The sequence below is a fragment of the Kocuria sp. KKT182 genome (genome assembly GCF_055635395.1).
Genome location: NZ_CM145757.1, coordinates 1,583,194 through 1,694,692 on the forward strand (window position 1 = coordinate 1,583,194; position 111,499 = coordinate 1,694,692).

The window sequence follows — 111,499 nt, forward strand, 5'->3', positions numbered from 1 at the left end:
CCTACGAACCGGTGCTGCCGCCGCTGCCCGCCGACGAGGCGCCCGGGCTGCTCCCGCCGCCGTCCCCCGCCGAGGACCAGTCGAGCCTGTTCGACCTCCCCCGCGCCACGGGTCCCGACGCGGCCGTGCTGGTCGCCGAGCTGCGGGCACAGCTCGCCGCGGTGGCCGGCGCGGTGGACGCCCGCCGGCTGACCCTGCTGCTGGCCGCGGAGTCCCAGGGCGCGCTGATCGCCGCGGAGATGCAGCACGCCGGGGTGCCCTGGCGGGAGGACGTCCACCGGGCCCTGCTGGAGGACGCCCTGGGCCCCGAGCCGGCGCCCGGGGAGCGCCCCCCGCGGATGGAGGAGACCGTGGCCTGGCTGCGGGAGACGCTGCACGCGCCGGGGCTGAACCCGGACTCCCCGCAGGAGCTGCTCAAGGCGATGCGGGCGGCGGGGATCGACGTGACGAGCACCCGGCAGTGGGAGCTCGTCGAGTGGGCGCGGGCCGTGCCCGGCCTGGCGGCCCGGCGCCAGGCCCTGATCGAGCCCGTCCTGGAGCACAAGAAGCAGGCGCGGCTGCTCAGCGCCAACGGGTGGCACTGGCTGGCCACGTGGGTGCGGGACGGCCGCTTCCGCCCGGAGTACGTGGTGGGCGGGGTGGTCACCGGCCGCTGGTCGGCCCGCGGCGGGGGCGCCCTGCAGATCCCGCACGTGGTGCGGGACGCCGTGCGGGCGGATCCCGGGCGCGTGCTCGTGGTGGCGGACGCGGCCCAGCTCGAGCCGCGCGTGCTGGCGGCGCTGGCCCACGACGACGCCCTGGCCGCCGCGTCCCGCGGCAGGGACCTCTACCAGGCCATCGCCGACCTCGGCGAGGAGCGGGGCTCGGAGCTGACCGAGCGCCCCCAGGCGAAGGTGGGCATGCTGGGCGCGATGTACGGGGCCACCACGGGCCAGTCGGGCCGGCTCATGCCGCACCTGGCGCGGATGTTCCCCCGCGCCGTGGACTACGTGGAGCAGGCCGCCCGGGTGGGTGAGACGGGCGGACAGGTCCGCACGCACCTGGGCCGCTGGTCCCCGCTGCCGGGCCCGGCGTGGGACGCGGCGCAGCGGGACACCGCCACCGAGGAGGCCGAGCGGCGCGCCGGGGCGATGGCCCGAGGGCAGGGCCGGTTCACCCGCAACTTCGTGGTCCAGGGCACGGCCGCCGAGTGGGCCGTGTGCTGGATGGGCGCCGTCCGCTCGGCGCTGGCGCGGGAGGCGGTCGACGCCGAGCTCGTGTTCTTCCTGCACGACGAGGTCGTGCTGCACTGCGCGCGGGAGGACGCCGAGCGGGCCGCCGGGCTGGTCCGCGAGTGCGCGGAGCGGGCGGCCCGGCTGGTGTTCGGGCGCATCCCGGTGGAGTTCCCCGTCAGCGTGGCCGTGGTGGAGTCCTACGCGGACGCCAAGTAGGCCGCCCCGGCCCGGGTCACAGCAGGGGCCTCAGCACAGGTCCCGGTAGGGGGCGCCGGTCACGTGCCGGCGCCACTCGTCCTCCGTGATCGGGTCGCCCCGGTTGGCGCAGACCGCCTCGACCGCGTCCTCGGCCCGGACCAGCCAGCTGCGCACCACGCCGTCGTCGCCGGTGGCGACCAGCCGGTCCCCCACGAACCGCACGTCGTTCATCCGGTCGCCGGAGGCGGACAGGGCCGCGTAGACGTCGAGGTCCGCGGCGCCCACGGTCCACATCCACACGAACTTGTCGCCGGAGGCCCCGGCCAGCAGGGTGCCGTCCGCGGAGAACTGCAGGCCCTTGACGGAGGACAGGGCGTCCGAGGTCTCGCCCACGGGGTGGGGGTCGGACGGGTCCGCGACGTCCCAGAGCCGCACCCGGCCCGCCTCCGTGCCCACGGCCAGGAGGTCGGCCACCGGGGAGAACGCGATCGAGGTGGCCACGGAGTCGAGGGCCAGCCCCGCGGCCCGCCGCGGGGCGGCGGGGTCGGACACGTCCCACAGCTCCACGCCGTTGGTGTCGTCCGCCGCGGCGAACAGGGTGCCGTCCGCGTCGAACCGGGCGGCCTCCGAGCCGGGGACGGGGATCGTGGCCACCCGCCGGAGCGGCGCCTCGGGGCCGCGGCGCAGGAGGGCGATCTCGGAGCCCACCTCGGACCACGCCGCGATCGTGCCGGCGTCCGTCGTGACGTCGGCGCCCGTGATGCCCGCCTCGATGGCCGCGGCGCGCTCCGGCTCCTCCGGGCGGCCCCCGTCCAGGGGCCACACGAGGACGTCCCCGTCCTCGGTGCCCCCCGCGATGAGCGACGCGTCGGGGGCCACGGCCCCCGCGTACCAGAGGGTCTCCCCGGGCGGGGCCTCCGGGGGCGGCAGCGGCCGGGGGTCCTCGCCCGAGAGGTCGAAGAGGGACACGACGTCGGGGCCGACGCCGACGGCGCTCAGCACGGTGTGCTGCCGGTCCACGGAGAGCTGGTACACGGGCTCGCCCTGCCGGTGGATGACGGGCCCGCGCCGGTCCCATGCGCGGGTGGTGCCGTCCTGGGAGGTGGTGAGCACCCGCTCGCCCACGCGCAGCGCGCTGGTGACCCGGGCGGCGGTGGGGAGGGAGTCGATGCGGGCGAGGTCGGAGAGCCGGTGCACGTAGGCGTTCTGGTCGAAGCTGGCGGCCACGACGGCCTCGCCGTCCGGGGTGAAGGAGACGTCGCTGATCCAGCTGCCGAAGTCCGTGAGCGTCCCGGAGCGGGAGACCCGCTCCCCCTCGACGTCGTAGAGGCGCAGCTCGCGGGCGCTCAGCCCGGCGGCGAGGCGCGCGCCGTCGTCGGCGAGGTCCAGGGCCCGGACGACCCGCCCGGTCGGGACCGGGTCGAGGCGCTGCGCGCGGGCGCCGTCGGTGGCGTACCGGGTGATCTCCCCGGACGTCCCGCCCGCGTAGACCGTTCCGTCGGGGGCGGCCGCCAGGGCCAGGACGTCTGCGTCCTCCCCCAGCGCCAGGGCCGGCAGCGGCGCGGGGGCCCCGGGGTCCTCGATCGACCAGCGCAGCACCTCGCCCCGCCCCCCGGCCAGCAGCTGCCGTCCGTCGGGCGAGAGGACGACCGCGTTGACCGGTGTCCCCGCCCCCACGTCGAGCCCGGCCAGCCGCCGGGCCGGCGCCCCGGTGACGTCCCACAGGCTCACGTGCCCGAGCCCGCCCACCGCCGCGAGCACCCGCCCGTCCACCGCCAGGAGGTCCACGTCGCTCAGTCCGGGGGCGCCGTCGACCACGGCGAGGTCCTCCCGGTTCTCGGCGAGCCGGTCGCTGTCCCGCCACACGGACAGCAGGCCGTCCCCGGCGGCGCGCGCGACGACGGAGCCGTCGTCCAGCGCCGCGAGCCGGGACGCGCCGTCCGGGCCGAGCCACCGCTCCGGGGCGTTCACCGCGGTGGCGTCGATCAGGGCCGAGGTGCCCTCCCGGGTGGGGGCCATCCGGTAGGCCGCGAGGCTCAGCTGCGAGGCGAGGTTGGGCGACTCGCCCCGGATCCGGGAGGCCTCCAGCGCGGTCTGGCGGGAGAGCGCCTCGTCGCGGGCGGTCTCCGCGACGGTCTGGAAGCGCTCCGCACGGACGCCCAGCGCCCCGGCCACCACGGCCGCGCAGACGGCCAGGGCGAGCAGGACGAGGGCCACGTGGCCGCGCCGCTCGATCTCCCGGGCACTGCGCTTCTGCCGCTCCAGCGCGTCCTCGTAGTGGCGCTCGCTCTCCGCCAGGTACTCGCGCTCGGCCGGGCTCAGGAGCGCCTGCTGGCGCGGGTCCCCGGTCCAGTCCCGGAAGGAGGCGAGCTGGCCCAGCGGGATCAGGGCGAGGGGGTCGCGGTCGTTGGCGAGCCACATCTGGGTGGCCCGCTGCAGCTGCTGGCGGACGTAGAGGTCGCGGCGGCTGTCCTCGATCCAGCGGCTGAGCCGGGACCAGTGGTCCAGCAGGGCCTCGTGGCTGAGCTGGATCTCGTCCCGGTCGATGGTCAGCAGCCGGGCGCGGGCGAACTCCTCGACCACGGCCGCCCCGCCCTCCGGCAGCTCCTCCCGGAGCACCGGGGTGCGCACGACCGTGGCGGAGGTCCCGGTGCCGACCACGCGCACGAGCCGCAGGAACACCGCGCGGGCCACCTCCCGCTCGCGCGGGCCCAGCCGGGCGTGCACCTCCTCGGCCCGCCGCTCCACGGCCTCCGTGATGCCGCCCGCCGCGTGGTAGTCGGCCACCGTCAGCTCGCGGGTGCGGGCGTGCTCCCAGGTGCCGAGCATCGCCTGGGAGAGCATCGGCAGCAGGCCCACGCCGGCCTCCGTGCCGCGGGGGGCGACGTCCCGCAGGATCACCCCGACCAGGTCCGGGGAGACGCGGGCGCCGACGGCCTCGGCGGGGCCCACCACGATCCGTTCCAGCTGCTCGCGGGTCAGCGCGCCCAGCAGCACCGGGCGCTCCAGGGCGGTGCGCAGCTCGGCGTGCCGACTCGCGGTGCCGAAGAAGTCCGCCCGGAGGCCGACGACGACCACCCGGTCCCGGCTCGCCGCGGCGAGCCGGTCCAGGAACCGCCCGGGCTCCTCGGCCTCCCGGGCGCCCGTCCAGAGCTCCTCCAGCTGGTCGACGACGAGCAGGTCCGGAGCCGCCGCGACGGCGTCCTCGAGCCGACGCACCGGGTCGAGGCCCGGGGTCGTGGCCACGGCGCTCCACCCGTGCAGGGGCCCGCCCTCGGCCCGCAGCCGGCCGAGGAGCCCGGCGCCCAGCAGCGAGGACTTGCCCGCGCCGGAGGCTCCCACCACGGCCAGGATGCGGGGTCCGCCGGCGTCCGCCAGCCGCACCACCCGCTCGCCGAGCACGGCGACCTCGGCGGTCCGGCCGAAGAAGTGCGTCTCGTCCTCGGGGCGGTAGGAGCGCAGGCCCACGTACGGGGTGGAGTCCGGCCTGACCGGGGTGCGGGAACGGTTGACGTCCTCCCACCACAGCTCCGCGGGGCGCTCGTCCGTGAGCCCGAGGGCGTCCAGCAGGGCCGTGAACTCCTCGCGCAGGGCCGGGCCGGGCAGGTGCGCCCCGCTGAGCCAGCCCTGGATGGTGCTGGCCGGCAGCCGGCAGGAGGCCGCGAGCGCCCGGACCGACAGGCCGCGGCGGCGGCGCGCGGCGCTGAGCTGCTCGGCGAGCCGGGGCCGCTCGGGGCCGGGCGGGGGCGAGGCCACCGGGAGCCTCCTCGGGGGGTCGTGGGCACGGGGGACCCTGGAATGGTAAGTCCGCTTGCCGCGGCGCCGGCAATGTTGCGTCCGGGGCGGCGTCATGCCCCCGGGCGTGCTACAGCGGTGCGGGCAGGTCCCGGCCGGTGTCCCAGGGCACGGCCCAGCCCAGCGCCGTGAGCACCCGGTCCAGGAGCACTCCGGTGAACCCCCAGACGGTCACGGTGGACGCGGTGCCGGGCACGGGGACCGTGAAGGCGGGCGAGCGGTAGGTCTGCCGGCCGCGCGTGACGGTCGCGGTGTACCGGTTGGCCGGGTCGATGAGGTCCAGCACGGGGACGCGGAACACGAGGGAGGACTCGGCGTGGTCCACGACGTCCACCGGCGAGACGTCCCGCCACCAGCCCAGCACCGGGGTGACGAGGTGGTTGGAGACCGGCAGGGGCACCGGGGCCAGGGCGCCGAGCACCTCCACCCCGTGCGGGTCCAGCCCGGTCTCCTCCTCTGCCTCGCGGACGGCCGCGCGCACGTGGGCGGCGCTGACCTCGCCGCCGGGCACGGACAGCACCTCGTGCAGGTCCCCGTCCTCGGGGTCCAGGCGCCCGCCCGGGAAGGCGACCTGGCCGGGGTGGGAGCGCAGCGTCGCGGCCCGCTGGACCAGGAGGACGTCGAGGTCCCGGCCCACGCCCTCCGCGTGCTCGGCGGCGCGCGAGGGCAGGTCGTCGAGCGCGCCGAAGAGGATGAGCACGGCCGAGCGGCGGTAGTTCTCGTCGATCTGCCCGATCCGCCACGGCTCGCGGTCCTCCATCCGCAGCTGCCGGCCGCTGCGGGCCACGCGCAGCAGGTCCTGGTAGGCGTCGCCCACGGGTCGTCCTCCTCGGTGGTCGCGTCGTCGGTGGTCGGTGCCGCTCACGAGCTCAGGGGCCAGCCGTCGGCCTGCAGCTGGGCCCGGCTGCGCCCGGCGAGGAACAGCTCCAGCAGCTCCTCCCGGCCCGGGGCGAACTCGTACTTGAGCAGGGCCGCCGCCTGGGCGGTGTCCGTGGGGCCCTCGCCGTAGGACGGGCACAGGTCCGCGACGGGGCACACCCCGCACGCGGGCCGCCGGGAGTGGCAGATGCGCCGCCCGTGGTAGACGAGCCGCTGGGACAGGTCGGTCCAGTCGCGGGGCGCGAACAGGGCGGCGACGTCCCGCTCGACCTTGACCGGGTCCTCCTCCGCGGTCCAGCCGAAGCGGCGGGCGAGCCGGCCGAAGTGGGTGTCCACGGTGATCCCGGGGATCCCGAAGGCGTTGCCGAGCACCACGTTGGCGGTCTTGCGGCCCACGCCGGGCAGGGTGACGAGGTCCTCCAGCCGCCCGGGCACCTCGCCGTCGTGGTCGTCCACGATCTTCTGGGCCAGGGTCCGGATGGCCCGGGTCTTGGCCCGGTAGAAGCCGAGCGGGCGGATGATCTCCTGGATCTCGGCCTCGTCCGCCTCGGCGAGCGCCCGCGGCGTGGGACAGGCGGCGAAGAGCCGCGGCGTGGTCGCGTTCACGCGCACGTCGGTGGTCTGGGCGGAGAGCACCGTGGCCACGAGCAGCTCGTACGGGGAGCGGAAGTCCAGCTCGGCGACCGCGTACGGGTAGGCCTCCGCGAGCACCGCGTTGATCCGGCGGGCCCGCCGCTTGAGCGCCAGCGGGGACTCGGGGGAGCCCGTCCGGCGGCGCCGTGCGGCGCCGGCGCGCGCCTTCGCGGGGTCCACGACGCGCAGGTGGGCGGGCGGGCGGGGCACGGCAGTCGGGACCATGCCCCGATTCTAGGCGGCGCGCCCGGAGGGGTTCCGTGACTCGGTGCGGCGTGGCCCCTGTGGAACCGGGTGCACCGATCGTCTAGGGTGAAAACGACACTATGTGAGCTGTGACACGGACGTCCGGTGCCGCCGGGGGTCCGTGCGCGGTGTGCGACGAGAAGGGAAGACCACATGGCTTCAGAGACCACGTCCGCCGAGGGCAGGACCTTCGCCCCGAGCCCGGAGTTCGCGGCCCAGGCCAATGCCACCGCCGAGCTCTACCGCCAGGCGGAGGAGGAGGGCGTCGACTTCTGGGGCCGCCAGGCACGGGAGCTGCTGACCTGGAACAAGGAGTTCACCGAGGTCCTCGACTGGTCGAACCCCCCGTTCGCCAAGTGGTTCCAGGACGGCACCCTCAACGCGTGCTACAACGCCGTGGACCGCCACGTGGAGGCCGGCAACGGGGACCGGGTCGCCATCCACTTCGAGGGTGAGCCCGGCGACAGCCGCAGCTACACCTACGCCCAGCTCAAGGACGAGGTGTCGAAGGCCGCCAACGCCATGGAGAGCCTCGGCGTGACCAAGGGCGACCGCGTGGCCCTCTACCTGCCGATGATCGCCGAGGCGGTCATCGCGATGCTGGCCTGCGCCCGCATCGGCGCGATCCACTCCGTGGTCTTCGGCGGGTTCTCCGCCGACGCGCTGCGCTCGCGCGTCGAGGACGGCGAGGCGAAGCTCGTGGTCACCGCGGACGGGACCTTCCGCCGCGGCAAGCCCTCCATGCTCAAGCCGGCCGTCGACGACGCCCTCTCCCGCGGCGGCGCCACCGTGGAGCACGTCCTCGTGGTCCGCCGCAACGAGGCCGACATCGAGATGACCGAGGGCCGGGACGTGTGGTGGCACGACGCCGTCGAGGCCGCCTCCCCGGAGCACACCCCGTCCGAGCAGGGCGCCGAGGACCCGCTGTTCATCCTCTACACCTCCGGGACCACCGGCAAGCCCAAGGGCATCATGCACACCACGGGCGGCTACCTCACCCAGGGTGCCTTCACCCACAAGAACGTCTTCGACCTCAAGCCGGAGACGGACGTCTACTGGTGCACCGCCGACGTCGGGTGGGTCACCGGCCACTCCTACGTCGCCTACGCCCCCCTGGTCAACGGCTCCACCCAGGTGATCTACGAGGGCACCCCGGACTCCCCGCACCGCGGCCGGTTCTGGGAGATCGTGCAGAAGTACGGTGTGACGATCATGTACACCTCCCCCACCGCGATCCGCACCATGATGAAGTGGGGCGAGGAGATCCCGGCGGAGTACGACCTCTCGTCCCTGCGGGTGCTCGGCACCGTGGGCGAGGCCATCAACCCCGAGGCGTGGACCTGGTTCCACCGGGTCATCGGCGGCGGCCGCTGCCCGATCGTCGACACCTGGTGGCAGACCGAGACCGGCGCCATCATGATCTCCCAGCTGCCGGGCGTGACGACCGCCAAGCCGGGCTCCGCGCAGGTGCCGATCCCCGGCATCAAGGTCGACGTCGTGGACGACACCGGGCAGTCCGTGCCCAACGAGACCTCGGGCTTCCTGGTGCTGCGCGAGCCGTGGCCCGCGATGCTGCGGACCATCTGGGGCGACGACGACCGCTACGTGGACACGTACTGGTCCCGGTTCGGCGAGATGTACTTCGCCGGCGACGGCGCCAAGCGCGACGCCGACGGGGACGTGTGGATCCTCGGCCGCGTCGACGACGTCATGAACGTCTCCGGCCACCGCCTGTCCACCCCGGAGATCGAGTCCGCGCTCGTGTCCCACCCGTCCGTGGCCGAGGCCGCGGTGGTGGGCGCCACGGACGAGACCACCGGCCAGGCCGTGATCGCGTTCGTCATCCTCTCCGACCAGGCCGACGCCGAAGGCCGGGACAAGGCCGAGCTGGCCGAGGAGATGCGGGCCCACGTGGGCAAGGAGATCTCCCCGATCGCCAAGCCCAAGAAGGTGCTCATCGTCCCCGAGCTGCCCAAGACCCGGTCCGGGAAGATCATGCGCCGGCTGCTCAAGGACGTGGCGGAGGACCGGGAGGTCGGCGACGTCTCGACCCTCGCGGACCAGACCGTGATGCAGCAGATCGTGGACTCGCTCGCCAAGTAGTCCGCGCCCCAGCTCCGCAGCGCCCCCTCGCCCCTGCCGTGCGAGGGGGCGCTGCGGCGTCCGGGGGCGGCGCCCGGACCGGCGGGCGCCGGAGTGAGAGGATGCGGGCATGACCAGCACGCGCAGACCGATCTACGTCCTCAACGGCCCCAACCTCAACCTGCTCGGCGTCCGGCGCCCGGAGGTGTACGGCACCACGACGCTCGCGGACATCGAGGAGGCCGTGCGCGCCCGGGCCGCCGCGGGCGGGTGGGACGTCGAGTTCCACCAGTCCAACCACGAGGGCGTCCTGGTGGACCGGATCCAGGAGGCCCGCACGGAGGGCGCGGCGATCGTGATCAACCCCGCGGCCTTCACGCACTACTCGATCGCGATCCACGACGCGCTCGAGGCGGCGGAGCTGCCCGTGGTGGAGGTGCACCTGTCCAACGTGCACCGGCGCGAGGCGTTCCGGCACACGTCCTACGTGTCCCTGCAGGCGGACGTGGTGATTGCCGGGGCGGGGGCCTTCGGCTACGAGATGGCGGTCGAGCACCTGCTGCGGACCCTAAAGGGGTAGCAGCTCAGGCGGCGCAGGAGCCGGAGTCCACGGCCTGGGTGGCGCCCGCGGCGGCGCCCAGCGCCCCGCGCAGCTCGTCCAGGGTGAGGGCGTAGCCGACCTGCCCCTCGAGGGCCTTGGCGAAGACGACGCCGACGACGGAGCCGTCCTGCGCCACGAGCGGGCCGCCGGAGTTGCCCTGCTGCACCTGGCCGGCCAGCTGGATGATCTCCATCGTCCCGCCGGTCCCCTCCACGGGTGCGAGCGCGGTGCCCTGCACGGTGGCGGGCCCGGCGGCGAACGGCCCGCCCAGGGGGTAGCCCATGAAGGCGACCGAGTCCCCGGCCGCGGGGTCCACCCCGAGCGGCAGCGCGGCCAGCGGCAGGGACGGCGCGGAGAGGACGGCGAGGTCGGAGCCCGGGTCGTAGTGGACGACGGCGGCGGCGTGCACCTGCCCGTCCCGGGTCTGCACCACCGGCTCGTCCACCCCGGCCACCACGTGCGCGTTGGTCACCACCTGCCCGGCGTCGGTCACGAAGCCCGAGCCGGTCTGGTTCTGGCGGCACTCCACCGCCATGCCGTAGACCTGCACCACGGACTGCCCGGCCGCCTGCAGCGCGGGTGTGCTCGTGCTCTCGTCGGGGGCCTCCTCGGCGGGGAAGAGCAGCTCGTCGAGCTGACGGATGCCGGTGGCCCCGCCCACGGCGTCCCGGGCCTCGGTCACCGCGGCGCGCACGGGCCCCGGGGTGTGCTCGTCGATCGTGCGCAGCACGGTCGAGGACGCCACCTGCTGGGACACGGCCGGGATGCCCAGCTGGCCGACGAGCGAGGCGAGCAGCGAGAGCACGAGCGCGGCGACGGCCACGTCGAGGGCCGCCCCCGCGATCCGGTTGAGCGCGCCCAGGCGCATGCGCTCGGTCACGGCGGACAGGGCGCGGCCCACCAGCCCGCCCAGCATCTGCCCCGCCACCAGCAGGACCAGCACCGTGGCGAGCACGGCGCCCACGCGGTACTGCGGGTCCACCTGCGCGCTCACCCACGGGGCGGCCGAGAACGCCGCCACCCCGCCGAGCACGAGCCCGGCCAGGGAGAACAGGGAGTTGAAGAAGCCGCGGCTGAACCCGTAGAAGAGGTAGCCCAGGAGCACGACGGCCAGGAGGACGTCGAGCAGGTTGAAGGACGGAGACATCGGGTTCCTCTGCGAGTTCTTCGGGGCCGGGAGCCGGGGAGCGAGCCACCAGCATAGGGAGCGCGGCTGGGAGATCCGTGGAGCGGGCCTGCCGCCCCGCCCGGGCCCGCCGCGCCCGTCCTTGGGATTCGCGGGCCGGAGACACTACAGTGAACGTCAGGTACGTTAGGTCGCTCACACACCGGTGCGGGCGACTCCCGCTGACATCGGCCGCCACGGGCAACGGCCCGGCGGCACATCTTGAGGAGAACCATGGATATCGACGTCCTCCGCCGCGCTCCCCTGTTCGCGTCCCTGGACGACCAGGCCTTCGCCGCCCTCACCGAGGAGCTCACCGAGGTCGACCTCTCGCGCGGCTCCACGCTGTTCCACGAGGGCGATCCGGGCGACCAGCTGTACTTCATCATCTCGGGCAAGATCAAGCTCGGCCGCACCGCCCCGGACGGTCGCGAGAGCCTCGTGGCGATCATGGGCCCGGGCGAGCTGTTCGGCGAGATGGCGCTGTTCGACCCGAGCCCGCGCTCCACGTCCGCGACCGCCGTGTCCGAGACGCGCCTGGCCGGGCTCAAGCACGAGAACCTCAAGAAGGTCATCGAGCGCTCCCCCGACGTCTCCGCGCAGCTGCTGCAGGCCCTGGCCCGCCGGCTGCGGCGCACCAATGAGAGCCTCGCCGACCTGGTCTTCTCCGACGTGCCCGGCCGGGTGGCGAAGGCGCTGCTGGACCTGGCCGACCGGTTCGGCCGGCCCGCCACCGACGGCATCCTCGTGGCGCACGAGCTCACCCAGGAGGAGCTGGCCCAGCTCGTCGGTGCGTCCCGCGAGACCGTGAACAAGGCGCTGGCCGAGTTCGTCCAGCGCGGCTGGATCCGGCTCGAGGCGCGCGCCGTGGTGATCCTCGACCTGCAGCGGCTCAAGCAGCGCAGCCGCTGAGTCCTGCCCCCGCATCGGGACGGCCCGGTCACCCTCGCGGGTGACCGGGCCGTCCGCGTGTGCGGGCGCGGCGGCGGCTCAGGTCAGGTCAGGTCGAGGCGCAGCACGGGCCGGCCGTCGTGCACCTCGAGCACCGGGTTGCGGGCCACCACGGCCCGCTTCCTGGCCAGGAAGGCGATCGCCGAGGTGCACTCGGCGACCGACTCGAGCACGCACTGCACGCCGGGCGAGGAGAGGTCGTCGATCGTGCGGCCCACGGTGTCCTCCTGCCCCACGAGGTCCCCGAGCCAGCTGCCCGCCGGGTCGGCCACGGCCTGCGCGGCGTCCACCCAGCGGCCCCAGACGCCCTTCGACTCGAGCACGGACGGGGCCTGCCCATCGGGGACCACCGCGGTGAAGTAGTGGATGTCGTACCGGCGGTGGGCGAAGTCGGAGGTGATCCAGTGCGCGAGGGGCTTGAGCAGGTCGGAGCGCAGCACGAGCCGGCGCCGGCCGAGGACCTGGGCGAGGGACACGTCCCCCACGGCGAGCGCCTCCCGGGAGCGCATCCACTCGGCGCCCTCCACGGACTCGATGGTGCTCATCGTGTCCGACCCGGCCAGCAGGACGCCGGCCTCCTCGAACGCCTTGCGGACCGCGGCGACCACGGTGCGCCGCGCCCGGCCGAGGTCGTCCTCGACGCCGAGCCTGCGCGCCCAGTCCGCGGGGCTGGGCCCGGCCCAGTCGAGGGGCTCGTCGTCGTGGGGCTCGAGGGTCCCGCCGGGGAATCCGACGGTGCCGAGCGGTGAGTTGCCCGGGCGGTACTTGAGGTAGGTCTCCACGCCGTGCTCGCCGTCCCGCACGAAGACCACCGCGGCGGCCGGTGAGGGCGCGCTGCCGGGGATGCCGGCACCCCGCTCGAGCCAGGCCTGCGCGGCCCCGCGCTGGCCCTCCGGGATCTCGAACCAGCGCACGGCCGGCGGACGGCCCTGCCGCGGGGGCTGCGAATCAGCGGAACTCGGCAACGAGCTCCACCTCGACCGGCGCGTCGAGCGGCAGGACCGCGACGCCCACCGCCGAGCGGGCGTGCACCCCGGCGTCGCCGAAGATCCGGCCCAGCAGCTCGGAGGCGCCGTTGATCACGCCGGGCTGGCCGGTGAAGCCGGGATCGGAGGCCACGAAGCCGACGACCTTCACGATCCGGACCACCCGGTCCAGGTCCCCGACGGCCTCCTTGACCGCGGCCACGGCGTTGAGGGCGGCGCGGGCCGCGAGCTCGTGGGCGTCCTCGGGGGAGACGGTGCCCGCCGCCCCGGACGCGGACACCTTGCCGGTGGCGGGCAGCTGCCCGTCCACGAAGGGCAGCTGGCCCGAGGTGTGCACCCACGAGCCGGTGACCACGGCGGGCACGTAGGCGGCCACGGGGGCCGCGACGGCCGGGAGCTCGAGGCCGAGCTCGGCGATGCGGGATTCGACGGCGGAGCCGTTGCTCATGGAAGTCCTCCGGTGTGGTGGGGCTGCGGTGTCCGGGCGTCAGCCCTTGGGGCGCTTGAAGTAGGCGATGGGGTTGGTCTGGACGGGGGCGTTCACGTTGCCCGCCGGGACGTCGGCGGGGGTGCTGCCGGGGAGCACGGTGACGAGCTCCCACCCGTCGTCGCCCCAGTTGTCGAGGATCTGCTTGGTGGCGTGGATCATGAGCGGCACGGTGGCGTATTCCCAGGTAGTCATGGCCCCAGCGTAGCCACGAACGCGGGGACGCGCTCCGCCGTGACGGGCCGCACACCGGCTGCGGCCAGGTTCGCGCTTGTAGACTGTCCGAATGGCTTCCCGCAAGAACCCTGCCACGCAGGCACCGTCAGCCCTGGGCAACGTCGTGGCGTTCATCGCCACGAGCGTCGTTGCCGGCATCGTGGCCGCCGGTCTCCTGGTCCCCCCCGCAGCCGCCACCGGTCTCGCCGCCAACGCCTCCATCGGGTGGTTCAAGGACCTCCCGGCCCAGATGGAGGCGGGGCCGATGTCGCGCGCCTCCACCGTGGTGGCGCGGGACGGGACCGAGATCGCCACGTTCTACGCGCAGAACCGCACCCCCGTGTCCCTGGACGAGATGTCCCCGCACATGAGTGCCGCGATCCTGGCGATCGAGGACCGCGACTTCTACGAGCACGGCGGCGTGGACCTCGGCGGCATCCTGCGCGCCCTGGGCAACAACATCATCCGCCCGGACGCCCGCCAGGGCGCGTCGACCATCACGCAGCAGTACGTGAACAACCTGCTCATCGACTCCCAGGTCCGCGCCGGCGAGGAGGCCACCACCATCGGCGCCGACAAGGGCTACACGGACAAGATCAAGGAGATCAAGCTCGCCCTGTCCATGGAGCAGGAGCTGAGCAAGGACGAGATCCTCGAGGGCTACCTCAACATGGTGCTCTTCGGCGGGCAGAACTACGGCGTGGAGGCGGCGGCCCAGTACTACTGGGGCATCCCGGCGTCCGACCTGAGCATCTCCCAGTCCGCCGTCCTGGCCGGGATGGTGCAGTCCCCCAACTACTACGACCCGGCCGCGAACCCGGAGGCGGCCACCGAGCGGCGCAACATCGTGCTCGACACGATGCTGACCACGGGGGCCATCACCCAGGAGGAGCACGCGGCCGCGGCCGCCGAGCCCATCGAGGTGGACCCCAACCCCACGAACTCCGGGTGCACGGCCGCCGAGATCGCCCCCTACTTCTGCGACTACGTGGAGAACTCCATCCTCCAGGACTCGGCGTTCGGCGAGACCCCCGAGGAGCGGCTCAAGACCCTGCAGCTCGGCGGGCTGACCATCACCACCACGCTCGACGTCGAGGCCCAGCGGGTGGCCGAGGAGTCGGTCAACGAGACCCAGCCGCGGGACGACAACCCGGACAACGTCTCCACCGCGCTCGTGTCCCTCGAGCCCTCCAACGGGGACATCGTGGCGATGGCGCAGAACACCTACTACTCCACCGGCGAGGGCGCCTCCAACACCACGTACAACTTCAACGTGGACTCGTGGATGGGCGGGGCCGGCGGATTCCAGGTCGGCTCGACCTACAAGCCGCTGACGTACGCCGCGTGGATCGACGCCGGCAACGGCGCGGAGGACGAGATCGACGCGACCCGCACCCGCTGGCCCGCCGACCACCGGTGGAAGGCCTCGTGCCTGGAGCGCGGGTACAAGATCGAGCCCGGCAACAACGGCGAGGGCTTCGAGATCCAGAACGCCGAGTCCGGCTACACCCGGGAGATGGAGGCCGACTTCGGCCTGTACAACTCGATCAACACCGCGATCTACGCGATGGCCGAGGACCTCGACCTGTGCGACATCGGCGAGATCTCCGAGTCCCTGGGCATCGTCAACGGCAAGAACGGCGAGCCCGTGGACACCACGGTCCTGGCGTCCCTGCTGGGCGGCTCCGTGGACATCTCCCCGATGACCATGGCCCGGGCCTACTCGGCGTTCGCCAACCGCGGCGAGATGTGCGAGCCCCGCGCCCTCGAGCGGGTCGTGGACTACACGGGCAAGGAGTACGAGATCCCCGGGACGTCCTGCGAGCGGGTGATCAGCGAGGACGTGGCCGACGGCGTGAACTTCGCGCTCAACCAGACCCTGATCCGCGGCTCCGGCTGGCAGCGGGAGATCGGCCTGCCGGGCGCCTCCGCCGCCAAGACCGGCACCACCGACAACTCCACCCAGACGTGGATGATCGGCTACACCCAGGGCCTGGCCACCGCCTCCTGGGTCGGCAACTACGAGTTCGGCTCCCGGTCCCTGAACGGGCTGTCGATCGGCGGGGAGCGCACCGAGGGCGACGACTGGGTGGACGGCTCCACCTACGCCGGCGGCCAGTGGCAGCGGTTCATGGAGGAGGTGGCCCGGGACTACGACACGGACGAGTTCGCGGAGCCCTCCGACCGCGTGCTCGAGGGCCGCAACGGCACCTCGGAGCCCGGCTGAGGCCGGGAGCGGGAGTGGAACGCGTGCACACCCCCCGGGGCGCCGTCGCGCCCGTCCTGCGGACCGCCGCCGCCGTGACGGCGGCCGGTGCCGGTGCGGCGGCGGGCCTCGGCGCGTGGGGCGTTCTCGTCGAGCGCCGCCGCTTCCAGCTGCGCACGGAACGGCTCCGGCTGCTGCCCGAGGGCAGCGCGCCGCTGCGGATCCTGCACCTGTCGGACCTGCACGTCTGGCCCGGCCAGCGCGCCGTGCGGGAGTTCGTGCACTCGCTCGCGGCGCTGGAGCCGGACCTCGTGGTGGACACCGGGGACAACCTCTCCCACCCCGAGGCGCTGCCGTGGCTGCTGGAGATCCTGGACCCGCTGTTCCGCTTCCCGGGGGCCTACGTCCCGGGGTCCAACTGCTACTTCGCGCCGCGGCCCAAGAACCCGTTCCGCTACCTGTGGCGGGACACCTCCGGGGAGGGTCGGGACGAGGCGCCGCGGCTGCCCACCCAGGACATGCACGACGCGTTCGACGCCGCGGGGTGGACCCCGCTGATCAACCGCTCCGCCCGGATGGAGGTCGCCGGCCTCACCCTGGACCTGTCCGGGGTGGACGACCCGCACCTGGGCTACGACCGGCACCCCGGCTTCGGGGACCCGGCGACGGCGGACCTGCGCCTGGGGGTGGCCCACGCCCCCTACCTGCGGACCCTCGACCGCTTCGCGGCGGACGGCGCGCAGCTGGTGCTGGCCGGGCACACGCACGGCGGGCAGGTCTGCCTGCCGGGCGGGCGGGCACTGGTCAGCAACTGCGACCTCGAGCCGGAGCGCTGCAAGGGGCTCATCACCCAGGGCGGGGTGCCGGTCAACGTCTCGGCGGGCCTGGGGACGTCCCGCTTCGCCCCGATCCGGCTGTTCTGCCCGCCGGAGGCCGTGCTGCTGACGCTCACGGACTGAGCGGCTCTCCCCCGGCCGCCTGCACGCCAGCCGCCTGCACGCCGGCCGCCCGCACGCCGGCCGCCCGCACGCCGGCCGTCCGCGCGGGCGCTTTCAGCCGCCGCGCGGCACCAGGGCCTCGAGCACCGCGGGAAGGCGGGTGACGCCGTCGGAGCCGCAGAAGTGCCCCGCCCGCGGCACCACCCGCACGGGGGCGTCGAGCCGCGCGGCGAGCGCCTCGGTGGCGGCCGCCGGCACGGTCGGGTCGTTGTCCGAGCGCAGCACCAGACGACGCCGGGCGCCGGCGCGCACGGCGGAGACGTCCACGTCCTCGGCGAGGAACTCCTCGAGGAGCGGCACGGCCTCGAGCCGTCCCGTGAAGCCGGCCACGAGCACCAGCCCGCCGAGCGTCCACGGCTGGGGCAGACCGGCGAGGTGGCGCAGGATGGTGATGCAGCCCAGGCTGTGGCCCACCAGGTGGGTGTGCGGGTCCGGCTCGCCGACCGCCCGTGCCACGGCGGCCAGCCACGCCCCGGATTCCGGGAAGGACGGCTCCGGCAGCTCCACGACCTCGGTCCGCACGCCCTCGGCGGCGAGCCGGTCGCGCAGCCACGGGAACCAGTGCTGGTCGGGGGCGGCGTCGTAGCCGTGCACCACCACCACCCGGCGGACCTCCGGCTCCGGGTCGCTCACCCGGAGATCTCGGGGACCGCCACGATGATCCGGTGGTTGGTCTTGTCGCACAGGTACATCTCGACCGTGCCCTCCGGCACCGGGCCGCCCTCGGGCCACTGGTCCTCGGGGATCTGGCGCAGGGGCCCGCCGCAGGACGGGCAGATGGGGTCCATGGTGATCTCCTCCAGGGGTCGGCTCCCGGGCCGGCGGGCCCGTGGCCCGAGCTTCCCCCAAAACGACGCCGCCCACAATCCCCCCGCACCGCCCGGGGCCGGCGGACCGGACGGACGCGGGCGCATGGGCGCGCGCACGGGCCCGGTCTGCCGGGTCCCGGCGGCCCCCGCCGGGCGGACCGGTGCGGCGCCTGTGGTCACACCATAGGATATGGCGTGGACCACCCCGGCTGCCCCGCCTCCCCGTCAGGAGATCCCATGACCGCCCCCAGCACGCACCCCGCCCCCGCCCCCGAGGCCCTGCTGGAGGAGCTGCGGGCCGGGTGCGGCCGCGACGCGGTGGTGGCCTCGGAGCTCGAGCACCGCGCGCTGGCCCACGACGCCTCCCACTACCTGCTGCAGCCCGCGGCGGTGGTGCGCCCCCGCTCGGCCGCGGACATGGGCCACCTCTTCCGCGCGGTCGCCCGCCACGGCCTGGGCCTGACCTTCCGCTCCGGCGGGACGTCCCTGTCCGGGCAGTCCGTGACGGACCAGGTGCTGGTCGACGTCCGGCGGAACTTCCGGGAGGTCGAGGTGCTGGACGGCGGCCGGCGGGTCCGTGTGCAGCCCGGGGCCACGGTGCGGCAGGTCAACGCCCGGCTGGCCCCGTACGGCCACAAGCTGGGGCCGGACCCGGCGAGCGAGGCCGCGTGCACGATCGGCGGTGTGGTGGCCAACAACTCCTCGGGCATGGCCTGCGGGACCGACGCCAACACCTACCGGACGCTGGAGTCCCTGGTGTTCGTCCTGCCCTCCGGGACCCGGGTGGACACCGCGGACCCGGACGCCGACCGGCGGCTGCGGGAGCTCGAGCCCGCCCTGCACGAGGGTCTGCTGCGGCTGCGGGACCGGGTGCGCGGCGACCCGGCGTCGGTGCGCACCATCGAGCGGCAGTTCTCGATGAAGAACACCATGGGCTACGGCCTCAACTCCTTCCTGGACCACGACGAGCCGGTGCGGATCCTCGAGCACCTGATGGTCGGCAGCGAGGGCACCCTGGGCTTCGTGGCCCAGGCGGTCTTCCGGACGGTGGAGATCCTGCCGTTCGCCTCCACGGGACTGCTGGTGTTCCCGGACCTGGCCGCGGCCACCCGCACGGTCCCCGCCCTGGTGGCGGCCCGCTCAGCCACGGTCGAGCTGCTGGACGCCACGTCCCTGAAGGTCTCCCAGCGCACGGGGCTGGCCCCGGCGCAGCTCCTGGACATCGACGTCCGCGACCACGCGGCGCTGCTCGTCGAGTACCAGGGCCGCACGCCCGAGGAGGAGCAGGAGCTCTCGGCGGGCGCCGCCGGGCTGTTCCGCACCCTGGACCTCGCAGTACCGCCCGCTCTGACGGACGACCCCGCGGCCCGGGCCGCGCTGTGGACCGTGCGCAAGGGCCTCTACACCACCGTGGCGGGGGCCCGGCCGAGCGGGTCCAACGCGCTGCTCGAGGACGTCGTCGTCCCCGTCGCGGAGCTCGGCGAGACCTGCGAGCAGCTCACGGGGCTCTTCGACGCCCACGGCTACCGGGACTCGGTGATCTTCGGGCACGCCAAGGACGGCAACGTCCACTTCATGCTCAACGAGCAGTTCGACCGCCCGGACCTGCTGGCCCGCTACGAGCGCTTCACCGAGGACATGGTCACCCTGGTCCTCGACCACCACGGCTCGCTCAAGGCCGAGCACGGCACGGGCCGCAACATGGCGCCGTTCGTGCGCCGGCAGTACGGGGACGAGCTCTACGACGTCATGGTGGCGCTCAAGCGGCTCGTCGACCCGGGCGCGCTGCTGAACCCGGGCGTGCTGCTCAACGAGGACCCAACGGTGTACGTGCGGGACCTCAAGACCGCGCCCACGGTGGAGCAGGAGGTGGACCGGTGCGTGGAGTGCGGCTACTGCGAGCCGGTCTGCCCCTCGAAGGACCTCACCCTCACGCCGCGGCAGCGCATCGTGGGCCGCCGGGAGATCGCGGCGGCCGAGGAGCGAGGGGACACGGAGCTCGCCGGCCGACTGCGCGCCGAGTACGACTACGAGGGCCTGCAGACGTGCGCCGTGGACGGGATGTGCGTGACGGCCTGCCCCGTGCTCATCAACACGGGCGACCTCGTGCGCCGGCTGCGCGCCGAGGACCACAGCCGCGTCGCGGACGCCGGCTGGGGCGCCGCGGCGCGGGCGTGGGGGGCGACGACGACGGGCGCCGGACTCGGTCTGACCGCCGCGAAGGCCCTGCCCGCCGCGCTGCCGGCCGCCGCGACCGCCGTGGCCCGGGCCGTCCTCGGCGCCGAGCACGTGCCGCAGTACAAGGCGGAGCTGCCCTCGGGCGGCCCGCCCCGGCCGCACCGGCGGGACCCGGCCGCGGAGGCCGTGTTCTTCCCGGCGTGCATCAACTCGATGTTCGGCACGGCCGCCCGCCCCGGGGGCGGTACCGGCCTGACCGCCTCGGAGGCGTTCCTGGCGCTGTGCGACCGCGCCGGGGTGCACGTCACCGTCCCCGAGGGCATCGGGAACCTGTGCTGCGGGACGCCGTGGAAGTCGAAGGGACTGCCCACCGGGTACGCCACGATGTCGGAGCGGACGCTGGCCGGGCTGTGGGAGGCGACCCGCCAGGGCGAGCTGCCGGTCGTCTGCGACGCCGCGTCCTGCACCGAGGGCCTGGAGACCATGTCCGAGCTGGCGGCGGCGTCCAGCGAGTACCACGCGCTGCGGTTCGTGGACGCGGTGGAGTTCGTGGCGGACCGGGTGCTGGGGCGGCTGACCGTCAGCCGCCCGATCCGGTCCATGTCGCTGCACCCCACGTGCTCGAGCGTGCACCTGGGCATCACCGGCGCCTTCGAGACGCTGGCCCGGGCGATCAGCGAGGACGTGGTCGTGCCGAAGGACTGGGGCTGCTGCGCCTACGCCGGGGACCGCGGCATGCTGCACCCCGAGTTCACGGCCTCGGCCACCGCGGCCGAGGCCCGCGAGGTCACCGGCCGCCGCTTCGACGCCTACGCGTCCCTCAACCGCACGTGCGAGCAGGGCATGACGGAGGCCACCGGCCACCCGTACCGGCACGTGCTCGAGCACCTGGAGGAGGCGACCCGCTGACCCACGCCCCATTTTTGGTTGTGCACAACTGAGTTGTGCTCAACCGATACCTGTGCCACCATGGGGTCATGGACGCAGATCTCCGGCTCGACGCGCAGCTGTGCTTCGCGCTCTACGCCGCCTCACGGGCCACGACCGCGGCCTACCGCGAGCCGCTGGCCGAGCTCGGCCTGACGTATCCGCAGTACCTCGCGCTGCTCGCGCTGTGGGAGGAGGACGGCCAGACCGTCTCGGCGCTGGGCTCCCGCCTCCGCCTGGACAGCGGCACCCTCTCCCCGCTGCTCAAGCGGATGGAGACCGGCGGCCTCCTCGAGCGCCGCCGGGGGCACGACGACGAGCGGCGGGTCACCGTCCACCTCACGCCGTCCGGCCACCGGCTGCGCGAGCGCGCCCCGGCCGTGCAGCGGCGCGTCCTGGAGGCCTCGGGGCTGACCGCCGCCGAGATGGAGACGCTGCGGGCCCTGGCCCGGCGGATCGGCGCCCCCGCCGATCCGCACGCCGCGGACCGCCCCGGTGCGGACAGCACCGGAACCCGAACCACCACCACCGACACCCAGGAGTGACCAGCATGGACACCGTCTACACCGCCGAGGCCCTCGCCACCGGCGCCGGCCGCAACGGCCGCACCCGCACCACCGACGGCCGGATCGACCTGGGCCTGGCCGTCCCGCAGGAGATGGGCGGCTCCGGCGACGGCGCCAACCCCGAGCAGCTCTTCGCCGCGGGCTACGCCGCCTGCTTCCACTCCGCGCTGCAGATGGTGGCCCGGCAGGAGAAGGTGAAGCTCGGCGACTCCAGCGTCGGGGCCCGCGTGGGCATCGGCGGCAACGGCCAGGGCGGCTTCGGCCTCGAGGTCGACCTCGAGGTCGTGCTCCCCGACCTCGACCCGGCCACCGCGCAGGCCCTGGCGGACAAGGCCCACCAGGTGTGCCCGTACTCGAACGCCACCCGCGGCAACGTCGACGTCCGCGTCACCGTCGCCGACGACTGATCCCCGCTCCCCCAACCCCCTTCCCTCGACCCCCAGGAGAACCGATGACATCCCCCACCAGCACCCGCCAGGTCGTGCTCGCCTCCCGCCCCGACGGCACCCCCACCCCCGAGAACTTCCGGCTCGAGGAGGCCGCGCTGCCCGAGCCCGGCCCCGGCCAGGTCGTGGTCGCCAACCGCTGGATGTCCGTGGACCCGTACATGCGCGGCCGGATGAACGACGTGAAGTCCTACGTCCCGCCGTTCCAGGTGGACCGCCCGCTCGACGGCGGCGCCGTCGGCGAGGTCATCGCTTCCTCCGCGCCCGAGCTGCCCGTGGGCGCCACGGTGCTGCACGGGGCCGGGTGGCGGGAGCACGCGCTCGTCGAGGCCGCCTCGGCCACCGTGGTGGACCCCGCCCTCGCCCCGGAGTCGGCCTACCTGGGGGTGCTCGGCATGCCGGGGCTCACCGCGTACGCCGGCCTCATGGCGGCCGCACGGTTCCGGCCCGGGGACACGGTCTTCGTCTCCGGCGCCGCCGGGGCCGTGGGCTCGCTCGTCGGCCAGATCGCGAAGCTCAGCGGCGCCGCCCGCGTGATCGGCAGCGCCGGCTCCCCCGAGAAGGTCGCCCGCCTGCTGGAGCTCGGCTTCGACGCCGCCTTCGACTACCACGACGGCCCGGTTTTCCCCCAGCTGCGGCGCGCGGCGCCCGAGGGCATCGACGTCTACTTCGACAACGTGGGCGGCGAGCACCTGGAGGCCGCGATCTCCGCGCTGAACGTCCACGGCCGCGTGTGCCTGTGCGGGGCGATCTCGCAGTACAACGCGACCGAGCCCCCGGCGGCGCCGCGGAACCTGGCGCTGGCGATCGGCAAGCAGCTGAGCCTGCAGGGCTTCCTGGTGAGCGGTCACCAGGACCTGGGCCCGGAGTTCCGCGAGAAGATGGCCGGCTGGCTCGCGGCCGGCGAGATCCGGTGGGACGAGACCGTGCGCGAGGGGCTGGACGACGCCCCGCAGGCGTTCATCGACCTGCTCGCCGGGGCCAACACCGGCAAGATGGTCGTCAAGCTGTGAGCTGAGCCGTCAGGCCGTCAGCTCGGCGCCGCCGGCCGCCAGCCGCGCGGCGAGCTCCCGCACCCCGGACACCCTGAGGTCCGGGGTGCGCGCGTACCCCGGCCAGGGCGAGCCGTGCCGGTCGATCCAGGCCGTGCGCAGCCCCGCCCGGGCGGCGCCGTGCAGGTCCCACGGGTGCACCGCGACCATGAGCATCTGCTCCGGCGGCACGCCCCACGCCCCGCTCGCCCAGGTGTAGGCCTCGGACGCCGGCTTCCAGCAGGGGGCCTCCTCGACGGAGCAGACCTGCTCGAAGTGCTGCCGCACGCCCCCGCGCTCGAGCAGGCCCTCGGCGGTGGCCGCGGAGCCGTTGGTGAGGGCCGTGAGCCGGAACCCGGCGTCGGCCAGGGAGCGCACCCCGTCCGGGACGTCCGCGTGCAGGGGCAGCCGCTGCACGGCGTCCAGGACCCGGGCCACGGCGTCCTCCACGTCCCCGGCCGGCGGGTGCAGGGTGAAGAGCGTGCGCGCCGTCTCCTGCCCCAGCACGGAGAACGGCTGGGCCTCGCCGTGGACCGCCAGCGCGAAGCCCTCCCGCAGGACGGAGGCGAACCACGTGGCCGCCAGCTCCCCCGGCACCCCGACCTCCTCGAAGGCGTGGCGCAGAGGGCGCATGTCGGAGAGGGTCTCGTTCACGTCGAACACGAGGACGGGTCTGTCGTCGGTGGTCATTCCGGGGCCTTTCGTTAGCGGTGGTGCGCGGCGCGGTCCGCGCGGGAGCCGGCGGGGGCGCTCAGCCCGCCGGGACGAGCCGGCCCAGGGGGCTGTTCTCGAAGTCGTCGAGGAGGGCCTGCGGGTCCGCGTAGACGGCCACGGCCCCGGCCTCGCGCAGCTCCGCCTCGCTGATCCCGCCGCTCGTCAGGCACACGGCGTCGAGGCCGAGCTTCCACGCGGACTCGACGTCCCAGCGGGCGTCCCCCACCACGATCGCGTCCTCGGGGCGCAGGTTGCCGGCCTCCAGGGCCGCGGCGAAGATGTCCGGGGCGGGCTTGCTGTGCTCGGCGTCCGTGGCGGTCGTGACCGCCGTGAGCAGGTCGTCCGAGCCGAGGGCCTCCCGCATGGCGGCCACCTCGGTGACGTTCGACGACGACGCCAGCACCACCACGAGCCCCGCGTCGGTGCAGCGGCGCAGCAGCTCGGCGGCGCCGCGAGTGGGCTTGAGCCCCGGCCAGTGCACGGAGAACAGGGCCCCGTGGGCCGCGCCGATGGCGTCGTCCCCGTCCCGGTCCCGGTCCGCGGGCAGCAGCTCCTCGATCAGCTGCTCCGAGCCCATGCCGATGAGCCGGTGGATGCGGTGCATGGGGACGTCGTGCCCGGCCTGGTTGAAGGCGTGCCACCAGGCGACGGTGTGCAGGTAGCTCGAGTCGATGAGGGTGCCGTCGACGTCGAACAGGACGCCGCGCCGGCTCGGCGCCGAGCGGTCGGGGGTCCGGGGAGGAGTCATGGCCTCACCCTCCCACCCGGTGGCCGGGTGAGCAATGGGGCGCGGAGTGGCGGTGGCGGCGCGGGTGCTCCGGGGGGACTCGTCCTGCTGTCGTGGAACGCCACCGCTCCCCCGACAACGACTGTGCGGAGGAAGGTCGGGGGCCGCCCGGTCCCGACCTCCCGCCGCTCACTGCACCGGCACGTCGTCGGCGGCGCTGTGCGGGCCGCTCCCCTGGTCCGCGGTGGCCGGACCGAGCGGGAGCCCGCGTCCGTCCTGCTGCGCGCTCTCGTCCGCCCCCGTGCCGTCGACGTCCCGGGTGGAGGCCGCGAAGCGCTGGATCACGGCTGCCGCCGCGTCGGTCATCTCGCCCAGTCCCCGGGCGTCGACGTTGGCGAGGTCGTCGCACGCGCCGTGGTAGCAGAAGTCGTAGGCGACTCCGGCCCGGCCGCCGAACAGCGCGGCCTGCTCCGCGGTCTTGATCCCCTCGGCGCCGGTGAACAGGCCGCCGGAGGGGACGCCCTCGGCGATGAAGGGCCCGTAGTCGCTGCGGCCGCTGAACTCGGTCTCGCCGGAGGCCAGGCCCACGGAGCCGAAGTGCTCGTGGAAGGCCGCCTCGATCGCGGCCGAGCCCGCCGGGGCGGTCACGGGGCCGTCGGGGCCCTGCACGGGCGGGAACGCGGAGTGGTCGCCGTCGTAGACGAACCGCCCGTGGTTCGGGGAGCCGATCATGTCGAAGTTCAGGTACACGGCGATGTCCTCCAGCGCGGCGGGGTCGTTGGCCTTCAGGTCCGCGACGTAGTGCCGGGAGCCGCGCAGGCCGAACTCCTCCGCGCCCCACCAGGCGAAGCGCACGGTGTTCGCGGTCTCCGTGCCCGCGAGCGCCTCGGCGATCGCCAGGATCCCCGCGGAGCCCGAGCCGTTGTCGTTGATGCCCGCGCCCTCGGGGACGCTGTCCAGGTGGGCGCCGACCATCACCGTGCTCCCGGACTCGCCCGAGCCCGTCTCGGCCAGGACGTTGACGGTCTCGCGGTTCTCGGAGACGGTCTGCGCCGTCACGGTCACCTCGCCCCCGCCCAGCAGGGCCGTCCCTGCCGCATGGCTGAGACCGACCACCGGGAGGGTCGTGGCACCGGGCTCCCCGAGCGTGCCGGCGACCACGCCCTCCTCGCCGGGCAGACCGGTGTTGAAGACCAGCACCGCGGACGCCCCGGCGGCCTGGGCGTTGGCGGCCTTCACCCCGAAGGTGCACGTGCCCCGCTGGAGCAGGGCGACGCTGCCCGCCGTGAAGCCGGCGAAGTCCTCGGCCTCGCAGCCGCTGGTGCTCGCGGCCGGGGCGCCGGTGGTGTCCACGGCCTGCACCGGGGCGGTCACCGTGCCGGATCCGGAGTAGACCATGACGGCCGCCTCCGCCGCGGTCAGGGTCCGCGGGACACCGTCCGGGCCGGGCACGGCCACGGTGGTCGGGACGACCTCCTGGAAGAACGGGAAGGAGAAGCTCTGGACCCGCGGGGCGTAGCCGGCGGCGCGCAGCCGGCCGACCACGTAGTCCGCGCTGCCCCGGTAGCCCGGGGTGCCCGAGGCCCGGTTGCCGCCGTTGGCGTGGGCGACGGCCTGGAACACCTCGAGGTGGTCCAGCACCTGCTGCACGGGCACGGCCGCGGCGGTCGGGGCGAGCGCTCCGGCGTCGTCGGCCTCTCCCGGAGCCGCCGTGACGGCGCTCGGCACGGTGAGCGCGAGGGTGCCGGCCAGGGCCGCGGCCACGGTCCATCGGCGGGGTGTGGGGTGCGGCATGGGTCCTCCCGGGGCCTGAGGCCGATCGGGGGCTCGACCGTGTCCGTCATGGGCCCCATCGGGCGGGTGGAGTCCTGCGCACAGGATCTCAGCTCCAGGTCAGAGGCACAATGACCGGACGGATTGTGGCGCCGGGAAGCGCATCGGCCTCAGTGCGGCCGCCTCACTCGGCCTGCCTCTGCGCGGCGGCGTTGCTCGGGCCGCGGCCCTGGTCGACAGCGGCGGGGGGAACGGGAGCCACGATGCCGAGCAGCCGCCGGCCCTCCGTCTCGAGGTCCTGGGTGGAGTTCGCGAAGCGCAGGACGACGGCGGAGGCCGCGCCGGTCATCTCCTCCAGCGTCCGGAGGTCGACGTTGCTGAGGTCGTCGCAGGACGCGTGGTAGCAGAAGTCGTAGCCGATGCCGGCCCGGCCGCCGAACAGCGCCGCCTGCTCCACGGTCTTGATCCCCTCCGCCCCGGTGAACAGGCCGCCGGAGGCGATGCCCTCGGCGATGAACGGGCCGTAGTCGCTGCGGCCGCTGAACTCGGTCTCGCCCGAGGCCAGGCCCACGGAGCCGAAGTGCTCGTGGAAGGCCGCCTCGATCGCGGCCGAGCCCGCCGGGGCGGGCACCGAGCCGTCCTCCGGGCCGAACGCCGAGGCGTCGCCGTCGTAGACGAAGCGACCGTGGTTCGGGGAGCCGATCATGTCGAAGTTCAGGTACAGTGCGATGTTCCCGAGCGTCCCGGCGTCGTTGGTCTTGAGGTCCGTGACGTAGTGGCGGGACCCGAGCAGGCCGAACTCCTCCGCGCCCCACCAGGCGAAGCGCACCGGGTTGGCGGTCTCCGTGCCGGCGAGCGCCTCGGCGATGGCCAGGATCCCGGCGGACCCGGACGCGTTGTCGTTGATCCCGGGACCCTCCGGGACGCTGTCCAGGTGGGCCCCGACCATGACGGTGCGCTGCCCGTCGCCCGCGCCCGTCTCGGCGAGGACGTTGAACGTCTCCCGGCTCTCGGAGACGGTCTGCGTGCTGACCGTCACCTCGCCCCCGCCCAGCAGGGCCACGCCGGCCGCGTAGCTCAGACCGACCACGGGGACGGTCACCCCGCCGGGCTCGCCCAGGGTGCCGGCGACCGCGTCCTCGGCCCCGGCCAGTCCCGTGTTGAAGATCAGCACCGCGGAGGCCCCGGCGGCCTGGGCGTTGGCGGCCTTCACCCCGAAGGCGCACGTGCCCCGCTGGAGCAGCGCGATGTTCCCCGGCACGAAGTCGGCGAAGTCCGCGGCCTCGCACCCGCTGGTGCTCGCGGCCTTCTCGCCGGTCGTCCCCACGGCCTGCACCGGCGCCGTCACGGTCCCGGAGCCGGAGTAGGTCATGACCGCCACGTCGGTCGCGGGAAGCTGCCGGCCGCCCGCGCTGACCGTGGCCGGGGCGGTCTCCTGGAAGAAGGGGAAGGTGAACTTCTGGACCCGCGGGGCGTAGCCGGCGGCCCGCAGCCGGCCGACCACGTAGTCCACGCTGCCCCGGTAGCCGGACGTGCCCGAGGCACGGTTGGCGTTGTTCGCGTTGGCGATGGCCTGGAACACCTCGAGGTGCTCCAGCACCTTCCCGACGGGCACGCCCGCCGCGGTCACCGGGACCACCCCGTCGCGGTCGAGGTGGCGGCGGCCACAGTCGGGTGGTGGTGGGTGCGGTGGCGCATGGGATCTCCCGGGGCAGGGGCCGATCGGGGGCTCGACCGTGGGGTCGGCTCCATCGTGCTGGTGGAGCCCTGTGCCCAGAATCTCAACTGCCCGTCAGCGGCACAACGGTTGGGCGGATTGTGGCGAAGCGAACGGCCCCGCCCCCGGCAGTTCGCGCCGGGGACGGGGCCGTTGCCTGTGCCTTGGGGCCGTCAGGCGGCCGCCTTGTCGTGGCCGTGCCCGTGGCCGCGACCGTGCTCGGAGTGCGGGCCGTGGCCGCGGTCGTCACCCTTGGGGTGGCCGACGGCGCCCTTGCCCTTGTGCCGGTAGGGCTTGCCCTCGCCGTTGACGTCGTGGGTGGACATCGCGTAGCGCAGGACGACCGCCGCGGCGGCGTCGGACATCTCCTCCATGCCCTGGAGGTTCACGTTCGAGATGTCGTCGCACGCGGAGTGGTAGCAGGAGTCGTAGGCGACGCCGGCCTGGCCGCCGAACAGCTCGGCCTGCTCCTCGGTCTTCACGCCCTCGGCGCCCGTGAAGAGGCCGCCGGAGGGGATGTCGGCCTCGATGAACGGCCCGTAGTCGCTGCGGCCGCTGAACTCGGTGTCCCCGGAGGCCAGCCCCACCGAGGCGAAGTGCTCGTGGAACGCCGCCTCGATCGCCGCGGAGCCCTCGGGGACGTTCGTGTCGCCGGGGTCGAAGGTGGAGGCGTCGCCGTCGTAGACGAAGCGCCCGTAGTTCGGGGAGCCGATCATGTCGAAGTTCAGGTACATGGCGATGTCCTCGAACGCCTCGGGGTCGTTCTCCCGCAGATCGGTCACGTAGTGCTCGGCGCCCAGCAGACCGAGCTCCTCCGCGCCCCACCAGGCGAAGCGCACGGTGTTCTCGGTCTTGGTCTTGGCCATGGCCTCCGCGATGGCGAGGATGCCGGCCGACCCGGTGCCGTTGTCGCTGATGCCGGCGCCCTCGAGCACGCCGTCCAGGTGCGCGCCGACCACCACCGTGTTCTCGGGGTCGCCCGTGCCGGTCTCGGCGAGGACGTTGTAGGTGGTGCGGGTCGCCGAGACGGTGTCCGTGGCGACGGTGACCGCGGTGGCGTCCAGCAGGTCCACGCCGACCTGGTAGCTGAGCCCGACCGTCGGCAGCGTGGTGGCCTCCGGGGAGCCGAGGGTGCCGGCGACGGCGTCCTCCGCGTTCGGCAGGCCCGTGTTGAAGATCAGCACGGCGCTCGCACCGGCGGCCTCCGCGTTGGCGGCCTTGACCGCGAAGGAGCAGGTGCCGCGCTGGAGCAGAGCAATGTTGCCCGCCTCGAAGCCGGCGAAGTCGCTCGCCTCGCAGCCGCTGGTGCTGCCCACCCGGGCACCGGTGGTGTCGACCGCCTGCACCGCGCCGGTGACGGTGCCCGTGCCGGAGTAGGTCATCACCGCGACGTCCTCGGCGGCGAGCTGCGTGCCGTCCGCGGCGACCGTGGCGGGGGTGCGCTCCTGGAAGAACGGGAAGTCGAACGCCTGGACCTCCGGGGTGTAGCCGGCGGCGCGCAGCCGCTCGACCACGTAGTCGACGCTGGCCTGGTAGCCGGAGGTGCCGGAGGCACGGTTGCCGTCATTGGCCTCCGCGATCGACTGGAAGGCGTTCAGGTGCTCCGTGAGCTTCTCCTGGGAGACGGCCTGGGTGATCTTGTGGGTGGTGTTGTTGTTGCTGGTGTCGCGGGTGGGGGCCGCGACGGCACTGGTCGCCGTCAGGGTCAGGGCGCCGGCCAGGGCGGCCGCGGTGATCCAGTGGCTGGGCTTGCGGACGGGCATGGAACCTCCATGTGAGCGGCGGCCGGGAGGTAGCCCGGCCGTGACGCGGTTCACAGTCATCGAGGAATGACTCGGATTTGCACATGCTCACAAATGGGTTACCGACCGGTCAATAACTTTTGTCCACTAGTTGGGGGACGAACCCTGGGGGCGACACGGTCCCGACGCCCCGATTTCCCACCCGCCCGGCCGGATGGCTATGATGGAGCAGTTGTTTCCGGCCGAGAGCTTTGCTGTCGAGTCCGGATGCTTCACGGGATGTGGCGCAGCTTGGTAGCGCGCGTCGTTCGGGACGACGAGGTCGCAGGTTCAAATCCTGTCATCCCGACCATGTGATGTCTCAGGACATCGGCAAGGCCCGAACCCACGGATGTGGGTTCGGGCCTTTTGTCATGCCTGGGGCTGGTAGTCGCGGGTGGGGTCGATGGTGAGTTCGCGCAGTAGCTCGCCGGTGGTGGCGTTGACCACACGTACCTGAAGGGCCTGGATGAGCAGAATGACGTGGGTTCCGGCGTGTGTTCGGCCGATGCCGATGTGGCGCAGGGCTCCGGCCACGCGCAGGGTGACGGTGCCGCTGCTGCCCACCCGGTCGTGGCGGACACGGTCGTGGGTGTCGGGATCGCGGCTGGGCCCGGGCAGGGCTTTGGGCATCGCGTGGTAGAGCGTGGCCGGGGTCGCCCGGTGGGGCAGGGAGCGGTGCGGCCGGTGCTGGTTGTACTCGGTGCGGAACCGGTTCAGGAGGCCCTGCAAGTCGAGCAGGGTCTCGGGCTGGTCGGGTTGGCCGCGCAGCCAGTTCTTGAGGGTCTGTTGGAAGCGTTCGACCTTCCCGCAGGTGGTGGGATGGCCGGGTCGGGAGTTTTTCTGCTCCACATGCCAGTCGCGCAGCTGCTGCTCGAAGCCGTTGCGCCCGCCCCGGCGGCCGAGGCCTGCGTGGCGGACGGTGTAGACCATGCCGTTGTCGGTCAGGGTCGAGGCGGGGATGCCGTAGCGGCTGGTGGTGGCGCGGAAGGTGGTGACCACGATCGGGGTGGTGATCGCCCGGTGAGCGGAAAGGTGCAGGGCGTAGCGGGTGCAGTCGTCGAGCCAGGTGATGATCTCCACCTCCTGGCCGCCGGCCAGCCGGTAGTGGGTGAAGTCCGACTGCCAGGTCTCGTTGGGCATCGCGGCCTGGAAGCGGTGCAGCGAGGTCTTGGGTCGCTTCTTCGGTTCCGGGGTGATCAGCCCGGTCCGGGTGAGATAGCGGCTGATCGTGGCGCGGGAGACCTGGTGGCCGTGGTGGTGGTGCAGGTGCCAGGCAATGGTGTCCGGGCCGGCGTCGTGGCCGGCGGCGGCCAGTCGGGTGCGCAGTTCGACGATGAGCTCCACCACGGCGGGGTCCACGGCATTGGGGTGAGTGTGCGGTCTTCGCGAGCGAGGCTGGAACGCGTCGGTGCCCTCGGCGCGGTAGCGGGCCATGAGGCGGCTGACCCAGGCCTCGGACAGACCGTAGCGGCGGGCGGCCTCGGCCTGGGAGAGGCCTTCGGTGGTGATGGCGGTGATGACCAGTTCTGCTCTCGACACGGGGAAGCATCCACCCCGGATGCACCCTGCCGCGGATGTGCGACCTCATGTTGCCGATGTCCCGAGAGATGCCTTGCCTATGTCCTGAACCAGCACACTGTCATCCCGACCACCAGCGAAAGGCCCCGGACCAGTCGGTCCGGGGCCTTTTGCATATCCTGCTCCGCACACCGCGCTGGGCAGGCTGTCCCCGCAAGAAGCGACGCCATCCGCTGATGCATTTGCAAATTCATCGAATAGGCTCAGCACTGTCAGGGCGTGCCCGCCCGGCGGCGGGGACCGGCTGATCCTCCACTCCCCCGCCGCCGCTGCCGCACCCCTGTCGTCGCGGGCGTCATGGGGGCGCCCGGAACGTTCGTCAGCTCCGGGGGGAGTTCTCACCATGAATCTCGACATCGATCGTGTCCTCGACGACGCCGGCACCGGCGTCCTGGGCGCCGTACTCCAGCTGTTCACGGACTGGTCCCTGTGGCTGGGCATCGGACTGATCGTCGCCGCGGTCATCAGCTCCGCCATGACCAAGAAGATCCCGTGGACCCGTGAGGCCTCCGTGTGGCTGTACTCGATGGCCGCCACGGCGTGCTTCGCCGTGCACTGGGCGGCCGTGCCGGCCTGAGCGACGTCGACGCACCCGGCCGAGGCCGAGGGCCGGGTGCGTCGTCGTGTGCTGTGGCAGCGCACGACGGGCGCGGACCGCGCCGTCCCTCCGGATGACCGCGCTCCGGACGCCGCGGCCCTACTTCCGGGCCGAGGAGAAGACCAGCTTCTCGTCCCCGCCCTCGAGATCCCGCTCGGCCAGAGCCCACTGATCCTGCATGAGCTGCTCAAGCAGATCGTCGGTCAGCTGCTGCTGGTCGCCGCCCTGCCCACCCAGCTCCTTCTCGAGTGCCTGCCGCAGGAGATCCTCGGAGAACGGCCCGTCCTGTCCGGTCAGCTCCGGCACGGCGAGGTCGCCCAGCATGCACAGCCCCTCGCAGGTGACCACGAGTTTGAGACCGGCCTCGACCGTCGTCGACGTGGTCGTCGTGGTGCTGGTCGACGTCCGCTCCGTCGCCTGGACCGGCATACCACCACTTACCGGCCGCGCAACAGCGGCAGGTGCCTGCCCGGGGACGAATGAGGACCCGGCGGCGGGCGCCTGCCCAGGGATGCTCGTGCCCGCCGTGCCGCCGACCGGGGCGGCGGCGGCCTGGGCCGTCCCTCCGGCAGGGGCGGCAGAGTCCGCGGTGGCCTCTGCCGTCGGTGCGGGAGAGGACTTGGGCGCCGCCGGGGACGTCGGCTGCGGCGCCGGACTCGTGGTCGGCGTCGCGGTGCTGAGCGGCGGCAGGGGTTCGTAGGTGTGCGCCCCCTTCGCCTCGGCCGCGGCACCGCCGCAGCCGGTGAGGGCGGCGAGCGCGAGGGACGCGACGACGACGGTGCGAGTGGTGCGGCTCATCGAGATCTCCCGGGGAACTGGGACGGAGGTGAACATCAGGCGGACCGGTCCGAAGTGGCGGTCGGGCGTCGGCGCAGCAACCAGGCGCCGAGGCCGGCGCCGACGGCGACCACGACGAGGATCACCGAGGTCATCGCGCTGCGCTCACCGGCCGCAGGAGCTGCCCCCATACCGGTGTTGGCCATGGCCGACTCGGCGTACGCCGCTCCCCCAGCCGTCATGGTGGTCTCCGTGACGACCTCCGTGGAGGTGGTGGTCTGCTCGTCGAACAGGACGAAGGCCTCGAGGGTCGCCGTGAGCTTCTGCTCGGCGTCGGCGTCCGTCACGATCTCGAGGACAGGGGCACCGCCATCCCGGACCGCCGGCTCGGCGTCCGGTCCGGTCGCGCCGTCGCCGGAGTCCGTGTCGCTGCCGGGACCGCTGATGCCGTCGACGTCTCTATCGTCGTCAGTGTCGTTGCCGGTGGGCGTGTCCTGATCGACCGGCGCGTCCCCGGTTCCGTCGTCGTCCGGGGGCGTGGTCTCCTCGTCGGTGACCTCCTCCTCCGGCGCGGTCGGGGCGTCGATCTCGAACCCGGCGCTCGCAGTCCAATCGACCGTGCGCTCCTGACCCGCGATGAGCAGGTCGCGGTACTGGTCGTCGGCCAGGACGGTGAGCTCGGTCGAGGGCATGGTCGCCGTCAGGTCGGCAGCGAGCTCGCCTTCGGTGACCCCGGCGGGCACGGCCAGTTCGAGGTACTTGTCCCGGTCCCCGCCGGTGAAGGTCTGCGTCGTCGTCCCGTCCGCGAAAGTAACGGGCCCGGTCAGGGTGACGGTCGTGGCGTAATAGGCTTCCGGCATCGTGACGAGGAGCGTGTCGGGTCGACCGTCCGGCGCGAAGGACACGGAGACGCGGTAGCCGTCCTGCGGGGCGAGAGCCGGGACGTTGTTGCGCGCGTCCTGGATGAGGAACTCGGCCCGGTCCAGGTGCGACTGCTCGATGCCGACCGGCTGCGGCAGCTCCGCGGTCGACAGGGAGCGCACGGCCCACTGCACCGCCAGCGCCTCGTCCGGATCCTCGGTGGGACCGAAGACAGAGAGGATGTATCCGGCGAGGGCGGCGTTATCCGGCTCCCAGTAGACCGGGCTGTCGCCGACCTTCTCGCCCACCACGTCCTTCCACCCGACCTCCGGGTCGTCGAAGGGCTCGGCAATAGCGTAGCCCTCGTCGTCCAGCACGAGCTCTCCGACGGGGGCCAGGGGCTGGTCCGCGTGGATGCCATAGGCGGTGTCGGTGTTGGTCAGCGCCACCGGGGTGAAGAACGACTCCGCGCCGGTGCTCGGGCTCCCCTCCGGTACCTCGACGAGGTACTCCGCGATCGCCACGGGCACGGCGACGGCCGGCACCGCAGCGACCAGCGTCCCGGTCACCGCGGTGGTGCCGGCCAGAGCCGCCACCGCGAGGAGCTGCGCGCGACGGGCGGGGAGGGGGGAGGGCATGGGAACTCCTGGGGATCGTGGGGGGATCGGCAGGCCGGTGGGCGGCCGACCGATCTTTACTAATGTAATTGCATGGAGGGGGTGCTGCCCGGGGAAGTCACTGTGCGACGCCGGTGTGCGCACAAGAGGGGACGGACAGCGCGGCGGCGTCACGGGACGGGGGTGGTCTCGGGATCGAGGGCCAGGTCGACGATGAGGTTGTTCGTGTACGACCAGGACGGCGCGCCGTCCGGCTGGACGTAGTCGCCTGAGCAGGTGACCAGGGACAGTCCCGGGTCCCCGGTCAGCTCGAAGATGTCCCGCGGCGGGGCGTCCCGAGGGGTCGGCTCCCGCACGGTGGTCACGGTGTAGGAGAACACTCCCCCGGTCCCGTCGGAGATCCACAGCTTGTGCCCCGGCTGCGCCGTATAGAGCGTGGCCAGCGCGGGGATGTCGTACGGATAGTCCACGTGCCCGGCCAGCACCGCGTTGCCCTGCTCACCCCCGATCGGGGCGGAGGCCGAGTACCAGCCGATCGCCGAGCGGTCCTCGTGCGTGGGCACCGTCATGTTCCCAGCCGCATCCGTCGCCATGGATTCGAGCTCCGCGTCGATGCCGAGCGACGGGGAGCAGACCCGGGACCGGGCGGACAAGTCGCCGCAGGTCTCCGGGCCCCGCACCGCGGGGTGGGCCCCCGGGTCACCGGCGGCCCGGGCGTCGTCCGCCGCGAGGGCCGAGACGCTGACGGGGCCGGGAGCGCTCACCGCGGCAGGGTCGCTGTGCTGGACGTCCCCACCGAAACCGGCGGCAGGGGTGCCGGCCAGCCAGGACAGGACCAATAGACCGACCGCGGAGAGCGAAACCACGGCAAGAGCTACTGCCAGCGCGGTGCGGCCCGTACCGGTCGTCGTGGAGCTTGATGAGGACTTGACGGACGGCATCGGGCTACATCTTCAGGACGTTGAGGACCGTGGGTCCGAGCACGGTGAGGAACAGCACCGGGAGGATGAACAGCATCAGCGGGATGAGGATCTTCGTGGGGATCTTCTGCGCGGCCTCCTCGGCCCGCTGGCGTCGTTTGACGCGCATCTCGTTGGCCTGCGTGCGCAGCACCGTGGAGATGGAGATGCCGTACGCGTCCGCCTGGATCACCGCGCGGGTGAATGCGCGTAGATCGGGGACGTCGGTGCGCTGCTCCAGCGCCAGGTAGGCGTCACGGCGTGGAATGCCCACGCGCATCTCCTGCAGCGTGCGCATCAGCTCCTCAGCGAGCGGGCCCTTGCCGTTCTGGCCGGCGCGTGCCATGGCCGACTCGAAGCCCAGACCGGCCTCCACCGCGATCATCATCTGGTCCAGGGTGTCGGCGAGCTCCAGACCGATCGCCTTCTGCCGTTCGGTGCCGCGGGAGTACAGCAGCAGCTCCGGGACGAAGTAGGCGACCGGCACGATGACCGCGACCATCAGCACGATCATGCCGTTGTCCCCGGCCAGCAGGAGGAGAAGCAGACCGAGAAGCACCGCACCGGCCACGGCGTAGACCTTGTAGGCCATCAGCCGGGCCACCGGCCAGTCCGCAGGGCGTCCTGCCTTGGCGTACAAGCCCTCGAGCCGATCCCGCCCGTTCTCCGTGGTGAAACGGCGGGCCCAGCCGAAGTCCGGTGCGTCGCGGATCGTCTCGGTCTCGGTGGCGCCGAAACCGATGCCGAGGTTCTGGCGCACCAGCCGGTCGCCGCCCCAGCGCACGCCGACGGCGAGCCAGATGGCCATCGTGGCCGCTCCGGCGAGGAGGATGAGGCCGAGGAACAGGGAGGTCATGAGAGATCCTTCGAGGAACGGGATGGAGGAGCTCAGAACTGGATCTTGACGACCCGGGACATCCAGAACCCGCCGATGGCGAACATCAGCAGCGCAACGACGATCATCGCGTAGCCGAAGATCCCGCTCGTGAGGAACTGGGAGATGTATTCGGGGGCAATCAACGAGAGGACGGCTGCGATGAGCACCGGCAGGGACATGAGGATGTAGGCGGACATCTTTCCCTCGGCCGACAGCGTCTTGACCTGTCGCCGGATCTGATTGCGCTCCCGGATGGTGCCCGCCACGCGATCCAGCACCTCGGCGAGGTCACCGCCGACCTCTCGGTGGATGCCGATGGCCTGGGCCACCCAGGAGAAGTCCTCGGACTCCATGCGCTGGGCCGTCACATCGAGCGAGGTGTCGAGGTGCATGCCGAGTCGGGTTTCGTTGACCACCCGGGTGAGCTCCTCGGAGGTCGGGGCCTGGGATTCTTTGGCCACCGCGTCCACGGCCCGCAGCAGCGAGTGGCCGGCGCGCAGGGAACCGGCGAACAGCTGGAGGGTGTCGTCGAGCTGATCGGCGAACGCGCGTTTGCGGCGAGCGGTGAGGAAGCCGACGGCGATCTTGGCCACCATGGGCGCCGCGAGCAGGAACAGCACGCCGAGCAGGACGCCTCCGACGATCGTCCCGACCGCTGTGGCAGCTGCCGCGCCAGCGGCCACCAGCACGAGGAAGTCGGCCGGTGAGGACTTGATCCCGGCGTTCTCGAGGGCCGCGGCAACGCGCCGCGTCCAGCCGCGCTCCTCGAGGAACTCGCTGACCGCCTCCGTGGTGACCCCCGTGAGTCGGGTCAGCTGCGACGGGGTCTGGTCACGGGCCGTGCGCGGCGGGCGTCGCCGGTCCATCGGCAACCGCGGGGTGCGGGAACGGAAGACCACGAAGAGGCCGAGCACGCCCGCGAACATCAGAAAGCCGAATCCGAGCAACAGCGGGAGCATCACTTCCTCCCCGGGTCGAAGACGGAGGGGTGGAGCTTGATGCCGTAGTCCTCGAACTTGTCCACGAAGCGCGGACGCACCCCGGTGGAACGGGTCGTGCCCCGGAATCGACCGGTGCGGGGATCCACGCCGGCTTCCCAGTCAAAGAGGAAGGCGTCCTGAAGGGTAACGGTCTCCCCCTCCATGCCCTGGATCTCGGTGATGTGGGTGACGCGGCGGGTGCCGTCGCGGAGACGAGAGAGCTGCACCACGAGGTGGATGGCCGAGGCGATCTGTTCCCGGATCGCCCGCTGCGGCAGATCCATGCCGGCCATCATGACCAGGGTCTCCAGGCGCGAGATGGTGTCGCGCGGGGAGTTGGCGTGGATGGTCGAGAGCGAGCCGTCGTGGCCGGTGTTCATCGCCTGGAGCATGTCCAGGGCCTCACCACCACGGCACTCCCCCACCACGATCCGGTCGGGTCGCATGCGCAGTGAGTTCTTGAGCAGGTCCCGGATGGAGATCTCCCCCTTGCCCTCGATGTTCGCGGGTCGGGACTCAAGCTGGACAACGTGCTCCTGCTGCAACTGGAGCTCCACGGCATCCTCGATCGTGACGATGCGCTCGCCGTGCGGGATGAAGGAGGAGACCACGTTGAGCATCGTGGTCTTGCCCGTGCCGGTGCCGCCGGCCACCAGGATGTTGAGGTGCGCCTCCACGCAGGCGCGGAGCAGGTCGGCCATCTGCGGGGACACCGAGCCGAAGCGGATGAGGTCCTCAATGGTCAGTGGGTCCTTGGCGAATTTTCGGATGGTCAAGGAGGACCCCTTCACCGCGAGCGGAGGAATCACCGCGTTGACGCGTGAGCCGTCGGGCAGGCGCGCGTCCACCAGGGGTGAGGACTCGTCGATGCGCCGGCCCACCTGCGTGACGATCTTCTCGATCACGTGCCGCAGGTCCTGTTCGGAGGCGAAAGTTGCCTCCGAGAGACTGACCTTGCCCTTCTGCTCGACGAACACCTGGTTTGGTCCGTTGACCATGATTTCGGTGACCGAGTCGTCATCGAGCAGCTCCTGGAGCGGCCCGTAGCCGAGAACGTCGTCGCTGACGGAGCGGATCAGCCGGGACCGCTCCTCCGAGGACATCGGCACCTGTTCCGCCGCAACGATGCGGGTTAGCTCCCGGGTGGCGAAGTCCTTGAGGTCGCCGTCGCTGAGGCTCGTGTCGGACTGGCGGGAGCCGATGCGGTCCAGCAGCTCCTGCTTCACCCGCTGCTTGAGCCCGGCCAGCGCGTCGAACCGGCCGACCTGGGTCCGCGGGGTCAGCTCGGCCGCTGTCGCGGCAGCCGGTTCGGAGAAGGACATGGAGCCCCCCGGCTCGTTCCAGCCGGGCTCCGCGGCGCCTTCCGACGACCGAGGATCGGACGTTTCGGCCGGTGACTCTGCGGTCAGCACGGTAGGGTCGCCGGAATCTTGCTCCGGAGTGCGCGCATCGGTGTCGGCGTGCAGCGGGGGGACGCTCTCGCCGCGGGCGGCGGCGAGGCGATCTGCGAGCTTCATGGTCAGACCATGGCCTTCCGGTGGAGGCCTCGCTTCGAGGCAGGACGGGCGGGGGTGAAGGAGTCCACGAGCGCCTGCAATTGCCGGGCGGCCTTGTCCTTCGGCGCGTGCAGGATTAGCGGCTCGCCGCGGTTGGTGGCGTACACGGCCATTCGGGAGCGGGGAACCACGTGGTCGACCGTCGTCCGAATGGTCGCCTCGATGTCCTGCACGGACAAGCCCGTGTTGCGGTCGGCAGCGTTGAGTACCACGGAGGCGCTCTCGGGCAGCAGAGACAGCTCGCCGAGGAGGTCCATCTGCTTGCGGAGCCCACGCACCCCGGGGACGTCCATGCCGGTGACGAACACGACGTCGGTGGCGGCCTCGAGGGCGGCGAGTGCGTGCTCGCCGAGTCCGGGTGCGGTGTCGACGACGACGTACCGGAACTGGCCCGCCAGCTGGTCGAGCAGGTGGGTGATCTGCGCCGCGCCCACCAGTTCCCCCTCGGCCGGATTGGCCGGGGTACACAGAGCGTAGACGGACGCAGGGTGGACGGTGAGGAAGGTCTTGAGCACCAGGGAGTCGTCGACGGAGGGGCCGGTGACGGCATCGGTCAGCGAGTGCTCGGGAGCCAGGCGCAAGGCGGCGGCGACGTCCCCGAACTGGACGTCCAGGTCCACGATCACCGTGTTCATCGGCGCAGTCCGGCCGAGGCCCACGGCCAGATTGGCCGCGACGGTGGTCTTGCCGACCCCGCCCTTGGGCGACGTGACGACGATGACCCGGGTGTCGTCGTGGGCGAGAGCAGCACCGGATTCACCGGCGGACCATCCCTGGAGCGAGACCCGTCGGCGCGACTCCGCTGCGTCCAGGACCCGCGACATCGTGCTGAGAATTCCGTCGGCGTCGGCGTCCACGTCGAGCACGTCGCGGAAGCCGGCCCGCATGGCCGCCATGGCCAGAGACATGTCGGCGGGGGCGACGAGCACGAGGGAGACTTCGGGTCGCTGGATGTCGAACAGGCCACCGAGCCGCAGAGCGTCGTGGAAGTCCAGGCCGGGTCCGAGGACCACGACCGTGGGGAGTTCGCCCACCGAACGGCCCAGCAGCTCGTCCGGCGTGGCCGGCAGCGCGGCGCTGAAGACGGTCTGCATCTCGCCGGGCAGACGCCCGTCGATGCCCTTGCGGAACTGGACGTCGTAGGACGGGTCCTTGGTGACCAGCAGGATGCGGCTCACTCGAAATCACTCCTCGTGGCGCCGTTGGCGTTCTGCTCGGCGTCCTCGGGCTCCAGGGACAGCCAGATCCGGCCGAACTCGGAGGCGTAGACGATCTTCTCGGCCGTGTCGGCGTTGACCGCGAAGGTGACGAGCAGGGAGCTCTCAGGAACGGCCGGGGCCCCTGCCTCGGGTGCCGCCTCGCCCTCGGCGGGTTCGGTCGTACTGGGTGCCCCCTGCACGGAGGTGACGAGGATCTTGTCCAGGTCCTTGGCCGTCTTGGACTCCCGGCCCTCCTCGCCCTCGAAGGAGACGAAGACGCCCACCGTGTCCCCCGCCGTGAGCTGACCGCCGAGCACGCGAGGCGCCTCGAGCTGGATCGTGACCTCCTGCAGCCCCTTGGGCACCGGTACCGTCCCGGGCGCTTCGAGCGCCTGGGGGTCAACCAGGCGGGAGTCGAGCAGCTGCTCCCCCGGTTGCAGGTCGACCCCGGCGACCTTTCCGCTCTGCGCGTCCAGGGAGGAGAGCGCACCGGCGGGCACGACGGCGGCGGGCACCGTGTGCAGGGTCAAGGACTCCCCGAACTCCTCCACCGGTGTGCCCTTCAGGATCGGCGCGGTGATCAAATAGACCTCCCGCGGTTCCTGCTGGTCCAGAGCGCGGGCGTCTGCGGTTCCGACATAGGTGCTGACGATGACGAGTCCGGCGATGGCGAGGACCGCCATCACGAAGCCGGCGAGAATGCGAGTTTTCACAGTCGTACTTCCATGTGCTCAGGAGGAGGGACAGTAGCGGGGTGTCGGAGCAAGACGGAGGTCACTCGCGCAGCTCCACGACCGTGGTGCCATAGGAGGTCGGAGGACCCATCACGAAGTCGGCGTCCAGGGTCACGAAGCGCACGAACTTCCCGTAGATGCCGTCGCAGTTGGTGCCACAGGCGCCGGTGACCAGTCCGGGGTTCCAGGCGACGTTGCCGGTGAAGGTATAGCCGTGGACCTCGAACGCGGCCCATGCCGCGATGCGGTACTTTCCGTTGTTGCCGGTGCCGCTCACTTGGTCGTACACGGGGAGGAGAACCGTCTTGTTCCTGAGCGCTGCCTCTGTGGCAGTGGTCGAGCATCCCGACGGAATGCTCGCGCCGGTGGAACTCTTGACCGTGTCGCCGACGGCGACGAACACCCCGCATGTCGTCGAAGAGTTCTCGCCGATCCAGCCGAAACCGCCCGGCAGATCCTCCACATGGCCGGTACTGCCGCCCGTCTTGGGGCACTTGGTCGGGCCCTTGCCTCCAAGGACGAGGACTTGTGGAACGCCGGTGAGGCTGAACTCGCAAGCGGCAAAGGCAATCGGAAACATGGCCGGCCCCGCCTTCGGCGCCCCCCAGAACGCGGTGGCGGTCGCCCCCACCGTGGTCTTGTCGATCCCGAGCACGGGGGCGAAGGACAGTGCCAGCGAGCCGGCGCCGCTCTTGCCGTCCACCGTGCTGGTCTGCACCCGCACCTTCTGTACGGTCTTGTCGAGCTCGAGGACTGCGGCCTTCGATCGAGCATCACGAGCATTTGAGTCCGCCAGCTGCTGAGCTCGCGGCAGGATCGCAGCGGCGTCCACGCAATCGGTGTTCTTCGCGCAATCCTGGGCAATGCCCAGGGCAGCGGCATCGGCCCCGTTCTGCAACTGGGCACGTTCTTCATAGAGCATGCCGACGTCGATCGCGAGGGCCGCGAAGCCGAGGAGCACCACCAAACACAGGGCGGTGACGACGGCCACCGCACCGCGTTCGCCGTTCTCCCGATGCTCCATGCGAGCGTGAGACAGGTGGTCGGTCAGCCGCCGCATTGCATGGCCGCCTTTCCGGTCAGTGTCATGTCTTTCCCGATACCGGTGACGGTCTTCAAGGGGTAGGAAACGGTAACGGCGAGCGTGGTGCCGACGGCACACTTCGCAGGAACGGCGGAGAAGGTCATGTCCGTACCCTTCAAGGACGGAGCGGCGTTCCGGCCGGCGGATGCGGCGGCGGTCCACACCGCAGCGGAGGCCGTCCCGTTGTCGTGGATCACCATGTGGCGAGCAGTCTCACGAGCCGCATGGGTGAGGCTGATCTGGGTGTTGTACGCCCGACCGAACTCGATGATGCCCAGCAGCAGAAGCAAGAGCACCGGAACCACCAGCGCGAACTCCACGGCGGCTGTGCCACGCTCTGATCGACATAGGCTCATGGTGGTGTCCTTACTAGGTGGAACAGTGGACCGCGCACCGGCTAATGAGCCGATTCGGAACAAGAAGCGCCGCGATGCCCCGGGTGGGACACCGCGGCGTTCTTGCGTGACGTCTGTCAGAGGCCGGTGGGAATGCGGCCGGTGATGTTGTCAAAAAGCGTGTCCAGCTGCGTTCCGAGCAAACCGACGGCAACAATGATCGCCACGGCGATCAGGCCGACGATCAGGCCGTACTCGACAGCGGTCGCGCCCTTCTCGTTCTTCCTAAGACGGTCGGCGGCGTCGAAGAACACGTTCTGGATGGTGATGAGCAGAGGCAGCATGGCAGGATCCTTTGATGAAAGGGGGGTGATAGGAAAGGGTCGTCAGCTCTGTCGGTATATGCCTCGCGGCTTCTCCCCGTACCGGGCTACTGACCTGTAACGAGAATAGACTTTGCTCCAGCAAAGGCACAAGCATTCAGATGCATGCACTTTGGGGGACGTCAAAAACGGACGTAATGCCTAGTGGTGGTCTGCATCGATCTGCATCTACTGCCGCCGCAGCGCTCTTGTCCCCCGAACGGCGTCAGTAGAGCCCCGGCAGCAGGTACTCCCGCGCCAGCAGCTCGCCCCAGACGACGGCCGCCAGCGCACCGGCGAGCATCGACGGACCGAACGGGACGTCGCTGCGCAGGCCGCCGCGACGGGATGCCAGCACGGCGAGTCCCACCACCATGCCGACCATCGACGCCAGCACCGCCCCGACAAAGAGGGCTCCCCACCCCTGGAAGCCGAGGAACAGGCCCAGCACGGCGGCGAGCTTCACGTCGCCCATACCGAGTCCGGCCGGCGAGATGAGCGCCAAGACGAGGTAGAGAACGAAGAGCGCGAGGGCGCCCAGTACGGCGCGCAGCAGCGCGCCCCAGGCGCTCTCCCCTGTGGCGGCTAGCGACAGCAACACGAAGCCGATGCCCAGCGCCGGCAGGACCACAGCGTTGGGCAGGAGGTGGTGGCTCAGGTCGATCACGGTCAGGACCACCGCGACCGCCGCGAAGAACGAGTACGCCGGAAGCTGCCAGCTGAGCCCGAAGTACGAAGCGACGAGAACGAAGAGCGCCGCCGTGGCGACCACCAGCAGTGGACGGGAGGGCGCAGAGGCGGGCTCGTCCGTGACGGGGCTGTAGCGGAGGACCACTCGGGGCAGGAACCACCCCACGACAGCGCCGATAAGACCGGCGGTGAGCACCAACCAGAGGGGTGCTGATCCGAGCATGGGCTCCACGAGGGCGCTCCTCCGGTCCGTGGGCGCTTCGGCTGACGCCCGGGTGTGTGACTGTCCCCCATTCAGAGGTCATGTACGGGACCGAGACTAACCGAGCAGTCGACGCTCCCGGTGTTGAAGCACGTCAATCGGCCATTGCGGAGTTCACGGCTCTCAGTTCGAAAAACATCGACCGGAATTCTTGAGAAATAACAGCGCCCAGAAGCACCGGTTTGATCTCTCTTGTGGTGACGGGGCAAAACTCGGTCCAGAGTGATGAGCGAATCGGCCGGTGGGCTTCTGAGATCAGTTGACGAGCCAGGACAGCACGGGCGAGATGAGGACGCACCCGAGTGCCATGAGCACGATGACCGCTGCCAGCACGACCTGTTCCCGGCGTGCCGCGGGGGCCCCGGCGAGCTCCAGCGGCGGGCGGGGGCCGAACTCCCAGTCGAGGGCTTCCTGTTCCCAACGGGTGCCGGCCACCTCGTCGGCACCGCGCAACAGGCGCAGACGCTCGGAGGTGTCCTCGTTGTCACCGTGATGGCGTGCGCCGAGCGGGGGCAGTGCCCAGGTGTGCCGCAAGCCCTGCAGGAGTGAGAGCACCGCCTCCAGCGGTTTGTTCTCGAGGTAGCTGCGCTGCGTCCAGGCCACCTTCGCCCGCTCGAGCGGGAGGCCGAGCACGACGTCGGCCCCTTCTCTGCGGACCTCGAAGGCCACCCGGTGCGCTCGCCGGCGGGGTGTCCCGGGTGGGTCCTCGGGGACAGTGATCCGCGGGACGTGCAACCAGTGGAACGCCGCGACCACAGAAGGCCGCGCGCCACGGCCCAGGAACAGCACGCCGTTGCGCTCGACCACCACGGTGACGAGCCGGGGAAGGCCGGCGTGCCGGGCACCGGCGAAGAGGTCCGGGCGCAGTGCGTGCAGAGCGTCCAGGAACTGCGCGTCGCGCCGACCCTGCAGCACCGTGTACATACTGAGCCCCTCGGCCGCCCGAAAGAAGACCTGCGCCCGGGAGCCGAGGAGAGCGGCCAGTGCGGCGCCGGCGATGGCCCCCATCAGACCTGCGAGCACGATGAGCCTGCCCGAGAGCTCCAGTGAGGCCGCCCGCGCCGACCACCAGAAGATGCCGAGCGCGGCGATCGCCAGCACCGGCGCCAGCTGAGCCCGGTGTTCGTGCACCCACCAGGACCGGTCCTTGCGGGACAGGTGGTGCTGCTCGGCCTCGCCGGCAGTCCGAGGCCGGCCCGGGCGCCGGGAGACGCTGAAGGACTGTCGCACGTCATCCTCCCGTCCGGCGGTGTCCGGGGGCTGACGGCGGACGGCGTCCCCGGCGGGTCCCCAGGAGGAGTACGGACCGCTCAGCTCGGGCAGTCGGTCCCGGAGCTTCGAGTGCTCGGTGCGCAGCCGGTCGCCGTCGAGATCCGTGGGCGAGATGCCGTAGCCGTCCAGCCGCCCGCGCGCCGCCATGGTCACCAGCTTGTCGGGATCCGGTGGGGACCGCAGGAGGTGCTTGGCGAAGGCAGCGGTCATGAAGTGGCAGGCGTCGAGGGCGTCCGCGTAGGCGTCCATGCCGGAGTAGCCCATGGATGCGGTGATGTGGGCGGAGGTCTTGCTGAGCTGCACGGTTGCGAAGGACGCGGCGACGTCGAGCAGCAGGAACACGGCCGCCGCTCCGTACTCGGGGAAGCCCGTCTCCGCGAGACTGTCGCGCGGGGACAGGCCCAGAGCGCCCTGGACCCCGCGCACGGAACGGTCGAACATCGTGCTGCCGTGGGCTGTCCGGATTTCCCGGAACACCAGGGTGTCCAGCAGGCGGGCCCGGATCTGCGGGACCGGTGTGCTCGGGTGGTATCGGGAGGCGGGGAAGGCGGCGGCGTAGCGCGTGCCCAGGAACGCTGTGAGACCCCCGTGGGTTCCCACGGCCGGGCTGATGATCATGCTGTCCGGGCGGGCCAGCTCCCGTTCGATCTCCCGCAGCATCCGGAGGTCGAGCTCCCCGAGGAAGGCCAGGGCATGCTCCAGCTCCTGAGCCCCCTCTGCTCCGTCCCGCGTCTGGGTGCGGGCCATGGCGCGCAACCGCTCCACTGCTGCGGTGCGCTCTGCCCGCTCGTCGCCGTCCATGTACGTCCTTGCCCCTCGGTGCACCGGGCTGAACACCGGGCAGCAATGTGTTCCCAAAGGCAAACTACACCGGGCGGGCGACTTCCGACGCTCAGCAGGAGGTGAGCACGGACAGTGCGGCCTGCAGGCCGTGCACCTTCCGCACGTCGAGGCCCACCCGCTCGGAGGCGGCACGGCACCGCAAGGCGTCGCCGATCGCCGCGGTGAGCCGCTCGGCCGTCAGCTTCTTCTGCGGGATCGGCGCGGCCGCCAGCCCGAGCCCGTGGAGCTGCCGGCCCCAGAACGGCTGGTCGGCCAGGAACGGCACCACCACGTGCGGGACGCCGGCGCGGGCCACGGTGTGGACGGTCCCGGCCCCGCCGTGGTGGACGGCCAGTGCCGCGCCGGGCAGCACGCGTCGAGGGGCAGAGACGGGACGGCGAGCACGTCGTCGTCCCGGAGATCGCCCCGGAGATCGTCCGGCAGCGCGAGACTGCCCCACCCGGTGAGCAGCAGCGTCCGCAGACCGTGGGCGCGGGCGCTCTCCACCACCACCCTCCCCCGGGCCAGCGGGTCTCCCGACGCCATGGAGCCGAAGGTCGCCACGAGGCAGGGCCCGCCCCGGAGGAACGCGCGCACGGCGGGAGCGGGCTCCGGCGCCGGGGCGTCGGCGTGCCAGGACCCGGTGAGGTGCACGGAGGCCGGCCAGTCGTCCGGGCGCGGCAGGAGCTGCGGGCTGATGGGCAGCAGGGTGGCCGCCGGGGCGGGAACGGCGGCCGGCCGGCCGCCGGGCAACGGGGCGCAGGCCCTCTCGATGTCCCGGCGGAACATCCGCTCGGCGCCGCGGGCCACCGCGTAGGTGGCGCGGTTGAACCGGCCGAGGTCCCGGTTCACCACGCCGGGCGCCGGGAACTGCCGGGTGGGCGTGAGCACGGGGACCGCCTCGACCACGACGTGCGGGACGCCGAGGGCCTGCGCCACCGCCGGCGCCGTGAGCACCTTGGCGTGGTGGACCACCACATCGGGCTCGAAGGCGAGAGTCTCCCGCACGGCGGCGGCCAGCATCCGGCGCATGCCGGGGCCCACCTCGGTGCGGAAGTGCCGCACGGCCGTCCACGGCGAGATCCCGTGCTCGGCGACCAGCCGGTGGAAGTCCACCTCCAGGCTCATGGTGTCCAGCCCGGACAGGTCCACACCGGAGGAGTCGGGGAGGCCCAGGCGGACCTCGTGGCCGTGGCCGGCGGCGAAACGGGCGAGGGCGGCGAACGGCTCCACGTCGCCACAGGTGCCCGCGGTCAGCAGCATCATCCTCATGGACCCAGTGTGCTCCTGCCGCGCCCTAGCCGCAGGCGGGTCAGGAACCGGGACAGGTCAGGAACCGGGAGCGGTGCAGCTCTCCTCCGGGCCCCAGCGCAGCCAGTCGGGCAGATCCGCGGTGAAGGCGTTCCGGACGGCGGCGCTGTTGGTGGTCGTCCAGTCCACGGGCCCGTCGATCTCGACCTCGTGCTTGTCCCACTCGAACCAGCTGATCATCTTCAGCTGCGGGAAGTCCCGGGGAATCGACTCGTCGAAGACCTGCCCCCACCACGCCTGCTTGATCGCCAGCTCGTCGGCACCGCCCACCGCCGGGTTGTACAGGGCGGCCGTCTCCGGGATGCCCACCGGCTTGCCGCGCCGCTCCCCGTACTCGGCGTAGAAGTCGGGGACGGCGCGGTCGTCGCCGCCGGCTCCGGAGTATGCGCCGGTGAGCTGGGCGGCGAACTTGCCGGGCTCGGGCAGCTCGTTCTCGCCCCAGGGGTGCCGGTCGCCCCAGTGGTACAGGGACATGCCCACCCAGTCCACGGCGTCGTCGCCCGGGTAGTAGGGGGCGTACGGATCGTCGGCCATGGTCAGTGCGCCGTCCCCGTCGGTGTCGAGGGCCGCGAAGTCGGCGCTGCCGGGCTCGGCCTCGTGCTGCCCGCCGGCGAACGGGTAGCCGCCCCCGTAGTTCGGGGCCCACATCATCGCCGAGCCGGGGGCGCGCTCGTGCACCGCGTCCGCCACGCGACGAAAGGCCTCCACGTAGGCGGTCGGCTGGTGGCCCCAGGCGTACCAGGAACCGTTCATCTCGTGGGCGAAGCGCACGACCACCGGCACCCCGGAGTCGTTGATCGCCGCGAGGTCGGCGGTCAGCTGCCGCACGGCGTCGTCGGTGACCTCGGCGAGCCCGCCCTCGGGCTCGAGGGTGAGCAGCAGCATCCGGCCGTCGGCCCGGACCTGGTCGGCCGCCATCCGGAGGTAGTCGTGACCGCGCTCGTCGTAGGGGAACCCCGTGAAGGACACCGACACGGCGGGCCGGTGGCCGAGCCGGTCGGCGTAGTCGGCCAGCGGCTTGTCCTCCCAGTCGAGGTTCACGCCGTACAGCGCGCCGCTCTCGGGGACCAGCTCGGACCGGTCCAGGACGGTGCACACCGGCAGCGGCGCGGCCTGGACCTCCTCGTCGGGCTGGGAGGCGATCTGGGCGGCGAGGGTGCTGCCGCCCAGGGCGAGGGCGGCGACGAACACGACGGCGACGAGCGAGGATTCCTTCACCCGGTCAGCCTAGGAAGTACTCGATAGAAAATCATGGACATGGACGTCCGGCGGGCGGTTCGTGACGAACGACGACGACGCCCCGCTCCCCGCGCCGGCCGGTCGGCCGGGCCGGCTCACGCCCCGGCGGCGGAGTCCGGGCGGTCGTCCGTGTCCGGATCGGAGGCCTGCCGCCGGCGGTAGGCGGTCATGTTGGTGCGGTTGGCGCAGCGCTGGCTGCAGAAGCGCTTGGACCGGTTGCGGGAGAGGTCCAGTAGCACCCCGCCGCAGTCCTCGGCCCCGCACTCCCGCAGCCGGTCCGTCTCGTCGGCGCGGATCACGTCCACGAGGGCGAACGCCGTCTCCAGGCGCAGCCGGGCGGCGAGGGGTGCGTCGGAGGGCGAGGCGTGCAGGTGCCAGTCCTTCCCGTCGTGCCGGGCCAGGTGCGGGGCGAGCTCGGTGGTGTCGAGCACGGCGTTGACCGCCTCCACCATGGCGTCCCGGTTCAGGGCCCAGACCCGCCGGAGCTCGTCGCGGACCTCGCGCACCTCGGCCAGCTCGTGCTCGTCGCGGTCGAAGCGCCCCGACCAGCCGTGCTCCTGGAGGAGGTCCCGCAGCTGCGCGGTGGTCACCAGCTTGTCCTCCCCCGAGCGGGTGGCGCTCGGCGCGGTGTTCATCAGCGCCACGTCGGACTCGAGCACGTCTTCAGTGTCATAGGCAAAATGCACTTGACTACTTATCCCTTCCACGGCTAGCGTGAGTGTCATCAACAGTTTAGACCCTTACGCGACGATGGTCGCGAGAAGGAGCCCCTCATGGTCGGCGGACTCTACCTCCTGGCGCTGCTCTTCGTGTTCGCCACCGTGGGCCGGCAGTCCGTCCCGCGGCGCGAGCGCACGGCCCTGCGCAGCTGGACGCTGCGGGACGTGTACTACAACGTGCGGCGCGGCGTGAGCGTGCTCGGCGAGCACGGCCCGTGGCACCCGGGCCTGGACGACGCGGAGCAGTCGACGGCGCAGCGCTCGCACTGAGCGACGCGGGGCCGGCCGGGCTACTCGCCCCGGGCCGGCCACGGTCCCAGCCGGAGGAACAGTTCTCGGTCGGGGCACGCTGTGTCGTCCAGGGCGCACCCGCCCCGGTCAGAGCGCGACCTTCTCGAACAGGGCCGCCGTGCCGATGCCGCCGGCGGAGCTGATCATCGCCAGCACCAGACTCCCGGTGGGCAGTGTCCGTGACCGGGACAGCAGGCGCACCACGGACACCGCCCCGGAGGCGCCGTAGGCGTGGCCCAGGGCCAGGGCGCCGCCCTCGGCGTTGAGCACCTCCTCGTCGAGGCCGATCAGATCGACGCAGGCCAGCACCTGTCCGGCGAAGGCCTCGTTGAACTCGGCCGCCGCCAGCTCCGCCACCGCCACGCCCTGCTCCGCCAGCAGCTGCCGGGCGGCCACCGCGGCGCCGATGCCCAGCCGCGACGGGTCCACCCCGATCGTGACCGCACCGAGGAAAGCGAGCCCTTCCCGCCGGCCCAGAGCCCGGGCCGTGGCCGGATCGGTGACGAGCACGGCGGCCGCCCCGTCCGCGTCCCCGCAGGAGTTCCCGGCCGTGACCGTCCCGCCGGCGGCGAACACCGCCGGGAAGCGTGCCAGCAGCTTCGCGTTCAGCGCCCGGCGCGGGCCCTTGTCGGCCCGCACGTCACCGCGGGGACCGTCCACCGGCACCAGCTCGTCCTCGAACGCTCCCGCCTCCGCGGCGGCCAGCGCCCGCCGGTGGCTGCGCAGGGCGTAGCCGTCCTGGCGTTCCCGGTCGATCCCGTGCTCGCGGGCGACCGTCTCGGCGGCCTCGCCCATGTCGGGATCGCCCAGGTGCTCCGGGGCGAACCGGGCGCGGCGGTAGTACTCGACTCCCCCGTCCTCGCGTCGTCGTCCGCGCAGCGGTGCGGTGCTGATGCTCTCCGCCCCGCCGGCGAGGAAGGCCCGGCCGGCTCCGGCCTGGGCGAGCCGGCAGGCCAGCACCACGGCGTCCAGGCCCGAGCCGCACTGCCGGTCCACGGTCAGGCCCGGCACGGAGAGCGGCAGGCCGGCCTCGAGGGCGGCGAGCCGGGCGAGATTGCCGCCGGCCCCCACGGCGTTGCCCACGACCACGTCGGCGAGCCGGGCGGGGTCCAGGCCCGAGTCCGCCAGCAGGGCGCGGAGCACGGGGGCCAGCAGCCGGTGGACGGGCACGCCGTCGAGCAGGGTCCCGGCGCGCGCCAGGGGCGTGCGCCGCCCCAGCACCAGCACGGGGGCGTCAGCCGAGCGGTCGGGCACGGTCGTCTCCTTCGAGGATCCAGTCGCGGAACACCGCGCGGCTGAGCTTGCCGTTCGCGGTCACCGGCAGCTCGCCGAGCTCCCAGTACTGCTGCGGGCGCTTGGCCGGGGCCAGCCGCCCGTCCAGTCCGGCCCGGATCCGCCCCCGGTCCGTCCCGGCGGTGGCCGGGAGGATCCCGGCCACGATCCGCTGTCCGCGGGTGGCGTCGGGAAGGCCGGCGACGACGACGTCGGCCACTCCGGGCACCAGGGCCAGCGCCGCCTCGACCTCGTGCGGATAGACGTTGTACCCGCCGGTGTTGATCATCTCCGCCGCCCGTCCCAGCACGTGCAGCTGCCCGTTGCGGAGGAAGCCCTGGTCCCGCACCGTGTGCAGGCCGCCGAGCCGGCCGAAGGCCTCGCCGTCGTCGCCCCAGAGGCAGCCGTCGCAGACCAGGTCCGAGCGGACCCCGATCGTGCCCGTCACGCCCTCCGGCACGGGGTTCCCGACGTGGTCCAGGACGGCCACCTCCACGCCGGGGAACGGATAGCCCACCGCGGTGCCGGAGTCCTCCGCAGTCGTCGCGGCGGGCTCGCCCGGGCGGTGGCAGCGGGCGGCGACGAAGCCGAGCTCGGCCGCACCGTAGTACTCCCAGATCGCGGCGTGCGGGGCCCAGCGGCGGGCCGCCTCGAACGTGGTGGCGTCCAGCTTCTGCCCGGCGCACACGATCGCCGTGACGCCGCTCGCGTCGACGCCGGCGGCCAGGCCGCGCTCGGCGAGGACGCGCAGCACGGTGGGCACGAGCACCAGGCGGGTCACGCCGTGGCCGGTGATCGCGGCGTGGGCGGCGGCGACGTCGAATTCCGGCAGGGTCACGAAGCCGGCCCCGGCGTAGAGGCACTCGGAGAGGGCGTAGAGGTTCATGCTGGACGCCAGGGGGCCGGGGGCCAGCACGCGGTCCCCGGGTCCCAGACCGAAGTGCGCGGCGGAGGCATCGAACGAGCGCCGCCAGGAGGCGCGGCTGCGCCGGAAGCCCTTGGGCAGGGCCGTGGTGCCCGAGGTCAGGCCGATCAGGAACGCCGAGGCGGGGTCGCCGTCGCGCAGTTCCGCCGGGGCGGGCTGGTCGGGGAGGCGCGCCGCGCAGCGCTCCCGTACCTGCTCGGTCGTCTCGTCCGGCCAGGCCGGGTCCAGGACGGCGCACACGCGCTCCTCGGCCACCCCGGCGGCCCACCGGACGGCGAAGTCCGTGCCGTTGGCCTGCCGCAGCATCCCCGTGGGCTCGCCCGAGGCGGCCAGGACCGCGGCCCCGGCCCGCAGATCGCCCCAGCTCAGAGCCTCGTTTCCGCAGGCGACGGCGAGCTCCTGCGGGCGCTCCTCGGCCCAGCGGGTCACGCGGTCCAGAAAAGGCATGTCCTCGTCCTCCGTGGTGGTCTCACGCCGCGGGGGCTCCGCTGAGCAGTGAGCAGGGTGTCACGGCCGCCGGCGGGCGGCGCTCCCCCGTGGTCAGCGGGCGGTGGGCGTCCCGCCCAGGAGCCGGCGGTAGCTGCGGTGGACGTTGATCGCGGCCAGGGTTGCCACGACCGCCTTGAGCAGGTCCCCGGGGATGAACACCAGCGCGCCCAGGGCGGAGGTGGACAGCGGCAGCCCGGTGACCACGGCCGTCCACGGGATGCCGAAGGCGTAGATCACCGCGATGCCGCCCACGACCACGCTCAGCAGCACCGCGGCGAAGCGGGCGGCCCGGCCGGTGCGCCGGATCGCCCAGTACTGCACCAGCGCCCCGATGACCAGGGCCGCGGGGATCCAGCCGATCAGGTAGCCGCCGGTCGGGCCGAGGAACACCCCGAGCCCGCCCCGGCCTCCGGCCAGCAGCGGCAATCCGGCCAGCACCAGGGCGTGCAGGACGACGACGGAGAGCATGCCGCGCACCGGCCCGAGCAGGGCGCCGGCGAGCATCACCCCGAGGGTTTGCAGCGTGATGGGCACCGGGATGATGCCGACCGTGATCGGGGGCACCAGCCCCAGGGCGGCGATGAGGGCGGCGAACACGGCCACCAGGACGGTGTTCTGGGTGGTCTGGGAGCTGTCGGCGGTCCGGGAGGTCATGGTGGTCATGGGGTCCTTCGATCGGGGACGAGCGGATGGGCTCGAGCGGGCGGGGCGGAACGGAGGGGTCTGGAACGGTCGGGATGGAACAGGACGGTCGGAGCGGCCGGGCTGGGGCGAACCGGACTGCATCGGTCGGGACGGGACGGAGCGGGACGGTCGGGTGGGACGGTCGGGTGGGCCCGGGGTCAGTCGGTGGTGGTCCGGGGCGCGGCCCGTGGTGGGGCCGCGGAGTCGTAGCAGCGGGCGTCGAGGGCGGAGGCGATCTCCTGGGCCGACTCCAGGGTCCGCACCAGCAGGGGCACCAGCACGGCCACGGGGCTGTTGTGCAGTCCGCGGGCGAACTGGGCCTCGCGGACCTCGAGGTACTGGGTGCGGATCTGCGGGATGAACCGGATCGTCATCGACAGGGCCAGGCTCATCTGGGCCGGGTTCGCCCCCAGGTGCCGGGTCGGGGCCAGCAGCCGCTCGAACAGGGCCAGCATCTGGGCGAACGTGGTGGACAGGCTCACCGCCCAGGCGAGCAGGCACAGGCTCAGCAGCCGCAGCGCCGAGACCGCCGCCGCCTCCCAGGTCGTGGTGAACCCCAGCGTGAGGAAGACGATGCCCACGATGAGCACCAGCCCGGCCAGCAGCCGGACCAGGCGGGCGAACGGGGTGCGGGTCGCCCCGGCGGCGGCCACGGCCAGGACGAGGACGGCGAGCTGGACGCCCAGGTGCGTCACGGCGTAGATGCCGAGACTGGCCGCGAACAGGAACGCGAACTTGTGACCGGCCGGGATCCGGGCCAGCACACCACGGGGCCCGGCCCGGTGGAACCCACCGGCGACGTGGGCCCGTGAACCGTGGGCCGGGGAACCGTGGGGGCGGGCGGGACCGCTGCGGGCGTCCTGCTGCCGGGCCGCGCCCATCAGTCGCTGATCCCGCCGTAGAACTCCACCGCCGGTCCGGGGGCGCCGTCGAAGGCGATCCGGCCCTCGTGCACCACCAGCACCCGGTCGTAGCCGCCGATCAGCTCCAGGTCGTGGGTCACCACGACCGCCCGCTGGTCGAGGCCGTCGATGGTGGCCTGCAGCCGGCGGCGGTTGCGCCGGTCGAGCATGGTGGTCGGCTCGTCGAAGACGATCGTGGCCGGCTCCATCACCAGCACCGAGGCCAGGGCCACCAGCTGCTTCTCCCCGCCGGACAGGGCGTAGGACTCCCGCTCGGCCAGGTGGGGAATGCCCAGCCGCTCCAGCACCCCGTCCACCCGGTCGGTGAGATCGGCCCCGCGCAGGCCCAGGTTCTTCGCCCCGAAGGCGAGGTCCTCGGCCACCAGCGGCATCACGATCTGGTTCTCCGGGTTCTGGAACACGAAGCCCACCTGCCGCCGGATCCGCTTGGCGTCGGTCGTGGTGGACAGCCCACCGACCTGCACGGTGCCACGGGAGGGCAGCAGCAGCCCGTTGAGCAGGCGCACCAGCGTGGACTTGCCCGAGCCGTTGAGCCCGATCACCGCGATGCGGTGCTCGTCCAGGGACAGGTCGACGTCGCGCAGGACGTCCACGCCCTCCCGGGTGACCGTGACCCCGGTCAGCCGGATCTGCGAGGACCGGGTTCCCGACGGCCCCGGCGGGACAGAAGTCTCCGCCCGGCGGGACCGGTCCCGCAGCGGATGCTTGATCGACACCGTGGAAGCCGTCCTCTCCTCGTCGTGCTCAGCGGCGGGCGGCCGCTGCCGCCGCCCTGGGACGCCTGGGTCCCGGGGCGTCTCAGTCCCGGGGTGCCGGCTCGAAGTACAGATCGGCGTGCAGGGCGCAGCCCGGGTTGAACCGTGCCGCGCACCGCGGACAGCCGTCCACCGCCAGGTACTCCCGCACGGAGAGCTCGTGGCGGCAGACCCCGCAGAGCACGGCCTCGGCGTCCTGCTCCTCGACCGGCCACTGCGCCGCCGGGTGGCCGGCGGTCTCCTCGTGGCACAGATGACAAGGGTAGTACTCCTGGCAGCACCAGAACTTGATCGCGATCACGTCCAGCGGCGTGCGGTAGTGCACGCACCGCGTCTGCTCGTCGACAGGACGTCCCAGAACCCGTCTCACCGCTGCCTCTCCCGTGCCGCGGCCGGTCCGGGTCCTCCCGCGGGAGAGCCCGGACCGGCCGCTCGTGACGTCCGACGACGTCCACTGTACGGAGCCGCAGCCGCTCGGTGGAGGACCCTCGTGCGGTGCGGGCGGGAGCTCAGCCGAGCAGGATCACGTCCAGCGTCCGGGGCCCGTGCACGCCCTCCACGCGCTCGAGCTCGATGTCCGAGGTCGCGGACGGCCCGGAGATCATGGTGACCGGGGCCGTGGGCTCCACCAGGGCGAGGGCCTCGGGGATCAGCTCGACCACCGAGTCCAGGGGCACCACGCAGATGTGGTGGTCGGGGACCAGGCTGATCGCCCGGCGGCCCTCGTCGGGACGGCCGGTGAGGAAGATGGTGCCGGTCTCGGCGCAGGAGACGGTCGAGGACGTCACCACGGCGTCCACGGCGTTGAGCTCCCGCACCCCGAGCGCGGAGGCCGCCCGGGCGTCGTTGGGATCCACGATGACCCGGCGCATGCCGGACTCCTCGGGCAGCCAGGCGCGGTCCAGGCCCTCGGGCACCACGTAGCGGGCGGAGGCGCCCAGCAGCTCGGCGATCCGTCCCGGCAGGGTGGCGGGGGTCTCGTGGTGCACGGAGGCCTTGTAGTCGACCAGCCGGTCCTCGAGCATCTCGACGACCTCGTCGCGCGGCCGGTCCGAGGCGCGGCGGTAGGTGCGCTCCGCCGCTGCGGGCGCGGGCGTGTCGTGCAGCGCCCCGCGGATCCGGTGGAGGATCTCGGTCCTGGCGTCGGTCATCGCTCTCCCCCGTCGTGCTGGGTCTCGTCCGCGGGCCCGTCCTGCGGGGCGCCGGCGGCGCCCGCTGTGGCAGCGGCACCCGTGGTGCCGGCAGCGCCGGTTGTCGCGGCAGCGCCGTCGGTGACGGGTCCGCCGTCGGCGGTCACCCGCTGCTGCGTCTCGTCGGCGTGCTTGGCCCACCAGTTGCGGAAGGACTCCTTCGGCGGGGCGGGGATGTCCCGCTCGTCGGTCCAGCCGCCGGCCGTGCCGGGCAGCCAGCTGATCGCCCGGTCCTTGCCCGCCACGGCCCGGCCCAGCGGGAGGACCTTCTCGGCGAGCGCCATGCGCTTGCCGGAGGACATCACGAAGGACGCCCCCTTCATCATGAGGTCCATCTCGGACGGGGCCTGCGGCAGGCGCCGGGTCCGGGCCGGTGCCGCGGCGGCGCCGTCGTCGGAGCGTTCGCCGTGCTGGGTGCGCACGTCCTCGTCGCGCAGGTGCACGAGGATCTCGGGGATGTTGATCTTCACCGGGCACACGTCGTAGCAGGCCCCGCACAGTGAGGAGGCGTAGGGCAGGGAGGCGTTCTGCTCGGAGGTGATGCCGGTCAGCTGCGGGGAGAGGATCGCCCCGATGGGCCCCGGGTAGGTGGAGCCGTAGGCGTGACCGCCGGCCTGCTCGTAGACCGGGCAGACGTTCAGGCACGCCGAGCAGCGGATGCAGTGCAGCGCCGAGCGCCCGGAGGGGTCGTCGAGCACCGCGGTGCGGCCGTTGTCCAGGAGCACCACGTGCACGTTCTGCGGGCCGTCCCCCGGTGTCACGCCGGTCCACATCGAGGTGTAGGGGTTCATCCGCTCCCCGGTGGAGGAGCGCGGGAGCAGCTGCAGGAACACCTCGAGGTCCTGGAAGGTGGGCACGATCTTCTCGATGCCCATCACGGTGATCAGGGTCTCGGGCAGGGTCAGGCACATGCGGCCGTTGCCCTCGGACTCCACCACGGTCAGCGTCCCGGTCTCGGCCACGCCGAAGTTCGCCCCGGAGACCGCCACGGAGGTGGAGAGGAACTTCTCCCGCAGGTGGGTGCGGGCGGCCTCGGCGAGGTCCCGGGGCTCGGACGTGAGCGTCTCGTCGGTCTCGGCCATCTCGGCCAGGAAGATGTCGCGGATCTCGTGCCGGTTCTTGTGGATCGCCGGGACCAGGATGTGGGACGGCTTGTCGTGGCCCAATTGGACGATCAGCTCGGCCAGGTCCGTCTCCGTGGCGGTGATCCCGTGCTCCTCGAGGTGGGCCTCGAGGCCGATCTCCTGGGTGGCCATGGACTTGATCTTGATGACGTCGGTGGACCCGGTGGCCTGCACGAGCTCGGTGACGATCCGGTTGGCCTCCTCGGCGTCGCGTGCCCAGTGCACGGTGCCGCCGCGGGCCGTGAGGTTGCGCTCGAACTCTTCGAGCAGGTGCGGCAGGTTCGCCATGACCTGCTCCTTGATCGCGGAGCCGGCGGAGCGCAGCTCCTCCCAGTCGGGCAGCTCGCCCGTCACCGCGGCGCGCTTGCCGCGGATGGTGTGGGTGGCGTGGCGGATGTTGGCGCGCATCTGCGTGTTGCCCATCTCGGCCTTCGCCGCGGCGGGGAACGCGGTCTGCGCGTGCAGGTTCCCCTGGCCGTGGACGGGGCGGACGGCGGGCATGCCCAGGGCCGTGCGGCTCATCGAGCTCCTCCGGTCGTGCGGGGGGCCGAGGACGACGCCGTGCGGCGCGCCCCGGGCCCCGGGATGGACAGCTCGACCGGCCCGGAGACCTCGAGCGGGTTCTCGCGGGTGGACGCGAGGATCTCGGCGAAGTGGACGGTGCCCGCACCCGTTCCCCGGCGGGCCATGGCCCCGCCCAGGTGCATCAGGCAGGAGGCGTCTCCCCCGGTGCACAGCTCGGCGCCGGTGGAGACGATGTTGTCGATCTTCTCCTCGGCCATCGCGGCGGAGACGTCCGGGTTCTTGAACGAGAAGGTCCCGCCGAAGCCGCAGCACTCCTCGGCGTCGGGCAGCTCGACGAAGTCGATGTCCCCGACCGAGGCGACCAGGTCCTTCTGCCGGTCCCCCAGGCGCAGCAGCCGCATCCCGTGGCAGGACGGGTGGTAGGTCACCCGGTGGGGGAACCAGGAGCCGAGCTGCGCGGCCGCGTCGTGGACGCCGAGCACGTCGGTCAGCAGCTGCGAGAGCTCGTAGGTGGTGGCGGCCACGGCCGCGGCCTCCTGGGCGAGGGCCTCGTCCCCGCCGGCGCGGGCGATCATCGGCTGCTGGTGGCCCAGGGAGGCGACACAGGAGCCCGACGGCGCCACGGCCACGTCGTAGTCCACGGCGGAGAAGGCCTGCACGTGGTTGCGGACCACGGGCAGGGCGTCGTCGAAGTAGCCGCTGTTGACGTGCATCTGGGAGCAGCAGCCCTGACCGGGCGGGAACACCACCTCGTGGCCGAGCCGCTCGAGCACCCGCACGGTGGCCAGCGCGACCCGCGGATACATCGCGTCCACGATGCACGTGGCGAACAGGGCGATTCTCATGCGACCTCCGGAGTCGGGAGCGGGAAGACGGGACGACGACGCCGGGCCGCCTGTGGTCTGACCATGCTAGACCGGTGAACCCCGTCACACAATCGACCGGCGCAACGATCGCGCCACCTCGGGAGAGCGGTTGGCCGTGTGACGTGGCTCATGTACTCTTCGTGGTCAGACCATTGTGGTCCGACCATAGCCGTGACGCGTTCCCCGTCGGCCACGCACCGTTCCGTCCGTCCCCGTCCCTGGGAGTCCGAGTGACCACCTTTACCGCGATGACCGATGCCGTCGGCGGGAGCGTCGCGCTCTCCGCCCTCGTCGGCACCATCCCTCTGCTCACGTTCTTCGTCATGCTGCTGGGCGTCAAGGCCCGCGCCCACGTCTCGGGCGCCACCGCGCTGCTGGCGGCGATCGTCGTCGCCGTCCTGGCCTTCGGCATGCCGCTCTCCCTCACACTGCTCTCCGCCACCCAGGGCGCGGTCTACGGCCTGTTCCCCATCGTGTGGATCGTGGTCATGGCGCTGTGGTTCTACCAGGTGACCGTCCTCAGCGGCCGCTTCGAGGACCTGCGGACCATCTTCGACACCATCGGCGGCGGGGACCTGCGCATCCAGGCCGTGCTCATCGCGTTCTGCTTCGGCGGCCTGCTCGAGGCCCTCGCCGGCTTCGGCGCGCCCGTCGCGATCACCGCGACCATGATCCTGGCGCTGGGGCTCAAGCCCCTGAAGACGGCCACCGTGGTGCTCATCGCCAACACCGCGCCCGTGGCGTTCGGCGCGATCGCCATCCCGATCACCACCGCCGGCGTGCTGACCGGCCTGGATCCCGCGCGGATCGGCGCGGTCGTCGGCCACCAGGCGCCGTTCTTCGCGGTCATGGTGCCGTTCATCCTGCTGTTCATCATCGACGGCGTGCGCGGGCTCAAGGAGGCGTGGCTGGCCGCGCTGGTCATCGGCGTCTCCTTCGCGGTCGCCCAGTGGTGGTGCGCCACGTACTTCTCCTACGAGCTCACCGACGTGGTTGCCTCCCTCACCGGCCTGGCCGCCGCGGTGATCCTCCTGCGCTTCTGGCGCCCCAAGGGCGCCGACGCCGTCCGCACCCGCCTCGGCGTGGAGAAGCCTCCCGCACCCGAGGGGCTGACCCCGGCACGCGTGTGGATGGCCGTGCTGCCCTACGTCCTGGTGGTCGCGGTCTTCGGTCTGGCCAAGCTGTGGACCCTCGGCGTGAGCATCCCGGGGGCCCTGGCCGCCACCGACATTTCCATCCCCTGGCCGGGCCTGCACGGACACCTCCTCAACGCAGCCGGCGAGCCCGTCACGAGCACCATCTACAAGTTCCAGTGGCTCTCCAGCCCGGGCACGCTGCTGCTGATCACAGGCCTGCTCGTCGCCGTCATCTACTCGGTGTTCCACGGCAACGGCCGCTTCCGGCTCTCGGTGGGCAACGCCGTGGCGGAGATCGGGCGCTCGTTCTGGAAGATGCGCTTCTCCGCCCTGACCATCATGAGCGTGCTCTCCCTGGCCTACGTCATGAACACGTCCGGCCAGACCATCTCGATCGGCACCTGGGTGGCCGGTCTGGGCGCGGCCTTCGCGTTCCTCTCCCCCGTGCTCGGCTGGCTGGGCACCGCGGTCACCGGCTCCGACACCTCCGCCAACGCGCTGTTCTCCAACCTCCAGAAGACCGCCGCCGAGGGCACCGGCCTCGATCCGCACCTCATGACGGCGGCGAACACCTCCGGCGGCGTGGTGGGCAAGATGATCTCGCCGCAGTCCCTGGCCATCGCCGCGACCGCGGTGGGCATGGAGGGCAAGGAGTCCGCCATCTTCCGCTCGGTCATCTGGTGGTCCCTCGGCCTGCTCCTGCTGCTGTGCACCCTGGTGTTCCTGCAGTCCAACGTGCTGGCCTGGATGCTCCCGACCTCCTGAGCACAACGCCCCGGGGCCCCGCTGGACCGATCGGTCCGGCGGGGCCCCGCCGCCTCCCTAGACTGGTCCGCGTCCCGCCCACCCTCTGAGGAGCCCCCCGTGCCCGCAGCCGCACGCATGTACACCGTCGTCCTCGACTGGCTCGAGGAGCGCCTGCGCACGGGCGAGATCTCGGTGGGCGACAAGCTGCCCGGGGAACGCCACCTGGCCGAGGAGTTCGGCATCTCCCGCGCCTCGGTGCGGGAGGCGATCCGGACCCTCGACGCCATGGGACTGGTCCGCTCGTCGACCGGGTCCGGGCCGAACGCGGGGGCGATCGTCATCGCGGAGCCCTCGGCCGCGCTCGGGTGGGCGCTGCGGATGCACGTGGCCAACCGGTCGCTGCCGGTGCGGGACCTCGTGCAGACCCGGCTGCTGCTCGAGACCCAGTCCGCCCGCGAGGCGGCCGCCGCGGCGGAGACCCCGGGGCGGGCGGCGGTGCTCGGGCGCGCCGCGGAGCTCGTGGCCGCCATGGAGGACCCGGACCTGCCGGACGAGCGCTTCCACGCCCACGACGCGCAGTTCCACATCCTGCTCGCCTCCCTGGCCGGCAACGTGGTGGTCGAGACGATCATGGCCTCGCTGCGCCAGGCCACCATCGGGTACGTGCAGGAGACCGTCGCCGGCCTGGACGACTGGCCGCAGGTGCGCCGCACCCTGCAGGAGCAGCACCGCGAGATCCTGCGCGCCTTCCAGGAGCGCCGGGGCGAGGACGCCGCCGCCGCACTGCGGGAGCACATCACCTGGTTCTTCGGCCACAGCGCCGCCGCTCAGGAGGGGCAGGGCCGGCGGGCGTGACCGGACGACCCTGAGGGCTCGGGCCCCGGGCCCGGCCGGACGATCCGGCAGAGGCGCCGGACGCACGAGAACGGCCCCACCGGTTCCGGTGGGGCCGTTCTCGTCTGCGAGGTCCGCGGAGCAGATGTTGCACGGTAGGGGGCCATCGGCCGAGGGGGGTGCAAGGTGATCCAGGCCTTGCGCGGCCACATCCCAGGTCCAGGGGGGACTGTCCCGGGGCGGCCCCCTACCGTGAGCAGGTCGGTGGACCATCCGGTCCGGGGCTCGGCCTCATGGGGGGTTGGGCCGTGCGCCGTGGGGATGTCTCTCACTCATCCACCGACTTTTCTTCTCTGCTCGCACTGATCACTATACCGGGTTTGCTAATGCAGATGAATGCACTTTCGTCTACAACTTTCCTGGACTTCCGTCCGGACCGGGACTGCAGACGGGGCCCCAGACTCAGAGATCGCGCAGTTGCGGATCGACGAGCCCGCTCTGGTACGCCTTGATCAGCGCCTGCACCCGGTCGCGGACGCCGAACTTCTCACAGACCCGCCCGAGGTAGGCCTTCACGCTGCCCTCGGAGACGTGCATCTGCTCGGCGATCTCCCGGTTGCTGAGACCCTGGGCCAGGAGCGTCACGGTCTCCATCTCCCGGTCGGTCAGCAGGGAGCGCAGGCCGCTGTCCGCCGACCGCGCCGGCTGCTGCTGGTCCGGCACGGAGATGACGTTGTCCGCGAGCGCGCGGGCGATCGCCGGGGAGAGTGCGATCTCGTTGTTACGCACCTGGTTCACGGCGTCGATAATCTCGTCAGGCCGGGCGTCCTTGACGAGATAGCCGGCCGCGCCGGCTCGGAGGGCCGGCACCACGAACTCCAGCGTGGAGAACGTCGTGAGCGCCAGCACCTTGGAGCGGGGACTGCGCGAGGTGATCTCCCGGGTGGCCTCGATCCCGTCCATCACGGGCATCTTCATGTCCATCAGCACCACGTCCGGGTCGATGGCCAGACATCGGTCCACGGCCTCGCGTCCGTTGGCGGCGGTCCCGATCACCTCGAAACCGGGCTCGGCCGAGAAGAAGGACTTCAGGGCCTCCAGCATCAACGGCTGGTCGTCCACGACAAGCACTCTGCAATCAGTCACTTGCACAGTCTATTTTTTCCTGTCCCCCAAAGTGCAACACGTCATATTCGACAAAAGTCACAAATGGTCTGGACAAAGGTCGATAGGCTCGTTCGGTTAACGTTGGCAAAATGGAGATACCAGGGCAGCACACCCCCCTCGCGACTGGGAGATCTCTCCCCCCACCCCGGCCGCAACCCCCCGATCCGGTGCTGTCCTCGTGATCCAAGGAGCCTCCCGTGAAGAAGAAGATCACCAGCGCCCTCGCTGCAGCCCTCGTCGCGACCACCCTGGTGGCCGTCCCCCTCGCCCCGGCGAACGCCGCGCCGCGTTACGTCGTGTGCGGATGGTGGCCCGCCATCTGCTGATGCTGTATCACTGTCCTTGTGACTGATGTAGCTGCATTGATAGAGCGCGCACCGCGAACAGCCCGGAAGACATCGTTCTTCTACGCCGAGCCAGTCGCTTGGTGGCTGTCCGCGGTGCTCGTCGTCTATGCGATCGGCTCGCTGTTCGACGATATGGGCCACCTGAGGACGACCTTCACCGGCTCGGCCCCGAGCGAGATGATCTATGCGCTGGACGGCGTCCTGGCCTACGCCGTCATGGGCCTCGTGGCCTGGCGGGCCACCTGGGCCAGCGTCGCATCGATGAGCTGTCTGATCACGTCCGTCCTCATCGACAACTTCGGTGCGGTGATCATCACCGCGCTGGTGGTGACGGCCGCCGTGGTCGCCACGGCCACGGCACGGTTCATTGTGGCGCATTTCGTCGTCTACATTGTCTGGATCGTCATGGCCACGGCCCTCCGAGAAGACGGCGCCAGTGGCGCCGTCTTCTGGAATCTGTTTATCCCCATCCTTGTTGCCGCGCTGGCCGGAGCTGGGATCCGCCATTTCCGGCTGCAGCGCCGCAAGAGCGAACAGCGTGTCCGGGACCTAGAGATCCTCAATGTGCGGCTCCGGGAGGACGAGCGGCAGGCCCTGGCCCGCGACCTGCACGACGTCGTCGCCCACGAGCTCACCCTCATCACGATGCAGACCATGAGCCGGCGCCGCTCCGGGGACGTCGGCGAGCTGCACCAGGTCCTCGAGACCGTGGAGGGCGCCGCGCGCTCGGCCCTGCACGAGCTGCGGGTCATGCTCCGTCTGCTGCGCGACGAGAACGACGAGGAGCATCCCCGTGACGTCACGGGGGCCGGCCTGGCCATCGGCAGTCTGGAGCACGTGGTCACGTCCCTCGCGGCGAGCCTGCGGGACCTGCGCTTCGAGCCCGAGGTGGTCATCACGGGCGACCTCGAGGCCATGCCCACCACGGTGCGCGGCACGGCCGCCCGCATCCTGCAGGAGGCGGTCACCAACATCATCAAGTACGCCCCGGCCGGCTCCCGCTGCCGGATCGAGGTGACGGCGGACGAGCACGAGCTGTGCCTGCGCGTGGCGAACCCCATGCCGCGCAGCACCCAGCGCACGGGCGACCACTCCTCGGAGATGTCCTCGGGGCTCGGCCTGCGGGGCATCACGGAACGTGTCTCCCTGCTGGGCGGTCACGCCGAGAGCGGTGCCGCGGACGGCCAGTGGGTCCTCGACGTGTGCCTGCCGGTGGACCGCAGGGAAGCCCTGTGACCGAGCGCGCCGAGCCGGACCCCGGTCTGGCACGGCGCGTGGCGGACGTCGTGGCCGCCATCCCGCCGGGCCGGGTGCTGTCCTACCGGGACGTCGCGGAGCTCGCCGAGTGCCGCTCCGCACGCCTGGTGGGCACGCTCATGGCACGCAACCCCACCGGCGAGGACCTTCCCTGGTGGCGGGTGGTCACCGTGCAGGGCACTCTCGCCGACCACCTGCAGGCCGAGGCCCGGGACCGGTACCGCGAGGAGGGCACTGCCCTGCGGGAGGACGACCGGCACCTCGTGCGCGTGGACATGGGCCGCGCCCTGTGGACGCCCGACTCCCCCGGCGCCTGACGCCGCCCGGCGCCGGCGTCAGTACTCGAGCGGGCCGGCCACCTCGAAGAAGTTGCCGTCCGGGTCGAAGGTGCGGCCGGTGAGCCGCTCGAACGCCTCGACGTAGCGCGCGCGGGTCCGCTCCACCACCTGCTCCGGCAGCGGGGGCACGGGGCCGGTCCCGTTCCAGCCGGACTCGTCCGAGCGCAGCCAGTCCCGCACGTACTGCTTGTCGAACGAGGGCTGGGCCTTGCCGGGCTCGTAGGTCTCGGCGTCCCAGAAGCGGGAGGAGTCCGGGGTGAGGACCTCGTCCCCGAGGGTGATCGCCCCGCGGTAGGAGTCCAGGCCGAACTCCACCTTGGTGTCCGCCACGATGATCCCCCGCTCGCGGGCGATCCGCTCGGCGGCGGTGTAGATCTCCAGGGTCAGCTCGCGCAGCCGGTCCGCCACCGCGTGGCCCACGCCGTCGGCCATCTCCTGGAAGGTGATGGGGAGGTCGTGCTCGCCCACCTCCGCCTTGCCGGTCGGGGTGAAGATCGGCTCGGCGAGCCGGGAGCCATCCACGAGCCCCGGGGGCAGCTCGATCCCGCAGACCTCACCGGTCTCCCGGTAGTCCTTGAGGCCGGAACCGGTCAGGTAGCCGCGCGCGATGCACTCGACGGGGAACATCGACAGGTTCTTGCAGACGACGGCCCGCCCCCGGACGGACTCGTGCACGTCGGTCGACAGGACGTGGTTGGGCACGGCCGCGAGCTGCTCGAACCACCACAGGGACAGCTGGGTCAGGATCTTGCCCTTGTCCGGGATCTCCGTGGGGAGGATCTCGTCGAAGGCGCTGATCCGGTCGGTGGCCAGCACCAGGACCGAGCCGGCCCGGTACTCGGCGTCGTCGTAGATGGCCACGCCCGTGGCCCGCAGCCGCGACTCGTCGGGGACGTAGAGCTCCCGGACCTTGCCCGAGTAGATGTGCCTCCACCCGGGGATCTCGGGTGGGGTGGTGACGGTGCCCTGCTCGCTCATGCCTGCTCCTGACGGGGACGGGGGGCGGAGGCGCCGGGAACGGTGACCAGCCCCCGGGCGGCCTTCAGCGCGATGTCGGTGCGGTGCTGCGAGCCCTCGAGCGCCACGAGCCCCACGCCCCGGTAGGCGCGCTCGCGGGCGTCGTCGAGGTCCGCGCCGAGGGCGACGACGGCGAGCACCCGCCCGCCGGCGGAGACGATCCGCCCGGCGTGCTCGCCCTCCGGGGCCACCGCGGTGCCGGCGTGGACCACGTGCACGCCCTCGAGCGCCTCGGCGTCCTCCAGCCCGCCGATCGGGTCGCCCTTCCGGGGGCTGTCCGGGTAGTCCTGCGCGGCGACGACCACCGCGACGGCCGTCTCGGGTCGCCAGCGAAGCCGCTCGGCCTCGTCGAGGCGCCCGGCGGCGGCGGCGTGCAGCAGCCGCCCGAGCGGGGTGGTGAGCCGGGCCAGCACGGCCTGGGTCTCGGGGTCCCCGAACCGGGCGTTGAACTCGATGACCCGCAGACCGCGGGTCGTCACGGCCAGCCCGCAGTACAGCACGCCCACGAACGGGGTGCCGCGGCGGCGCATCTCGTCGACCGTGGGGCGGGCCACGCGCTCCACGACCTCCTCCACGAAGCCCTGCGGCAGCCACGGCAGCGGCGTGTAGGCGCCCATCCCGCCGGTGTTGGGGCCCTCGTCGTCGTCGTGGATCCGCTTGAAGTCCTGCGCGGGGCTCAGGGGGATCACGCGGGAGCCGTCGGTCAGCACGAACAGGGACACCTCGGGCCCGTCGAGGAACTCCTCGATCACCACGCTCCCGCCCGCGGCGAAGCAGGCGGCGGCGTGCTCGAGCGCCTCCGCGCGGTCGGCGGTGACGACCACGCCCTTGCCGGCGGCGAGCCCGTCGTCCTTGACCACGTAGGGGGCGCCGAAGGTGTCGAGGGCGTCGGCGGCCTCCTCCTCCGTGGTCGCGACCCGCGCCATCGCGGTGGGCACCCCCGCGGAGGCCATGACCTCCTTGGCGAACGCCTTGGAGCCCTCGAGCCGCGCCGCGGCCCGCGAGGGACCGAAGACGAGGAAGCCGGCCTCGCGCAGGGCGTCGGCCACCCCGGCCACCAGCGGGGCCTCGGGGCCGACGACGACGAGGTCCACCGCGAGCTCGCGCGCCAGCGCGGTGGCCGCGGCGGGGTCGTCGGCGTCCACGGCGTGCACCGGGACGAGCTGCGCGATCCCGGCGTTGCCCGGCGCGCAGTGCACCTGCTCGACCTCGGGATCTGCCAGCAGTGCGCGGATGATTGCGTGTTCGCGGCCTCCGGGGCCCAGTACCAGAACCTTCACGCCCTCAGGCTAGTTGGCGGCACCGGGAAGTGGCACATCGTTCCCGGCATGCGGGCACGGCCCCGGCCCCGCCGGGAATTCCCGTCCCCGCTGACATACTGGGGCGATGCAGACCTTCACCTCGGACCGTGCCGTGGACCTCGCCGTGCTCGAGCGCAGCGGCTTCGTCGAGTCCCGCCACCGCGGCTCCGCCGTGGTCCTGGACCCGGACGGGGCCGTGGCCGTCGAACTGGGCGACATCGGCACCCCGATCTTCCCCCGCTCCACGCTCAAGCCGTTCCAGACCATCGCCGCCATGAAGGCCGGCGTCCCGCTGCGCGGGGCCCAGGTGGCCATCGCCTCCGCGTCCCACATCGGCTCCTTCGAGCAGCTCGACGCCGTGAGCTCGATCCTGACGGCCGCCGGTCTGACCGAGGACGCGCTGCAGTGCCCGCCGGACTGGCCCGAGGACGAGGAGGTCCGCACGGAGCTCGTGCGGGCCGGCCGCGGCAAGAACCGGATCTGCATGAACTGCTCCGGCAAGCACGCCGCGTTCCTGTGGGCCTGCACCGAGAACGACTGGCCCACGGACAGCTACCTGGACCCCGAGCACCCCCTGCAGCGGACCGTGCTGGAGACCGTCGAGGAGTTCTCCGGCGAGCGCGTGGCCCACGTGGGCGTGGACGGGTGCGGCGCCCCCCTCGCGGCGATCTCCCTGACCGGCCTCGCCCGGGCGTACTCGACGCTGGGCCGGGCCGCGGGCAACCTCGACGCCGACGCCCGCGCCGCCACGGTCTCCCAGTGCATGCTCGACTACCCGGAGCTGGTGCACGGGCGGGGCAGGTACAACACCGTGGTCATGGAGGAGCTGGACGTCGTGGCGAAGCTCGGCGCGGAGGGCGTGCTCGCGCTCGGCACCCGCACCGGGTGGTCCGTGGCGCTCAAGGTCCTCGACGGCGGGTCCCGCGCCAACGCGCTCATCGGCCTCGCCCTGCTCGCCCACGCCGGGGCCGTGCCCGCCGCGGCGGCCGCCGCGGTGATCGGGCAGGTGGTGCGCCCGGTCATGGGCGGGTCCCGCCCCGTGGGCCGGCTGCGCCTGGCGGACCCCCTCCTGGAGCTGCTCGGCCCGGAGCTGGTCCGGGCGCTCGGGCAGGACTAGGCCGTGGCCCGCCGCCGTGTCGACCCCGCGGACGGGACCCTGGCCCTGAGCGCCTGGCGCGCGGACCCGGACGGCACCCCGCGCCGGACCGTAGCCACCGCCGTGCGCTACACCCTCGAGGAGCTCGCCGAGCGGGTGCCCGGCAACAGCGTGGAGGTGCGCGTCCCGCCCTTCGGCGTGACCCAGTGCGTGGCCGGCCCCCGGCACACCCGCGGCACCCCGCCCAACGTCGTCGAGACCGACGCCCGCACGTGGCTCGGCCTGGTGACGGGGGCCGTGACCTGGCCGGAGGCCGTCGCCTCGGGGGCCGCTGTGGCCTCGGGCACAAGGACCGATCTCGCGGACGCCCTCCCCCTGTTTCCCCGGTAGCCTTGAGGGCATGAGCTCCACTCCCTCCTCCCCCTCCGCGCGCCCGTCCCCGCGGAAGCTCCCGCGCCGGCGCCGCCGGGTGCGGACGGCCGTGCCGCTGGCCGCCTCCGGCAGCCAGCAGATGACCCTGCGCCGCGCCCCGAACATCTGGGCGTTCGTCCTGCTCGGCGGCGTCCTCGGCGCCGTGGTGGGCGTGCTCGTGGGACTGTCCGGCGGAGGAAGCGCCGAGTTCACCCAGGGGGCCGTGACCCTGTTCATGGTCTCCGTCTGCACGGTCCTGGGCCTGGCGGCCGGCGCCGTCCTGGCCCTCGTGCTGGACCGGGTCTCCGTGGCCCGGGCGCGGGCCGTCACCACCGAGGTCGTGGACGGGGACGACGACGCCCCGTCCGGGGCGCCGGGCGACGCGCCCCGGCCCACCGACCCCCGAAGCTCGAGAGAAGGCTGATCGACGTGGTTCGCCCTGATGGACAACTCAGCCACGACCTGCTCCCCGGAGAGAAGGGCCCCCAGGACGCGTGCGGCGTGTTCGGCGTGTGGGCCCCCGGCGAGGAGGTCGCGAAACTGGCCTACTACGGCCTCTACGCCCTGCAGCACCGCGGCCAGGAGTCGGCCGGCATCGCCGCGAGCGACGGCAACCGCATCGCGGTGTACAAGGACATGGGCCTCGTCTCGCAGGTCTTCGACGAGGCGACCCTCACCACCCTGACCGGTCACCTGGCCGTGGGCCACTGCCGGTACTCCACCACGGGCGGGTCCCACTGGGCCAACGCCCAGCCCACGCTGGGCGCCACCCCGCACGGGACCGTGGCGCTCGCGCACAACGGCAACCTCACCAACTCGGCGGAGCTCTACGAGAAGCTGATCGACAAGTCCGGCTTCCCCTCCCAGGGGGAGATGGCGCAGGGCAACACCACGGACACCGCGCTGGTCACCGCGCTGCTGGCCGAGCACCCGCACGGCTCCCTCGAGGACGCGGCCATGCACCTGCTCCCCCAGCTCGTGGGCTCCTTCTGCCTGGCGTTCATGGACGAGAACGCCCTCTACGCCGCCCGTGACCCGCAGGGCATCCGGCCGCTGGTCCTCGGCCGGCTCGAGCGCGGCTGGGTGGTGGCCTCCGAGACCGCGGCGCTGGACATCGTGGGCGCGTCCCTGGTCCGGGAGATCGAGCCCGGCGAGTTCGTGGTGATCGACGAGCACGGCCTGCGCTCCCAGCGCTTCGCCGAGACCCGCCGCGCCGCGTGCGTGTTCGAGTACGTCTACCTGGCCCGTCCGGACACCACCATCAACGGCCGCTCCGTGTACGAGTCCCGCGTGGAGATGGGCCGCCGGCTGGCCCGGGAGCACCGCATCGACGCGGACCTGGTCATGCCCACCCCGGAGTCCGGGACCCCCGCCGCCATCGGCTACGCCGAGGAGTCCGGCATCCCGTTCGGCAACGGCCTGGTCAAGAACGCCTATGTGGGACGAACGTTCATCCAGCCCTCGGACACCATCCGCCAGCTGGGCATCCGGCTCAAGCTCAACCCCCTGAAGTCCGTGGTGGCAGGCAAGCGGCTCGTGGTCATCGACGACTCGATCGTGCGCGGGAACACCCAGCGGGCCCTCATCCGGATGCTGCGGGAGGCCGGGGCCGCCGAGATCCACGTGCGGATCTCCTCCCCGCCCATCAAGTGGCCGTGCTTCTACGGCATCGACTTCGCCTCCCGCGCGGAGCTGATCGCCAACGGGCTCGGGGTCGAGGAGATCAGGGCGTCCCTGGGCGCCGACTCCCTCGGCTACATCTCCGAGGACGGGATGATCGCGGCCACCCTGCAGGAGCGCGGGGAGCTGTGCACCGCGTGCTTCTCCGGGACGTACCCCACCCGGCTGCCGGACGCCGACAAGCTGGGCAAGAACGTCTTCGAGGCCCGCACGCCCGTGGACTCCTCGCCCCGCCGCGCCCCGGGCGCACCGGCCGTGGCGCAGCGGCCGGAGCACGCCTCCGCCGTGTCCATCGACACCCGCCCCTCGGCCGCGGACGGCGTCTCCCGCCGGCCCGCCGAGCGCACCAGCATCTCCGACGAGGACCCCGGCGTCCAGGAGACCTCCACCGGGTGCGACCCCGGGCCCGACGCCGACCTCGAGGACCTCATCCTGCCGGAGGACCGGGTCCCCGCCGCCCGCACGACCACGGGGCCCGCCGGGCCCGGATCCCAGCACGCCGCCCAGCCCGAGACCGCGAAGGACGCCTGACATGGCCCAGCCCCCCTCCTCCACGAACCGCACCGTCACCTACGCCAGCGCGGGCGTGGACGTCGAGGCGGGAGACCGCGCCGTCGAGCTCATGAAGAGCGCGGTCAAGGCCACGCACACCCCCAACGTGATCGGCGGGGTCGGCGGGTTCGCGGGACTGTTCGACGTCTCGGAGCTGCTCGGCTACCGCAAGCCCTACCTCGCCACCTCGACCGACGGCGTGGGCACCAAGGTGGCGATCGCCCAGACCCTCGACGTGCACGACACGATCGGCTTCGACCTCGTGGGCATGGTGGTGGACGACATCGTGGTGGTGGGCGCCAAGCCCCTGTTCATGACCGACTACATCGCCACGGGCCGCGTGGTGCCCGAGCGGATCGCGGACATCGTGCGCGGCATCGCCGCGGCCTGCGAGCAGGCCGGCACCGCCCTGGTCGGCGGCGAGACCGCCGAACACCCGGGTCTGCTGGCCCCGGACGAGTACGACGTGGCGGGGGCCGCCACCGGTGTGGTCGAGGCCGACGAGCTGCTGGGCCCGGACCGCGTGCGCGCCGGCGACGTGGTCATCGGCATGGCCTCCTCCGGCCTGCACTCCAACGGGTACTCCCTGGTCCGCAAGGTCATCAACGTGGCCGGGTGGTCGCTGGACCGGCAGGTCTCGGAGCTCGGCCGCACCCTGGGCGAGGAGCTGCTGGAGCCCACGCGCGTCTACGCCGCCGACGTCCTGGACCTCGCCGCCGCCTTCCCCGTGAACGGCGCGGACCGGACCACGGGCCGCGGTGTCCGCGGCTTCAGCCACGTGACCGGCGGCGGCCTCGCCGCGAACCTCGCCCGGGTGCTCCCCGCCGGGCTCGAGGCCACGGTGGACCGCAGCACCTGGGCGCTGCCCGCGATCTTCCAGCTGATCAGCCAGCTCGGCAACGTCCCCCTGCCCGATCTCGAGCGGACCCTCAACCTGGGCGTGGGCATGGTCGCGATCGTCGACCCGTCGGCGGCCGACGCCGCCGTGGCCCACCTCACGGCCCGGGGCCTGCCCTCGTGGGTCATGGGCACCGTGGACAGGATCGACCCGGACGCGGACCACGGCGGGCCCGACTGGGTGCAGGGCGCCAAGGGCGTGGACGGCGGCGCGGTGCGCATGGTCAACGCCTACACGGGCTGATCCGGGCCGGAGAGCCCCGAAGGAACAGCGAACGCCCCGCCGGCCGGCGGGGCGTTCGCTGTTCGCGGGGACGCGAAGAAGGTGCTCGTCCTGGACGGGCACCTTGTTGCGTCGTGCGGTGGAGACGAGCGGAGTTCCCGGTGGCTACCGGCGGAAGTCCTCGTCGTAGTCGTCGGCGTACTTGTCGACGTAGGCCGAGTAGTCGTCCTCGTCCTCCTCGACGGTCTCCTGGACCGGCTCCCGCAGCGGGGGCATCTGCTCGCTGCCGCGCAGTTCCCGCTGGAGTGCCGTGAGGTCGGTCTGCGGGCTGAAGTACTTCATCTCCCGCGCCTGCCGTGTCGCCTTCGCCTTTTGACGGCCGCGCCCCATGGCGTGACCCCCTCTGTCTCTTGGTCCGGACGGCGGCACTCTGGCACAGAGTACGGCCCCGGAAATGTCGTATGAATGGTTCGTGAGACCAGGGTACATGGTTTGTCAGCCCGTTGCGCCCGGCCTGGGACCGGCGCGGTGGACTGTCGGCAACCTCACGGGAGGCGGGCGGAACGCGGTCCGGGAGCCCCGACGGCGGGCCGTCGCCGGGACTCCCCGACGGCGGCCCGCCGGCCGGCGGCGCGCCCCGCAGCTCAGTCCGCGGCGTGCGCCCGCTCGGACACGGCGGTGACGGTGAGCCCGTCCGCCACGACGTCGGCGTCGACGTCCACCCGGACCGCATCCCCGTCCACGACCGCCCCGGAGAGGATCGCCCTGGCGAGCTTGTCCCCGATCTCCCGCTGCACCAGCCGGCGCAGCGGCCGGGCGCCGTAGGCCGGGTCGTAGCCGGTGAGGCCCAGCCACTCGGTGGCCGCGGGCGTGACCTCCAGGCGCAGGCGGCGCTGGCCCAGGCGCTCGGCGAGCTGGGCGACCTGGATGTCCACGATCTTCGACAGGTCGGACGTGGACAGCGGGTCGAACAGGATCACGTCGTCGAGCCGGTTCAGGAACTCGGGCTTGAACGAGGCGTTGACCACGTTCATCACCGCCTGCTTCTTCGCCTCGGGCTCGATGGTCTGGTCCACCAGGAACTGGCTGCCCAGGTTGGAGGTGAGGATCAGGATCACGTTGCGGAAGTCCACCGTGCGCCCCTGCCCGTCGGTGAGCCGGCCGTCGTCGAGCACCTGCAGCAGGATGTCGAAGACGTCCGGGTGGGCCTTCTCGATCTCGTCCAGCAGGACCACCGAGTACGGGCGGCGCCGCACGGACTCGGTGAGCTGGCCGCCCTCCTCGTAGCCGACGTAGCCCGGAGGGGCGCCGACCAGCCGGGAGACCGTGTGCTTCTCCCCGTACTCGGACATGTCGATCCGCACCAGCGCGCGCTCGTCGTCGAACTGGAACTCCGCGAGGGACTTCGCGAGCTCGGTCTTGCCCACGCCGGTGGGACCCAGGAACAGGAAGGAGCCGATCGGCCGGTTCGGGTCGGAGATCCCGGCGCGCGAGCGGCGCACGGCGTCGGCGACGGCCTGCACGGCCCGGTGCTGGCCGATGAGCCGCTTCCCGAGCACCTCCTCCATGTGCAGCAGCTTCTCGGTCTCGCCCTGGAGCATGCGCCCGGCGGGGATGCCGGTCCAGGCCGAGATCACCTCGGCGACGTCGTCGGCCGTGACCTCCTCGGAGACCATGGTGTCGTGCGGGGCGGAGGTGTCCTCCTGCTCCTGGGCGGCGTCGAGCTCCTTCTGCAGCGCCGGGATCTCGCCGTAGAGCAGCCGGGAGGCCTCCGCGAGGTCGCCCTGGCGCTGGGCCATCTCCGCCTGCGAGCGCAGGTTGTCGATCCGCTCCTTGAGGTCGCCGACGCGGTTCAGGCCGGCCTTCTCGGCCTCCCACCGGGCGTTGAGGGCGTCCAGGTCCGCCTTCTTGTCGGCCAGCTCCTGGCGCAGCGCGGCGAGGCGCTCGACGGACGCGGGGTCGGTCTCGCGCTCCAGCGCGAGCTCCTCCATGGTCAGGCGGTCGACGGCGCGGCGCAGCTGGTCGATCTCCTCCGGCGCGGAGTCGATCTCCATGCGCAGCCGGGAGGCGGCCTCGTCGACCAGGTCGATGGCCTTGTCCGGCAGCTGCCGGCCCGGGATGTACCGGTTGGACAGCGTGGCCGCCGCGACGAGCGCGGCGTCCGCGATCTGCACCTTGTGGTGGGCCTCGTAGCGCTCCTTGAGCCCGCGCAGGATCGCCACGGTGTCCTCCACGGAGGGCTCGCCGACGTAGACCTGCTGGAAGCGGCGCTCCAGGGCGGCGTCCTTCTCGATGTTCTCGCGGTACTCGTCCAGGGTGGTCGCGCCGATCAGGCGCAGCTCGCCGCGGGCCAGCATGGGCTTGAGCATGTTCCCGGCGTCCATCGAGCCCTCGGCGGCGCCGGCGCCGACCACGGTGTGGATCTCGTCGATGAAGGTGACGATCTGCCCCTCCGAGTCCTTGATCTCCTCGAGCACGGCCTTGAGCCGCTCCTCGAACTCGCCGCGGTACTTGGCGCCGGCCACCATGGACCCGAGGTCCAGGGAGATCAGCGTCTTGCCGCGCAGCGACTCGGGGACGTCCCCGGCGACCATGCGCTGGGCGAGGCCCTCGACGACGGCGGTCTTGCCGACGCCGGGCTCGCCGATCAGAACGGGGTTGTTCTTGGTGCGGCGGGACAGCACCTGCACCACGCGCCGGATCTCGGAGTCCCGCCCGATGACGGGGTCCAGCTTGCCCTCGCGGGCCATGGCGGTCAGGTCGGCGCCGAACTTCTCGAGCGCCTGGAAGGTGCCCTCGGGGTTGGGTGTGGTCACGCGGCGGTCTCCTCTCACGGACGGGACGGCGGTCCTCAGCTGGTCGGGTCCGGCGCCCGCGCCCCGCAGGATCTCCCCAACCTTCCCCTCCTGCTGGGCGAGGCCGTACAGGAGGTGCTCGGTGGAGATGTACTCGTCGCCGAGGGACTGGGCGAACTGCTCCGCGGCCTGGATGACCTGCAGCGCGCCCCGGTTGAACTGGGCCTGGGCCGTGGAGGAGCCGGACGCGGAGGGCAGGGCCTTGATGGCGGCGCTGGCCTGCGCGGAGACGGCGTCGACGTCGGCCCCGGTGGCCTTCAGGACGGCGACGGCCACACCCTCCCGCTGGTCCATGAGGGCCTTGAGGAGGTGGGCGGGCTCGACCTGCGGATTGCCCGCGGTCGAGGCGTTGGTGGAGGCGGCGGAGAGCGCCTCCTGGGACTTGGTGGTGAACTTGGTCTCCACTGCGGCTCCTTGGCGAGGGACGTTCTGGAACGGATCGGGGACGAACCGGCCCGGCGCCGATCACCAGTGGATGCGGCCGGGCAGTTCAGCTAACTTGAGTCTAGCGCACTCAACTCCCGGGCAACAGGGGTCTGTGCCCGCTCGGTGCCGGCGACCCGCCGTGGTCCCGTGGAACAGCACGGACCCCCGCCGGGCGAGCCTTGCGAGGCGCCCGTCCAGCAGGGGTCCGTGCCGTGCTGTCCGCGGGGGACCGTCGCCCGGCTAGCCGGTGCTCCGGTCCGTCAGCCGGTCCCGGAGGCGGTCGACCATGCCGACGCCGGGCCCGACGGTCTTGTGGAACAGCTCCGAGTGCGGCGCGGAGGGGTGCGGCCGGGTCGGCGCCACCTTCTTGGCGTTCTGCACCTTCCGGCCCAGTTCCACGAGGTCCTCGGCCGGGATGTGCGCCCGCAGCTTCGGGAACTGGTCGGACTCCTCGTCCTCGATGTGGTGGCGCAGCTGCGACTGCATCTCGCGGATCAGCTCCATGAACGCCGGCTCGGAGGCGTCGACGCCCTCCACCTGCTTCATGACCCGGACGAGATCGTCGTGCTCCTTCTTGTCGTGCTCGACCTCCTCGGCGCCGCCGGGCAGGTGCTTCTCCATCACCGGGTAGACGTGCATCTCCTCCGCGACGGCGTGGCGCATGACCTCCGCGATCACGGTGTCGGCCAGGTCCCTGCGCCGGGCGGCGTCCGGGGCGCCCTCGATCTGGCCGAGCAGTTCGAGCATCTCCCGGTGGTCGGTGGTGAGGATGTCGATGACATCGGTCTCCGGACCCGCAGCGTGGGTGTCGGTCATGGGACGCGCCTCCTTGAAGTCGTGGTTCCCGGTTCCGTGGGCGGCATGACGAGGCCCTGGAACCCGAGCGCGACACGTATCACACGGATGCCCGATTTGTCCAAGATCACAGGCCCGAACCGTTGGATGCCCTCGACATCCTCCGTAGCATCGAGGTTTCCACCCGTTCGGCCCGACGACGCGCCTTCCACCCGCACCCCCATGTTCCGCACGGAAGGATCCGCCATGTCCGCACCTCGCACTGCCGTGCTCCAGGTGATCAACGCCCCGGACCGCACCGGCACCCGCTTCGCCCTCTTCGCCCTCGCCCTCGGCGGCTTCGGCGTGGGCACCACCGAGTTCGCCTCGATGGGCCTGCTCCCCTTCATCGCCGAGGACCTCGACGCCTCGATCCCCTCCCTCGGGCACGCCATCTCCCTCTACGCCCTGGGCGTGGTCGTCGGCGCACCCCTCATCACGTCCCTGACCGCCCGGGTGGAGCGCAAGAGGCTCCTGCTCGGGCTGATGGTCGCCTTCACCGCCGGCAACGTCCTGTCCGCGGCCGCGCCGTCCCTCGAGTGGCTGTACGTGGCGCGCTTCCTCTCCGGCCTGCCCCACGGCGCCTACTTCGGGGTCGCCGCGGTGGTGGCCTCCTCCCTGGTGCCGCGCGAGCGGCGCGGCACCGCCGTGGCCCGCGTGGCGCTCGGCCTGACGGTCGCCAACATCGTGGGCGTCCCCCTGGCCGCCGTGCTCGGCGGGAGCCTGGGCTGGCGGGCCGGGTACGGGCTCGTGGTGGTCATCGGCCTGCTCACCGTCGCGGCCCTCGCCCTCTGGATCCCCCGCACCCGCAAGGGCGGCGGTGTCTCCGTGGCCCAGGAGGTCCGCGCCCTGGGCCGGCCCCAGGTGGCCCTGACCCTGCTGGCCGGGGCGGTCGGCTTCGGCGGCATGTTCGCGGTCTACACGTTCGTCTCCCCGATCCTGACCGAGCTGAGCGGCCTCGACATCTCGATGGTGCCGTGGGTGCTGGCCGTGTACGGCGTGGGCATGACCGCGGGCTCCCTGCTGGCGGGCCCGCTGCTGGACCGGTCCATCGAGAAGACCGCCCTGGGCGCGGGGGCCGTCTCCGGCGTGGCCCTGGCCTTCTTCGGCCTGTTCGCCCACTCCGCGGTCGCGGCCGTGCTCGGCGTGCTGTGGATCGGCGCCATGGGCGCCCTCTTCAGCACCGCGCTGCAGATGCGCCTGCTGCGCGAGGCCAAGGACGCCCCGTCCCTGACCGCCGCCATGAACCACGCGGCGTTCAACCTGGCCAACGCGATGGGCGCCTTCCTCGGCGGCGCCGTCATCACCGCCGGCTGGGGCTACCGCTCCCCCGCCTGGGTGGGCGTCGGCCTGGCCGTGGCCGGCCTGCTCATCCTGGGCTACGCGACCCGCCTGCACCGCACGGGGGGCGTCCCCGCCTCCTCGCCCGTGCGCACCGGGCCCTCCTGGGCCTACCAGGCCGTCTCCGACCTGTCCGTGCTCCTGCCGGAGCCGGCGCAGCTGCGCCCGGCCGCGGCGAACAGCGCCCGGATGACCGACTGGGCCGATCTGGGCCGGTGACCGGTGGCCGCCGGCGCCTCCTGCCTCCCGGGCGGGCGGCGCCGGCGGAGCCGCGTGGTCCCCGTGACCGGGACGGCCACCACCGGCCGCTCTTGTCCGCCCGCGGGCCAGGGGTCACGATGGGAGCGTCCGGACAGGAGGCGGCTCATGCGGATCGCACTGGTCGGCGATGTCATGCTCGGCCGGCTGGTCGACGAGCGGCTGCGCCACGAGGGCCCGGCCCATCCGTGGGGGGACGCCCTCCCCCTGCTCGCGCAGGCGGACCTGCGGTTCGCGAACCTCGAGTGCGTGCTCGCCGACGACGGCCCGCCCTGGCCCGGCAAGCGGTTCCACTTCCGCTCGGACCGAAAGAACGTCGCGAGTTTGGAGGCCGCCGGCGTCGACGTCGTCTCGCTGGCGAACAACCACGTGCTCGACCACGGCGTGGAGGCCATGCGGGAGATGCTCCCCCTGCTCGACGAGCACGGCATCCTGCACACCGGGGCGGGCCCGGACGCGGAGGCGGCACGACGCCCCGCGGTCTGCACCCGGGCCGGGACCGCGGTGGGCTTCCTCGCCTTCACGGACAACGAGCCGGGCTGGGCTGCGGGCCCCGCGTCCCCCGGCGTCCACCACGTGCCCGTCGACCTCGCCGACGACCGCGCTCGGGACCTCCTGCAGCTCGTCCGGCGGACCCGGGAGCGCACCGACCTCCTCGTCGTCTCCGCCCACTGGGGGCCCAACTGGGGCGCGCAGGTGCCGCCGGAGCACCGCGCGTTCGCCCACGCGCTGGTGGAGGCCGGCGCGGACGTGGTCTTCGGCCACTCCCCGCACGTCTTCCGCGGCGTCGAGGTGCACCGCGGCCGGCCGGTGGTCTACGGCGCCGGGGACTTCGTCGACGACTACGCCGTCCGTCCCGACGAGCGCAACGACCAGTCCTTCGTCTTCCTGCTCGACGTCCGGGACGGCCTGCCCCGCCGCCCGCGCCTGCACCCCACGGTGATCGAGGACCTCCGGGCGAGGACGGCCACCGCCGAGGCCCGGGGCATCGCACGGCGGACGGAGCGGCTCAGCGCCGCTCTCGGCACGCGGTGCACGTGGCGCGACGACGAGCAGTGCCTCGACCTCGCGCTGGGCTGACGCCCTCCCGCTGTCCCGCCGCGAGCGCGCGGAGGACCCGCACCGCGCCCCTTCCCGCCCGGCCGACGACCGGTCACCGCCTCCTGCGGGCCCCCGCCGGGGTGGTCCGTTCCCCGTCCGCGCCGCCCGGCGGTCCGCCGCGACCCTGACCCGACGTTAGAGTTGTCCCAGACTTCTCGGGGCCGTCAGGTCCCGGACGCGGCCCCGGCTCGACGCGAGCCGCCCGCACGACCTTGCTCCACCCCACGTTGAACCCACGAAGAAAGCGGAATCCTTTGACCATTTCCTCCCGCAAGCTCAAGTCCCCGCCCCCGCTGCCCTCCGGGGGCCTGCGGATCACCCCGCTGGGCGGTCTGGGCGAGATCGGACGCAACATGACCGTCTTCGAGCACGCCGGCAAGCTGCTCGTCGTCGACTGCGGGGTGCTGTTCCCCGAGGAGCACCAGCCGGGCATCGACGTGATCCTGCCCGACTTCACCTCCATCCGGCACCGGTTGGGCGACATCGTCGGCATCGTGCTCACCCACGGCCACGAGGACCACATCGGGGGCGTGCCGTACCTGCTCAAGGAGCGCCCGGACATCCCGGTCATCGGCTCCGAGCTGACCCTGGCGTTCATCACGTCCAAGCTCAAGGAGCACCGGATCACCCCGAAGGCGGTCCACGTCGAGGCCGGGGACACCCACAGGGCGGGCCCGTTCGAGTGCGAGTTCGTCGCGGTCAACCACTCGATCCCGGACAGCCTGGCCGTGGCGATCCGCACGGACGCCGGGCTGGTGCTGCACACCGGGGACTTCCGGATGGACCAGTTCCCGCTGGACGACCGGATCACCGACCTGCGCCACTTCGCCCGCCTGGGCGACGAGGGCGTGGACCTGTTCCTCACCGACTCCACCAACGCCGAGGTCCCCGGTTTCACCACCTCGGAGCAGGAGCTGACGCCGGCGATCAACCAGGTCTTCGCCACCGCCCCGAAGCGGATCATCGTCTCCAGCTTCGCCAGCCACGTCCACCGCATCCAGCAGGTCCTCGACGCCGCCCACGCCCACGGGCGCAAGGTGGCCTTCGTGGGCCGGTCCATGGTCAAGAACATGGGCATCGCCCGCGACCTGGGCTACCTGAAGATCCCCCGCGGGCTGGTGGTCGACTTCAAGAAGCTCCAGTCCATGCCGGACGCCAAGGTCACCCTGGTGTGCACCGGCTCCCAGGGCGAGCCCCTGGCCGCGCTCTCGCGCATGGCCAACGAGACGCACCAGATCCAGCTCAACGCCGGGGACACGGTGCTCATGGCGAGCTCGCTGATCCCGGGCAACGAGAACGCGATCTACGGCATCATCAACAAGCTCACCGACCTCGGCGTGAAGGTCGTGCACAAGGGCAACGCCAAGGTCCACGTCTCCGGCCACGCCTCGGCCGGGGAGCTGGTCTACTGCTACAACATCGTCAAGCCCACCCACGTGCTGCCCGTGCACGGGGAGTCCAAGCACCTGCACGCCAACGCCGAGCTGGCGGTCCGCACCGGTGTCGACCCGGAGAACGTGCTGATCGGCCGGGACGGCACCGTCATCGACCTCGTCGACGGCCGGGCGCGGATCTCCGGGCAGGTGGAGGCCGGTCTGGTCTACGTCGACGGCCACACCGTGGGCAAGGTCACCGAGGAGACCCTGGTGGAGCGCCGGCTGCTGCAGGAGGGCGGAGTGGTCACGGTCGTGGCCATCGTCGACGCCGACACCAACGCGCTCGCCGAGCCGCTGGAGTTCCTGGCGAAGGGCTTCGTCCACGACGAGCACGTCTTCGACGGGGCCGCCGACAAGGTGAAGAACGCCCTGGCGCGCCCGGCCACGTCCAAGGTCGCCGACCTGGAGAAGCTCGAGTCGATCATCGCCGAGACCGTCTCCCGCCACCTGGAGCGCGCCTACCGGCGGGCCCCGCTGGTGACGGTCGTCGTCGTCGACGCCTGAGCCGCACGACCGCCCGGCCCCGGGGCCGGGACCGGGCGGTTGGTAGACTCGGGGTCCCCTGATTCCTGGAGGTCGTTCGATGCCGCAGCGCGTCCGCGGAGGCACCATGCAGATCGGCGAGCTCGCCGATCGGACCGAGCTGTCCCTGCGCACCATCCGCCACTACGACGAGGTGGGCCTGCTGCCGGCCTCGCGCACCGAGGGCGGGTTCCGCGTCTACACGGAGCGGGACGTGGAACGGCTCACCCACATCAAGCGGATGAAGCCGCTCGGCTTCTCCCTGGAGGAGATGGCCGAGCTGCTCGAGCTGCTCGGCGCCGACGAGCCCGCAGAGGCCCGGCTCGCCGACTACCTCGAGCGGGCCCACCCCGAGCGGGACCGGCTGGCCAGGAAGCTGGCCCAGGCGGACGAGTTCATCGCGATGCTGGAGCAGCGGCTCCGGCGATGACCGAGCGCTCGACGAGCTGCGCCGCCGAGCCCGTGGCGGTCCTCCGCAGCCCGTCCCCGCGGACCGCCCACCGCCCGGACCTGCAGGGTCTGCGCGGGGTGGCCGTGCTGCTGGTGGTGGTCTTCCACGTGTGGACCGAGAAGGTCTCCGGCGGGGTGGACGTGTTCTTCGTGCTCTCCGCGTTCCTGCTCACAGGCTCCTTCGCCCGCCGGATCGAGCACGGCCGGCCCCTGGAACTGCCGGCCTACTGGGCCCGGACCTTCGCCCGGCTGCTGGGCCCGGTGGCGGTGCTGCTGCTGGCCGTGCTCGCCGCGGTGTTCCTCTGGTTCCCGCCCAGCCGGTGGGCCGAGCTGCTGGCCCAGGCCTGGGGGTCGCTGTTCTACGTCGTGAACTGGGTGCTGGCGGACCAGGCCGTGGACTACTACGCCGGCAACTCCGCGGCCACGACCCCGCTGCAGCACATGTGGTCGCTGTCGGTGCAGGGCCAGGTGTTCCTGGTGTGGCCGCTGCTGCTGGCCGGGGCCGCCGTGACGGCCCGGCGGACCGGGACCGGGTTCCGCCCGGTGGCCTGGGTCGTGTTCGCCGCCGTGTTCGCCGGCTCGCTGGCCTGGTCGGTGGTGGCCACCGCGGCCGGGCCCGAGGCGGCCTACTTCAGCACCCTGACCCGGCTGTGGGAGTTCGCCCTGGGCTCCATGGCAGCCCTGGCCCTGGCCGGCTCCGGCACCGCGCGAACGGCCTCCCGGCGCCGGAGCGCCCCGGCCCGGGTGACCGGGGTGGTTCTGGGCTGGGCCGGGCTGGCCGCGATCCTGGCCACCCCCTTCCTCATCGGCCCCGACACCCGCTTCCCCGGCACCGTCGCCCTGGCCCCCACCCTGGGGGCCGCGGCGATCCTGCTCGGCGGTGCCCTGGCACCCGACGCCCGGACCGGCGCTGCCCGGCTCCTGTCGGCGCGTCCGCTGCAGTGGTTCGGGGACCGCGCCTACGGGATCTACCTGTGGCACTGGCCGTTGCTGATCACCTATCTGCTGCTCACGGCCCGGGACACCGTGCCGGTGCCGGCCGGACTCGGGATCCTGGCCGCCTCGGTGGTCCTCACCCGGGTCACCGCGCTGCTGCTGACCGGCTGGCGCGCCCTGCCCGGGATCCGTGCTCGCAGCGGGATCCGGCTGATCGCCACCGCCCTGCTCGTGGCGGTACCGCTCACCGGCGCCCACCAGTACACGGTGCTGCGCGACCCCACCGCCGGGGTGGAACGCACCGCGCAGAACTACCCCGGCGCCGCGGTGCTGCGCGGGGAGGCGAGCGAGGTCCCGGACGTGCCGATCATCCCCACCGAGGACGAGCGCGACCAGGAGTGGGGCGACATCGGGGACCCTTGTCCCCCCGAGCGGACCCCGCCGGGCATCGCCGAGCTGGGCGAGTGCAGGATCATCGCCCCCGACCCGGACCCCGCCGGCGGCACCGATCCGGGCGGCACCGACCCCGGTCTGACCCTGGTGGTCCTCGGGGACTCCCACGCCCGGCAGCTGCTCACGCCGATCCACCGGGTCGCCGACGCCCAGGGCTGGACGGTGGTCTCCTATCTGCGCAACGCCTGCCGCTACACGAGCGAGTCGGAGAACTACCAGGCCGAGTGCAACGACTTCAACACCGCGGCCCGGGAGGCGGTCCTGGAGACCGAGCCCGACGCGGTGCTGACCATCGGCACCCTCAGCCTGCCCGAGGCCCCGCACGAGAAGCTCGTCGAGGGCTACGAGGCCGGTGTGCAACCGTTCCTGGACGCCGGCATCCCGGTGCTGGCCTTCCGCGACAACCCGCGCTTCCCCTACGACATGTTCGAGTGCGTGGAGACCTACGGGCCCGACCGCGACCGCTGCAACGTCCCCCGCTCCGAGTCGCTGCTCCCCGTCAACCCGCTGGAGGAGCTGGCCGCCCGGCACGAGGACCTGCACAGCATCGACCTCACCGACCGGCTGTGCACCGGGACCACCTGCCCCGGGGTGGTCGGCAACATCATGGTCTACCGCGACCTCGACCACGTCACCTCCAGCTACGGCGAGACGCTGGTGCCCGACGTCGAGGAGCGCCTGCTGGCCGCCCTCGACCGGACGTGAGCCACCTCTCCCCCGCCACGCGGCCGAGGACCCTACCCTCACGTTAGGATAGGGTGACGACGCGGTCCCCGCCGGAGCGCCTCCGCACCCGGACGCCGCACCGCCCGCGCGACGCCGTGTCCACCCGCATGCGCAGCACCCGGGACGACCCCAGCCCTTCCGCCCAGCCTTTCCCCGCCCTCCTCTCCTGCGAACGGAGCCTCCTTGGCCACCACGACAGCCGGTCCCGCGGCCGATCTCACGCCCGAGCAGCGCCAGTCGGTGCGCCTGACCCTCCGGTCCCCCCGTCACCTCAAGACCGAGGTCCTGGCCGGGCTCGTGGTGGCCCTGGCGCTCATCCCGGAGGCGATCGCCTTCTCGATCATCGCCGGGGTGGATCCCCGCCTGGGCCTGTTCGCGTCCTTCACCATGGCCGTGACCACGGCCGTGCTGGGCGGCCGGCCCGCGATGATCTCCGCGGCCACCGGCGCGGTGGCCCTGGTGATCGCCCCGCTGGTGGCCTCCCACGGCATCGACCACTTCATCGCCGCGGTGATCCTGGCCGGGGTCTTCCAGGTGGTCCTGGCCCTGATCGGCGCGGCACGGCTGATGCGCTTCATCCCGCGCTCGGTCATGGTGGGCTTCGTCAACGCCCTGGCCATCCTGATCTTCAGCTCCCAGGTCCCCGAGCTGATCGGGGTGCCTTGGGCCGTCTACCCGCTCACGGCCCTGGGCCTGGCCATCGTGTTCCTGTTCCCCCGGCTGACCGGAGTGGTCCCCGCTCCGCTGGTGGCCATCGTGGTGATCACCGCGATCGTGGTGCCGATGGGCATGGACGTGCCGAGCGTCGGCGACAAGGGCGAGCTGCCCGAGTCCCTGCCGTCGCTGTTCTTCCCCGACGTCCCGCTGGACCTGGAGACCTTCCGGATCATCGCCCCGTTCGCCCTGACCATGGCGCTGGTGGGCCTGCTCGAGTCGCTGATGACGGCGAAGCTCGTCGACGACATCACCGACACGCGCTCGAACAAGACCCGCGAGTCCTGGGCGCAGGGCGCGGCCAACATCGTGACCGGCTTCTTCGGCGGGATGGGCGGGTGCGCGATGATCGGCCAGACGATGATCAACGTGCGCGCCTCCGGGGCCCGCACCCGCATCTCCACCTTCCTGGCCGGGATCTTCCTGCTGCTCCTCGTCGTGACCCTCGGCGAGGTCGTGGCGGTCATCCCGATGGCCGCCCTGGTGGCCATCATGATCTTCGTGTCCTGGGCGACGTTCGACTGGCACTCGGTCCGCCCCGCGACCCTGGCGCGGATGCCCCTCCCGGAGACCCTGGTGATGCTCTCCACCGTGGCCGTGACCGTGTGGACGCACAACCTCGCCCTCGGCGTGATCGTGGGGGTGCTCGTGGCGATGGTCGCCTTCGCCCGCCGGGTGGCCCACTTCGTCACCGTCGACCGTGCGCTCGAGCGGCGCGACGGCCGGGAGACGGCGGTCTACACCGTGCACGGGGAGCTGTTCTTCGCCTCCTCCAACGATCTCTACACGATGTTCGACTACGCCGGGGATCCCCAGCGGATCGTCATCGACTTCTCCGACTCCCATCTCTGGGACGCCTCCACCGTCGCCGCCCTGGACTCCGTGACGGACAAGTACGCCCACTACGGCAAGGACGTGGCGATCGTCGGGCTCAACCAGGCCAGCCGCCGGATGCGGGTGCGCCTGGGCGGAATGCTCAACTCCGAGCACTGACCCGGCACACCCGCCCGGCGCCGCGGCACGGCGCCCGAGCACACTCTGCCGGGCTGTGCATTTGCGATCACAACCCTATGTGTCTGCATGTGAACTGGGTCACACTGAGGGGTCTTGCCGTACGCCGCGGGATCGAGCATTGTTGCTTCTCACCAGGGGATTCTGTGGTCCGCCAAGGATCATCCCCCGGCTCCCGCACCGTCGACCGACAGCGCGCCGCCTCCGGACTCCGGGGGGCGTCACCCGCATCGGGTCCCGGCGCGGGAGCAGCAGGGAGCGGGGCCGGCTGGGGGGCCGCCCCGCTCCCCTTCTGTGTGCCGGCCCCGTCCGCCGGCACCCCCGCACCCCGCTCCGCCCGGCCCCGTCGGTGGTGCCCGTCCGGGCCCGGGCGTCCGGAGGAAGCACCGACGTTCCGGAAAACGCACGCGCCCGGGCTCCGTGTGGTGACCCCGCGGCCCACCCGGAACCATGATGGGGGCGGCGGCGCCACCGCGCCGCCACGGACGGTCCCGGACCGCTGCGCAGCGTCGCGCCCGGTCCGGGACCGTCCTCGGAGCGACGCACCACAGTAGGGGGACCGTGGACGACGACAGGATCGGAGCCGTGCAGGCACGCCTCGCCCGGCACGCCGTCGAGCGCGCCGGTCTCGACGCGGCCCGGGTCTGGTGGCACTGCTTCCAGCTCGGCGGCGAGGCCGGGATGCTGGAGGTCGACGCGTACCTGCACGGGTGCCTGAGACTGCCGGCCGCCCACCGCGACCTGCTCGCCCGCGCGGTCAACGGACTCGTCCGGGACGCGCCCGTCGCCCGGGTGCCGTTCTCGTGGGAGATCGACGCGGGCTCCCGGGACGACACCGGCCCGCAGGACCGCGGCAGCGCACCGGGCCTCTGGCCGCGCGCCTGAGCCGGCACCTCCACCGCGACGGATCTTCCTCGGAGCTCCTCGGACCGCGCCTCGGGCGCGGCGCCACCTCCACGGCCCCGGCGGCCGCGGTGGCACAATGGTCCGGGGTGCCGGCCCCGACGACGGCCCGCACCCGGTCGGGCGCAGCGAGCCGGACGCAGCGCGCCCGTCGTCGCCCCGTGCCCCCACCTCGACCCTAGGATGTCGGATGGCCAACCTCTCGCCCCGCCCCGTCCCACCCTCCGCGCCGGCCGGCTGGTCGACCCTGCACCGGCACCACATCGGGGTGGACGTCGGCGGCACCCTGATCAAGTACGCGGCCGTGGACATGGCCGACGGCGAGCTGATCACCCCGGTCCTCCAGCGCCCCACCCCCCTCCCTGCCACACCGGAGGCCCTGGCCGAGCAGCTCGTGCTCATCGTGCAGGAGCTCGCCGCCGGTCCCCAGGCCCCGCACCCGGAGGCCAGCGTGGGCGTGGCGCTCCCCGCGATCATCCGCCACGGCGTGGCGCGCTCCGCCGCGAACATCGACGACGCGTGGATCGGCCTGGACGTCCACCGGTTCCTCACGGAGCGGCTGGGACGCACCGTCCACGTCCTCAACGACGCCGACGCCGCGGGCCTGGCCGAGCTCCGCTACGGCGCCGGGCGCGGGGCCAGCGGCACCGTCCTGGTCATCACCCTGGGCACCGGCATCGGCTCGGCGCTGTTCGTGGACGGGAAGCTGGTGCCCAACGTCGAACTGGGCCACCTGGAGCTCGGCGGGGTCGACGCCGAGGTGCGGGCCTCGGCGGTGGCCCGGGAGCGGGAAGGACTGGACTGGCCGGACTACGCCGAGCGTCTCCAGCAGTACTTCGCGCACCTGGAGTTCCTCTTCTCACCGGACCTGATCGTAGTCGGCGGCGGGATCTCCGCCCGGCACGAGGACTTCCTGCCCCGTCTGCGCCTGGACACGCGCGTCGTCCCGGCCGAGCTGCGCAACGCGGCGGGCATCATCGGCGCCGCCCGGCACGCCTACCTCGCCGTGCCGCCGGCATCGGCCTGACCCCGGAGGGCCTGGCGGAAGTACTGCACGCCCGCCAGGACGTGCAGGACGGCCGCCACCTGGACCATGACCCGGCCGACGTCCGTCACCTCGGGGGTGGACCAGGCGGGCCCCGCCAGCACGAGCACGGTCCCCACCATGAGCAGGGCGGTCTTCGCCTTGCCGACCGTCGTGACCCGCAGGGTGCCGAGGGACCGCCGGACCAGGGTGGCGATCCCCACCACGACGTCGACGACCGCGATGACGATCAGCACCCACCAGGGGAACAGCCCGACGATGCTCGCGGCCACGGCGATCGCCACGGTCCCCAGCCGGTCGGCAATGGGGTCCATGACCTCCCCGACCCGGCTGCGCTGCCGGAGCGCCCGGGCCAGGGCGCCGTCGACCCAGTCCGTCAGGGAGAAGAGGGCGACGAGGACCAGCGCGCGCACCGGCCGCTCGTCGATGTCGAGGACGGCCAGAACGGCCGGGACGATGAGCGCGAACCGCACCACCGAGACCACGTTGGGCACCGTGAGCACCCGGTCGTAGTACGGCGACTCCGCCGGCTCGACCGCGTCCTGGTGCTGCTGTGCCATGTGCCTCGTCCCGTCCTCCGGCGCTCCCGGGCGAACGGTCCGCGCCCGTCGGTGCTGCCCTCGAGACTATCTGGTCGGCGCCGGGCGACCCGGGAAATGACGCCGCCCGGCGCGAGGGCCGGCACGGTCCCTGGCCGCACACGGGCCGCCCGGGCAGAATGGGGCGGGAGCCTCGTCGCCGGCCGCCGGTGCGCCCGCAACGGCTCCGCCGGCGCACCCTGTGCACCCTCGCCCGGTGAGCTCCGACCCGGTGCGCGTCCTCGGCCCGACACCGGGCGCGCCACCCCGTCCGTCCCGCTCACCGGGGCCGGGCCCGACCGAAGGACCGCTGTGGATCCTCGCGTGCACTTCCTCACCCTGTCCACCCCGGACCTCGACGCCGCCCGCGAGTTCTACGCGCGGGGTCTCGGCTGGGAGCCGCTGCTCGACGTCCCGGGCGAGATCCTCTTCTTCCAGATCGCCCAGGGGACGGTCCTGGGTCTCTTCGACGCCGGGAAGTTCGCCGAGGACCTGGGCCTCCCATCGGCCACCCCGGCGCAGGGCGTGACGCTCGCGCACAACGTGGACGGCGAGGCCGCGGTGCGCGCGAGCGTCGACGCGATGAGCGCCGCGGGCGGGACCGTGCTCACGAGCCCGCGGCCGGGCGCCTTCGGGGGCATCTTCCACGCGCACGTCGCCGATCCCAACGGCGTGGTGTGGGAGATCGCGCACAACCCGGGGTGGCGGATCGACGACGACGGGACCGTGCACCTCGGCTGAACGTGCCCGCCCGGCCCGTCCGCGCCGGGAGGTGCGGCCGGGGCCGGCTCAGCCGCGGACGTCGACGCGCAGGTGGTGCTCGACGTCGTGCAGGAAGTACGCCGCGAAGCTCGCCACGGTGAAGTCCTTGCCGTCCCCGCGCCTGCCGGTCCGGGCCCACTGCTCCCCGGTCACGGCGTCGAAGGCGTCCGCGGTGGCGCGGACCTCCTGCGCGAGCTCCCCGGAGACCTCGTAGGGGTCCTGCAGGTTGTACTGCCCCTCGACCGCCGCGGCGTCCTGGTCCCAGTCCGCGAAGACCGGGTCCTGCTCGTCGAGCATGAGCCGCAGCCGCTCGCGGAAGACCCGGCAGAGGTCCCGGACGTGGCAGGCGTACTCCAGCGGGGACCACGTCCCCGGGCGGGGCCGGTCCGTCATGCCCAGGCGGTCGAGGACCGCCGCCCAGCGCTCGACCGTGGCCCGCGCCCGCTCCCCCGTGCTCGTGACGTCGTAGTCCGGGTCGAACCCGCAGTCGGGACAGCCCCGGTCGAGCACCACGGTCCAGTCCTTGGTCTCCGGAGGGACCGGGGAGGTGTCGGGGGTTCCGGGGCGCTCGGTGGTCATGCGGCCAATGTACCCGGGCCCACCGGGTGCGGCGAGGTCCCGCGGCGGACGGGGCGGGCCGGGCGGGTCACAGCCCCTGCCGGTCCAGGATCTCGTCCTCGTTGAGCGGCTCCCCGCGCTGGACCCGGCGGGTCCGGCGCAGGTCGGTCGCGGCGAGCACCACGGCGGCGGTCGCCAGGACGAACGAGAGGATGCCGAGGGTGTTGGCGAACCCTGCGGACAGGCCCAGGTGGACGGGGGCGGTGGCCCGGGTCAGCACGGACGCGCCGGCGCCGTCCACGCGGTCCGGGAGGACGGCGCCGAAGCCGAGGAGCACGGCCCATGCGGCGAGCACCGTCAGCGAGGACCGCAGGGACGCCCCGGCCGGGACGTGGGCGCGGGCGTCCCTGCGCAGCAGCACCCCGGCCACCACGAGCAGCGCGGTCAGCGGCAGGGCCAGCGTCAGCGTGTAGAGCAGCACCAGGTCACCGGCGGCTCCGGCCAGGCCGCGGCCCACGGCCACCCACACCCCGAGCAGCAGGGCCGCGGGGACCCCGAGGACGGGCACGGCGCGCTGCAGGACGGCGGGACGGTGCGGCACGCGGTCGAGGGCTGTTTCCACGCCCGCCAGTCTATCGACGGGCCTCCCGCCGGAGACCCGCCCGCGGGCGCCCCGGTAGGCTGGAGCGCATGCCCTCCCCCGGATTCCCGCACGCCGTCCTCTTCGACCACGACGGGACCCTCGTCGACACCGAGCCGCTCTGGGACCGCGCCAAGCAGAACCTCGCCGCCGAGCACGGACGGCTCTGGACCCCCGAGGACTCGCTCGCGACCCTGGGCCGGCCGGTCGCCGCGACGATCGACCGGCTGCAGCGGGTCGGCGTGCCGCTCGGTCCGGACGAGCTGTTCCGGGCGGTCTTCGAGCACAGCGTCCGCGTCCTGGAGGACACCGAATTGACCTTCATCGACGGGATCGCGGAGCTCCTCGAGGAGCTCTCGGCCGCGGGGATCCCCGCGGCGATCGTCACCAACGCGAGCTCGGCGATGGGCCACCACACCGCGGCCACCGCCCCGGAGGACCTGTTCCAGGTCGTCACCGGCACGGACGAGTACGCGCAGGGGGTCCGCCCCAAGCCGGACCCGGACGCCTACCTCACGGCGGCGCGCCGCCTCGGGGTCGACCCCCACCGGTGCGTCGTGGTCGAGGACTCCCCCGCCGGGGCCGCCGCGGGCGTCGCGGCGGGCATCCCCACGGTGGTCGTCCCCGGCGAGCTGGAGGTCGAGCGCGGCCCCGGGCTGCTGCACCTGGGATCCCACCGGGAGCTGACCCTGGAGCTGCTGCGCTCGCTGGACCCGCAGTCCCCGTCGTCGCCCTTCCACCCCGTGCAGGAGACCCGGCCGTGAGCGCCCCCGACTTCCCCGCCGCCGTCCTGTTCGACCACGACGGCACCCTCGTGAACTCCGAACCGCAGTGGGCCGTGGCCAAGCGGGCGGTGGCCGGCCGGTACGGCGTCGGCTGGAGCACCGAGGACGACCTCGCCACGCTGGGCCGGACGGTGCCCGCGTCGGCGCGGCTGATGGTCGAGCGCGGCGCCGAGGGGACCGTCGAGGCCATCACGGCCGAGCTCGGGCGGGAGGTCGCGGCCTCGCTCACGGGCGAGGTCCCGTTCCTGCCCGGCATGCGCGACCTGCTGGCCGAGCTCGAGCGGGCCGGCATCCCCGGCGCCGTGGTGACGAACGCCCTGACCGTGGTCGCGGAGGGCACCGCGTCCGGGGCGCCCGAGGTGCTGCGGGTGGTCGTCTCGCAGGAGGACGTGGAGCACGCCAAGCCGCACCCGGAGCCCTACCTGCTCGCGGCGCGGCGGCTGGGCGTGGACCCGGCACGGTGCGTGGCGGTCGAGGACTCGCAGACGGGGGCGGCGAGCGCGGCGGCCGCCGGGATGCCCGTGGTGGTGGTGCCCGGGGAGCTGCCCGTGGAGCCCGCTCCCGGCCTGGTGCTCGTGGACGCCCACACGGACGTCACCCTGGAGTTCCTGCGCGGGCTGGGTCCGGCCGTCTGACGAGGTCCACCACGACGACGAGGGCCCGTTCCCTGCCGTCCGCGCTATGCGGGGCGGCAGGGAACGGGCCCTCGTGCGAGGTGCCTAGGCTCAGCGGGTCGCGGTGCCCTGGGGGGAGGACGCGCGGCGCGGGCTCCGGGTGCGGCGACGGGCCGCGGCCTGGGTGGAGCGGTCCGGCGCGGACTCGGTCGAGTACGCAGGCGCCGCGGAACGGCTGGGCGCGGCCGAGCGGGCCGGTGCCGCCGAGCGGGAGGCCGAGCCGTTGCCGGGGCGGGAGCCTCCGCGGCTGCCGGTCTCGCCGCGCTGGTCGCGGGAGGCGCTGCGCGGCTGCTCGGAACGGTTCTGTCCGCCGCGGCCGCGGTTGCCGCCGGAGCCGGCACGGCCACCGGAACGGCCGGCGCCGGAGCGCTGACCGCTCGCCGGGCGGCCCTGCGCCTGGACGGGCGGCGCCACGTAGGCGACCTTGTCGGCGAGCTCGCCCACGAGCGCCGTGACGGCCGGGGAGCCGACGGTCACGGTGTCGAAGTTCGCGGTGACGCCCGCGGCCTTCATGAGCTGCGTGACCTCGCGGCGCTCCTCCTTGGTGGCCACCGTGACCACGGAGCCGGAGGCGCCGGCGCGGGCGGTGCGCCCGGAGCGGTGCAGGTAGGACTTGTGCTCGGTGGGCGGGTCGATGTGCACGACCAGCTCGACCTCGTCCACGTGCACGCCGCGGGCGGCGACGTCGGTGGCGACGAGCACGCGCACGTCACCGGCGGAGAACTGGGCCAGGTTGCGGTCGCGGGCGTTCTGGGACAGGTTACCGTGCAGGTCCACGGCGGGGATGCCCATCTGGCTGAGCTTGCGGGCCATCTTCTTGGCGCGGTGCTTGGTGCGCGTGAACATCACGCGGCGGCCGGTGCCGGAGGCCAGGGCCTCGATGAGCTCCTGCTTCTCGTCCGCGTCCACGACGAGCACGTGGTGGTCCATGGTGGACACGGAGGCCTGCGGGGCGTCCACGGAGTGCTTGACCGGGTTGGACAGGAACTGCTTGACGAGCTTGTCCACGCCGCCGTCGAGCGTCGCGGAGAACAGCAGCCGCTGGCCGCCCTGGGGGGTGCGCTTGAGGATGCGGGTCACCACGGGCAGGAAGCCCATGTCGGCCATGTGGTCGGCCTCGTCGATGACCGTCACGCGGACGTCGTCGAGCGTGAGGACGTTCTGCTTCAGCAGGTCCTCGAGCCGGCCGGGGCAGGCGATGACGATGTCGGCGCCCTTGGCGAGCGCCTTCTCCTGGTTGCGCTGGGAGACTCCGCCGAAGATGACGGTGGTCGTCTGCCCGGCGGCCTCGGCCAGCGGGGCGATCGCGCGGTCGATCTGGGTGGCCAGCTCGCGGGTGGGGGCCAGGACCAGGCCGGTGGGCCGGTTGGCCCGCCGGGCGGCGCGGGCGCCGTTGCCGGTCAGTCCGGCGAGCCGGGACACGAGCGGCAGCGCGAACGCCACGGTCTTGCCCGAGCCGGTCTTGCCGCGGCCGAGCACGTCGCGGCCGGCCAGCGAGTCGGGGAGGGTCTTCTCCTGGATGGGGAACGCCTGCTCGATGCCCTGCTGGGCGAGGACGGCGGAAAGGGCCTTGGGCACGCCAAGGTCGGTGAAAGTAGCCAAAACTGGGATACGTCTTTCGATCGGATGTCCCGGCAAGGGGGTAGCGCGCCGGGTTGCGCCGAATGACTCCTGGAGCCCCTGCGAGCGGGCTGAGACCGTCTGGAACGGTGCCACGCTGGAAGAAGAACGGGGTGCTCGACGCCTGCCTGCTCACCCGGGAACGGGGAGCAGTGCCATATGCAATACGCCTCACCCTACAGCACCGGCGGCACGCCACCACCCGGATGTGGCGGAGAGCACGGCCGCGCCCTGACGGCGCCGGGCCCACCGCGCCGGTGCGGGACGCGGTGACGCGTGCACGCATCCGGCGCCGGTGCGGTGGGTCCGCGGTGCGGGGACTACAGCGCGGTGTAGCCGCCGTCGACCAGGTAGTACCCGCCCGTCATGAAGGAGGCCTTCTCCGAGAGGAGGAACGTGGTCAGGGCGGCGACCTCCTCGGCGCGGCCCAGCCGGCCGAGCGGGTGCTTGGCGGTGAGCCCCTCGAGGACGGACGCCGGCGCGGTCCTGAGCAGCGGGGTGTCGATGTAGCCGGGGCCGACGGCGTTGATCCGCACCCCGCGCCGGCCGTACTCCACGCCGGCCTGCTTGGTGAGCCCGACCACACCGTGCTTGGCAGCGGTGTAGGCGCTGTTGCCCGCGGCCACGGCCACGGTGCCGTGCACGGAGGCCATGTTGACGATCGCCCCGCCGCCGGCCTGCTCGATGGCGGGCAGCTGGTAGCGCATGCCGAACATGACGGAGTGCAGGTCGATCTGCACGGTGCGCACCCACGCGTCGAGGTCCGATTCCCCCACCGCGTCCGCCGCGCCGGCGACCCCGGCGTTGTTCACCGCCAGGTGCAGGGCGCCGTAGGTCTGCTGGGCGAACTCGACCGCGGCCTCGCAGTCCTCGGGCTTCGCCACGTCCTGCCGGAAGCCGGCGGCGTCGCCGCCGGCGGCCATGATCGCCTGGACGACGTCGTCGATACGCCGGGTGTCGATGTCCGTGACGACGACCTTGGCGCCCTGCGCCGCGAGGTCCTTCGCGCAGGCCTCGCCGATGCCGGAGGCGGCGCCGGTGACGAGCGCGACCTTGTCCTTGAGGTCAGCCATGTGGTTCTCCTGCCGTGTGTCCGCTGGGCCGGGCCGGACGGCCCGACGCTCCCAGTCTGTCCGGAAACGCCGGGGCCCGCGAGGGGTGGCACGGGCGCCGCCTGCCGTGCCGCCCCTCGCACCGGACGGAGGCTCAGCCCTCGGCGTCCTCGGACTTCTCGGCGTCGTGCGCCTGGCGCAGCGCGGCGGAGTCCGCCTCCTGGGCGGCCTTCTGCTCGCGCACCACCTCGGTCAGGAGCTTGGTCATCTCCTTGGCCACGCCGGCCGCGGACTGCGGGTTCTGCCCGGTGACGAGGCGGTCGTCCACGACGACGTTCTCGGTCCAGTTCGGCGCGGTCCGCACGTCCGCGCCCTGCTCGACGAGCTTGTCCTCGAGCAGGAACGGGACGACGTCCGACTTGCCGACCTCGTCCTCCTCGGCGTTGGTGAACGCGGCCACCCGGCGTCCCTCGACGATGCGCAGACCGTTGGCGAGCTCGACGTCCACGAGCCCGGCGGGTCCGTGGCAGACGGCGCCGACGACTCCCCCGGCGTCGTGCACGGCGGCCACGAGCGCCTGCAGGTCCGCGTTGCCCGCGAAGTCCCACATGGTGCCGTGCCCGCCCACGAGGTAGACCGCGTCGTACTGGGCCGGGTCGACCACGCTGATCCGCGGGGTGTTGTAGAGGGAGGCCCGCACGGTCTCGTCCTCGAGGTACTGCCGCTGCACCTCGTCCTCCTCGTCCTTGCCGTCCTGCGGGGGCTGCCCGCCGGCGATCGAGGCGAAGTCGACGAAGTAGCCGGCGTCCCGGAACACCTTCCACGGGTGGGCGGCCTCCCCCACGAAGTAGCCGGTGGGCTCCCCGGTGTCGCCGAGGGAGTCGTGGCTGGTGAGAACGAGCAGAACCTTCTTCATGGTCTCGATGTCCATGTCTGTCCTTCCGTCGGGTGGCGGGACGCGGAGGGCGTCCTGCGAGCGGGTGGCCAGCCTAGGCGGCGGGGGCCGCCCCCGGGGCCGGTGTTCGCTCCCGGCCCCTCCTGCACGGAGGGCGCGCTCCCTCCCCTGATAGGGTCGTTGACGACTCAATGACCCTGTTCGCCCTCCTGAAAGGACCGACCATGAGCCTCTCCAACGCGATCCTGCGCGGCGTCTCCGGCGCCTACCTGCTGCAGTCCGGCTACGGCAAGAAGGACCTCCCCACGGAGGCCGCCGCGGGTCTCCAGCAGTTCGCCGCCACCGGCGTCCCCCAGTTCGAGGAGTGGGACGCCGACACCTTCGGCAAGTTCGTGGCGTACTCGGAGATCGGCATCGGCGCCGCCCTGCTGACCCCGTTCGTCAACAAGCGCCTCGCGGGTCTGGCCCTCGGCGCGTTCTCCGCCGGGCTGCTCGCGATGTACTTCCGCAACCCCGAGATGACCCAGGAGGACGGCGTCCGCCCGTCCGAGGCCGGCACGGGCCTCTCGAAGGACGCCTTCCTGGCCGCGATCGCCGCGGCCCTGGTCGTCTCCAAGTAGGCACGGCCCCGCAGGACCCCACGGGTGCAGCCCGTCCGCACGGACGGGCGGCACCCGTTCTGCATTCCCGGTGGCCTTTCCGGAGTCCTACTCCGAAGTCCTAGAACGTCCGAGGTGCCCGGGAGAACGGGCCCATGACGACGACGGCGCACCGCCGGGCCCGTCCTGCTCCGGGTCCGCACCGAGCCGCTCCCGCCGGGGAGCGGGTGCTGGACGCCGGCGTCCGGGCCGAGGTGCGGGCGGTCGTCGGGGAGCTCGTGGACTCGGCGGCCGCACAGGCGCGGGAGGCGGGGCGCCAGCTTCGCTGCATCGTCCGGCTGTGGCTGCTGGCCTGGGAGGACCGCGAGATCGACTGGGTCTCCACGGCAGGGCTGATGCCCTACGAGGCCGATGAGCTCGTCTGCTCCCTCCTCGAGACCGAGGACCAGATGGTGCGTGATCTCGCCGACGAGATCGGCCCGGCGCTGCGCCTGCCCGCGGGCACGGCCCTCGGGCGCGTCCGCGAGGCCCTCGTGCTCGGGCTGCACCTGCCCGAGGTCCTCGAGGCGCTGGAGGCGGGCCTCTTCAGCGCCCGGCACGCCTCGGTGATCGCCGACCAGTGGCGCGAGCTGGTCGAGGACGTCCCGGCGGGCCAGGAGGCACCGTCCGCCGTCGTGCAGCGGCTCGCCGCCGATCTGGTGGAGCGGGCTCCGCACTGCACGGTGGCGCAGCTGCGCGCGTGGGCCCGGCGCCGGCGCGCGGCGCTGCTGGCCGGGACGCAGGAGGCGAGGCACCGGGCGGCCCGGGCCGGACGCCGCGTGTGGGTCGAGCACGGTGAGGACGGCATGGCGTGGCTGCACGCCCTGCTGGACGCACCCACGGCGCTCGCGGTTCAGGACCGGCTCGACACGCTCGCGTCGCTACTGGAGCCCGTGGAGGAGACCGCCCGCGCGGGGACGGGGCGAGAGCCGGACCGGTGCGGCACGGCGCAGTTCGGTCCAGTGCAGTTAGGTCCGGTGCAGTGCGGTCCAGTGCAGTTCGGTCCGGAGGAGGATGGCCCGGACGGGTTCGCGCCGGGTGCCAGGACTGCCCGGACGGACGCGCAGCTGCGGGCGGACGTCCTCACCGATCTCCTGCTGGAGGGGGAGCTCCCCGATGACCCCGGGTTCTCGCGCGGTGTGCGCGGCCGGGTCTGCGTGACGGTTTCCGTGCTCACGCTGCTGGGGTGCCGCCCCGGCGGCCCGGCCGCCGGCGTGCCCGCTGGCGCCCCGGTGCTCGAGGGTCACGGCCCGATCAGCGCGGACGTCGCCCGGGAGCTGGCCGCCGGTGCCTCCTCGTGGCATCGCGTGCTGACGCACCCCGTCACCGGAGCCGTCCTCGACCACGACCGCACCACCTACGCGGTGCCCGCTGATCTGCGCCGCCGGCTGCGGCTGCGCGACGGGACCTGTCGTTTTCCGGGGTGCCGGCGGCGGGCCGAGCGCTGCGACCTCGACCACACGGTGGCGTGGCAGGACGGCGGCCGGACGGCTGCGGACAACCTGGCCCACCTGTGCCGCCACCACCACCTCGTCAAGCACCGCCGCGGTGCCCTCGGCCGCTGGTCGGTGCGGCAGCCGGGGCCGGCGCCCGCCGGCGGAGTGCTCGAGTGGACCTCACCGGCCGGACGGACCTACCGGACCGTGCCGGACCCCTCGGCCGGTGCCACATCGGGCGGACCGGTCCCGGACGTCGGGGAGCGGGGCAGCTCCGTGCCCGAGGACGCAGACCCTCCTCCCTTCTGACCCCCGGACGGTGCCGAGGATCAGGCGGGTGGGCGGCCCGGGTCCTCCGCCGTGGTCTCCACCGACAGGCGGTAGCCCATGCTGTGGGTCTCCTCGGGCTCGAGGTGCACGGCGTCGGCGTGGGTGTTGGCGCCCTCCACGCACACGAAGTCCGTCCATCCGTCCGGCCCCACGTCGGGCATCGCGGCCGCCGTCTCCGCCCCGGGGTTCCACACCACGGTGGTGCCGGAGTTCTTCTTCCGGATCCGCAGCACCCGCCCCAGCACGGGGTCCACCACGGCGACGTCGCCGGTCGAGCGGTACACCCGGTCGGTCTCGCCGTCGAACCGGAGGTCCCCCTCCTGGACGCAGTCCTCCCGGTCCAGGACCTTGTCGCGGTAGGACGCGCCGTCCAGCCCCTCGACCCGGATCTTCCGCACGTCCCCCACCACCAGATAGGCGTGCAGGGCCTCCTCGAAGTCGAACGGGCGCTCACCGGTGTTGGTGACGCTCAGCTCGAGGGACAGCTCGGTGCCGAAGCGCACCACGCAGTAGGCCTCGAACTGGTACGGGAACTGCTCCTGGTGCGCGGGATCGGTGACGTCCGCGTCCGAGAGCCGGTAGACGATCATCGCCTCGTGGTCCGAGGACTCGCGCGACTCGACGTGCCACGGGAGCGTGCGGGCGAAGCCGTGCTTGGGCTCGCGCCCGCCCTCCGCCCCGTCCGCGAACCAGGGGAAGCAGATCGGGACACCCCCGCGCACGGGCTTGCCCGTCTCGAGCGCGGTGCTCGGGGACAGCCACAGCACCGGGGCGTGGCCCGTGGGGATCCAGTCGATCACGTGCGCGCCCTGGTCGTGGACGGCGCCGGTGGCGTCCGCGCAGGAGAACAGGCGGGGCTCGGGGAGTTCGCTCATGCCCCTCAGGCTAGACCGAGGGCCCGGTCCCCGTCAGGAGGCCGGGCCCTCGTGCGCCGACAGCCGTCAGACGCCGGTGCGCTCGTACGAGTCGATCGCTCCGGGATGGCCCTCCATGAACGCGTCGACCTGGCGGCGGTCCGCCCGCAGCTTGGGGTCGTGGTCCAGGTAGTGCCTGGTCTCGCGGACGACCAGCCCGGAGAGGAGCAGCAGCCCGAGGAGGTTGGGCAGGGCCATGAGGCCGTTCATCACGTCGGCGAAGTTCCACACCACCGCCAGCGGCACGGTGCAGCCCACGAACACGACCAGGGAGAACACGACCCGGTAGGGCATCACGGCCGGCCGGCCGAAGAGCCGCTCCATGCACCGCTCGCCGTAGTAGGCCCACCCGAGGATCGTCGAGTAGGCGAACATCACGAGCCCGATGGTGACCACGTAGTGGCCCCACTGCCCGGGCAGGCCCTGGCTGAAGGCGTCGCCGGTCATGGTCGCGGCGAAGTCCGCCCCCTGCTCCCAGACCCCGGTGGTGATGAGCACGAGTCCCGTGCAGGTCACCACGATGATGGTGTCGATGAAGGTCTGGGTCATGGAGACCAGCCCCTGGCGGACCGGGTGGGTGGTCTGGGCCGCGGCCGCTGCGATCGCGGCCGATCCCATGCCGGACTCGTTGGAGAAGATGCCGCGGGCCACGCCCATCTGCACGGCCAGCATGATCGCCGATCCGGCGAACCCGCCGACGGCCGCCGTGCCGGAGAAGGCGTCGGTGAAGATCAGGACGACCGCCTGCGGGATGGCCGCGACGTTGACGACGAGGATGAACAGGGCGCCCAGGACGTAGAAGAGGATCATGACGGGGACGAAGCCCGCCGTGACCTTCCCGATGGACTTGATCCCGCCCACGAGCACGGCGAGCGTCAGCACGGCGAGCACCACACCGGTGATCCAGGTGGGGACGCTGAACGAGCTCTCCAGGTTGGAGGCGATGGAGTTGCCCTGGGTCATGTTGCCGATGCCGAACGCGGCCAGCGCGGCGGCGACGGCGAAGAAGATCGCCAGGAACTTGCCGAACCCGTTGCGGATGCCGCGCTCCAGGTAGTACTGCGGGCCGCCGGAGATCTCACCCTTGGCATCCGTGGTGCGGAACCGCACGGCCAGGAACGCCTCGGAGTACTTGGAGGCCATGCCGAGCAGGCCGGTGACCCACATCCAGAACAGGGCGCCGGGCCCGCCGATCGAGATCGCGGTGGCCACGCCCACGATGTTGCCGGTGCCCACGGTGGCCGCGAGCGCCGTGGTCAGCGCCTGGAACTGGGAGACGTCGCCGCCGCGGGCGTCCGCGTCCTTGCGGTCGAACAGGGCCAGTCGCAGCGCGGAGCCCAGCTTGTGGAACTGCAGCCCGCCCAGCCGGACGGTCAGGTACAGACCGGTGAGCAGCAGCAGGGGGATGAGGACGTAGGGCCCCCAGATGATGCCGCCCAGCTCGCCGAGGGCAGTCTCGATGGTTTGGAGCATGTGTTCTCCCGTGGGTGTCGGGTGGATCAGGAATCGGGCCGGAACGGGACTGTGACCTCGGTCTCGGCAGAAGGCATCTAATCACAGGTCCGCTGCTCCCCCGGTCAGGGACCGATGGATCGGCCACAGTGTGGCTCCTGCCCGTTTCCGCCCGGTTACGGGCCGGACGGGGCGGCGGGGCCCTCCGGCGCCCGCCGCGAGAGGCGGCGCGCGAGCAGCACGGCTCCCGCGGCGAGCAGCGAGCACACCGCCATGGACACGGCCATCGGGACGGCGGTGTGCTGACCGGCCAGGCCGGTCAGCGGGCTCACGAGCCCGCCCAGGAGGAACTGGACCAGTCCGAGCACCGCCGACCCGGCCCCGGCCCGGCCCGGGACCCGGCCCTGGGCGAGGGCCACGGCGTTGCCCATGACGAAGCCGATGCAGGTCTGGCTCACGAAGAGGTGCGCCAGGGTGGTCCACCCGGTGATCCCGGCCAGCACCAGGCCCAGGCCCACCACGTTGACGGCGGCCATGACCACGATCGCGGTGCGGAGGATCGTGCCGGGCTCGACCCGGTCGACGAGGCGGGTGTTGACGACCGCGCCCAGGATGGAGCCGCCCGCGTTGACGGCGAACACCACGGAGTAGCCGAGCGCCGAGTAGCCGAGCACGTTCTGCAGCACGAAGGAGGAGGCGGAGATGTAGGAGAACAGGGCGCCGAACGCGAGTCCGAAGGCGAGGGCGTAGGCCATGAAGGACGGGGTGCGCAGCACCCGCCAGGACCCGGTGACGACGGCGCCGACCCCGCCGCGGTGGCGCCGGTGCGGGGGCAGGGTCTCGGGGACCACGAGCACGGAGCACGCCAGCATCAGCAGCCCGAACGCCGCGAGCACCCAGAACACGGTCTGCCACGGGGCCACCGTGGCGATCACCCCGCCCAGGAGCGGGGCCACCACCGGGGCGAGGGAGGTGATGGTCGCGAGGACCGAGAACAGCTTCGCGGCCCCGCGGCCGGAGGCGATGTCCGAGACCACCGCGCGGGCGATCACGACGCCGGCCGCCCCGGCGAGTCCCTGCACCGCGCGCAGGATCAGCACCGTCCCGATGGTCGGGGCCAGGACCACGGCGACGGAGCTGAGCAGGAACAGCGCGTTGCCGGCCACCATGAGCCGGTGCCGGCCCAGCACGTCGGACACGGGCCCGAGCAGGAACTGCCCCACGGCCATGCCGACCATGTACGTGGTCAGCGTCAGCTGCACCGCGGAGGCCGACGCCCCGAAGTGCCCGGCCATGGCAGGCATCGAGGCCAGGTACATGTCCGTGGCCATCGGGCTCACCGCGCTGAGGATCCCCAGCGCCGCCACCAGCACCACCCGGTCCTTGCCGCCGGAGAGGCGCAGGCGGGAGCGCACGGGGTCGTCGGGCGGCGATGAGCTCACGGGAGGTCCTTCGGCACGGGTCGGCAGGGCGGGCGCGGGGCGCGCCTCATGCTATCGACGCCGCGACGTGAGAAGGACGCGGGACAGGACGAGGACGAGGACGAGGGACAGGGCGAGGACGAGGGGCGGGGACGAGGGACTGCGACTGCGACAGCGACAGCGACAGCGACAATGTCCTCATGAGACTCGCCGTGTACACCGGGGCATCCCTCGGCTCCGACCCCCTGTTCCCCGAGGCCGCCCGGGCCTTCGCCACCACCCTCGCCCGCCGCGGCGTGGGCGTCGTCTACGGCGGCGGCCACGTGGGGCTGATGGGCGTCGTCGCCGACGCCGCCCTGGCCGCCGGGGGCGAGGTGGTCGGGGTCATGCCGCAGTCGCTCGTCGACGACGAGACGGCCCACACGGGGCTGACCGAGCTGCGCATCGTCCGGACGATGCACGAGCGCAAGGCGGAGATGGCCGCCCTCGCCGACGGGTTCGTGGCCCTGCCGGGCGGCCTGGGCACCCTCGAGGAGATCTTCGAGGCGTGGACCTGGCTGCAGGTGGGGGTGCACGCCAAGCCGGTCGGTTTCCTGGACGTGGCCGGCTACTGGAGGCCCCTGCTGGACGCGGTGGCCTCGATGTCCGCGGCCGGTCTCGTGCGCCCCGAGTACCGGGACGCAGCCGTGGTCGCCCAGGACGCCGACGAGCTGCTCGCCCGGTTCGCGGCGTGGGAGGCGCCCCGCCGGCGCTGGTCCGAGCCGCCCGTTCCCGGCGCCGACGCGCCCGCCGCCCGCCCAGCCCCTAGGATGTAGGGCGATGAGCGAGCACACCCCTTCCCCCGCCGAGGGCCCCGCACAGGGCCCCGTCCCCGAGGCGTTCCACCGCCGGCCGTACTCCTTCGTGCGCCGCGGCGACCGCCTCACCGCCCGCCGCCAGAAGGCCTGGGACGACTGGGCGCCCACCCGGGTGCTCGACGTCCCGCGCGTGCGCACGGACACCTCCGTGCACCCCGACCACGAGTTCGACGCGGCCGCGGCCTTCGGGCGCGAGGCGCCGCTGGTCGTGGAGGTCGGCTCCGGGCTCGGCGAGGCGGTCGTGCACGCCGCCGCCCAGGACCCGGCGCGGAACTTCCTCGCCGTCGAGGTGTACAAGCCCGGGATCGCGGACCTGCTGCTCAAGGCGGCCCAGGCCGGGGTGGACAACGTCCGCGTGGCGCAGGCCAACGCGCCCGAGGTCCTGGAGCACATGCTCGCCCCGGCCTCGGTCGACGAGCTGTGGGTGTTCTTCCCGGACCCCTGGCACAAGACCCGCCACCACAAGCGGCGCCTGGTCTCCCCCGCGTTCGCCGAGCTCGCCGCCCGGGTGCTCGTCCCGGGCGGGCTGTGGCGGCTCGCCACGGACTGGCAGGAGTACGCCCTGGTGATGCGTGAGGTCCTCGACGCGTCCCCGCAGTTCGAGAACGTCCACCCGGGCCCGCTCGCCGACGACGAGCACCCGGACACCGGATGGGCCCCGCGCTGGGAGGGACGGGTCCTCACGAGCTTCGAGCGCAAGGCGCAGGAGGCGGGCCGCGTCCCCCGCGACCTCGTCTACCGCCGGACGGCGTGAGCGCCGTCCCCGGCGCGGAGCGAAACGGCGTGCCCGCACTGCCCGGCCCGGAGCGGGACGGCTTCGTCGTCGTGCCCCCGGGCGATCCCCGCACGCAGCTGCTGCTCGAGGGCCTGCACCACGAGTACGTGGAGCGCTACGGTCCCGAGATCGGGGCGGAGGAGATGGCCGAGCACCCCGTCGACGACTTCACCGCCCCCGCCGGAGCGCTCCTGCTCCTCCTCGAGGGCGGCACGACGGTGGGGGGTGGCGCGTTCCGTCGGCACGACGACGCCACGGCCGAGCTCAAACGGGTGTGGACCGCCCCGGCGCACCGCCGGCGCGGGATCTCGCGGCGGGTCCTGGCCGAGCTCGAGCGGCTCGCCGCCGCGGCGGGCTACCGGCGCATCCACCTCACCACGGGCAGCCGCCAACCCGAGGCGTCCGCCCTGTACCGCAGCAGCGGGTACGTCCTGCTGCCCGGGACCGCCCGGGTCTATCCGGGCGGCGTGTACGACGTGGGCTTCGAGAAGCACCTGCGCTGACCGCCCGGCCCGGGCGCCGGTGCGGCTCAGCGCTCCTGCTGGCGCGGGGGCCGGTACAGCACCACGGCCTGCGAGATCTTGCGGGCCCGGGGGCGGGCGCCGCGGGCCATGCGCACCACGTCCCCGCCGACGCCGGCGGCGAAGATCCGCGAGGACTCCTCGGCCCGGTCCCGGGCGTCCTCGAGTTCCCGGGACAGCTCCGCCACCCGCGACCGCAGGGCCGCGACCTGGTTCTCCAGCTGGAGGATGCGCCGGATGCCCTCGAGGGACACGCCCTGCTGGGACAGCACCTGGATCTGCTGCAGCTTCTCGATGTCGCGCTGCGAGTAGCGGCGGGCGCGGCCGGGGGCCCGGGACGGCCTGACGAGGCCGAGCCGGTCGTACTGGCGCAGCGTCTGCGGGTGCATCTCCGCGATCTCCGCGGCCACGGAGATCACGAACAGCGGCTGGTCGGCGTCCAGTGCCATCTCACACCCGTGCCTTCTCGGCCAGGCGGGCCCGGGGGTCCTCGTCCGCGGTCGCCTCGGCGAACGCCCGGACGGCGGCCTGCGCCTGCTCGTCCAGCTCGGCCGGCACGTGCACCTCGACCGTCACGATCAGGTTGCCGGTGCCCTTGGCCGTGCCGAACCCGCGCCCCTTGACGCGGAAGCGCCGGCCCGAGGACGTGCCCGCCGGGACCTTCACGCGCACGGTGCCGCCGTCCAGCACGGGCACCTCGATGGTGGCGCCCAGGGCCGCCTCGGGGAACGTGATCGGCACGGTGACCTCGACGTCGTCCGTGCCCTCGACGCGCCGGAAGAAGGGGTGCGGGGTCACGTGGACGGTGACGTAGAGGTCGCCGGCGCCGCCGGCACCCGAGTGGCCCTTGCCGGCGAGCTTGAGCTTCTGCCCGTCGCGCACGCCGCGCGGGATCCGCACCGTGGTCTCCTGGCCGTTGCCCCGGCGCAGCTTGACCGTGGTGCCGTGCACCGAGGAGCGGAACGGGATGGTCGTCTCCGTCCGGATGTCCTCCCCGCGCGCCGGCGGGGCCTGGTAGCCGCCGTAGCCGCCCGGCGCCCCGTACCCGGTCTGACCGCCGAACTGGGCGAACAGGTCCTCGAACCCGCCCGGGCCGCCGGGGCCGCCCGCGCCGCCGGTGGAGTAGGTCGTGCGGCGGCGGCGTCCTCCGCCGCCTCCGCCGAAGATGTCGCCGAAGAGGTCCTCGAAGTTGGCCGAGCCCCCGGCGCCGCCGGGGCCGCCGGCGGTGAAGCGCGCCCCGGAGCCCATCGCGCGGATCGCGTCGTACTGCTTGCGCTCCTCGGGGTCGGAGAGCACGGAGTTCGCCTCGGTGATGTCCTTGAACCGCTGCTCGGCCTCCGCGTCCCCCGGGTTCTGGTCCGGGTGGTACTGGCGGGCGAGCTTGCGGTAGGCCTTCTTGACGTCGGCGGCGGACGCGTCCTTGGAGACGCCGAGAATGCTGTAGAAGTCCTTGTCGATCCAGTCCTGGCTGGCCATGACGCCTCCTTTCTGTGGGGCCGGTCGGGGTCCTGCGGAGCAGGACCCGGTGGTGGTCCGGGGGTCGTCCCCGGCGCCGCGGCGCCGGGGACGGGTGGACGGGTCAGGGGAGGCCCGAGGGACGGGCCTCCCCTGACGTCGCCGGGATCAGGCCGGGTCCGGCCTCACTCGGCGACCGCGACGGCGACCTGGGCCGGCCGCACCACGCGCTCGCCGATCCGGAAGCCGGAGCGCAGCACCATCGAGACCTGGTCCGGCTCGACCTCGCTCGTGGGCTGCTGCAGCACCGCCTCGTGGACGTTCGGGTCGAACTTCTCCCCGACCTCCCCGAGGCGCACCAGCCCGTGCCGCACGAGGGTCTCCTCGAGCTTGTTCGCGATCGCCGCGAACGGGCCGTCGGTGAGGTCGCCCGCCTGCCGGGCCGCGTCGATGTCGTCGAACACCGGCAGCAGCGTCTGCAGGAGGTCGCCCGTCACGAAGGTCCGCAGCTGCTCCTTCTCGCGCGCCGTGCGGTGCTTGAAGTTCACGAACTCGGCCTGCAGCCGGCGCAGCTCCTCGAGCCGCTCCTCGGCGAGGGCGGCCGCCGGGGACTCCTCCGCGGCGGCCGGCGCCGGTGCGGCGTCCCCGGACTCCGCGTCCGTCGACTGGGGCGTCGAGAGGATGTCGTCCACCGTCAGGCCCTCCGGCCCGGCCTCCTCGCGGGGGCCGGCGCCGGAGTCCTGTGCGGACTGCTCGCCGGGGTGCGCGGCGGGGTCGCCGGGAACGCTCCCGGCGCCGTGGTCGTCCACGTTCTCGTCGGGTCCTGGCGTGGGGTCGGGCATGCTCACTTCTTCTCGTCCTCGTCGTCGACGACCTCGGCGTCGACGATGTCCTCGTCACCGGTGGCACCGGTGGCGCCCGCACCCGGGGCGCCCTCGGCGCCCTCGGTCTGCGACTGCGCGTAGAGGGCCTCGCCGAGCTTGGTCTGGGACTGCTGCAGCTTGTCGTAGGCCGACTTCACGGCGTCCTCGTCCTCGCCCTCGAGCGCCTTCTTCAGGGCGTCGACGTCCGCCTGCACCTCGGACTTGACGTCCGCGGGCAGCTTCTCGTCGTTGTCCTTCAGGAGCTTGTCGACGGAGTACGCCTGCTGCTCCGCGTTGTTGCGCAGGTCGGCCGCCTCGCGGCGCACCCGGTCCGCCTCGGCGTTGGCCTCGGCGTCCTTGACCATCCGGTCGATGTCCTCCTTGGAGAGGGAGGACCCGCCCGTGATGGTCATCGACTGCTCGGTGCCGGTGCCCTTGTCCTTCGCGGAGACGTGCACGATGCCGTTGGCGTCGATGTCGAAGGTGACCTCGATCTGCGGCATCCCGCGCGGGGCGGGGGCGATGCCGGTCAGCTCGAAGGTGCCCAGGTTCTTGTTGTCCCGGGTGAACTGGCGCTCGCCCTGGAAGACCTGGATGGACACGGACGGCTGGTTGTCCTCGGCGGTGGTGAAGGTCTCGGACCGCTTGGTGGGGATTGCCGTGTTGCGCTCGATGAGCTTGGTCATCACGCCGCCCTTGGTCTCGATGCCCAGCGACAGCGGGGTCACGTCGATCAGCAGCACGTCCTTGCGGTCGCCCTTGAGCACGCCCGCCTGGATCGCGGCGCCGACGGCGACGACCTCGTCCGGGTTCACGCCCTTGTTGGGCTCCTTGCCGGCCAGGCGCTGGACGGTCTCCGCGACGGCGGGCATGCGGGTCGAGCCGCCCACCAGCACCACGTGGTCGATGTCGGACACGGAGATGCCGGCCTCGGCGATGACGTCCTTGAACGGCTTCTCGGTGCGCTCGAGCAGGTCCCGGGTGAGCTCCTCGAACTTGGCGCGGGTGAGGCGCTCGTCCAGGTGCACCGGGCCCTCGGGGGTCACGGACAGGTACTGCAGGGAGATGCTGGTGCTGGTCGCGGAGGACAGTTCCTTCTTGGCCTGCTCCGCGGTCTCCTTCAGGCGCTGCAGGGCGATCTTGTCCTTGGACAGGTCCGCGCCGGTCTTCGACTTCACCTGCGCCAGCAGCCAGTCGACCACGCGCTGGTCCCAGTCGTCGCCGCCGAGGCGGTTGTCGCCGGCGGTCGAGCGGACCTGGATGGTGGAGAAGTCGTCCTCGTCCTTGCCGACCTCCAGCAGGGAGACGTCGAAGGTGCCTCCACCGAGGTCGAAGACCAGGATGAGCTCGTCCTCCTTGCCCTTCTCCAGGCCGTAGGCGAGCGCCGCGGCGGTGGGCTCGTTGACGATGCGCAGCACGTTCATGCCCGCGATCTCACCGGCCTCCTTGGTGGCCTGGCGCTCGGCGTCGTTGAAGTACGCCGGGACGGTGATCACGGCGTCGGTGACCTTGTCGCCGAGGTAGGACTCGGCGTCGGTCTTGAGCTTCATCAGGATGCGCGCCGAGATCTCCTGCGGCGTGTACTTCTTGCCGTCGATGTCGGTGGACCACCCGGTGCCCATGTGGCGCTTCACCGAGGCGATCGTGCGGTCCACGTTGGTGACGGCCTGGCGCTTGGCGATGTCGCCCACCAGGGTCTCGCCGTCCTTGGAGAAGGCGACGACGGACGGCGTGGTCCGGTTGCCCTCGGCGTTGGCGATGACGGTGGGCTCGCCGCCCTCCAGCACGGACACCACGGAGTTGGTGGTGCCGAGGTCGATTCCTACTGCACGAGACATGGACGTGTTCTCCTTCGGGTCGAGCTGAACCGGGCGGGCCGTACCGGCCCCGTTGGGGTCCCGGAGGTCTCAGTTCTTGAGTTTTCCTGGCTCAAGTCTGCCACGTGAGCCGCTGATGTCAACTTAAGTTGAGCCACATCGACTCAACCCGGGGTGCCGGGGATGTGAGACGCCGCGCACTCCCTCCCGGCGGGGCAGGACGTCGGATACCGTGGAGTGTTTGAGCCCGTTCCCGCGGGCCACCGCCACACCCCCGGGTCCGCCCCGCACGTCACCGCACGCACCGACACGACACCGCACGCACCCCGACACCTCAGGAGCCACCGTGAGCACCACGCCACCCCATTCGCCGCATCCGTCCAGTGAGGCCGACGGCTCCCGCCGGCCGAAGCCGCGGGAGGTGCTGCGCGAGATCAACTACCCGCACGGCATCCACCCCGCCCTCGTCCCCGGCATCGCCGTCGAGGACCAGAAGCTGCACTACGGCACGGACAAGGTGGTCTTCACCGTCACCGCCGCGCTGATCGTGGGGTTCATCGCCTGGGGCGTGCTCTCCACCGAGTCCCTGACCGCCGCCTCCACCGCGGCCCTGGGCTGGGTCACCGGCAACGCCGGGTGGTTCTTCACGGCCCTGTCCACGGCCGCCGTGCTGTTCATGCTCGTGGTCGGCTTCACCCGGACCGGGCGGATCCCCCTGGGCATGGACGACGAGAAGCCCGAGTACTCCTTCTTCTCGTGGCTCGCCATGCTCTTCGCCGCCGGCATGGGCATCGGCCTGATGTTCTACGGCGCCTCCGAGCCGCTGAGCCACTTCGGCGCGGGCGTCCCCGGCTTCGGGGCGGAGCCCGGCTCCGAGGAGATGACCGTCTACGCCCTCGTCCAGACCGCCTTCCACTGGGGTCTCAACCCCTGGGCCATGTACGCCGTGGTCGGCGCGGCCGTCGCGTACGGCGCCTACCGGCGCGGACGCTCCCCGCTCATCAGCCGGATCTTCGTGCCGCTGATCGGCCAGCGGCGCGCCGAGGGCGGCCTGGGCCGGCTCATCGACGTGTTCGCCATCTTCGCGACCCTCTTCGGCACCGCCGCCTCGCTCGGGATCGGCGCGCTGCAGATCTCCCGGGGCCTCGAGATCGTCGCCGGCTGGGGACCGCTCGGCAACGGTGGGCTCATCGCGATCATCGCCGTCCTCACCGCCGCCTTCGTGGTCTCCGCGGTCTCCGGCGTGGCCCGCGGCATCCGCTACCTCTCCAACACGAACCTGCTGCTGGCCTTCCTGCTCGCCCTGTTCGTGTTCGTGGCCGGGCCCACCGTCCTGATCCTGGACCTGGTCCCCGCCGTGTTCAGCACCTACCTGCAGGAGTACCTCTGGATGACCGGGCAGACCGGCGGCTGGGGCGAGGACGCCACCGCCTTCGCCGGCGGCTGGACCGTCTTCTACTGGGCCTGGTGGCTGTCCTGGTCCCCGTTCGTCGGGATGTTCATCGCCAAGATCTCCCGCGGCCGCACGCTGCGCCAGTTCGTGACCGTGGTGCTCGTGGTCCCCTCCTCGATGTGCGTGCTCTGGTTCGTGGTCATCGGCGGCACGTCCATGTACCTGCAGCGCACCGGGACCGACCTGGCCGCCGCGGGCGGCCAGGAGGCCGCGCTGTTCGGCATGCTCGACGCCCTGCCCTTCGGCGCGATCACGTCGGTGCTCGCCATGGTCGTCATCGGCATCTTCTTCGTGACCAGCGCGGACTCCGCGTCCATCGTCATGGGCACGCTGTCCCAGCGGGGCCAGCCCGAGCCGAACCGGCCGATCGTCGTGTTCTGGGGCCTGTGCCTCGGCGGCATCGCCTCGGTCATGATGCTCGTGGGCGGCGACGACGCCCTGACCGGGATGCAGAACCTCGTGACCGTCTCGGCCCTGCCGTTCGCGGTGATCGTCGCCTTCCTCATGGTCGCCTTCTACAAGGACCTGCGCAGCGACCCCGCCACGATCCGCCACGCGTTCGCCCTCACGGCGGTGCGCAAGGCCGTGATCCACGGCATCGAGGAGCACGGCGACGACTTCGCCCTGCAGGTGGAGCACGCCCCCGGCGCCCGTGCCGCCGGCGAGACCTTCGACTCCCACGACCCGGCCGTCACCGACTGGTACCGGCGGGTCGACGAGAACGGCGAGGAGATCGACCTCGCCGCGGAGACCGGTTCGAGCTCCGGCCAGCAGGCCGACCAGGAGCCGGAGCGCCCGGACGCCGGTCAGGAACGACTGGACCCGGACGAGCAGCGACCGCTCGACCCGACCGTCCGCCGGTCCTGACCGGACCCGCGCCGTGCGGCCGTCGCCCCCTCGGGCGGCGGCCGCACTTCTCGTGCCGGGACCGGACGGCTTAGACTGCGCGCTATGTATTCGATCGTGGCCGTGTGCACCGGCAACATCTGCCGCTCGCCCATGGCGGAGTTAGCCCTGCGCCGCGCCTTCGAGGCCGCAGGACTGGCCGGGCGCGTGCGGATCGACTCGGCCGGCGTCAGCGACGAGGAGCTCGGCAACCCCGTGGACCCCCGCGCCGGCGACCTCCTGCGCCGCGAGGGACTCGACGCCTCCGCGCACGCGGCCCAGGTCTTCGACCCCGTCCGCTTCGGCGACCGGGACCTCGTGCTCGCCCTGGACGTGGTGCACTGGCAGCGCCTGCGGGCGCTCGCACCGGACCGGTCCGCCGCCGCCAAGGTGCGGCTGCTGCGGGAGTTCGACCCCGCCGTCGAGGGCCTCGAGCACGGCGACCTGGGGATCTACGACCCCTGGTACGGGGGCCCCGAGGACTTCGAGTCCACCTGGGGCATGATCGACGCCGCCGTGCCGGGCGTGGTCCGCGCCGTCGCCCGGGAGCTCGGCGCCGACCGGGGATCCGCGCAGGACGCCGGGCGCGCGTGATCGACATCGAGCTCGAGCTGGATCCGGCGCTCGCCGCGGCCCACCCCGCCGGCACCAACCTGGCGCGGCTGCTCCCCTCCCCCACCCGCCACCCCTACCTCATCGGCATCGACGGGCGTTCGGGGGCCGGCAAGACCAGCCTCGCCGAGCAGCTCGGCGCGGTGCTGCGCCCGGTGCGGGACGTGACGCTCTTCCACCTCGAGGACCTCTACCCGGGCTGGGACGGGCTCGGCCCCGGCCGCCGCACCTACGTGGACGAGGTCCTCACACCCCTCGACCAGGGCCGGGACGCCGAGTGGAGCGCCTGGGACTGGGTCACCGGCTCCCCGGGGACCCCGCGGCTGACCCGTGTGGCGGAGGTCGTGATCCTGGAGGGCGTCGGCGCGTGCAGCGCCGAGGCCCGGGAGCTGCTGGACGTCTCCGTGTGGGTCGAGCTGCCCACCGCCCTGCGCTACGACCGCGCGCTGAGCCGTGACGGCTCCTACTACGCCGAGCACTGGGACCGCTGGGCCGCCCAGGAGGACGCCTACCTGGCGGAGGACCACGTCTGGGAACAGGTGGACATCCTGCACCCCGGCCCGGTCTGCTGAGCCCCGCGGCCGCACCGACAGGAGGATCCGTGACCAGCACCGTCGTCGTCCTCGACGCCGCCCACCCGGAGGGCGTCCTCGCCGATCCGTCCGTTCCGCTCGTGCGGATCGACGACCAGGGGCTCACCCGGGGGGACGGCGTCTTCGAGACCATGCGCGCCGTCGACGGGCTCGTGCAGAAGTTCGAGGCCCACCACCAGCGGCTGTCGGCCTCCGCGCGGCTGGCGCAGCTGCCCGTGCCGTCGGCGCGGGACGTGCGCGGGGCGGTGGAGCTGGCGCTCGCCCACGCCGCCCCCGGCGGGGACGGCGGTCTGGGGGCCGAGCACGCCGTCAAGGTGGTGATCAGCCGCGGCACCCCGGCGGACGGCCCGTGGTCCTGGATCGTGGTGAGCCCCGTGCCGGAGACGACGTTCCGGCAGCGCCGGGACGGCGTGACCGCGGTGCTGCTGCCGCGCGGCCACGACCCCGCCCAGGACGCCGGGTACCCGTGGCTGCTCCCGGGGGCCAAGACGCTCTCCTACGCGATCAACATGGCCGCCCTGCGCCACGCCCGCTCCCTCGGCGCGGACGAGGCGGTCTTCACCACGGAGGGGCGCAGGGTCCTGGAGGGCGCGACGTCCTCCGTGGTCTGCGCCCGGGTGCGCGTCGGCCGCCGCACCCTGCTGACGCCGGAGCCCTCGCACGGGATCCTGCCGGGCACCACGCAGGCCAAGATCTTCGCCGCCGCCCGCCGGGACGGCTGGGAGCTCGGCTACGGGCCCCTGTACCCGGCGGACCTCATGGAGGCCGACGCCGTGTGGCTGGTCTCCAGCGTCCGGCTCGCGGTGCCGGTGCGCCGGCTCGACCACCAGCCGCTGCCGGTGGACCCGGACCTGACGAAGCTCGTCACGAGCTGGGTCCAGCAGGCCTGATCCTTCGCTCAGGCCCAGATGAACCGGTGCGTCCCGAGCAGGACGGACACCGCCGGGCCCGCCGCGGCGGCCGCAGCGCAGCCCGTGAGGACCGCCGCGTCCCGCCAGGAGTACCCCGGGACGCGGGCCCACGTGCGCGGACCTGCACCGAAGCCGCGGGCCTCCATGGTGACCGACAGCCGGGTGGCCCGTCGCAGGGACTGCACCAGCAGCGTGAAGGCCTGGCCGCCGAACTCCCGCAGCGCGCCCACCGGACCGTGCCCGGACCCCGCCCCGCGCGCCCGCCGCGCCATCGCCAGGGTGGCCCACTCGGAGACCATCACCCCCACCAGCCGCAGCGCGGCCAGGGACGCGAGCACGAAGCGGGCCGGCAGGCGCAGCGTCTGGGCGAGGCCGTCGGCGAGGTCCGTGGGATCCGTGGTGAGTACCAGCATCAGCCCGGGCAGCGCCAGCGCCAGCCCGCGCAGGGCGATCGCCGCCCCTGCGGCCACCGAGCCGGACGAGATCCCGGTGACCCCCAGGTCGAGCAGCACCGGCCCGGAGTCCTCGGCGAGCAGGGCCGTGCCCCACCCGCTCACGAGTGCCGCCACGACCACCGGCCACGCCCGGCGCAGCAGCGCGAGCGGGCGCTGACCGGCCAGCGCCAGCAGCAGCACCTCGCCCAGCAGCACGGTCCCCGACGTCACGGGGTCCGCGCTGAGCAGCAGCACCACGGTCAGCAGCAGCGCCCCGGCCAGCTTGACCACCGCGTTCGTGCGCCCCAGCAGCGAGGTCCGGGCCGACGGCGCGATCGCGGCGGCGCTCACCGGACGGGCTCCCGCCGGACGGGGACGACCCGCACCGCGCCGGCCCCCGGCGCCGCCGGAGCGGCCGGGGCACTCCCTGCCGCGGCCGCGGACCGCACGGCAGGAGCAGCCGCGGTCTTCCCCGCCGCGGACGCGGACCGCACGACAGGAACGGCCGGCGCCCCTCCCGCCGCCGGTGCCGTGCGAGCGGCGCGGCCCCGCTCGCTCGGGGTGCCCAGCGCCAGCACCTCGGCGCCGAGCGCCCGCACGAAGTCCTCGTCGTGGGTCACGGCGAGGACCGCCGTGCCGGCGTCGACGAGCTCCACGAGCAGGTCCACGAGCTCCGCCCACGTCAGGGCGTCCTGACCGAACGTCGGCTCGTCGAGCACCAGCACGTCCGGGTCCGTGGCGAGCACCGTGGCCACGGACAGCCGCCGCTTCTCGCCCCCGGAGAGGGTGAACGGGTTGGCGTCGGCCAGGTGCGAGAGCCGCAGCCGGCGGAGCAGTTCGTCCGTGCGGCGCTCCCGCTCGGCCACCGGCGTGCCGGCCAGCCGGGGGCCGAGCTCGAGCTCGGCCCGCACGGTGGCGCGCAGGAACTGGTGCTCGGGCTCCTGGAAGACCGTCCCCACGCGGGCCACGAGCTCCCGGCCCCTCCACTCGAGCGGGTCGGGGCCCGCGCCGCGGTCGAGGACCGGGTGGGCCCGCACGGTGCCGCGCACGGGGGCGAGCAGACCCGCCAGCGTCAGCGCGAGCGTGGACTTGCCGGCGCCGTTCGGCCCGGTCAGCGCGAGCGCGCGGCCGCGGCGCAGGGTCAGCTCCACGTCGGCCACCGCCGTGGGGAGGTCCCGGCCCGCGGCGGCGTCGTCCAGCGGGCGGCCGCGCCGCCGGGCCCGCCGCCGGGCGCGCAGCTGCCGCGCCGACGGCTGGCTGCGCGAGACGCCCAGACCGGTGGCGCTCAGCAGCGGCGCGCCGTCCGCCCCGGAGCCGGCGGCCCGGGTGCCGGCGGGACCCCCGGCGGA

The 111,499-nt window shown here is 72.9% G+C and carries 104 protein-coding genes and 1 tRNA gene (2 of these 105 running past the window's edge); 43 read left to right on the forward strand and 62 right to left on the reverse strand.

Going from position 1 to position 111,499, the window contains the following annotated elements:
• On the forward strand, positions 1 to 1,430 hold the 3' portion of the coding sequence (locus ACZ2G1_RS07270) for a bifunctional 3'-5' exonuclease/DNA polymerase (protein ID WP_470377622.1). Its footprint begins 319 nt before the window's first position; only the last 1,430 of its 1,749 coding nucleotides appear in the window; its start codon lies off the left edge, out of view; it ends in the stop codon at positions 1,428 to 1,430.
• Positions 1,431 to 1,460: 30 nt separating this feature from the next.
• Here ACZ2G1_RS07270 and ACZ2G1_RS07275 read toward each other — a convergent pair whose 3' ends face one another.
• From ACZ2G1_RS07275 to nth, 3 genes are all read right to left on the reverse strand, one after another.
• Positions 1,461 to 5,168, reverse strand: a complete 3,708-nt coding sequence (locus ACZ2G1_RS07275) for an nSTAND1 domain-containing NTPase (RefSeq protein ID WP_229587078.1) — start codon at positions 5,166 to 5,168, stop codon at positions 1,461 to 1,463.
• Positions 5,169 to 5,277: 109 nt separating this feature from the next.
• Positions 5,278 to 5,967 carry an NUDIX hydrolase gene (locus ACZ2G1_RS07280; RefSeq protein ID WP_470377717.1) on the reverse strand — a complete coding sequence of 230 codons (690 nt, stop codon included), beginning with the start codon at positions 5,965 to 5,967 and terminating at the stop codon, positions 5,278 to 5,280.
• A gap of 101 nt (positions 5,968 to 6,068) precedes the next feature.
• Positions 6,069 to 6,944 (reverse strand): endonuclease III, encoded by an 876-nt coding sequence (nth, locus tag ACZ2G1_RS07285; protein ID WP_017832515.1) that lies wholly within the window; start codon positions 6,942 to 6,944, stop codon positions 6,069 to 6,071.
• Between the two features lie 174 nt (positions 6,945 to 7,118).
• Between nth and acs the strand changes: the two genes are divergently transcribed.
• Together acs and aroQ are read left to right on the forward strand one after the other, a co-directional pair.
• Positions 7,119 to 9,068 (forward strand): acetate--CoA ligase, encoded by a 1,950-nt coding sequence (gene acs, locus ACZ2G1_RS07290; protein ID WP_017832516.1) that lies wholly within the window; start codon positions 7,119 to 7,121, stop codon positions 9,066 to 9,068.
• A gap of 109 nt (positions 9,069 to 9,177) precedes the next feature.
• Positions 9,178 to 9,627 carry a type II 3-dehydroquinate dehydratase gene (gene aroQ, locus ACZ2G1_RS07295; protein WP_470377623.1) on the forward strand — a complete coding sequence of 150 codons (450 nt, stop codon included), beginning with the start codon at positions 9,178 to 9,180 and terminating at the stop codon, positions 9,625 to 9,627.
• Between the two features lie 4 nt (positions 9,628 to 9,631).
• On the opposite strand, the gene ACZ2G1_RS07300 is transcribed toward aroQ, so the two are convergent.
• Entirely contained in the window at positions 9,632 to 10,795 is a 1,164-nt protein-coding gene (locus ACZ2G1_RS07300; protein ID WP_035925090.1) for a MarP family serine protease, read from the reverse strand.
• 252 nt (positions 10,796 to 11,047) lie between these two features.
• Here ACZ2G1_RS07300 and ACZ2G1_RS07305 point away from each other — a divergent pair, with 252 nt between their 5' ends.
• Entirely contained in the window at positions 11,048 to 11,725 is a 678-nt protein-coding gene (locus tag ACZ2G1_RS07305; protein WP_017832519.1) for a Crp/Fnr family transcriptional regulator, read from the forward strand.
• A gap of 83 nt (positions 11,726 to 11,808) precedes the next feature.
• Here ACZ2G1_RS07305 and ACZ2G1_RS07310 read toward each other — a convergent pair whose 3' ends face one another.
• From ACZ2G1_RS07310 to ACZ2G1_RS07320, 3 genes are read right to left on the reverse strand one after another with little or no spacing between them, the layout of a single operon-like run.
• Complete coding sequence (locus tag ACZ2G1_RS07310; RefSeq protein WP_217905704.1) at positions 11,809 to 12,729, reverse strand: NUDIX hydrolase; 921 nt, start codon at positions 12,727 to 12,729, stop codon at positions 11,809 to 11,811.
• Entirely contained in the window at positions 12,713 to 13,198 is a 486-nt protein-coding gene (locus ACZ2G1_RS07315) for a RidA family protein (protein ID WP_109243634.1), read from the reverse strand. Before ACZ2G1_RS07315 ends, ACZ2G1_RS07310 begins: the two co-directional genes overlap by 17 nt.
• 39 nt (positions 13,199 to 13,237) lie before the next feature.
• Positions 13,238 to 13,432, reverse strand: a complete 195-nt coding sequence (locus ACZ2G1_RS07320; protein ID WP_031282517.1) for a DUF4177 domain-containing protein — start codon at positions 13,430 to 13,432, stop codon at positions 13,238 to 13,240.
• Positions 13,433 to 13,523: 91 nt separating this feature from the next.
• Here ACZ2G1_RS07320 and ACZ2G1_RS07325 point away from each other — a divergent pair, with 91 nt between their 5' ends.
• Together ACZ2G1_RS07325 and ACZ2G1_RS07330 are read left to right on the forward strand one after the other, a co-directional pair.
• Entirely contained in the window at positions 13,524 to 15,680 is a 2,157-nt protein-coding gene (locus tag ACZ2G1_RS07325; protein ID WP_470377624.1) for a transglycosylase domain-containing protein, read from the forward strand.
• A gap of 23 nt (positions 15,681 to 15,703) precedes the next feature.
• Positions 15,704 to 16,618, forward strand: coding sequence for a metallophosphoesterase (locus ACZ2G1_RS07330; RefSeq protein WP_470377625.1), 915 nt, complete (start codon positions 15,704 to 15,706; stop codon positions 16,616 to 16,618).
• Between the two features lie 93 nt (positions 16,619 to 16,711).
• Here the strand turns inward: ACZ2G1_RS07330 and ACZ2G1_RS07335 are convergent, their stop codons facing one another.
• Both ACZ2G1_RS07335 and ACZ2G1_RS07340 read right to left on the reverse strand, forming a co-directional pair.
• On the reverse strand, positions 16,712 to 17,290 hold the full coding sequence (locus ACZ2G1_RS07335) for an RBBP9/YdeN family alpha/beta hydrolase (protein WP_470377626.1): 579 nt from the start codon (positions 17,288 to 17,290) through the stop codon (positions 16,712 to 16,714).
• The gene (locus tag ACZ2G1_RS07340; protein ID WP_165979625.1) at positions 17,287 to 17,445 is read right to left on the reverse strand and encodes a hypothetical protein; all 159 of its coding nucleotides are present in this window, start codon (positions 17,443 to 17,445) and stop codon (positions 17,287 to 17,289) included. Before ACZ2G1_RS07340 ends, ACZ2G1_RS07335 begins: the two co-directional genes overlap by 4 nt.
• Before the next feature lie 258 nt (positions 17,446 to 17,703).
• Here ACZ2G1_RS07340 and ACZ2G1_RS07345 point away from each other — a divergent pair, with 258 nt between their 5' ends.
• The 4 genes from ACZ2G1_RS07345 to ACZ2G1_RS07360 all read left to right on the forward strand — a co-directional run bounded on the left by ACZ2G1_RS07345 (position 17,704) and on the right by ACZ2G1_RS07360 (position 22,596).
• On the forward strand, positions 17,704 to 20,553 hold the full coding sequence (locus ACZ2G1_RS07345) for an FAD-binding and (Fe-S)-binding domain-containing protein (RefSeq protein ID WP_470377627.1): 2,850 nt from the start codon (positions 17,704 to 17,706) through the stop codon (positions 20,551 to 20,553).
• A gap of 68 nt (positions 20,554 to 20,621) precedes the next feature.
• Entirely contained in the window at positions 20,622 to 21,116 is a 495-nt protein-coding gene (locus ACZ2G1_RS07350) for a MarR family winged helix-turn-helix transcriptional regulator (protein ID WP_109243638.1), read from the forward strand.
• A 5-nt stretch (positions 21,117 to 21,121) separates the two neighbouring features.
• Complete coding sequence (locus ACZ2G1_RS07355; protein ID WP_323633166.1) at positions 21,122 to 21,544, forward strand: organic hydroperoxide resistance protein; 423 nt, start codon at positions 21,122 to 21,124, stop codon at positions 21,542 to 21,544.
• 44 nt (positions 21,545 to 21,588) lie between these two features.
• Positions 21,589 to 22,596, forward strand: a complete 1,008-nt coding sequence (locus ACZ2G1_RS07360; RefSeq protein WP_470377628.1) for an NADP-dependent oxidoreductase — start codon at positions 21,589 to 21,591, stop codon at positions 22,594 to 22,596.
• 9 nt (positions 22,597 to 22,605) lie between these two features.
• Here ACZ2G1_RS07360 and ACZ2G1_RS07365 read toward each other — a convergent pair whose 3' ends face one another.
• From ACZ2G1_RS07365 to ACZ2G1_RS07385, 5 genes are all read right to left on the reverse strand, one after another.
• A complete protein-coding gene (locus ACZ2G1_RS07365) occupies positions 22,606 to 23,304 on the reverse strand; it encodes a haloacid dehalogenase type II (protein ID WP_470377629.1) in 699 nt (232 codons plus the stop codon).
• Between the two features lie 61 nt (positions 23,305 to 23,365).
• Positions 23,366 to 24,076: an HAD family hydrolase gene (locus ACZ2G1_RS07370; protein WP_052133114.1), complete on the reverse strand. Its 711-nt coding sequence runs from the start codon at positions 24,074 to 24,076 to the stop codon at positions 23,366 to 23,368.
• A 168-nt stretch (positions 24,077 to 24,244) separates the two neighbouring features.
• The gene (locus ACZ2G1_RS07375; protein WP_470377630.1) at positions 24,245 to 25,849 is read right to left on the reverse strand and encodes a M20/M25/M40 family metallo-hydrolase; all 1,605 of its coding nucleotides are present in this window, start codon (positions 25,847 to 25,849) and stop codon (positions 24,245 to 24,247) included.
• A gap of 163 nt (positions 25,850 to 26,012) precedes the next feature.
• Positions 26,013 to 27,443 carry a M28 family peptidase gene (locus tag ACZ2G1_RS07380; RefSeq protein WP_470377631.1) on the reverse strand — a complete coding sequence of 477 codons (1,431 nt, stop codon included), beginning with the start codon at positions 27,441 to 27,443 and terminating at the stop codon, positions 26,013 to 26,015.
• Positions 27,444 to 27,718: 275 nt separating this feature from the next.
• A complete protein-coding gene (locus ACZ2G1_RS07385) occupies positions 27,719 to 29,308 on the reverse strand; it encodes a M20/M25/M40 family metallo-hydrolase (protein WP_470377632.1) in 1,590 nt (529 codons plus the stop codon).
• Between the two features lie 254 nt (positions 29,309 to 29,562).
• On the opposite strand from ACZ2G1_RS07385, the gene ACZ2G1_RS07390 reads away from it, so the two are divergent.
• Positions 29,563 to 29,639, forward strand: a tRNA-Pro gene (locus ACZ2G1_RS07390).
• Between the two features lie 59 nt (positions 29,640 to 29,698).
• Here ACZ2G1_RS07390 and ACZ2G1_RS07395 read toward each other — a convergent pair.
• Entirely contained in the window at positions 29,699 to 30,868 is a 1,170-nt protein-coding gene (locus ACZ2G1_RS07395) for an IS481 family transposase (RefSeq protein WP_470377342.1), read from the reverse strand.
• Between the two features lie 382 nt (positions 30,869 to 31,250).
• Here ACZ2G1_RS07395 and ACZ2G1_RS07400 point away from each other — a divergent pair, with 382 nt between their 5' ends.
• A complete protein-coding gene (locus ACZ2G1_RS07400; RefSeq protein WP_109221937.1) occupies positions 31,251 to 31,484 on the forward strand; it encodes a hypothetical protein in 234 nt (77 codons plus the stop codon).
• Positions 31,485 to 31,604: 120 nt separating this feature from the next.
• On the opposite strand, the gene ACZ2G1_RS07405 is transcribed toward ACZ2G1_RS07400, so the two are convergent.
• The 17 genes from ACZ2G1_RS07405 to ACZ2G1_RS07485 form a co-directional block, all read right to left on the reverse strand.
• Entirely contained in the window at positions 31,605 to 32,303 is a 699-nt protein-coding gene (locus ACZ2G1_RS07405; protein ID WP_470377633.1) for a hypothetical protein, read from the reverse strand.
• Positions 32,304 to 32,338: 35 nt separating this feature from the next.
• The gene (locus ACZ2G1_RS07410) at positions 32,339 to 33,781 is read right to left on the reverse strand and encodes a hypothetical protein (RefSeq protein ID WP_470377634.1); all 1,443 of its coding nucleotides are present in this window, start codon (positions 33,779 to 33,781) and stop codon (positions 32,339 to 32,341) included.
• 149 nt (positions 33,782 to 33,930) lie between these two features.
• Complete coding sequence (locus ACZ2G1_RS07415; RefSeq protein ID WP_251355451.1) at positions 33,931 to 34,701, reverse strand: class F sortase; 771 nt, start codon at positions 34,699 to 34,701, stop codon at positions 33,931 to 33,933.
• A 4-nt stretch (positions 34,702 to 34,705) separates the two neighbouring features.
• Complete coding sequence (locus ACZ2G1_RS07420; protein ID WP_470377635.1) at positions 34,706 to 35,575, reverse strand: type II secretion system F family protein; 870 nt, start codon at positions 35,573 to 35,575, stop codon at positions 34,706 to 34,708.
• Positions 35,576 to 35,607: 32 nt separating this feature from the next.
• The gene (locus ACZ2G1_RS07425; protein ID WP_470377636.1) at positions 35,608 to 36,555 is read right to left on the reverse strand and encodes a type II secretion system F family protein; all 948 of its coding nucleotides are present in this window, start codon (positions 36,553 to 36,555) and stop codon (positions 35,608 to 35,610) included.
• Positions 36,555 to 38,093, reverse strand: coding sequence for a CpaF family protein (locus ACZ2G1_RS07430; RefSeq protein ID WP_470377637.1), 1,539 nt, complete (start codon positions 38,091 to 38,093; stop codon positions 36,555 to 36,557). The genes ACZ2G1_RS07425 and ACZ2G1_RS07430 overlap by 1 nt, the downstream gene beginning before the upstream one ends.
• Positions 38,094 to 38,095: 2 nt before the next feature.
• Complete coding sequence (locus ACZ2G1_RS07435; protein WP_470377638.1) at positions 38,096 to 39,310, reverse strand: AAA family ATPase; 1,215 nt, start codon at positions 39,308 to 39,310, stop codon at positions 38,096 to 38,098.
• On the reverse strand, positions 39,307 to 40,044 hold the full coding sequence (gene cpaB / locus ACZ2G1_RS07440) for a Flp pilus assembly protein CpaB (RefSeq protein WP_109221931.1): 738 nt from the start codon (positions 40,042 to 40,044) through the stop codon (positions 39,307 to 39,309). The genes ACZ2G1_RS07435 and cpaB overlap by 4 nt, the downstream gene beginning before the upstream one ends.
• A gap of 61 nt (positions 40,045 to 40,105) precedes the next feature.
• The gene (locus ACZ2G1_RS07445) at positions 40,106 to 41,125 is read right to left on the reverse strand and encodes a pilus assembly protein TadG-related protein (protein ID WP_470377639.1); all 1,020 of its coding nucleotides are present in this window, start codon (positions 41,123 to 41,125) and stop codon (positions 40,106 to 40,108) included.
• Positions 41,113 to 41,469 carry a TadE family protein gene (locus ACZ2G1_RS07450; RefSeq protein ID WP_470377640.1) on the reverse strand — a complete coding sequence of 119 codons (357 nt, stop codon included), beginning with the start codon at positions 41,467 to 41,469 and terminating at the stop codon, positions 41,113 to 41,115. The genes ACZ2G1_RS07445 and ACZ2G1_RS07450 overlap by 13 nt, the downstream gene beginning before the upstream one ends.
• A 152-nt stretch (positions 41,470 to 41,621) precedes the next feature.
• Positions 41,622 to 41,828 (reverse strand): Flp family type IVb pilin, encoded by a 207-nt coding sequence (locus tag ACZ2G1_RS07455; RefSeq protein ID WP_470377641.1) that lies wholly within the window; start codon positions 41,826 to 41,828, stop codon positions 41,622 to 41,624.
• Between the two features lie 244 nt (positions 41,829 to 42,072).
• Positions 42,073 to 42,759 carry a prepilin peptidase gene (locus tag ACZ2G1_RS07460; RefSeq protein ID WP_470377642.1) on the reverse strand — a complete coding sequence of 229 codons (687 nt, stop codon included), beginning with the start codon at positions 42,757 to 42,759 and terminating at the stop codon, positions 42,073 to 42,075.
• A gap of 294 nt (positions 42,760 to 43,053) precedes the next feature.
• Entirely contained in the window at positions 43,054 to 44,871 is a 1,818-nt protein-coding gene (locus tag ACZ2G1_RS07465; protein ID WP_470377643.1) for a hypothetical protein, read from the reverse strand.
• Positions 44,872 to 44,962: 91 nt separating this feature from the next.
• Positions 44,963 to 45,208, reverse strand: a complete 246-nt coding sequence (locus tag ACZ2G1_RS07470; protein WP_426118993.1) for a hypothetical protein — start codon at positions 45,206 to 45,208, stop codon at positions 44,963 to 44,965.
• A complete protein-coding gene (locus tag ACZ2G1_RS07475; protein ID WP_426118995.1) occupies positions 45,091 to 46,164 on the reverse strand; it encodes a glycosyltransferase family protein in 1,074 nt (357 codons plus the stop codon). Before ACZ2G1_RS07475 ends, ACZ2G1_RS07470 begins: the two co-directional genes overlap by 118 nt.
• Before the next feature lie 57 nt (positions 46,165 to 46,221).
• Positions 46,222 to 47,421, reverse strand: a complete 1,200-nt coding sequence (locus ACZ2G1_RS07480) for a glycoside hydrolase family 26 protein (protein ID WP_426118997.1) — start codon at positions 47,419 to 47,421, stop codon at positions 46,222 to 46,224.
• A gap of 116 nt (positions 47,422 to 47,537) precedes the next feature.
• Entirely contained in the window at positions 47,538 to 48,101 is a 564-nt protein-coding gene (locus ACZ2G1_RS07485) for a CGNR zinc finger domain-containing protein (RefSeq protein ID WP_426118999.1), read from the reverse strand.
• Between the two features lie 114 nt (positions 48,102 to 48,215).
• Between ACZ2G1_RS07485 and ACZ2G1_RS07490 the strand changes: the two genes are divergently transcribed.
• A complete protein-coding gene (locus ACZ2G1_RS07490) occupies positions 48,216 to 48,431 on the forward strand; it encodes a hypothetical protein (protein WP_426119001.1) in 216 nt (71 codons plus the stop codon).
• A gap of 108 nt (positions 48,432 to 48,539) precedes the next feature.
• On the opposite strand, the gene ACZ2G1_RS07495 is transcribed toward ACZ2G1_RS07490, so the two are convergent.
• The 9 genes from ACZ2G1_RS07495 to ACZ2G1_RS07535 all read right to left on the reverse strand — a co-directional run bounded on the left by ACZ2G1_RS07495 (position 48,540) and on the right by ACZ2G1_RS07535 (position 57,184).
• Positions 48,540 to 49,706 (reverse strand): thiolase family protein, encoded by a 1,167-nt coding sequence (locus ACZ2G1_RS07495; RefSeq protein WP_426119003.1) that lies wholly within the window; start codon positions 49,704 to 49,706, stop codon positions 48,540 to 48,542.
• The gene (locus tag ACZ2G1_RS07500) at positions 49,687 to 51,096 is read right to left on the reverse strand and encodes a class I adenylate-forming enzyme family protein (protein ID WP_470377644.1); all 1,410 of its coding nucleotides are present in this window, start codon (positions 51,094 to 51,096) and stop codon (positions 49,687 to 49,689) included. Before ACZ2G1_RS07500 ends, ACZ2G1_RS07495 begins: the two co-directional genes overlap by 20 nt.
• Before the next feature lie 93 nt (positions 51,097 to 51,189).
• Positions 51,190 to 51,801, reverse strand: coding sequence for a biotin transporter BioY (locus ACZ2G1_RS07505; protein ID WP_426119007.1), 612 nt, complete (start codon positions 51,799 to 51,801; stop codon positions 51,190 to 51,192).
• A 179-nt stretch (positions 51,802 to 51,980) separates the two neighbouring features.
• Complete coding sequence (locus tag ACZ2G1_RS07510; protein ID WP_470377645.1) at positions 51,981 to 52,703, reverse strand: energy-coupling factor transporter transmembrane component T family protein; 723 nt, start codon at positions 52,701 to 52,703, stop codon at positions 51,981 to 51,983.
• Positions 52,703 to 53,461 (reverse strand): energy-coupling factor ABC transporter ATP-binding protein, encoded by a 759-nt coding sequence (locus tag ACZ2G1_RS07515; RefSeq protein WP_470377646.1) that lies wholly within the window; start codon positions 53,459 to 53,461, stop codon positions 52,703 to 52,705. Before ACZ2G1_RS07515 ends, ACZ2G1_RS07510 begins: the two co-directional genes overlap by 1 nt.
• 82 nt (positions 53,462 to 53,543) lie before the next feature.
• Entirely contained in the window at positions 53,544 to 53,825 is a 282-nt protein-coding gene (locus ACZ2G1_RS07520) for a CHY zinc finger protein (RefSeq protein ID WP_470377647.1), read from the reverse strand.
• A gap of 184 nt (positions 53,826 to 54,009) precedes the next feature.
• Positions 54,010 to 54,651, reverse strand: coding sequence for a LutC/YkgG family protein (locus ACZ2G1_RS07525; protein WP_109221922.1), 642 nt, complete (start codon positions 54,649 to 54,651; stop codon positions 54,010 to 54,012).
• Entirely contained in the window at positions 54,648 to 56,336 is a 1,689-nt protein-coding gene (locus ACZ2G1_RS07530; protein ID WP_470377648.1) for a LutB/LldF family L-lactate oxidation iron-sulfur protein, read from the reverse strand. The genes ACZ2G1_RS07525 and ACZ2G1_RS07530 overlap by 4 nt, the downstream gene beginning before the upstream one ends.
• Positions 56,333 to 57,184, reverse strand: coding sequence for a (Fe-S)-binding protein (locus ACZ2G1_RS07535; protein ID WP_126346972.1), 852 nt, complete (start codon positions 57,182 to 57,184; stop codon positions 56,333 to 56,335). Before ACZ2G1_RS07535 ends, ACZ2G1_RS07530 begins: the two co-directional genes overlap by 4 nt.
• Positions 57,185 to 57,435: 251 nt before the next feature.
• Between ACZ2G1_RS07535 and ACZ2G1_RS07540 the strand changes: the two genes are divergently transcribed.
• Both ACZ2G1_RS07540 and ACZ2G1_RS07545 read left to right on the forward strand, forming a co-directional pair.
• Positions 57,436 to 59,106 (forward strand): L-lactate permease, encoded by a 1,671-nt coding sequence (locus tag ACZ2G1_RS07540; RefSeq protein ID WP_031282543.1) that lies wholly within the window; start codon positions 57,436 to 57,438, stop codon positions 59,104 to 59,106.
• A 117-nt stretch (positions 59,107 to 59,223) separates the two neighbouring features.
• Entirely contained in the window at positions 59,224 to 59,943 is a 720-nt protein-coding gene (locus ACZ2G1_RS07545) for a FadR/GntR family transcriptional regulator (protein WP_470377718.1), read from the forward strand.
• Between the two features lie 441 nt (positions 59,944 to 60,384).
• On the opposite strand, the gene ACZ2G1_RS07550 is transcribed toward ACZ2G1_RS07545, so the two are convergent.
• Positions 60,385 to 61,026, reverse strand: coding sequence for a response regulator (locus tag ACZ2G1_RS07550; RefSeq protein ID WP_242630526.1), 642 nt, complete (start codon positions 61,024 to 61,026; stop codon positions 60,385 to 60,387).
• 260 nt (positions 61,027 to 61,286) lie between these two features.
• Between ACZ2G1_RS07550 and ACZ2G1_RS07555 the strand changes: the two genes are divergently transcribed.
• From ACZ2G1_RS07555 to ACZ2G1_RS07565, 3 genes are all read left to right on the forward strand, one after another.
• Complete coding sequence (locus tag ACZ2G1_RS07555; protein WP_255250889.1) at positions 61,287 to 61,415, forward strand: hypothetical protein; 129 nt, start codon at positions 61,287 to 61,289, stop codon at positions 61,413 to 61,415.
• Between the two features lie 114 nt (positions 61,416 to 61,529).
• Complete coding sequence (locus ACZ2G1_RS07560; RefSeq protein WP_470377649.1) at positions 61,530 to 62,672, forward strand: sensor histidine kinase; 1,143 nt, start codon at positions 61,530 to 61,532, stop codon at positions 62,670 to 62,672.
• On the forward strand, positions 62,669 to 63,010 hold the full coding sequence (locus ACZ2G1_RS07565; RefSeq protein ID WP_470377650.1) for an MGMT family protein: 342 nt from the start codon (positions 62,669 to 62,671) through the stop codon (positions 63,008 to 63,010). The genes ACZ2G1_RS07560 and ACZ2G1_RS07565 overlap by 4 nt, the downstream gene beginning before the upstream one ends.
• Positions 63,011 to 63,028: 18 nt before the next feature.
• On the opposite strand, the gene ACZ2G1_RS07570 is transcribed toward ACZ2G1_RS07565, so the two are convergent.
• Positions 63,029 to 64,009, reverse strand: a complete 981-nt coding sequence (locus ACZ2G1_RS07570) for a phosphoribosylaminoimidazolesuccinocarboxamide synthase (RefSeq protein ID WP_095650393.1) — start codon at positions 64,007 to 64,009, stop codon at positions 63,029 to 63,031.
• Complete coding sequence (purD, locus tag ACZ2G1_RS07575) at positions 64,006 to 65,328, reverse strand: phosphoribosylamine--glycine ligase (RefSeq protein ID WP_126350354.1); 1,323 nt, start codon at positions 65,326 to 65,328, stop codon at positions 64,006 to 64,008. Before purD ends, ACZ2G1_RS07570 begins: the two co-directional genes overlap by 4 nt.
• A 106-nt stretch (positions 65,329 to 65,434) precedes the next feature.
• On the opposite strand from purD, the gene ACZ2G1_RS07580 reads away from it, so the two are divergent.
• From ACZ2G1_RS07580 to purM, 5 genes are read left to right on the forward strand one after another with little or no spacing between them, the layout of a single operon-like run.
• On the forward strand, positions 65,435 to 66,466 hold the full coding sequence (locus ACZ2G1_RS07580) for an asparaginase (RefSeq protein WP_035928311.1): 1,032 nt from the start codon (positions 65,435 to 65,437) through the stop codon (positions 66,464 to 66,466).
• Between the two features lie 3 nt (positions 66,467 to 66,469).
• A complete protein-coding gene (locus tag ACZ2G1_RS07585; protein WP_017832571.1) occupies positions 66,470 to 66,835 on the forward strand; it encodes a sterol carrier family protein in 366 nt (121 codons plus the stop codon).
• A 10-nt stretch (positions 66,836 to 66,845) separates the two neighbouring features.
• Positions 66,846 to 67,280, forward strand: coding sequence for a hypothetical protein (locus ACZ2G1_RS07590; RefSeq protein ID WP_017832572.1), 435 nt, complete (start codon positions 66,846 to 66,848; stop codon positions 67,278 to 67,280).
• Between the two features lie 5 nt (positions 67,281 to 67,285).
• Positions 67,286 to 69,067: an amidophosphoribosyltransferase gene (purF, locus tag ACZ2G1_RS07595; RefSeq protein ID WP_051063727.1), complete on the forward strand. Its 1,782-nt coding sequence runs from the start codon at positions 67,286 to 67,288 to the stop codon at positions 69,065 to 69,067.
• A gap of 1 nt (position 69,068) precedes the next feature.
• On the forward strand, positions 69,069 to 70,229 hold the full coding sequence (purM, locus tag ACZ2G1_RS07600) for a phosphoribosylformylglycinamidine cyclo-ligase (RefSeq protein ID WP_109221667.1): 1,161 nt from the start codon (positions 69,069 to 69,071) through the stop codon (positions 70,227 to 70,229).
• 144 nt (positions 70,230 to 70,373) lie between these two features.
• Here the strand turns inward: purM and ACZ2G1_RS07605 are convergent, their stop codons facing one another.
• From ACZ2G1_RS07605 to ACZ2G1_RS07615, 3 genes are all read right to left on the reverse strand, one after another.
• Positions 70,374 to 70,598 carry a DUF3073 domain-containing protein gene (locus ACZ2G1_RS07605; protein WP_031282554.1) on the reverse strand — a complete coding sequence of 75 codons (225 nt, stop codon included), beginning with the start codon at positions 70,596 to 70,598 and terminating at the stop codon, positions 70,374 to 70,376.
• Between the two features lie 254 nt (positions 70,599 to 70,852).
• Positions 70,853 to 73,468: an ATP-dependent chaperone ClpB gene (clpB, locus tag ACZ2G1_RS07610; RefSeq protein ID WP_017832576.1), complete on the reverse strand. Its 2,616-nt coding sequence runs from the start codon at positions 73,466 to 73,468 to the stop codon at positions 70,853 to 70,855.
• A gap of 261 nt (positions 73,469 to 73,729) precedes the next feature.
• On the reverse strand, positions 73,730 to 74,305 hold the full coding sequence (locus ACZ2G1_RS07615) for a hemerythrin domain-containing protein (protein ID WP_470377651.1): 576 nt from the start codon (positions 74,303 to 74,305) through the stop codon (positions 73,730 to 73,732).
• A gap of 225 nt (positions 74,306 to 74,530) precedes the next feature.
• Between ACZ2G1_RS07615 and ACZ2G1_RS07620 the strand changes: the two genes are divergently transcribed.
• From ACZ2G1_RS07620 to ppgK, 8 genes are all read left to right on the forward strand, one after another.
• On the forward strand, positions 74,531 to 75,883 hold the full coding sequence (locus ACZ2G1_RS07620) for an MFS transporter (protein WP_043738673.1): 1,353 nt from the start codon (positions 74,531 to 74,533) through the stop codon (positions 75,881 to 75,883).
• A 147-nt stretch (positions 75,884 to 76,030) separates the two neighbouring features.
• Positions 76,031 to 77,002, forward strand: a complete 972-nt coding sequence (locus ACZ2G1_RS07625; protein ID WP_470377652.1) for a CapA family protein — start codon at positions 76,031 to 76,033, stop codon at positions 77,000 to 77,002.
• 275 nt (positions 77,003 to 77,277) lie between these two features.
• On the forward strand, positions 77,278 to 78,963 hold the full coding sequence (locus tag ACZ2G1_RS07630; RefSeq protein ID WP_017832580.1) for a ribonuclease J: 1,686 nt from the start codon (positions 77,278 to 77,280) through the stop codon (positions 78,961 to 78,963).
• A 79-nt stretch (positions 78,964 to 79,042) separates the two neighbouring features.
• The gene (locus ACZ2G1_RS07635) at positions 79,043 to 79,411 is read left to right on the forward strand and encodes a MerR family transcriptional regulator (RefSeq protein ID WP_017832581.1); all 369 of its coding nucleotides are present in this window, start codon (positions 79,043 to 79,045) and stop codon (positions 79,409 to 79,411) included.
• Positions 79,408 to 81,525: an acyltransferase family protein gene (locus ACZ2G1_RS07640; protein ID WP_272026119.1), complete on the forward strand. Its 2,118-nt coding sequence runs from the start codon at positions 79,408 to 79,410 to the stop codon at positions 81,523 to 81,525. Before ACZ2G1_RS07635 ends, ACZ2G1_RS07640 begins: the two co-directional genes overlap by 4 nt.
• A 204-nt stretch (positions 81,526 to 81,729) precedes the next feature.
• A complete protein-coding gene (locus ACZ2G1_RS07645; RefSeq protein WP_272026120.1) occupies positions 81,730 to 83,253 on the forward strand; it encodes a SulP family inorganic anion transporter in 1,524 nt (507 codons plus the stop codon).
• A 603-nt stretch (positions 83,254 to 83,856) separates the two neighbouring features.
• Positions 83,857 to 84,156: a hypothetical protein gene (locus tag ACZ2G1_RS07650; protein ID WP_470377653.1), complete on the forward strand. Its 300-nt coding sequence runs from the start codon at positions 83,857 to 83,859 to the stop codon at positions 84,154 to 84,156.
• A gap of 208 nt (positions 84,157 to 84,364) precedes the next feature.
• Positions 84,365 to 85,201 (forward strand): polyphosphate--glucose phosphotransferase, encoded by an 837-nt coding sequence (ppgK, locus tag ACZ2G1_RS07655; RefSeq protein WP_272026122.1) that lies wholly within the window; start codon positions 84,365 to 84,367, stop codon positions 85,199 to 85,201.
• On the opposite strand, the gene ACZ2G1_RS07660 is transcribed toward ppgK, so the two are convergent.
• On the reverse strand, positions 85,171 to 85,779 hold the full coding sequence (locus tag ACZ2G1_RS07660) for a CDP-alcohol phosphatidyltransferase family protein (protein ID WP_052133014.1): 609 nt from the start codon (positions 85,777 to 85,779) through the stop codon (positions 85,171 to 85,173). The genes ppgK and ACZ2G1_RS07660 overlap by 31 nt on opposite strands.
• A gap of 342 nt (positions 85,780 to 86,121) precedes the next feature.
• Between ACZ2G1_RS07660 and ACZ2G1_RS07665 the strand changes: the two genes are divergently transcribed.
• Complete coding sequence (locus ACZ2G1_RS07665; protein ID WP_470377654.1) at positions 86,122 to 86,538, forward strand: VOC family protein; 417 nt, start codon at positions 86,122 to 86,124, stop codon at positions 86,536 to 86,538.
• Positions 86,539 to 86,586: 48 nt separating this feature from the next.
• On the opposite strand, the gene ACZ2G1_RS07670 is transcribed toward ACZ2G1_RS07665, so the two are convergent.
• Both ACZ2G1_RS07670 and ACZ2G1_RS07675 read right to left on the reverse strand, forming a co-directional pair.
• Positions 86,587 to 87,138, reverse strand: a complete 552-nt coding sequence (locus ACZ2G1_RS07670; RefSeq protein WP_017832588.1) for a DinB family protein — start codon at positions 87,136 to 87,138, stop codon at positions 86,587 to 86,589.
• 67 nt (positions 87,139 to 87,205) lie between these two features.
• Positions 87,206 to 87,739 carry a hypothetical protein gene (locus ACZ2G1_RS07675; protein WP_138976451.1) on the reverse strand — a complete coding sequence of 178 codons (534 nt, stop codon included), beginning with the start codon at positions 87,737 to 87,739 and terminating at the stop codon, positions 87,206 to 87,208.
• A gap of 68 nt (positions 87,740 to 87,807) precedes the next feature.
• Between ACZ2G1_RS07675 and ACZ2G1_RS07680 the strand changes: the two genes are divergently transcribed.
• Positions 87,808 to 88,521, forward strand: coding sequence for an HAD family hydrolase (locus ACZ2G1_RS07680; protein WP_470377655.1), 714 nt, complete (start codon positions 87,808 to 87,810; stop codon positions 88,519 to 88,521).
• Positions 88,518 to 89,177, forward strand: a complete 660-nt coding sequence (locus ACZ2G1_RS07685) for an HAD family hydrolase (RefSeq protein ID WP_017832591.1) — start codon at positions 88,518 to 88,520, stop codon at positions 89,175 to 89,177. The genes ACZ2G1_RS07680 and ACZ2G1_RS07685 overlap by 4 nt, the downstream gene beginning before the upstream one ends.
• A 90-nt stretch (positions 89,178 to 89,267) precedes the next feature.
• Here ACZ2G1_RS07685 and ACZ2G1_RS07690 read toward each other — a convergent pair whose 3' ends face one another.
• The 3 genes from ACZ2G1_RS07690 to ACZ2G1_RS07700 form a co-directional block, all read right to left on the reverse strand.
• Positions 89,268 to 90,794 (reverse strand): DEAD/DEAH box helicase, encoded by a 1,527-nt coding sequence (locus ACZ2G1_RS07690; RefSeq protein ID WP_095650379.1) that lies wholly within the window; start codon positions 90,792 to 90,794, stop codon positions 89,268 to 89,270.
• 362 nt (positions 90,795 to 91,156) lie between these two features.
• Entirely contained in the window at positions 91,157 to 91,909 is a 753-nt protein-coding gene (locus ACZ2G1_RS07695; protein WP_017832593.1) for an SDR family NAD(P)-dependent oxidoreductase, read from the reverse strand.
• 133 nt (positions 91,910 to 92,042) lie between these two features.
• On the reverse strand, positions 92,043 to 92,819 hold the full coding sequence (locus ACZ2G1_RS07700; protein WP_017832594.1) for a type 1 glutamine amidotransferase domain-containing protein: 777 nt from the start codon (positions 92,817 to 92,819) through the stop codon (positions 92,043 to 92,045).
• Positions 92,820 to 93,007: 188 nt separating this feature from the next.
• On the opposite strand from ACZ2G1_RS07700, the gene ACZ2G1_RS07705 reads away from it, so the two are divergent.
• On the forward strand, positions 93,008 to 93,403 hold the full coding sequence (locus ACZ2G1_RS07705; protein WP_017832595.1) for a hypothetical protein: 396 nt from the start codon (positions 93,008 to 93,010) through the stop codon (positions 93,401 to 93,403).
• Positions 93,404 to 93,537: 134 nt separating this feature from the next.
• Positions 93,538 to 95,166: an HNH endonuclease signature motif containing protein gene (locus tag ACZ2G1_RS07710; protein ID WP_470377656.1), complete on the forward strand. Its 1,629-nt coding sequence runs from the start codon at positions 93,538 to 93,540 to the stop codon at positions 95,164 to 95,166.
• Between the two features lie 20 nt (positions 95,167 to 95,186).
• Here ACZ2G1_RS07710 and ACZ2G1_RS07715 read toward each other — a convergent pair whose 3' ends face one another.
• From ACZ2G1_RS07715 to ACZ2G1_RS07725, 3 genes are all read right to left on the reverse strand, one after another.
• Complete coding sequence (locus tag ACZ2G1_RS07715) at positions 95,187 to 96,062, reverse strand: D-hexose-6-phosphate mutarotase (protein WP_176337408.1); 876 nt, start codon at positions 96,060 to 96,062, stop codon at positions 95,187 to 95,189.
• Between the two features lie 66 nt (positions 96,063 to 96,128).
• Positions 96,129 to 97,574: an alanine/glycine:cation symporter family protein gene (locus tag ACZ2G1_RS07720; RefSeq protein ID WP_017832598.1), complete on the reverse strand. Its 1,446-nt coding sequence runs from the start codon at positions 97,572 to 97,574 to the stop codon at positions 96,129 to 96,131.
• 155 nt (positions 97,575 to 97,729) lie between these two features.
• Positions 97,730 to 98,995 (reverse strand): multidrug effflux MFS transporter, encoded by a 1,266-nt coding sequence (locus ACZ2G1_RS07725; protein WP_109244089.1) that lies wholly within the window; start codon positions 98,993 to 98,995, stop codon positions 97,730 to 97,732.
• A 179-nt stretch (positions 98,996 to 99,174) separates the two neighbouring features.
• On the opposite strand from ACZ2G1_RS07725, the gene ACZ2G1_RS07730 reads away from it, so the two are divergent.
• The 3 genes from ACZ2G1_RS07730 to ACZ2G1_RS07740 are packed head-to-tail and all read left to right on the forward strand — an operon-like array spanning position 99,175 to position 101,109.
• Positions 99,175 to 99,789 carry an LOG family protein gene (locus ACZ2G1_RS07730; protein WP_272026132.1) on the forward strand — a complete coding sequence of 205 codons (615 nt, stop codon included), beginning with the start codon at positions 99,175 to 99,177 and terminating at the stop codon, positions 99,787 to 99,789.
• A gap of 4 nt (positions 99,790 to 99,793) precedes the next feature.
• The gene (trmB, locus tag ACZ2G1_RS07735) at positions 99,794 to 100,585 is read left to right on the forward strand and encodes a tRNA (guanosine(46)-N7)-methyltransferase TrmB (protein ID WP_284563361.1); all 792 of its coding nucleotides are present in this window, start codon (positions 99,794 to 99,796) and stop codon (positions 100,583 to 100,585) included.
• 29 nt (positions 100,586 to 100,614) lie between these two features.
• Entirely contained in the window at positions 100,615 to 101,109 is a 495-nt protein-coding gene (locus tag ACZ2G1_RS07740) for a GNAT family N-acetyltransferase (protein WP_470377657.1), read from the forward strand.
• A gap of 26 nt (positions 101,110 to 101,135) precedes the next feature.
• Here ACZ2G1_RS07740 and ACZ2G1_RS07745 read toward each other — a convergent pair whose 3' ends face one another.
• The 4 genes from ACZ2G1_RS07745 to dnaK all read right to left on the reverse strand — a co-directional run bounded on the left by ACZ2G1_RS07745 (position 101,136) and on the right by dnaK (position 105,283).
• Positions 101,136 to 101,576 (reverse strand): heat shock protein transcriptional repressor HspR, encoded by a 441-nt coding sequence (locus ACZ2G1_RS07745; RefSeq protein ID WP_017832603.1) that lies wholly within the window; start codon positions 101,574 to 101,576, stop codon positions 101,136 to 101,138.
• A 1-nt stretch (position 101,577) separates the two neighbouring features.
• Positions 101,578 to 102,603, reverse strand: a complete 1,026-nt coding sequence (locus ACZ2G1_RS07750; protein WP_109221681.1) for a DnaJ C-terminal domain-containing protein — start codon at positions 102,601 to 102,603, stop codon at positions 101,578 to 101,580.
• A gap of 164 nt (positions 102,604 to 102,767) precedes the next feature.
• Positions 102,768 to 103,430, reverse strand: a complete 663-nt coding sequence (locus ACZ2G1_RS07755; protein WP_470377658.1) for a nucleotide exchange factor GrpE — start codon at positions 103,428 to 103,430, stop codon at positions 102,768 to 102,770.
• Complete coding sequence (gene dnaK, locus ACZ2G1_RS07760) at positions 103,427 to 105,283, reverse strand: molecular chaperone DnaK (RefSeq protein WP_031282565.1); 1,857 nt, start codon at positions 105,281 to 105,283, stop codon at positions 103,427 to 103,429. Before dnaK ends, ACZ2G1_RS07755 begins: the two co-directional genes overlap by 4 nt.
• A 325-nt stretch (positions 105,284 to 105,608) precedes the next feature.
• On the opposite strand from dnaK, the gene ACZ2G1_RS07765 reads away from it, so the two are divergent.
• The 4 genes from ACZ2G1_RS07765 (at position 105,609) to ACZ2G1_RS07780 (ending at position 109,695) form a co-directional block, all read left to right on the forward strand.
• A complete protein-coding gene (locus ACZ2G1_RS07765) occupies positions 105,609 to 107,582 on the forward strand; it encodes a BCCT family transporter (RefSeq protein ID WP_272026136.1) in 1,974 nt (657 codons plus the stop codon).
• Between the two features lie 84 nt (positions 107,583 to 107,666).
• Complete coding sequence (locus ACZ2G1_RS07770; protein WP_035928265.1) at positions 107,667 to 108,194, forward strand: low molecular weight protein-tyrosine-phosphatase; 528 nt, start codon at positions 107,667 to 107,669, stop codon at positions 108,192 to 108,194.
• Positions 108,191 to 108,784 carry a uridine kinase family protein gene (locus tag ACZ2G1_RS07775; protein WP_272026137.1) on the forward strand — a complete coding sequence of 198 codons (594 nt, stop codon included), beginning with the start codon at positions 108,191 to 108,193 and terminating at the stop codon, positions 108,782 to 108,784. The genes ACZ2G1_RS07770 and ACZ2G1_RS07775 overlap by 4 nt, the downstream gene beginning before the upstream one ends.
• A 29-nt stretch (positions 108,785 to 108,813) precedes the next feature.
• On the forward strand, positions 108,814 to 109,695 hold the full coding sequence (locus ACZ2G1_RS07780) for an aminotransferase class IV (RefSeq protein WP_017832610.1): 882 nt from the start codon (positions 108,814 to 108,816) through the stop codon (positions 109,693 to 109,695).
• A gap of 8 nt (positions 109,696 to 109,703) precedes the next feature.
• On the opposite strand, the gene ACZ2G1_RS07785 is transcribed toward ACZ2G1_RS07780, so the two are convergent.
• Both ACZ2G1_RS07785 and ACZ2G1_RS07790 read right to left on the reverse strand, forming a co-directional pair.
• Entirely contained in the window at positions 109,704 to 110,501 is a 798-nt protein-coding gene (locus ACZ2G1_RS07785; protein ID WP_017832611.1) for an energy-coupling factor transporter transmembrane component T family protein, read from the reverse strand.
• A protein-coding gene (locus ACZ2G1_RS07790) for an ABC transporter ATP-binding protein (protein ID WP_470377659.1) crosses the window boundary here: on the reverse strand, positions 110,498 to 111,499 show its 3' portion. The gene runs 831 nt beyond the window's last position; the window shows 1,002 of its 1,833 coding nt (coding positions 832-1,833); its start codon lies beyond the right edge, outside the window — the gene reads right to left on this strand; its stop codon occupies positions 110,498 to 110,500. The genes ACZ2G1_RS07785 and ACZ2G1_RS07790 overlap by 4 nt, the downstream gene beginning before the upstream one ends.

What these genes read in the sequence shown, in the direction of transcription:
- ACZ2G1_RS07460 (WP_470377642.1), bottom strand. Translation starts at nt 42,759, where the DNA reads ATGCTCGGATCAGCACCCCTCTGGTTGGTGCTCACCGCCGGTCTTATC.
- ACZ2G1_RS07455 (WP_470377641.1), bottom strand. Translation starts at nt 41,828, where the DNA reads ATGCTGCCTCTGCTCATCACCATCCAGAACGTGTTCTTCGACGCCGCC.
- ACZ2G1_RS07620 (WP_043738673.1), top strand. Translation starts at nt 74,531, where the DNA reads ATGTCCGCACCTCGCACTGCCGTGCTCCAGGTGATCAACGCCCCGGAC.
- ACZ2G1_RS07750 (WP_109221681.1), bottom strand. Translation starts at nt 102,603, where the DNA reads ATGGCCAGCCAGGACTGGATCGACAAGGACTTCTACAGCATTCTCGGC.
- trmB (WP_284563361.1), top strand. Translation starts at nt 99,794, where the DNA reads ATGAGCGAGCACACCCCTTCCCCCGCCGAGGGCCCCGCACAGGGCCCC.
- ACZ2G1_RS07730 (WP_272026132.1), top strand. Translation starts at nt 99,175, where the DNA reads ATGAGACTCGCCGTGTACACCGGGGCATCCCTCGGCTCCGACCCCCTG.
- ACZ2G1_RS07605 (WP_031282554.1), bottom strand. Translation starts at nt 70,598, where the DNA reads ATGGGGCGCGGCCGTCAAAAGGCGAAGGCGACACGGCAGGCGCGGGAG.
- ACZ2G1_RS07550 (WP_242630526.1), bottom strand. Translation starts at nt 61,026, where the DNA reads ATGCTGGAGGCCCTGAAGTCCTTCTTCTCGGCCGAGCCCGGTTTCGAG.
- ACZ2G1_RS07700 (WP_017832594.1), bottom strand. Translation starts at nt 92,819, where the DNA reads ATGGACATCGAGACCATGAAGAAGGTTCTGCTCGTTCTCACCAGCCAC.
- ACZ2G1_RS07710 (WP_470377656.1), top strand. Translation starts at nt 93,538, where the DNA reads ATGACGACGACGGCGCACCGCCGGGCCCGTCCTGCTCCGGGTCCGCAC.
- ACZ2G1_RS07745 (WP_017832603.1), bottom strand. Translation starts at nt 101,576, where the DNA reads ATGGCACTGGACGCCGACCAGCCGCTGTTCGTGATCTCCGTGGCCGCG.
- ACZ2G1_RS07415 (WP_251355451.1), bottom strand. Translation starts at nt 34,701, where the DNA reads ATGCCGTCCGTCAAGTCCTCATCAAGCTCCACGACGACCGGTACGGGC.
- ACZ2G1_RS07375 (WP_470377630.1), bottom strand. Translation starts at nt 25,849, where the DNA reads ATGCCGCACCCCACACCCCGCCGATGGACCGTGGCCGCGGCCCTGGCC.
- ACZ2G1_RS07580 (WP_035928311.1), top strand. Translation starts at nt 65,435, where the DNA reads ATGCAGACCTTCACCTCGGACCGTGCCGTGGACCTCGCCGTGCTCGAG.
- ACZ2G1_RS07465 (WP_470377643.1), bottom strand. Translation starts at nt 44,871, where the DNA reads ATGGACGGCGACGAGCGGGCAGAGCGCACCGCAGCAGTGGAGCGGTTG.
- ACZ2G1_RS07640 (WP_272026119.1), top strand. Translation starts at nt 79,408, where the DNA reads ATGACCGAGCGCTCGACGAGCTGCGCCGCCGAGCCCGTGGCGGTCCTC.
- ACZ2G1_RS07400 (WP_109221937.1), top strand. Translation starts at nt 31,251, where the DNA reads ATGAATCTCGACATCGATCGTGTCCTCGACGACGCCGGCACCGGCGTC.
- ppgK (WP_272026122.1), top strand. Translation starts at nt 84,365, where the DNA reads ATGGCCAACCTCTCGCCCCGCCCCGTCCCACCCTCCGCGCCGGCCGGC.
- ACZ2G1_RS07660 (WP_052133014.1), bottom strand. Translation starts at nt 85,779, where the DNA reads ATGGCACAGCAGCACCAGGACGCGGTCGAGCCGGCGGAGTCGCCGTAC.
- ACZ2G1_RS07360 (WP_470377628.1), top strand. Translation starts at nt 21,589, where the DNA reads ATGACATCCCCCACCAGCACCCGCCAGGTCGTGCTCGCCTCCCGCCCC.
- ACZ2G1_RS07280 (WP_470377717.1), bottom strand. Translation starts at nt 5,967, where the DNA reads ATGGAGGACCGCGAGCCGTGGCGGATCGGGCAGATCGACGAGAACTAC.
- ACZ2G1_RS07355 (WP_323633166.1), top strand. Translation starts at nt 21,122, where the DNA reads ATGGACACCGTCTACACCGCCGAGGCCCTCGCCACCGGCGCCGGCCGC.
- ACZ2G1_RS07410 (WP_470377634.1), bottom strand. Translation starts at nt 33,781, where the DNA reads ATGCCCTCCCCCCTCCCCGCCCGTCGCGCGCAGCTCCTCGCGGTGGCG.
- ACZ2G1_RS07720 (WP_017832598.1), bottom strand. Translation starts at nt 97,574, where the DNA reads ATGCTCCAAACCATCGAGACTGCCCTCGGCGAGCTGGGCGGCATCATC.
- ACZ2G1_RS07430 (WP_470377637.1), bottom strand. Translation starts at nt 38,093, where the DNA reads ATGAAGCTCGCAGATCGCCTCGCCGCCGCCCGCGGCGAGAGCGTCCCC.
- ACZ2G1_RS07405 (WP_470377633.1), bottom strand. Translation starts at nt 32,303, where the DNA reads ATGAGCCGCACCACTCGCACCGTCGTCGTCGCGTCCCTCGCGCTCGCC.
- ACZ2G1_RS07625 (WP_470377652.1), top strand. Translation starts at nt 76,031, where the DNA reads ATGCGGATCGCACTGGTCGGCGATGTCATGCTCGGCCGGCTGGTCGAC.
- ACZ2G1_RS07305 (WP_017832519.1), top strand. Translation starts at nt 11,048, where the DNA reads ATGGATATCGACGTCCTCCGCCGCGCTCCCCTGTTCGCGTCCCTGGAC.
- nth (WP_017832515.1), bottom strand. Translation starts at nt 6,944, where the DNA reads ATGGTCCCGACTGCCGTGCCCCGCCCGCCCGCCCACCTGCGCGTCGTG.
- ACZ2G1_RS07340 (WP_165979625.1), bottom strand. Translation starts at nt 17,445, where the DNA reads ATGGACCCCATCTGCCCGTCCTGCGGCGGGCCCCTGCGCCAGATCCCC.
- ACZ2G1_RS07420 (WP_470377635.1), bottom strand. Translation starts at nt 35,575, where the DNA reads ATGACCTCCCTGTTCCTCGGCCTCATCCTCCTCGCCGGAGCGGCCACG.
- ACZ2G1_RS07525 (WP_109221922.1), bottom strand. Translation starts at nt 54,651, where the DNA reads ATGACCGACGCCAGGACCGAGATCCTCCACCGGATCCGCGGGGCGCTG.
- ACZ2G1_RS07715 (WP_176337408.1), bottom strand. Translation starts at nt 96,062, where the DNA reads ATGAGCGAACTCCCCGAGCCCCGCCTGTTCTCCTGCGCGGACGCCACC.
- dnaK (WP_031282565.1), bottom strand. Translation starts at nt 105,283, where the DNA reads ATGTCTCGTGCAGTAGGAATCGACCTCGGCACCACCAACTCCGTGGTG.
- acs (WP_017832516.1), top strand. Translation starts at nt 7,119, where the DNA reads ATGGCTTCAGAGACCACGTCCGCCGAGGGCAGGACCTTCGCCCCGAGC.
- ACZ2G1_RS07490 (WP_426119001.1), top strand. Translation starts at nt 48,216, where the DNA reads ATGGTCGGCGGACTCTACCTCCTGGCGCTGCTCTTCGTGTTCGCCACC.
- ACZ2G1_RS07345 (WP_470377627.1), top strand. Translation starts at nt 17,704, where the DNA reads ATGACCGCCCCCAGCACGCACCCCGCCCCCGCCCCCGAGGCCCTGCTG.
- ACZ2G1_RS07615 (WP_470377651.1), bottom strand. Translation starts at nt 74,305, where the DNA reads ATGACCGACACCCACGCTGCGGGTCCGGAGACCGATGTCATCGACATC.
- ACZ2G1_RS07350 (WP_109243638.1), top strand. Translation starts at nt 20,622, where the DNA reads ATGGACGCAGATCTCCGGCTCGACGCGCAGCTGTGCTTCGCGCTCTAC.
- ACZ2G1_RS07590 (WP_017832572.1), top strand. Translation starts at nt 66,846, where the DNA reads ATGAGCTCCACTCCCTCCTCCCCCTCCGCGCGCCCGTCCCCGCGGAAG.
- ACZ2G1_RS07570 (WP_095650393.1), bottom strand. Translation starts at nt 64,009, where the DNA reads ATGAGCGAGCAGGGCACCGTCACCACCCCACCCGAGATCCCCGGGTGG.
- purM (WP_109221667.1), top strand. Translation starts at nt 69,069, where the DNA reads ATGGCCCAGCCCCCCTCCTCCACGAACCGCACCGTCACCTACGCCAGC.
- ACZ2G1_RS07670 (WP_017832588.1), bottom strand. Translation starts at nt 87,138, where the DNA reads ATGACCACCGAGCGCCCCGGAACCCCCGACACCTCCCCGGTCCCTCCG.
- ACZ2G1_RS07545 (WP_470377718.1), top strand. Translation starts at nt 59,224, where the DNA reads ATGTACACCGTCGTCCTCGACTGGCTCGAGGAGCGCCTGCGCACGGGC.
- ACZ2G1_RS07635 (WP_017832581.1), top strand. Translation starts at nt 79,043, where the DNA reads ATGCCGCAGCGCGTCCGCGGAGGCACCATGCAGATCGGCGAGCTCGCC.
- ACZ2G1_RS07315 (WP_109243634.1), bottom strand. Translation starts at nt 13,198, where the DNA reads ATGAGCAACGGCTCCGCCGTCGAATCCCGCATCGCCGAGCTCGGCCTC.
- ACZ2G1_RS07325 (WP_470377624.1), top strand. Translation starts at nt 13,524, where the DNA reads ATGGCTTCCCGCAAGAACCCTGCCACGCAGGCACCGTCAGCCCTGGGC.
- ACZ2G1_RS07445 (WP_470377639.1), bottom strand. Translation starts at nt 41,125, where the DNA reads ATGCGGCGGCTGACCGACCACCTGTCTCACGCTCGCATGGAGCATCGG.
- ACZ2G1_RS07535 (WP_126346972.1), bottom strand. Translation starts at nt 57,184, where the DNA reads ATGAGAATCGCCCTGTTCGCCACGTGCATCGTGGACGCGATGTATCCG.
- ACZ2G1_RS07705 (WP_017832595.1), top strand. Translation starts at nt 93,008, where the DNA reads ATGAGCCTCTCCAACGCGATCCTGCGCGGCGTCTCCGGCGCCTACCTG.
- ACZ2G1_RS07365 (WP_470377629.1), bottom strand. Translation starts at nt 23,304, where the DNA reads ATGACCACCGACGACAGACCCGTCCTCGTGTTCGACGTGAACGAGACC.
- ACZ2G1_RS07320 (WP_031282517.1), bottom strand. Translation starts at nt 13,432, where the DNA reads ATGACTACCTGGGAATACGCCACCGTGCCGCTCATGATCCACGCCACC.
- ACZ2G1_RS07680 (WP_470377655.1), top strand. Translation starts at nt 87,808, where the DNA reads ATGCCCTCCCCCGGATTCCCGCACGCCGTCCTCTTCGACCACGACGGG.
- ACZ2G1_RS07425 (WP_470377636.1), bottom strand. Translation starts at nt 36,555, where the DNA reads ATGCTCCCGCTGTTGCTCGGATTCGGCTTTCTGATGTTCGCGGGCGTG.
- ACZ2G1_RS07510 (WP_470377645.1), bottom strand. Translation starts at nt 52,703, where the DNA reads ATGGGCGCGGCCCGGCAGCAGGACGCCCGCAGCGGTCCCGCCCGCCCC.
- ACZ2G1_RS07370 (WP_052133114.1), bottom strand. Translation starts at nt 24,076, where the DNA reads ATGACTCCTCCCCGGACCCCCGACCGCTCGGCGCCGAGCCGGCGCGGC.
- ACZ2G1_RS07475 (WP_426118995.1), bottom strand. Translation starts at nt 46,164, where the DNA reads ATGAGGATGATGCTGCTGACCGCGGGCACCTGTGGCGACGTGGAGCCG.
- ACZ2G1_RS07770 (WP_035928265.1), top strand. Translation starts at nt 107,667, where the DNA reads ATGTATTCGATCGTGGCCGTGTGCACCGGCAACATCTGCCGCTCGCCC.
- ACZ2G1_RS07300 (WP_035925090.1), bottom strand. Translation starts at nt 10,795, where the DNA reads ATGTCTCCGTCCTTCAACCTGCTCGACGTCCTCCTGGCCGTCGTGCTC.
- ACZ2G1_RS07505 (WP_426119007.1), bottom strand. Translation starts at nt 51,801, where the DNA reads ATGACCACCATGACCTCCCGGACCGCCGACAGCTCCCAGACCACCCAG.
- ACZ2G1_RS07695 (WP_017832593.1), bottom strand. Translation starts at nt 91,909, where the DNA reads ATGGCTGACCTCAAGGACAAGGTCGCGCTCGTCACCGGCGCCGCCTCC.
- ACZ2G1_RS07500 (WP_470377644.1), bottom strand. Translation starts at nt 51,096, where the DNA reads ATGCCTTTTCTGGACCGCGTGACCCGCTGGGCCGAGGAGCGCCCGCAG.
- ACZ2G1_RS07385 (WP_470377632.1), bottom strand. Translation starts at nt 29,308, where the DNA reads ATGCCCGTCCGCAAGCCCAGCCACTGGATCACCGCGGCCGCCCTGGCC.
- aroQ (WP_470377623.1), top strand. Translation starts at nt 9,178, where the DNA reads ATGACCAGCACGCGCAGACCGATCTACGTCCTCAACGGCCCCAACCTC.
- ACZ2G1_RS07530 (WP_470377648.1), bottom strand. Translation starts at nt 56,336, where the DNA reads ATGAGCCGCACGGCCCTGGGCATGCCCGCCGTCCGCCCCGTCCACGGC.